This is a genomic window from Pedobacter sp. BS3, from assembly GCF_008274585.1.
Taxonomy (GTDB): Bacteria; Bacteroidota; Bacteroidia; order Sphingobacteriales; family Sphingobacteriaceae; genus Hufsiella_A.
Map to the genome: position 1 here is coordinate 57,672 of NZ_VTRT01000001.1, position 115,343 is coordinate 173,014.

95 protein-coding genes, 2 tRNA genes and 1 pseudogene (2 of these 98 cut by a window edge) are annotated in these 115,343 nt (G+C 43.5%); 52 read left to right on the forward strand and 46 right to left on the reverse strand.

Going from position 1 to position 115,343, the window contains the following annotated elements:
- The 3 genes in view from FW774_RS00225 to FW774_RS00235 are tightly spaced (at most 11 nt apart) and all read left to right on the forward strand, a layout consistent with a single transcriptional unit that may run on beyond the window.
- Positions 1-2,480: the 3' portion of a DNA cytosine methyltransferase gene (locus FW774_RS00225; protein ID WP_149346159.1), read on the forward strand. It extends 28 nt beyond the left edge of the window; only the last 2,480 of its 2,508 coding nucleotides appear in the window; its start codon lies beyond the left edge, outside the window; it ends in the stop codon at positions 2,478-2,480.
- Entirely contained in the window at positions 2,481-3,680 is a 1,200-nt protein-coding gene (locus FW774_RS00230; protein WP_149346160.1) for a hypothetical protein, read from the forward strand.
- A gap of 11 nt (positions 3,681-3,691) precedes the next feature.
- The gene (locus FW774_RS00235; RefSeq protein WP_149346161.1) at positions 3,692-4,069 is read left to right on the forward strand and encodes a hypothetical protein; all 378 of its coding nucleotides are present in this window, start codon (positions 3,692-3,694) and stop codon (positions 4,067-4,069) included.
- Positions 4,070-4,217: 148 nt separating this feature from the next.
- Here the strand turns inward: FW774_RS00235 and FW774_RS00240 are convergent, their stop codons facing one another.
- The 4 genes from FW774_RS00240 to FW774_RS00255 all read right to left on the reverse strand — a co-directional run bounded on the left by FW774_RS00240 (position 4,218) and on the right by FW774_RS00255 (position 7,402).
- Positions 4,218-4,532 carry a phosphoribosylpyrophosphate synthetase gene (locus tag FW774_RS00240; protein WP_149346162.1) on the reverse strand — a complete coding sequence of 105 codons (315 nt, stop codon included), beginning with the start codon at positions 4,530-4,532 and terminating at the stop codon, positions 4,218-4,220.
- 55 nt (positions 4,533-4,587) lie between these two features.
- Positions 4,588-5,460, reverse strand: coding sequence for a DUF4440 domain-containing protein (locus tag FW774_RS00245; RefSeq protein ID WP_149346163.1), 873 nt, complete (start codon positions 5,458-5,460; stop codon positions 4,588-4,590).
- Positions 5,461-5,555: 95 nt separating this feature from the next.
- On the reverse strand, positions 5,556-7,016 hold the full coding sequence (gene cysS / locus FW774_RS00250; protein ID WP_149346164.1) for a cysteine--tRNA ligase: 1,461 nt from the start codon (positions 7,014-7,016) through the stop codon (positions 5,556-5,558).
- A 203-nt stretch (positions 7,017-7,219) separates the two neighbouring features.
- The gene (locus FW774_RS00255) at positions 7,220-7,402 is read right to left on the reverse strand and encodes a hypothetical protein (protein WP_149346165.1); all 183 of its coding nucleotides are present in this window, start codon (positions 7,400-7,402) and stop codon (positions 7,220-7,222) included.
- Positions 7,403-7,751: 349 nt separating this feature from the next.
- Here FW774_RS00255 and FW774_RS00260 point away from each other — a divergent pair, with 349 nt between their 5' ends.
- From FW774_RS00260 to FW774_RS00310, 11 genes are all read left to right on the forward strand, one after another.
- Entirely contained in the window at positions 7,752-8,768 is a 1,017-nt protein-coding gene (locus FW774_RS00260) for a LacI family DNA-binding transcriptional regulator (protein ID WP_149346166.1), read from the forward strand.
- 74 nt (positions 8,769-8,842) lie between these two features.
- Positions 8,843-9,268: a Fur family transcriptional regulator gene (locus FW774_RS00265; RefSeq protein WP_149346167.1), complete on the forward strand. Its 426-nt coding sequence runs from the start codon at positions 8,843-8,845 to the stop codon at positions 9,266-9,268.
- A gap of 100 nt (positions 9,269-9,368) precedes the next feature.
- The gene (locus FW774_RS00270; RefSeq protein WP_149346168.1) at positions 9,369-11,315 is read left to right on the forward strand and encodes a heavy metal translocating P-type ATPase; all 1,947 of its coding nucleotides are present in this window, start codon (positions 9,369-9,371) and stop codon (positions 11,313-11,315) included.
- Positions 11,316-11,591: 276 nt separating this feature from the next.
- The gene (locus FW774_RS00275; RefSeq protein WP_149346169.1) at positions 11,592-12,266 is read left to right on the forward strand and encodes a hypothetical protein; all 675 of its coding nucleotides are present in this window, start codon (positions 11,592-11,594) and stop codon (positions 12,264-12,266) included.
- Positions 12,267-12,691: 425 nt separating this feature from the next.
- Entirely contained in the window at positions 12,692-15,142 is a 2,451-nt protein-coding gene (gene thrA / locus FW774_RS00280; RefSeq protein WP_149346170.1) for a bifunctional aspartate kinase/homoserine dehydrogenase I, read from the forward strand.
- A gap of 267 nt (positions 15,143-15,409) precedes the next feature.
- Complete coding sequence (locus FW774_RS00285; protein WP_149346171.1) at positions 15,410-16,261, forward strand: class I SAM-dependent methyltransferase; 852 nt, start codon at positions 15,410-15,412, stop codon at positions 16,259-16,261.
- A gap of 64 nt (positions 16,262-16,325) precedes the next feature.
- The gene (locus tag FW774_RS00290) at positions 16,326-17,261 is read left to right on the forward strand and encodes a homoserine kinase (RefSeq protein WP_149346172.1); all 936 of its coding nucleotides are present in this window, start codon (positions 16,326-16,328) and stop codon (positions 17,259-17,261) included.
- An 81-nt stretch (positions 17,262-17,342) separates the two neighbouring features.
- Positions 17,343-18,653, forward strand: a complete 1,311-nt coding sequence (thrC, locus tag FW774_RS00295) for a threonine synthase (protein ID WP_149346173.1) — start codon at positions 17,343-17,345, stop codon at positions 18,651-18,653.
- An 883-nt stretch (positions 18,654-19,536) separates the two neighbouring features.
- Positions 19,537-20,250, forward strand: coding sequence for a hypothetical protein (locus FW774_RS00300; protein ID WP_149346174.1), 714 nt, complete (start codon positions 19,537-19,539; stop codon positions 20,248-20,250).
- Between the two features lie 2 nt (positions 20,251-20,252).
- Entirely contained in the window at positions 20,253-20,648 is a 396-nt protein-coding gene (locus FW774_RS00305; RefSeq protein WP_149346175.1) for a hypothetical protein, read from the forward strand.
- Positions 20,633-21,955, forward strand: coding sequence for a T9SS type A sorting domain-containing protein (locus FW774_RS00310; RefSeq protein WP_149346176.1), 1,323 nt, complete (start codon positions 20,633-20,635; stop codon positions 21,953-21,955). Before FW774_RS00305 ends, FW774_RS00310 begins: the two co-directional genes overlap by 16 nt.
- Before the next feature lie 64 nt (positions 21,956-22,019).
- Here FW774_RS00310 and FW774_RS20290 read toward each other — a convergent pair whose 3' ends face one another.
- Genes FW774_RS20290 through mqnB form a run of 4 tightly spaced genes read right to left on the reverse strand, consistent with a single transcriptional unit; the run spans position 22,020 to position 24,713 of the window.
- A complete protein-coding gene (locus FW774_RS20290) occupies positions 22,020-22,187 on the reverse strand; it encodes a hypothetical protein (RefSeq protein WP_187774762.1) in 168 nt (55 codons plus the stop codon).
- A gap of 14 nt (positions 22,188-22,201) precedes the next feature.
- Positions 22,202-23,167, reverse strand: a complete 966-nt coding sequence (gene rfaD, locus FW774_RS00315) for an ADP-glyceromanno-heptose 6-epimerase (protein ID WP_149346177.1) — start codon at positions 23,165-23,167, stop codon at positions 22,202-22,204.
- 11 nt (positions 23,168-23,178) lie between these two features.
- A complete protein-coding gene (locus tag FW774_RS00320; RefSeq protein WP_149346178.1) occupies positions 23,179-24,078 on the reverse strand; it encodes a menaquinone biosynthesis family protein in 900 nt (299 codons plus the stop codon).
- A complete protein-coding gene (gene mqnB, locus FW774_RS00325; protein ID WP_149346179.1) occupies positions 24,075-24,713 on the reverse strand; it encodes a futalosine hydrolase in 639 nt (212 codons plus the stop codon). Before mqnB ends, FW774_RS00320 begins: the two co-directional genes overlap by 4 nt.
- 83 nt (positions 24,714-24,796) lie before the next feature.
- Between mqnB and FW774_RS00330 the strand changes: the two genes are divergently transcribed.
- The 3 genes from FW774_RS00330 to fabD all read left to right on the forward strand — a co-directional run bounded on the left by FW774_RS00330 (position 24,797) and on the right by fabD (position 27,059).
- Complete coding sequence (locus tag FW774_RS00330) at positions 24,797-25,210, forward strand: 6-pyruvoyl trahydropterin synthase family protein (RefSeq protein WP_149346180.1); 414 nt, start codon at positions 24,797-24,799, stop codon at positions 25,208-25,210.
- A 125-nt stretch (positions 25,211-25,335) separates the two neighbouring features.
- Positions 25,336-25,977 (forward strand): GTP cyclohydrolase I FolE, encoded by a 642-nt coding sequence (gene folE / locus FW774_RS00335; protein WP_242457660.1) that lies wholly within the window; start codon positions 25,336-25,338, stop codon positions 25,975-25,977.
- A 197-nt stretch (positions 25,978-26,174) separates the two neighbouring features.
- On the forward strand, positions 26,175-27,059 hold the full coding sequence (gene fabD / locus FW774_RS00340; protein WP_149346181.1) for an ACP S-malonyltransferase: 885 nt from the start codon (positions 26,175-26,177) through the stop codon (positions 27,057-27,059).
- Between the two features lie 37 nt (positions 27,060-27,096).
- On the opposite strand, the gene FW774_RS00345 is transcribed toward fabD, so the two are convergent.
- The 5 genes from FW774_RS00345 to FW774_RS00360 form a co-directional block, all read right to left on the reverse strand.
- Positions 27,097-27,933 (reverse strand): neutral zinc metallopeptidase, encoded by an 837-nt coding sequence (locus tag FW774_RS00345; RefSeq protein WP_149346182.1) that lies wholly within the window; start codon positions 27,931-27,933, stop codon positions 27,097-27,099.
- Positions 27,934-27,942: 9 nt separating this feature from the next.
- Complete coding sequence (locus FW774_RS00350; RefSeq protein ID WP_149346183.1) at positions 27,943-28,392, reverse strand: c-type cytochrome; 450 nt, start codon at positions 28,390-28,392, stop codon at positions 27,943-27,945.
- Positions 28,393-28,547: 155 nt separating this feature from the next.
- Positions 28,548-31,859, reverse strand: coding sequence for a vitamin B12-dependent ribonucleotide reductase (locus tag FW774_RS00355; protein WP_149346184.1), 3,312 nt, complete (start codon positions 31,857-31,859; stop codon positions 28,548-28,550).
- Between the two features lie 453 nt (positions 31,860-32,312).
- Complete coding sequence (locus FW774_RS20295) at positions 32,313-32,462, reverse strand: hypothetical protein (protein WP_187774763.1); 150 nt, start codon at positions 32,460-32,462, stop codon at positions 32,313-32,315.
- A 182-nt stretch (positions 32,463-32,644) separates the two neighbouring features.
- Positions 32,645-33,211 (reverse strand): RNA polymerase sigma-70 factor, encoded by a 567-nt coding sequence (locus tag FW774_RS00360; RefSeq protein WP_149346185.1) that lies wholly within the window; start codon positions 33,209-33,211, stop codon positions 32,645-32,647.
- Positions 33,212-33,498: 287 nt separating this feature from the next.
- On the opposite strand from FW774_RS00360, the gene FW774_RS00365 reads away from it, so the two are divergent.
- Positions 33,499-35,172 (forward strand): glutamine--tRNA ligase/YqeY domain fusion protein, encoded by a 1,674-nt coding sequence (locus FW774_RS00365; protein ID WP_187774764.1) that lies wholly within the window; start codon positions 33,499-33,501, stop codon positions 35,170-35,172.
- 40 nt (positions 35,173-35,212) lie between these two features.
- Here the strand turns inward: FW774_RS00365 and FW774_RS00370 are convergent, their stop codons facing one another.
- The 4 genes from FW774_RS00370 to FW774_RS00385 all read right to left on the reverse strand — a co-directional run bounded on the left by FW774_RS00370 (position 35,213) and on the right by FW774_RS00385 (position 39,116).
- Positions 35,213-36,214, reverse strand: coding sequence for a virulence RhuM family protein (locus FW774_RS00370; RefSeq protein WP_149346186.1), 1,002 nt, complete (start codon positions 36,212-36,214; stop codon positions 35,213-35,215).
- A gap of 67 nt (positions 36,215-36,281) precedes the next feature.
- Entirely contained in the window at positions 36,282-37,406 is a 1,125-nt protein-coding gene (locus FW774_RS00375; RefSeq protein WP_149346187.1) for a Fic family protein, read from the reverse strand.
- Positions 37,407-37,567: 161 nt separating this feature from the next.
- Positions 37,568-38,407 (reverse strand): N-acetylmuramoyl-L-alanine amidase, encoded by an 840-nt coding sequence (locus tag FW774_RS00380; protein ID WP_149346188.1) that lies wholly within the window; start codon positions 38,405-38,407, stop codon positions 37,568-37,570.
- The gene (locus tag FW774_RS00385; RefSeq protein ID WP_149346189.1) at positions 38,385-39,116 is read right to left on the reverse strand and encodes a DUF4197 domain-containing protein; all 732 of its coding nucleotides are present in this window, start codon (positions 39,114-39,116) and stop codon (positions 38,385-38,387) included. Before FW774_RS00385 ends, FW774_RS00380 begins: the two co-directional genes overlap by 23 nt.
- A gap of 426 nt (positions 39,117-39,542) precedes the next feature.
- Between FW774_RS00385 and FW774_RS00390 the strand changes: the two genes are divergently transcribed.
- From FW774_RS00390 to FW774_RS00405, 4 genes are read left to right on the forward strand one after another with little or no spacing between them, the layout of a single operon-like run.
- Entirely contained in the window at positions 39,543-42,383 is a 2,841-nt protein-coding gene (locus FW774_RS00390) for a TonB-dependent receptor (protein WP_242457661.1), read from the forward strand.
- Between the two features lie 30 nt (positions 42,384-42,413).
- Entirely contained in the window at positions 42,414-44,024 is a 1,611-nt protein-coding gene (locus FW774_RS00395; RefSeq protein WP_149346190.1) for a hypothetical protein, read from the forward strand.
- Positions 44,025-44,042: 18 nt separating this feature from the next.
- The gene (locus FW774_RS00400; protein ID WP_149346191.1) at positions 44,043-45,617 is read left to right on the forward strand and encodes a hypothetical protein; all 1,575 of its coding nucleotides are present in this window, start codon (positions 44,043-44,045) and stop codon (positions 45,615-45,617) included.
- A gap of 12 nt (positions 45,618-45,629) precedes the next feature.
- Positions 45,630-47,795 carry an alpha-galactosidase gene (locus FW774_RS00405; RefSeq protein WP_149346192.1) on the forward strand — a complete coding sequence of 722 codons (2,166 nt, stop codon included), beginning with the start codon at positions 45,630-45,632 and terminating at the stop codon, positions 47,793-47,795.
- A 151-nt stretch (positions 47,796-47,946) separates the two neighbouring features.
- Here the strand turns inward: FW774_RS00405 and FW774_RS00410 are convergent, their stop codons facing one another.
- Entirely contained in the window at positions 47,947-50,514 is a 2,568-nt protein-coding gene (locus FW774_RS00410; protein WP_187774765.1) for a glycoside hydrolase family 2 TIM barrel-domain containing protein, read from the reverse strand.
- A gap of 1,043 nt (positions 50,515-51,557) precedes the next feature.
- On the opposite strand from FW774_RS00410, the gene FW774_RS00415 reads away from it, so the two are divergent.
- The gene (locus FW774_RS00415) at positions 51,558-55,631 is read left to right on the forward strand and encodes a hybrid sensor histidine kinase/response regulator transcription factor (RefSeq protein ID WP_149346194.1); all 4,074 of its coding nucleotides are present in this window, start codon (positions 51,558-51,560) and stop codon (positions 55,629-55,631) included.
- A gap of 481 nt (positions 55,632-56,112) precedes the next feature.
- Here the strand turns inward: FW774_RS00415 and FW774_RS00420 are convergent, their stop codons facing one another.
- Together FW774_RS00420 and FW774_RS00425 are read right to left on the reverse strand one after the other, a co-directional pair.
- A complete protein-coding gene (locus FW774_RS00420) occupies positions 56,113-58,941 on the reverse strand; it encodes a M16 family metallopeptidase (RefSeq protein ID WP_149346195.1) in 2,829 nt (942 codons plus the stop codon).
- A 6-nt stretch (positions 58,942-58,947) separates the two neighbouring features.
- A complete protein-coding gene (locus tag FW774_RS00425; protein WP_149346196.1) occupies positions 58,948-59,403 on the reverse strand; it encodes a DUF2059 domain-containing protein in 456 nt (151 codons plus the stop codon).
- Between the two features lie 198 nt (positions 59,404-59,601).
- Between FW774_RS00425 and FW774_RS00430 the strand changes: the two genes are divergently transcribed.
- The 15 genes and pseudogenes from FW774_RS00430 (at position 59,602) to FW774_RS00495 (ending at position 69,890) form a co-directional block, all read left to right on the forward strand.
- Positions 59,602-60,183, forward strand: a complete 582-nt coding sequence (locus tag FW774_RS00430) for a Crp/Fnr family transcriptional regulator (RefSeq protein ID WP_149346197.1) — start codon at positions 59,602-59,604, stop codon at positions 60,181-60,183.
- Between the two features lie 62 nt (positions 60,184-60,245).
- On the forward strand, positions 60,246-60,662 hold the full coding sequence (locus tag FW774_RS00435; protein WP_149346198.1) for a VOC family protein: 417 nt from the start codon (positions 60,246-60,248) through the stop codon (positions 60,660-60,662).
- Positions 60,663-60,784: 122 nt separating this feature from the next.
- Positions 60,785-60,985, forward strand: coding sequence for a hypothetical protein (locus tag FW774_RS00440; RefSeq protein WP_149346199.1), 201 nt, complete (start codon positions 60,785-60,787; stop codon positions 60,983-60,985).
- Positions 60,986-61,117 carry a hypothetical protein gene (locus FW774_RS20760; RefSeq protein ID WP_317132748.1) on the forward strand — a complete coding sequence of 44 codons (132 nt, stop codon included), beginning with the start codon at positions 60,986-60,988 and terminating at the stop codon, positions 61,115-61,117.
- A 15-nt stretch (positions 61,118-61,132) separates the two neighbouring features.
- Positions 61,133-61,315, forward strand: a pseudogene (locus tag FW774_RS20765) (type II toxin-antitoxin system mRNA interferase toxin, RelE/StbE family); the annotation flags it as partial.
- A gap of 259 nt (positions 61,316-61,574) precedes the next feature.
- Positions 61,575-61,778 carry a hypothetical protein gene (locus tag FW774_RS00450; protein WP_149346200.1) on the forward strand — a complete coding sequence of 68 codons (204 nt, stop codon included), beginning with the start codon at positions 61,575-61,577 and terminating at the stop codon, positions 61,776-61,778.
- A gap of 169 nt (positions 61,779-61,947) precedes the next feature.
- Positions 61,948-62,472 carry a YceD family protein gene (locus FW774_RS00455; protein WP_149346201.1) on the forward strand — a complete coding sequence of 175 codons (525 nt, stop codon included), beginning with the start codon at positions 61,948-61,950 and terminating at the stop codon, positions 62,470-62,472.
- 11 nt (positions 62,473-62,483) lie between these two features.
- Positions 62,484-62,675 carry a 50S ribosomal protein L32 gene (gene rpmF / locus FW774_RS00460; RefSeq protein ID WP_149346202.1) on the forward strand — a complete coding sequence of 64 codons (192 nt, stop codon included), beginning with the start codon at positions 62,484-62,486 and terminating at the stop codon, positions 62,673-62,675.
- Positions 62,676-62,689: 14 nt separating this feature from the next.
- Positions 62,690-63,628: a phosphate acyltransferase PlsX gene (gene plsX, locus FW774_RS00465; protein ID WP_149346203.1), complete on the forward strand. Its 939-nt coding sequence runs from the start codon at positions 62,690-62,692 to the stop codon at positions 63,626-63,628.
- A 10-nt stretch (positions 63,629-63,638) separates the two neighbouring features.
- Positions 63,639-64,634 carry a beta-ketoacyl-ACP synthase III gene (locus FW774_RS00470; RefSeq protein ID WP_149346204.1) on the forward strand — a complete coding sequence of 332 codons (996 nt, stop codon included), beginning with the start codon at positions 63,639-63,641 and terminating at the stop codon, positions 64,632-64,634.
- 90 nt (positions 64,635-64,724) lie between these two features.
- The gene (gene accB, locus FW774_RS00475; protein WP_149346205.1) at positions 64,725-65,216 is read left to right on the forward strand and encodes an acetyl-CoA carboxylase biotin carboxyl carrier protein; all 492 of its coding nucleotides are present in this window, start codon (positions 64,725-64,727) and stop codon (positions 65,214-65,216) included.
- Between the two features lie 211 nt (positions 65,217-65,427).
- A complete protein-coding gene (gene accC, locus FW774_RS00480) occupies positions 65,428-66,768 on the forward strand; it encodes an acetyl-CoA carboxylase biotin carboxylase subunit (RefSeq protein WP_149346206.1) in 1,341 nt (446 codons plus the stop codon).
- Positions 66,769-66,840: 72 nt separating this feature from the next.
- Complete coding sequence (gene tatC / locus FW774_RS00485; RefSeq protein WP_149346207.1) at positions 66,841-67,710, forward strand: twin-arginine translocase subunit TatC; 870 nt, start codon at positions 66,841-66,843, stop codon at positions 67,708-67,710.
- A 30-nt stretch (positions 67,711-67,740) separates the two neighbouring features.
- Complete coding sequence (gene rpiB, locus FW774_RS00490; RefSeq protein WP_149346208.1) at positions 67,741-68,178, forward strand: ribose 5-phosphate isomerase B; 438 nt, start codon at positions 67,741-67,743, stop codon at positions 68,176-68,178.
- 113 nt (positions 68,179-68,291) lie between these two features.
- The gene (locus FW774_RS00495; protein WP_149346209.1) at positions 68,292-69,890 is read left to right on the forward strand and encodes a M28 family peptidase; all 1,599 of its coding nucleotides are present in this window, start codon (positions 68,292-68,294) and stop codon (positions 69,888-69,890) included.
- Between the two features lie 470 nt (positions 69,891-70,360).
- On the opposite strand, the gene kduI is transcribed toward FW774_RS00495, so the two are convergent.
- From kduI to FW774_RS00510, 3 genes are all read right to left on the reverse strand, one after another.
- Positions 70,361-71,191, reverse strand: a complete 831-nt coding sequence (gene kduI / locus FW774_RS00500) for a 5-dehydro-4-deoxy-D-glucuronate isomerase (RefSeq protein WP_187774816.1) — start codon at positions 71,189-71,191, stop codon at positions 70,361-70,363.
- 90 nt (positions 71,192-71,281) lie between these two features.
- A complete protein-coding gene (gene kduD, locus FW774_RS00505; RefSeq protein ID WP_149346211.1) occupies positions 71,282-72,052 on the reverse strand; it encodes a 2-dehydro-3-deoxy-D-gluconate 5-dehydrogenase KduD in 771 nt (256 codons plus the stop codon).
- A gap of 196 nt (positions 72,053-72,248) precedes the next feature.
- Positions 72,249-73,367, reverse strand: coding sequence for a family 43 glycosylhydrolase (locus FW774_RS00510; protein ID WP_242457662.1), 1,119 nt, complete (start codon positions 73,365-73,367; stop codon positions 72,249-72,251).
- Between the two features lie 120 nt (positions 73,368-73,487).
- Here FW774_RS00510 and FW774_RS00515 point away from each other — a divergent pair, with 120 nt between their 5' ends.
- Positions 73,488-74,459: an energy transducer TonB gene (locus FW774_RS00515; protein WP_149346212.1), complete on the forward strand. Its 972-nt coding sequence runs from the start codon at positions 73,488-73,490 to the stop codon at positions 74,457-74,459.
- 12 nt (positions 74,460-74,471) lie between these two features.
- Here the strand turns inward: FW774_RS00515 and pepT are convergent, their stop codons facing one another.
- On the reverse strand, positions 74,472-75,719 hold the full coding sequence (gene pepT, locus FW774_RS00520; protein ID WP_149346213.1) for a peptidase T: 1,248 nt from the start codon (positions 75,717-75,719) through the stop codon (positions 74,472-74,474).
- A 124-nt stretch (positions 75,720-75,843) separates the two neighbouring features.
- On the opposite strand from pepT, the gene FW774_RS00525 reads away from it, so the two are divergent.
- Both FW774_RS00525 and FW774_RS00530 read left to right on the forward strand, forming a co-directional pair.
- Positions 75,844-76,548, forward strand: a complete 705-nt coding sequence (locus FW774_RS00525) for a hypothetical protein (RefSeq protein ID WP_149346214.1) — start codon at positions 75,844-75,846, stop codon at positions 76,546-76,548.
- A 51-nt stretch (positions 76,549-76,599) separates the two neighbouring features.
- A complete protein-coding gene (locus tag FW774_RS00530; RefSeq protein WP_149346215.1) occupies positions 76,600-77,214 on the forward strand; it encodes a rhomboid family intramembrane serine protease in 615 nt (204 codons plus the stop codon).
- 32 nt (positions 77,215-77,246) lie between these two features.
- On the opposite strand, the gene FW774_RS00535 is transcribed toward FW774_RS00530, so the two are convergent.
- From FW774_RS00535 to FW774_RS00555, 5 genes are all read right to left on the reverse strand, one after another.
- Positions 77,247-78,611 (reverse strand): acetylxylan esterase, encoded by a 1,365-nt coding sequence (locus FW774_RS00535; RefSeq protein WP_149346216.1) that lies wholly within the window; start codon positions 78,609-78,611, stop codon positions 77,247-77,249.
- 12 nt (positions 78,612-78,623) lie between these two features.
- A complete protein-coding gene (locus FW774_RS00540; RefSeq protein ID WP_149346217.1) occupies positions 78,624-80,552 on the reverse strand; it encodes a sialate O-acetylesterase in 1,929 nt (642 codons plus the stop codon).
- A 242-nt stretch (positions 80,553-80,794) separates the two neighbouring features.
- Positions 80,795-82,894 carry an endo-1,4-beta-xylanase gene (locus tag FW774_RS00545; RefSeq protein ID WP_149346218.1) on the reverse strand — a complete coding sequence of 700 codons (2,100 nt, stop codon included), beginning with the start codon at positions 82,892-82,894 and terminating at the stop codon, positions 80,795-80,797.
- 31 nt (positions 82,895-82,925) lie between these two features.
- Positions 82,926-84,734, reverse strand: coding sequence for a RagB/SusD family nutrient uptake outer membrane protein (locus tag FW774_RS00550; protein ID WP_149346219.1), 1,809 nt, complete (start codon positions 84,732-84,734; stop codon positions 82,926-82,928).
- A 50-nt stretch (positions 84,735-84,784) separates the two neighbouring features.
- Positions 84,785-87,919 (reverse strand): SusC/RagA family TonB-linked outer membrane protein, encoded by a 3,135-nt coding sequence (locus FW774_RS00555; RefSeq protein ID WP_149346220.1) that lies wholly within the window; start codon positions 87,917-87,919, stop codon positions 84,785-84,787.
- Between the two features lie 349 nt (positions 87,920-88,268).
- Here FW774_RS00555 and FW774_RS00560 point away from each other — a divergent pair, with 349 nt between their 5' ends.
- The gene (locus FW774_RS00560; protein ID WP_149346221.1) at positions 88,269-89,297 is read left to right on the forward strand and encodes a LacI family DNA-binding transcriptional regulator; all 1,029 of its coding nucleotides are present in this window, start codon (positions 88,269-88,271) and stop codon (positions 89,295-89,297) included.
- Between the two features lie 310 nt (positions 89,298-89,607).
- Here FW774_RS00560 and FW774_RS00565 read toward each other — a convergent pair whose 3' ends face one another.
- Complete coding sequence (locus FW774_RS00565; protein ID WP_242457663.1) at positions 89,608-91,800, reverse strand: glycoside hydrolase family 3 C-terminal domain-containing protein; 2,193 nt, start codon at positions 91,798-91,800, stop codon at positions 89,608-89,610.
- A 395-nt stretch (positions 91,801-92,195) separates the two neighbouring features.
- Between FW774_RS00565 and FW774_RS00570 the strand changes: the two genes are divergently transcribed.
- Both FW774_RS00570 and FW774_RS00575 read left to right on the forward strand, forming a co-directional pair.
- Positions 92,196-93,275, forward strand: a complete 1,080-nt coding sequence (locus FW774_RS00570; RefSeq protein ID WP_149346222.1) for an endo-1,4-beta-xylanase — start codon at positions 92,196-92,198, stop codon at positions 93,273-93,275.
- A 3-nt stretch (positions 93,276-93,278) separates the two neighbouring features.
- Positions 93,279-96,152 carry a glycosyl hydrolase 115 family protein gene (locus tag FW774_RS00575; protein ID WP_317132749.1) on the forward strand — a complete coding sequence of 958 codons (2,874 nt, stop codon included), beginning with the start codon at positions 93,279-93,281 and terminating at the stop codon, positions 96,150-96,152.
- A gap of 23 nt (positions 96,153-96,175) precedes the next feature.
- Here the strand turns inward: FW774_RS00575 and FW774_RS00580 are convergent, their stop codons facing one another.
- Positions 96,176-97,465 (reverse strand): M20/M25/M40 family metallo-hydrolase, encoded by a 1,290-nt coding sequence (locus FW774_RS00580; RefSeq protein ID WP_149346223.1) that lies wholly within the window; start codon positions 97,463-97,465, stop codon positions 96,176-96,178.
- Between the two features lie 81 nt (positions 97,466-97,546).
- On the reverse strand, positions 97,547-98,656 hold the full coding sequence (locus tag FW774_RS00585; protein WP_149346224.1) for a DUF4407 domain-containing protein: 1,110 nt from the start codon (positions 98,654-98,656) through the stop codon (positions 97,547-97,549).
- 155 nt (positions 98,657-98,811) lie between these two features.
- On the opposite strand from FW774_RS00585, the gene FW774_RS00590 reads away from it, so the two are divergent.
- Together FW774_RS00590 and FW774_RS00595 are read left to right on the forward strand one after the other, a co-directional pair.
- Positions 98,812-99,129 (forward strand): rhodanese-like domain-containing protein, encoded by a 318-nt coding sequence (locus tag FW774_RS00590; RefSeq protein WP_149346225.1) that lies wholly within the window; start codon positions 98,812-98,814, stop codon positions 99,127-99,129.
- A gap of 110 nt (positions 99,130-99,239) precedes the next feature.
- Positions 99,240-99,434 (forward strand): DUF6358 family protein, encoded by a 195-nt coding sequence (locus tag FW774_RS00595; protein ID WP_149346226.1) that lies wholly within the window; start codon positions 99,240-99,242, stop codon positions 99,432-99,434.
- Positions 99,435-99,583: 149 nt separating this feature from the next.
- Here FW774_RS00595 and FW774_RS00600 read toward each other — a convergent pair whose 3' ends face one another.
- The 6 genes from FW774_RS00600 to fumC all read right to left on the reverse strand — a co-directional run bounded on the left by FW774_RS00600 (position 99,584) and on the right by fumC (position 104,270).
- Positions 99,584-100,039, reverse strand: a complete 456-nt coding sequence (locus FW774_RS00600) for a low molecular weight protein-tyrosine-phosphatase (protein ID WP_149346227.1) — start codon at positions 100,037-100,039, stop codon at positions 99,584-99,586.
- Positions 100,040-100,050: 11 nt separating this feature from the next.
- Positions 100,051-100,851, reverse strand: a complete 801-nt coding sequence (locus FW774_RS00605; RefSeq protein WP_149346228.1) for a S1/P1 nuclease — start codon at positions 100,849-100,851, stop codon at positions 100,051-100,053.
- A gap of 181 nt (positions 100,852-101,032) precedes the next feature.
- Positions 101,033-101,536, reverse strand: a complete 504-nt coding sequence (locus FW774_RS00610; RefSeq protein WP_149346229.1) for a fumarate hydratase — start codon at positions 101,534-101,536, stop codon at positions 101,033-101,035.
- Between the two features lie 168 nt (positions 101,537-101,704).
- Positions 101,705-102,268 carry a putative toxin-antitoxin system toxin component, PIN family gene (locus tag FW774_RS00615; protein ID WP_149346230.1) on the reverse strand — a complete coding sequence of 188 codons (564 nt, stop codon included), beginning with the start codon at positions 102,266-102,268 and terminating at the stop codon, positions 101,705-101,707.
- Positions 102,258-102,713 carry a helix-turn-helix domain-containing protein gene (locus FW774_RS00620; RefSeq protein WP_149346231.1) on the reverse strand — a complete coding sequence of 152 codons (456 nt, stop codon included), beginning with the start codon at positions 102,711-102,713 and terminating at the stop codon, positions 102,258-102,260. The genes FW774_RS00615 and FW774_RS00620 overlap by 11 nt, the downstream gene beginning before the upstream one ends.
- Before the next feature lie 159 nt (positions 102,714-102,872).
- Positions 102,873-104,270 (reverse strand): class II fumarate hydratase, encoded by a 1,398-nt coding sequence (fumC, locus tag FW774_RS00625; RefSeq protein ID WP_149346232.1) that lies wholly within the window; start codon positions 104,268-104,270, stop codon positions 102,873-102,875.
- Positions 104,271-104,507: 237 nt separating this feature from the next.
- Between fumC and FW774_RS00630 the strand changes: the two genes are divergently transcribed.
- Positions 104,508-104,720 carry a DUF5808 domain-containing protein gene (locus FW774_RS00630; RefSeq protein ID WP_149346233.1) on the forward strand — a complete coding sequence of 71 codons (213 nt, stop codon included), beginning with the start codon at positions 104,508-104,510 and terminating at the stop codon, positions 104,718-104,720.
- A 164-nt stretch (positions 104,721-104,884) separates the two neighbouring features.
- Here the strand turns inward: FW774_RS00630 and FW774_RS00635 are convergent, their stop codons facing one another.
- The 5 genes from FW774_RS00635 to FW774_RS00655 form a co-directional block, all read right to left on the reverse strand.
- Positions 104,885-106,039: an acyltransferase family protein gene (locus FW774_RS00635; protein WP_149346234.1), complete on the reverse strand. Its 1,155-nt coding sequence runs from the start codon at positions 106,037-106,039 to the stop codon at positions 104,885-104,887.
- A 173-nt stretch (positions 106,040-106,212) separates the two neighbouring features.
- Positions 106,213-107,259, reverse strand: a complete 1,047-nt coding sequence (locus tag FW774_RS00640) for a TerC/Alx family metal homeostasis membrane protein (RefSeq protein ID WP_149346235.1) — start codon at positions 107,257-107,259, stop codon at positions 106,213-106,215.
- A gap of 2 nt (positions 107,260-107,261) precedes the next feature.
- A complete protein-coding gene (locus FW774_RS00645) occupies positions 107,262-108,233 on the reverse strand; it encodes a polyprenyl synthetase family protein (protein ID WP_149346236.1) in 972 nt (323 codons plus the stop codon).
- A 77-nt stretch (positions 108,234-108,310) separates the two neighbouring features.
- Positions 108,311-108,607, reverse strand: coding sequence for a thioredoxin (trxA, locus tag FW774_RS00650; RefSeq protein ID WP_149346237.1), 297 nt, complete (start codon positions 108,605-108,607; stop codon positions 108,311-108,313).
- A 709-nt stretch (positions 108,608-109,316) separates the two neighbouring features.
- Positions 109,317-110,891: a sulfatase gene (locus tag FW774_RS00655; protein WP_149346238.1), complete on the reverse strand. Its 1,575-nt coding sequence runs from the start codon at positions 110,889-110,891 to the stop codon at positions 109,317-109,319.
- A gap of 202 nt (positions 110,892-111,093) precedes the next feature.
- On the opposite strand from FW774_RS00655, the gene FW774_RS00660 reads away from it, so the two are divergent.
- Positions 111,094-111,184, forward strand: a tRNA-Ser gene (locus FW774_RS00660).
- A 103-nt stretch (positions 111,185-111,287) separates the two neighbouring features.
- A tRNA-Ser gene (locus FW774_RS00665) sits at positions 111,288-111,374 on the forward strand.
- A 181-nt stretch (positions 111,375-111,555) separates the two neighbouring features.
- Here the strand turns inward: FW774_RS00665 and FW774_RS00670 are convergent.
- From FW774_RS00670 to FW774_RS00680, 3 genes are all read right to left on the reverse strand, one after another.
- Entirely contained in the window at positions 111,556-112,536 is a 981-nt protein-coding gene (locus FW774_RS00670; RefSeq protein WP_149346239.1) for a DUF6528 family protein, read from the reverse strand.
- Positions 112,537-112,567: 31 nt separating this feature from the next.
- Positions 112,568-113,023 carry a hypothetical protein gene (locus FW774_RS20770; protein WP_317132750.1) on the reverse strand — a complete coding sequence of 152 codons (456 nt, stop codon included), beginning with the start codon at positions 113,021-113,023 and terminating at the stop codon, positions 112,568-112,570.
- Between the two features lie 116 nt (positions 113,024-113,139).
- Positions 113,140-114,084, reverse strand: a complete 945-nt coding sequence (locus FW774_RS00680; RefSeq protein WP_149346241.1) for a GntR family transcriptional regulator — start codon at positions 114,082-114,084, stop codon at positions 113,140-113,142.
- Between the two features lie 357 nt (positions 114,085-114,441).
- Here FW774_RS00680 and FW774_RS00685 point away from each other — a divergent pair, with 357 nt between their 5' ends.
- The 3 genes in view from FW774_RS00685 to FW774_RS00695 are tightly spaced (at most 25 nt apart) and all read left to right on the forward strand, a layout consistent with a single transcriptional unit that may run on beyond the window.
- Positions 114,442-115,062 carry an SDR family NAD(P)-dependent oxidoreductase gene (locus FW774_RS00685; protein WP_149346242.1) on the forward strand — a complete coding sequence of 207 codons (621 nt, stop codon included), beginning with the start codon at positions 114,442-114,444 and terminating at the stop codon, positions 115,060-115,062.
- A 25-nt stretch (positions 115,063-115,087) separates the two neighbouring features.
- Positions 115,088-115,228, forward strand: coding sequence for a hypothetical protein (locus FW774_RS20800; protein WP_410522720.1), 141 nt, complete (start codon positions 115,088-115,090; stop codon positions 115,226-115,228).
- Positions 115,229-115,343, forward strand: the 5' end (the start) of a protein-coding gene (locus tag FW774_RS00695; protein WP_149346243.1) for a sulfite exporter TauE/SafE family protein. 614 nt of this gene lie beyond the right edge of the window; the window shows 115 of its 729 coding nt (coding positions 1-115); it begins with the start codon at positions 115,229-115,231; its stop codon lies beyond the right edge, outside the window. It abuts the gene before it with no gap.

A 115,343-nucleotide genomic window follows, 5' to 3' on the forward strand; every position in this document is an offset into this window, starting at 1 on the left:
TATTCAGCAGTGCGGGAGTTGGTTGTTACGGCTTCAAACAAAACGGTTTTGAATGCATTGCTACAAATGAAATACTTACAAAGCGCTTGAAGATTCAAGCGTTCAACAACAAGTGTAAATACGACACAGGCTATATAGATGGAGATATTTCTACAAAAGAAACCAAAAATAAATTGTTTGCTGAAATCAAAAAATGGCAAACAGAATATAAAATTTCAGAACCTGATGTAATTGTGGCTACGCCACCCTGTCAAGGAATGTCTGTAGCAAACCACAAAAAAAATCAAGAATTGACAAGAAATTCTTTAGTTGTAGAATCAATCAAAATTACAAAAGAAGTCAATCCAAAAATTTTCATTTTTGAAAACGTAAGGGCGTTTTTGAATACAACTTGCACGGACATTGACGGAATAGAAAAAACGATTGAAGAAGCAATAAGAATAAATTTAGGTGGACATTACAACATACTTTTCAAAATTATAAACTTCAAAGATTACGGTTCGCATTCAAGCAGAACAAGGACTCTTGTAATAGGCGTTCGCAAAGACATTCAGAACATTAGTCCGTTTGACATTTTTCCCGAAAAACAAAAACCAAAAACGCTACGAAAACTTTTTGCAGGTTTAGAAGAAATAAACGAAATGGGAAAAATATCGGAAACCGATATTTTTCACTCGTTTCGTGAATACGATGCAAAAATGTTGCGTTGGATTGAGAATTTAAAAGAAGGACAATCTGCGTTTCAGAATACCGAAAAAGACAGAATACCACACCAAATTAAAGACGGAAAAATTGTAATCAACGAAAGTAAAAATGGCGACAAATATGCACGTTGGTATTGGGACAAAGAAGGCCCGTGTGTTCATACGAGAAACGATATTTTGTCAAGCCAAAATACTGTTCACCCAGCAGAAAATAGAGTTTTCAGCATTAGAGAGCTAATGCTGATGATGAGTATTCCTTCAACTTTTCAATGGACAAATCAATCAACAGACAAGTTGAATAAAATGAGTTTACTTGAAAAGAAAGTATTTTTGAAGAAAGAAGAATTAAACATTAGACATTGCATTGGCGAAGCAGTTCCGACAGGCGTTTTTAGCAACATTGCAAAAAGAATAAGTGATGTTTTAAGTCAAAAATTTCTTTCAACAACCGAAATCAACAACGTAATTAAAAAAGAAAAATTGAACGAAACACAAAATTTGCTTTCGTTCATCAATTCTGATTTTTCCAAGTTAGGTCTTGAAAACATTTATCAAATAGCGGAATATGCAAATTCAAGCCGTCAAGAAAATTCAGCATTTTTCACACGGAAAGATATTGCGTTTTCCGTTGTAAAGGATTTGCCCGAACTTAAAGGAAAAAAGAAAATCAGAATTTTAGAACCTTCGGTTGGTATTGGCAATTTCATTCCGCTGTTGGTTGAGAAATACGAAGACAAAGACGAAGTAATTTTTGACCTTGTAGATATTGACAACAATTCTTTTGTTGTGCTGAAAAATATTTTAGCCAAATTGAAGCTACCTAAAAAATTTAAATTCAATTTCATCAATGCAGACTTCCTTACTCACAGTTTCAATGTAAAGTATGATATTGTCGTAGGAAATCCGCCTTATAAAAAGCTAACGAACAACCAAGAATTGTTGTCGCTTTACAGATTCAATGCAAAAAACAATGAAACAAATAACCTGTTCTCGTTCTTTATTGAAAAAGCAATTACATTAGGAAATTTCGTTTCCCTAATTGTTCCTAAAAGCCTAATCAATTCGCCCGAATTTAATATTACAAGAGAAATTTTGAAAGAACAAAACCTTTTGAAAATTTGCGATTATGGCGAAAAGGGGTTTAAGGGCGTTAAGATTGAAACAATTAGTTTTTTACTTGATACTTCATCAAAAAAACAAAGTGAAAATATTTTAATTGAAAGTTACATCACGGAAACATTAGAAGAAAAGCAAAAAGATTATTTAATGTCTGACAAGTTTCCGTATTGGCTGATATACAGAAATGAAGAATTTGACCAAATTTCAGAAAAACTAAAATTTGATATTTTTCAGAGTTTTAGAGACAGACAAATTACCAAGCAAATCACAAAAGACAATGGGAAATACAGGGTGTTGAAATCTCGCAATATTGGTAATAACGAAGTTAAGGAATTAGAAAACTACGACTGTTATATTGACGATACAGAAAATTTGGCTGTCGCCAAATTTCTCAATCGTGAAGATGTTGTTATGATTCCAAACCTCACATATTATCCAAGAGCGAGTTTTTTACCGAAGAATACAATTACTGACGGCTCAGTTGCTTTATTAACTTTGAAAAACGGAAGCCGACTTCCGACAGAAAAAGATTTAGAATATTACGGAACGAAAGAATTTGAGAAGTTCTATCGTGTTGCACGTAATTATGGCACACGTTCACTTAACATTGATAATAATTCCGTTTTTTTCTTCGGACTCTTAAAAAATATTGAATAAATGACAGAAATTGAAAAGTTGCTTAAAAGCAAAAACTATGACATCAGACTTACCAATGATGCAAGATTTATGGACCAGAAATGCACACCAGATGTTGTTTGTATAATTGCTGACTGTGTTTTGAATTTAAGAGAAAACGAACCCCAAAAAGAGTTCATCGTGCAAGACATTTGGGATTCTCAATATTTCATCAAAAACGTAAAAGCAATATTCAATAAACCTTCTGCTACCAATCCAACAACACGAAGCGAATACGACAAGTTTATTCAGCAACCTTTAAGACTTTTGGCATATGCGGGAGTATTGGACATTGATAAGCGTGGAACTAAAAACTATTATAAAATTGCCAATTTATCTGTGTTAGAATACATATCGTTGAAAGACCGAAACGCTTACAATTTTCTTTACCAATACTTTGTAAAAGTTTTATCAGATAGTGGTTTGCTCAAATTTTTTGAAGTTTACAAAAACAAATATGAAAAGGGTAATTTAACACAGACAGATTTTGAAGATTTGCAAAAGCGTTTTATTAAATTCATTATCGGAAATACTGCAATTAACGGAGAAGTTGAAGTAAAACGTATTTATCCAAAATTACTAAACATCTACGCTTGCGAAAACAATTTGCCGGGTTCAATCAAAGGGCGAATGTCAGAGAATGAATTTTACTATACAGACTTAATGTATAATCGAAAAAATTGGCGTGATTTATCAAAAGACAAAACCATTTCACGACAAGAAGCAAATGCAGAAAGCGAACAAAACGTATTACCTGATACTGCGTTTAATGCTTATTTGGTTCAAAAAGCAATGAACCAAATAAAGAAAATGTATTCTGAAAGCGAAGTCAAAGACCAATGGGCAAATGGAGATGCAACACAAGTTCATCACATTTTCCCGAAGAGCAAATTTCCACAACTTGCTCATTACTTGGAAAACTTAATTAAACTAACAGCAACGCAACATTACACAAAAGCACACCCGAACAACAAGACAGATGCGATAAATCGCGATTATCAACTTGTTTGCTTACTTGCAAAATCAGACAGCATTGAAAAATCATTGAAAAAAAACGAACTCTATTACAGAAAGGAATCTTTCGTTTATTGCATAAACACAGGACTTGAACAAGATTTAAAAACTGATTTAACTTTCAGACAAATTAAAACGGAATTAGCAACAATTTATAACGACTTATAAAAACATAAAATATGGCACAACACACTTTTGGAACAAAACAGCAAATTCAATTTGCATCAGACAATGATTTTTTTGAAGCACTTGGATTTCTTTCAAAAAATGATGGGACAACCTCAATTCATTGGGAACACAATGAAAATCAAGGTGCTTGGGGAAGTGAAGGTAGAATTCATTGTTATAAAAATATCGCAAGTTTTCCAGCCTATTTCAGTAACGCCTTTTCAGCAGGGGTGAATAATATCGTGCACAGAATTAACTGTAATGAGTATATTGAATACCTTGCGACAAATCACGCAGTTCAGCTTGGACACAATCAAAACGTGACCGCAATTTTAGCTACAATTCCAGCCGTAAACATTGCAGACTTTAATCGAGGACTAACTTTATAGGAATCGCCCCGTTTGGTGGCACATTTGCAAAACCGCACAAGCCCTAGCTAAAGCCAAGTTTTGCATAAGAGCCACCAATCCTGATCGGGCGAAGCTCCAGCTTCGTTCGCGTACACTATAAGCTATGAACCATGAACTATAAGCTTTTTTAGTCTTCCTCCACCGCGATATTGCTCAGGAACGCGGTCTTATGCTCATCAGAATAAGCGCCGTAAGCATCTATTAAAAGACCTTTGTGACCTTGTTTGCTTTCTATGGCGTAAAGCACCGAATTATCTTCCGGGTCAGACATACCTTCAAAGCGGTATACATGGGTGATCTTTAGATCTTCGGGGTTGAATTGCTGTCCGAGAGCGCCGCACACCAGGCAGGTATCTTCAAAATGAAAATTGTAAGTGTAACCGCGGTTTTTTAAATCGTCTGCGGCTTCAGAAAGTGTTTCGTAAGAATGTTTTGGAGTCATCGTGTTAAGGTTTTTTAATTAAAACGGTAAAGATTAACGTTTGTTTGCCTCAACTTTATTTTACAGGAATATACATTTCAAGCACGGTGTACCATTTATAACCGGGCTGTAATTCCCAAACACGAATATAATTATACGAGGTGTTAATGCCGTTTTTAGTAGTTATGGCGTTTCCGTAGGTAAACGCCAGCTCGCCGCTATACGCCCGGTCGGCTTTAACAGGCTCGGAAGTGAGCTTAACGCCTTGTTTTGCCCAGAACGCTTTGACTGCTTTTTTACCGATAATGGGTTCGTAACCCGGGAAAAGCAGGTGGACTTCGTCGGTTAAAAACTCATTGTAAGCAATGCTGTTATCAGCTTTCAGGATAGTAGCATACAGCTTATCGCTGCTGAAAACAATATCTTCACGTTGCTGCAGCCGTGCTTCGCTGCGCTGGTGCATAAATTTTTCGCCGGTCGGGTTTAAAAAAGTAAGCTGTGGGTCTTTCACCGGTTTCTTATGCGATATACCGGCATCCAGCGCCAGCTTCCATACCCCTTTGTCGTTTTTTTTCCATACAGAAAGGTATTCGCCGTAGTATACGGCATCGTGTTGCGTGGTATCCCGGTAGGTATATGGCCCCGAAGTAAATCCCCAGTCGTCACTTTTGGATATTTTGGCAAAGGCAGGCTCCCAGCTCAGTATTCCCTTCTCAGGGTTATTTTTATAATAGGTTATTCCGTTTACAGGGTTTGGCCTGAAAACAACCGCATCCTCCAGTGCCAGCTTAAAAAAGGCTTTGTCAAATCCTTTTTCTTTGGCAAGCACCATAAAATAATTTTCTGCCGCTACCAGCTGACCCACCTTATCGGTTTTAACCTGGGCCCTGAGTGGCTGGCCGGCAATGTGTAATAACAGGAATATGGCAGCGCAGATGCTTTTCTTCATTTGAATATGTTAGCGATGTTTCAAAGGTGAAAATAGAAAATTCCGAACGGTTTCAGGATTCGGAATTTTTAATAAACGTTATTTTATCCGATTAATTATACTTTGCTCCAGGTAGTGCCTTCCTTGCTGTCTTTTAGCTGGATGCCTAATTCCTGCAGCTGAAGCCGTATCTTATCAGATGTTGCATAATCTTTGTTGTTTTTTGCATCCAGCCGTAAACGGATAATGAAATCCATCAGTTTGCCAAAATCATCAGTTTGAGCCACTTCCTCTGTAAGGCCCAACACATCGAATACAAAATCCCGGATCAGGGTTTTCAGCATATCCAGGTTTTGCTGGTCTAATGAACCTTTACCATCGTAAACGGTGTTGATAATGCGCACAGCTTCAAACAGCTCGGCAATAAGTACCGGACTGTTAAAATCGTCGTTCATGGCCTGGTAGCAGCGTTCGCGGATATTGGTGATATCAAAATCGGATGTTGCAGCAGGCGTTAGCTTATCAAGCAGGGCAATGGCGTTCATCAGCCGTTTGTATCCTTTATCCGAAGCATCGAGCGCCTCGTTAGAAAAATCAAGCGTACTGCGGTAATGCGCCTGAAGCATAAAAAAACGTACTGTCATGGGCGAATAGCCGCGTTCTAACAAAGGATGATTACCGGTAAACAGCTCCTGTGGCAGAAATCCGTTACCTGCCGATTTAGACATACGTGCACCGTTTACCGTAAGCATATTGGTATGTACCCAATATCTTGCCGGCTGCACATGATGGCATGCCTGCGATTGAGCGATCTCATTGGTATGATGCGTTGCCGCCAGGTCCATACCGCCTCCGTGAATGTCGAACGTATCGCCCAGGTATTTGCTGCTCATGGCCGAACATTCAATATGCCAGCCCGGAAAGCCCCATCCCCAGGGCGACGGCCAGCGCATGATATGCTCCGGCTTGGCTTTTATCCATAAGGCAAAATCCAACCGGCCGTGCTTTTCATCCTGTCCGCCCAGATCGCGGGTGTTGGCTAAAAGATCTTCCAACTGACGATTGGTCAATACAGTGTAGTTGTGACTTTTGCTGTACTTTTCAACATCAAAGTAAACCGTTCCGTTTACTTCGTACGCATAGCCGTTGTTCATGATGGTTTTTACCATCTCTATCTGCTCGGCAATATGCCCGGTTGCGGTAGGCTCAATGCTTGGTGGCAGCACATTGAACAGTTGCATAATGTGATGAAACCCCAGCGTATAGCGTTGCACAATTTCCATTGGCTCTACTTGCTCCAGGCGTGCTTTTTTTGAAAATTTATCATCACCCTCGTCCTGGTCGCCTTCCAGGTGGCCGGCATCGGTAATGTTTCTTACATACCTTACTTTATATCCTAAGTGCAGTAAATAACGATAAATTAAATCGAACGAAACAAAAGTGCGGCAGTTACCCAGATGCACGTCGCTGTAAACGGTCGGGCCACAAACGTACAATCCTACAAAAGGAGGATTAATGGGCGTAAAATTTTCTTTTGTCCTGGTTAATGTATTGTAGATAACCAATTTGCTCTTCATGCTGCAAACTTAGCAAAAGCACTTGAGGTATAGGGAAAAAGTTAAAAGTTGAATCCAGGCAGTACAGGAAACTCCCGGCACTTATCCCCGGGTAATTCGGGGTTCGGGATCAAGATCAAAAGAACAGTATAAAAATCGAACGCCATTTCAACCGGCGGGAGCCGTATTGATAATGGCGTTCTAAAGATACAGTTTAGCGATGATTATTTTTTAGCTGTTGTATCGCTTGGAGCTTTTTGTGTACTATCTGGAGCTTTGGTTGTATCTTTCTTAGTAGTGTCCTGGTACGTAGTTGTGTTTTTAATTGCTGTATGATTTACTTTTGCACTTAATGCGCCAATTCCTAATGCAGTTACTAATGCTGCCGAAAAAAATACCTTTTTCATAATGTTTATTGTTTAAAATGTTAATACTCAAACTTGTCCAGGTATATGAAAGGATGATGCCAAAAATTAAGGCGCATCAGGCAACATACTGATAATAAATCATTTATGGTAATTTTTCACTATATCTCCAAACTAACTTATTGTGGAAACATGCCACACTCTGTAGCAGCATGCAACAATATTTTTGCTGTCAGCTTGTTTCTCCCCGCTTCCCGACTTTCGGACTCCCCGACTTTCGGACTATAAGCTATTCTTGTTTCTCACCATAAACTTTCCGTCTTGTATCTTCTCTCAGCCTTATAAAAACTAATTCACAATTTTTTCGTACTTTGTGCTTATCAAATAAAATATGAGATTCGAGCCAATTACTATAAAAGACATCGCCAAGGCCCTGGGATTATCGACCTCCACCGTATCCAGGGCATTACGCGGCGGGTATGAGATCAGTGAAGAAACCCGGAAAACGGTATTGGAATATGCCGAAAAGATCAATTATCAGCCTAATCCCATAGCGCTGAGCTTAAAAGAACGCCGGAGCTATTCCATTGGTGTTATTATTTGCGAGATAGCCAATAACTTTTTCTCGCAGGTAATTAACGGAATAGAGTCTATTGCGTACGATAAAGGTTACCATGTCATCATATCGCAAAGCCACGAATCATACCAGCAGGAAGTTATTAACGTACAGCATCTGGCATCGCGTTCTGTTGATGGTTTGCTGATCACCCTTTCGGCAGAAACCCACGATGTTTCATACCTGAAAGAATTGTATGAAAAAGGCCTGCCTATGGTTTTTTTCGACCGCGTACCACAGGATATACAAACACACAAGGTAATTGCCGATAATTTCCAGGGCGCTTTTGATGCTACCGAGCACCTGATAAAAGAAGGCAACAAAAACATTGCCCACATTACCAATGCTGAGAAATTGTCTATCACTACAGAGCGGTTGAACGGCTATAAAGCGGCTTTGGAAAAATATCATATTCCGTACAGACCGGAGCTGGTAAAGTATTGCGACCATGGCGGTATGTTAACCGATGAAATTGAGGAAGCCATTCAGCAACTGCTGCCACTAAAGCCCGATGGAATGTTCATTGCAAGCGATAAGCTGACTACGGGCTGTCTGCTGGCGCTTAAAAAAGTCAACAGCAGGCTGGTAAAAGGTATTACCGTAGCCGGATTTACCAATTCAAACCTGGTTAACCTGTTTTCGCCTTCGCTGACCTCGGTACGGCAACCGGCTTTTGAGATGGGACAGGTTGCTACCCAACTGCTCATTGAAATGATAGAAAGCAAGCGTCCTGTAACCGAATTTGAAACGCGGGTGCTTAAAACAGATTTGATTTTACAGCAAACGGAATAAGCGCAGAGAAAGCGGAATGATGCCTGGCTTACGCTTGGGCTTTTTGAATTTTAACTTTTGAATTTTGACTTACCGTGAGAAAGGAACTTGAAGAAACGTTAGCTGCCAAAAGCATTCATCCAACCGCTGTGCGGCTTATTGTTCTGGATTACCTCACCAAACAGGAGGTGGCGGTTAGCCTTACCGACGCTGAAGAGAATATCGGCACGTTAGACCGTATTACCCTCTACCGTACATTAAAAACTTTCGAAGAAAAAGGTTTGGTGCACAGCATTGCCGAAGGTGTAAAGACCAAATATGCCTTATGCGGAAATTCCTGCGGCGAAAGCGGTCATCATGATACCCACATCCACTTTTATTGCAACCGGTGTAAAGAAACCATTTGCCTCCCCAAATCGCGTATAGCCGAGCCGTCCTTACCCGCCCGTTTTCAGGCACAGGAAATCAGCCTGACAGTAAAAGGCATTTGCAATAAATGCAATTCCATTGCACTCTCCTAAGCCCTACCTTTGTCATAAATTAAGATTTTGACTTTCAAAATGTAGACTGGCCTGTGTGTCTGGCCTTTTTAACTTTTGACTTTAAACTTTTAACTTTAAAATGGCTTGTAATTGCGCATCGCATAACCATACAGAAGATACAGCGCAGCACCATGAACACGAACAGGATCATGCATCTGCGAGGTGGAAGACCTATCTGCCTGCCGCGTTAAGCCTCACCATGCTTGTATTGGGCCTGCTGGCTGAGCATGTTATTAAAATCGACGGGTTTACCAGCTGGGTTCGTTTTATCTATTATGCTATTGCCTACCTGCCGGTAGGATGGCCGGTGGCTGTACATGGCATAAAGCTGGCTTTTGCAGGCGATATTTTTACCGAGTTTACGCTGATGTCGCTGGCGGGAATCGGTGCTTTTTATATCGGGGAATATCCCGAAGGAGTCGCCGTGATGGTATTCTATACCATTGGTGAGCTTTTCCAGGATGCAGCCGTTAACCGGGCTAAAAAGAATATCAAATCACTGCTGGACATCCGTCCCGACAAAGCTACGGTCATACGGAATAATGAGACACTTACTGTTAAACCACAGGACATACAAACCGGCGAAATTTTGCAGGTTAAACCCGGTGAGAAAGTACCTTTGGATGGCGAGCTGCTCAATTCCTCTGCGGCATTTAATACCGCAGCGCTTACCGGCGAAAGCCTGCCCAGAACCATTGATGCCGGTCAGCCTGTGCTGGCAGGTATGATTGTGCAGGATAAGCTCATCCAGATCAGGGTAACCAGATTGTATGAAGACAGCTCATTATCACGCATACTGGATATGGTGCAGCGGGCAACATCGCGTAAAGCCAAAACAGAAAACTACATCCGCACCATTGCACGCATTTATACGCCGATTGTGGTATTTCTGGCCTTGTGTATTCTGGTATTACCTTACTTTTTCGAGGCTTCATACCATTTTAACAACTGGTTATACCGGTCATTAGTTTTCCTGGTGGTTTCATGTCCCTGCGCCCTTGTGATATCAGTTCCGTTGGGCTATTTCGGTGGAATTGGGGCCGCATCGCAAAACGGCATCCTGTTTAAAGGCTCCAATTACATGGATATCCTCACCCGTGTTAATACCCTGATCTTTGATAAAACCGGCACACTGACCAAAGGTGTGTTCAAGGTAAATAAAACCGTAGATGTAAGCTTACCCGAACGCGAATGGCTGCCCCTGCTTTTAGCTGTTGAAGCTGGCTCAACGCATCCGGTAGCATTGGCTGTAGCCGATTATGCAGGACGAAACACACCGCATTTACAGGCCGACCACCTGGAAGAAATTGCCGGGCATGGCCTGAAAGCGCAGGTAGAGGGCAAAACCGTTCTTGCCGGCAATTTAAAGCTCATGCAGCAGTTTGATATAGCGCTTAACGCGAATATTACTGCAGAAGCCGATACCCTGATTGCGGTTGCAATTGACGGAAAATTAGCCGGGTACCTGACTTTTGCCGATGAGTTGAAAGCCGACAGCGAGGCAACCATTAAACAGCTGCATGCGCTGGGTATAAAAACCATGATGCTGTCTGGCGATAAACAATCCGTAACGGATACCATTGCTAAAAAGCTTGGAGTTGACAAAGCGTACGGCGATCTGCTGCCACAGCACAAGCTGCAAAAGGTAGAAGAAGTAAAGCAAAACCCGACTGCTATTGTAGCCTTTGCCGGCGATGGAATTAACGATGCCCCGGTACTGGCCTTAAGCGATGTGGGTATAGCGATGGGCGGCTTAGGCAGCGATGCCGCCATTGAAACCGCCGATATGGTCATTCAAAATGACCAGCCTTCGCGGATTATACGGGCAATTCGTATAGGAAAAGCAACACGGCGTATTGTATGGCAAAATATCACGCTGGCCTTTGGTGTAAAGGCCATTGTTATGATTTTAGGCGCCGGCGGACTGGCTAACCTGTGGGAAGCCGTTTTCGCGGATGTTGGCGTAGCGCTTTTAGCCGTACTGAATGCCATGCGCATTCAACGGATGGATTTTGACCGGTATTGAGGGCATATTGAGAAGGCCTCTCCCGCTGCTATTTCAACGCAGACAGCGTTCGGAACGCTGTCTGCGTTATCCCTCGTTTGCAAAGCAGTGCATAAATATCCGGCGAAGGCAAGCGAAAAGCACGGGTACATCAAAGCTCTCTGTAGCTAACAGGATCCTGTCAAAGAGATTGCCAAAAAATTGCTATTTTTAGCGTATGAATAACTTGAGTTCCGGAAAAATTACCTGGAACAAGTAAAGGAAGACAAACGATATCATTAAAAAATTGCTATAATTTTGCAGCAATTTTTAAAAATTTTGCTGCTTTTTTACAGCAAAACAGATACATGCACTTTTAGGTCTCCAAGCTATTATCCTTTTTTCAGGGAAAATAAAAACACGTATAGTTTACGGCTTGAAAAAGTAGTACGGCTAATTATTGAAGATGATCTACAATTTATAGCGGGATTTAATCCGCATCACGCCCGGAAAATTTACCAGCTGCTGTACATTCTTGCCACAAATGTCCCGTTTAAGCCCAATATTACCAAACTCAGCGAAAAAACCGGCATTCACAGAAATACTATTGTGGAATATATGCACTACCTGGATAGCGCCCGGCTTATCAACTCACTTACAGCAGCAGGAAAAAGTATCAGCACGTTGCAAAAACCTGATAAAATCTTCTTAGAAAATACGAATCTCCTGTTCACCCTGGCACCCGACAGGGCCAACAGGGGCTCTCTGCGGGAAGCGTTTTTCATGAACCAGCTTAGCAATACCAAACATCAAATCAGCTTACCGCTTAAGGGGGACTTTTTAATAGATAACACCTATACTTTTGAAACAGGTGGAAAAAACAAAACAACTAAGCAAATCGAGCATATCGGGAATGGATTTGTTGTTTCAGACGACCTCGAAGCAGGCATAAATAATAAAATACCATTATGGCTGTTCGGGTTGCTTTATTGATTCCTTTCTATGTTTTTCGGCGGCAAGCTGAGGAGCTACGACGTTTAAAAATCTGTGACGTTTATATATTGTTGCATTGTCCTTGCTACCTAAACCTGATTGAAGCGGACACCGGCCTTGTGCGGTTAGGCCCCACGAGGTATCGGGGCAGGCAGCAGGCGTATGAGCGGAAAGCAGGGCCGCATTGACCAATATATTACTGCCCTTGCTTTTCTGTAAAAAATATTTGCTTATTTGAGATTTTACTGCTTATTTTACGCCGTCTTTTGAGAGACGAAAATTTAACGATGTTTAATACTTCAATTATTACCATAACAACCACCACAACCACCGGAATTTTTTCGGAGGAAGGTTTGTAATGGAATAATATAAGATAGTTACATAGGCCTTCCTCCTGCAAGGGGAAGGCTTTTTTATTTACGCTGATGAAAGTTTTAAAATTTGGTGGCACTTCGGTTGGTTCGGTAAACAGCATACTTACCCTGCTTGATATTGTTAAACACGAAAGTTTGGGCAGCGACAAGCCTGTTGTGGTGCTTTCAGCAATGGGTGGTGTTACCAACCTGCTGCAGGCTATGGCCGATAAGGCTGCCGCTGGCGGAAGTTATGCCGAACAGCTAAAGGAGCTGGAAAAACGGCATTTTGACACCGTGAAGGCCCTGCTTGAAGTGCAGAAACAAAACCCGGTATTTACCCGCCTGAAGTTATTTTTTAACGAGCTGGAGGATTTGTTACAAGGCGTTTACAGCTTACGCGAGCTTACCCCACGCACCAAAGACCTGATACTGAGCTATGGCGAGCGTTGCTCTGCCTTTATGGTGAGCAAAATTGCTGAACAGCATTTGCCGGAGGTTGTTTTTCTGGATGCCTCGCAGGTGATTAAAACAGATAACAGCTACGGTAACGCCCGTGTAAATACGGAGTTGAGCAATCTATTAATTCAGGGTTTTGTGGCCGAGCATCCGGGCAAAGTGATTTTTGTGACCGGCTTCATTGCCAGTGATGATGAGGGCCGGATGACTACTTTAGGTCGTGGGGGAAGTGATTATACCGCGGCTATTTTCGGCGCTGCATTGCATGCGGAAGAGATTCAGATATGGACCGATGTAAACGGTATGATGACTGCCGACCCACGGCTGGTGAAGAAAGCGTTCCCGTTGCCGGAATTGTCGTACACTGAGGCGATGGAGCTGTCGTTTTTCGGGGCTAAGGTGATTTACCCGCCCACCATGATTCCGGCATTCCTGAAAAAAATACCGATTGTTATTAAAAACACGTTCGATACTTCGTTTCCGGGAACCGTTATCCGCCATGATTGTGCCGGCTCAAACCTGGCCATAAAAGGCATTTCATCCATCAACGATATCAGCGTAATTAACCTGACCGGAAGCGGTATGGTCGGCAAATCGGGTTTCAGCGGACGCTTATTTTCCTTGTTTGCCCGTGAGCAGATTAACGTTATCCTCATTACACAGTCTTCGTCAGAGCACAGCATTACGTTTGCCATCAATCCGGCGGATGCGGCTAAAGCCCAGGCCCTGATAGCGCAGGAATTTGAGCTGGAGCTACAAGCTAAAAAGCTGGAATATCCTGCCGTAGAAAGCGATTTATCGGTGCTGGCTATTGTAGGCGAAAACATGAAGCAAACTCCCGGTATAGCCGGAAAGCTGTTCCATGCCCTGGGCCGTAACGGTATCAATGTGCGGGCTATAGCGCAAGGCTCGTCAGAGTATAATATTTCGGTGATTATATCCAGGCAGGATATGGCCAAAGCGCTGAACGCCGTTCACGATGCCTATTTCACCGACCTGAAAAAAACACTGAACGTATTCTGCGTGGGAACCGGGAATATCGGCAGCACCTTGTTTCGCCAGTTGGCCGAGCATAGCGATTTCCTGCAACAACACAATGGCATTGTGGTAAAAATCGCGGGCATCAGCAATCGCCGTAAAATGGTTTTCGATGCCAACGGGCTATCGCTGGAACGCTGGCGTGAGCAACTGGAAGAATCGGGCGAACAGGCAAACCTGGCCGAGTTTATTGCACGCATGAAAGCCATGAACCTGCCCAACTGCGTATTTATTGACAATACTGCCAGTCCCAACCCCATAGATTTTTACGAAGAGGTACTACGGTCGAACATATCCATTGTTACCTGCAACAAAATCGGCAATTCGGCATCGTACCAGCAGTATAAAACCTTCCGGGATACCGCTCACAAACACGGCGTTGATTTTTATTATGAAACAAATGTTGGCGCCGGACTGCCCATTATCCGCACCTTAAAGGATTTGATGATGAGCGGCGATAAGGTTTCACGCATCGAGGCTATCCTTTCGGGAACTATTTCGTTCATCTTTAATAATTATAAGGGCGATGTCGCCTTTCACGAGGTTGTTAAAGAGGCTCAGGATAAAGGTTACACCGAGCCTGACCCGCGTGACGATTTGAACGGAAAGGATTTTATGCGTAAAATGCTTATCCTGGCCCGGGATGCCGGTTATCCGCTCGAAGCGGAAGATGTGAAAATAGACAACATACTTCCTGAAGCCTGCCTGAAAGCCGCCACCGTAGAAGATTTTTACAAGGAGCTTGAGGCTAATGCCGGTTATTTCGAGAACCTGAAACAGCAGGCGGAAAGCGCCGGAAAAGTGCTGCGCTACATTGGCAAACTGGAAGACGGCCAGGCTTCTATCAGTCTGCAAATGGTGGATGAAAATCATCCGTTCTACATGCTTTCGGGCAGCGACAATATTATTTCGTTCACCACCGACCGGTATAAAGACCGGCCAATGGTAGTGAAAGGCCCCGGTGCCGGAGCAGAAGTTACCGCGGCTGGCGTATTTGCCGATTTGATTAACGTGGGAGCGCATTAAATAGAAACAAGAATATAGAGACAAGAAACAAGAATAGCTTATAGTCCGGAAGTTGGGAAGACCGAAAGTCCGGAAGCAAAATAGAAACAAGAAGATAGAAACAAGAAAGGTTAAAGGCGGAAAGGAAGAAGGTTGTAGGGTTTAAGTTTTAGGTTTTAGCCTCGCGACAGGAGACTCATAACCTGCAGCAATTTAGCAATAGAACAATTCAGCAATCTAAAATCGCAATACTCAATACCCACTACTCAATACCGGATTAAGAGGCTTATGGAACAAAACAAAAAGATAGCAGAACCAGACAATACAGCAGTGAGAACGGCTTTATGGCGGGCGTTGCATAGGCAGGTTGATGCTGAACCACATATCCTTGAAGATGAGGTTGGGTTACAATTGATAGCTCCGCCTGATGGCTGGCAGGAACGTCCCGATATGAAATTTACCAAACGCCTGCGAGCTTCTATCATAGCCCGAGCCCGTTTTATTGAGGACTTAATTATTGAGCAAAGCCAACAGGGAATCAGTCAGTATGTTATTCTTGGTGCGGGATTGGACACCTTTGCACAACGCCGGCCGGATATCGCGTCTAAGCTTCATATCTATGAAATCGACCAGCCGGATACGCAAATCTGGAAACAGCAACGGTTAACTGAACTCGGTTTCGGTATCCCGGAAGGGTTGCATTTTGTTTCCGTTAATTTTGAGACTTCGTCCTGGTGGGAAGAATTATTAAAAGCAGGATTTGACATCAGTAAGCCCGCTGTTGTTGCCTGTACAGGAGTTACACTGTATCTCACAAAAGAAGCAATTAGTTCTACGCTAAGGCAGATTGCAATGCTTGCCCCTGGCTCTACACTGGCTATGACCTTTTACCTGCCCATAGAGCTGCTTGATGAGGAAGACCAGCCTATGCAGGAAATAGCAGAAAAAGGTGCCCGTGCGGCAGGGACCCCGTTTGTGAGCTTTTTTGCACCGGATGAAATATTGGCCATGGCCCGTGAAGCAGGCTTTAAAGACGCCAAAACCATATCAACAAAAGATATGGAGCAATACTATTTTACAAACAGAACCGATAATCTGTTACCCGCAAGCGGGGAAGTATTTTTATTGGCAGCAACATAGAAGCAAGAGAGGTGGAAGGTAGAAGGCGTAAGGCGAACAACAAACAACGAAAGATGAACAACAAATGAAAAATTCTATAAAGGTTTTTGCACCGGCTACTGTAGCCAACGTGGTATGCGGTTTTGATGTGCTGGGCTTTGCCGTGAATGAGCCCGGCGACGAAGTCATCATGCAGCTAACAGACAAGCCCGGTGTAGTTATTACCAAAATTACCGGCGATAACGGTCGTTTGCCGCTGGATGCATCAAAAAATACCGTAAGTGCCAGCGTACAACATTATTTGCATCATATTAACCGTCCGGATATCGGTGTCAGCATTGAGCTGCACAAAAAAATGCCTATCGGCAGCGGACTGGGCTCCAGCTCTGCCAGTACGGTTGCCGGTTTGTTTGCCATTAATTCGTTAATGAATAACCAGCTTTCTGCCAACGAGCTGCTCCCTTTCGCTATGAAAGGCGAAGAATTGGCCTGCGGATATGGTCATGCTGATAATGTAGCCCCGGCCCTGATGGGTGGTTTTGTACTGATACGCAGTTATGAGCCGCTGGATATCATCCGTTTGCCGCATCCCGACAATATGTATGCCGCTATCGTTTATCCCGAAGTGGATGTTCCTACCAAAGATGCCCGGCAAATGATACGAAGCAAGGTTTTATTGAAAGATGCCGTTACCCAGTGGGGAAATATTGCCGGCCTGGTGAGCGGACTTTTCATGAAAGATTTCGACCTGATTGGCCGCAGCATGACCGATGTGCTGGTTGAGCCAACCCGCTCTATTCTCATTCCCGATTTTTATAAGCTGCGGGAAATTGCCCTCAGCAATGGCGGTATCAGCTTTGGTATTTCGGGCTCCGGCCCGTCGGTTTTTGCTTTCGCGAAAGATGAGAACACAGCCCATAACATCACTCAACAAATACAACAACATCTTTCCGGGTTAAAAATCGGAAGCAAAGCGTTTATTTCTAAAGTAAACGAAGGAGGCCCAAGAATATTAGACTAAAGGTATATGGTTGCAAGGTATAGGATTGAAGGCACTGGCCTGAACCTTAGACCTTAAACCTTAAACCTTAAACCTTAAATTATGGAATTATACAGCACCAATAATAAAAATACCCGCGTTTCTTTTAAGGAAGCCGTTTTTAACAGCATGCCGCAGGATAAAGGCCTGTACATGCCGGTAGAAATACCGCAACTGGAACAGGATTTTATCGATAATATCGGACAATATTCATTACAGGAAATTGCTTTTAAGGTAGCATCTGCACTTTTGCAGGACAGTATACCTGCTGGTGATTTGAAGGCCATTGTTGAAGATGCTACCAATTTCCCGGCGCCGGTGGTATCGCTTAATGAACGAACTGCCGTACTGGAATTATTCCACGGGCCATCGCTGGCTTTCAAGGATTTCGGAGCACGCTTTATGAGCCGGGTAATGAGCTATTTCCTGAAACCCGGTGAAAAACAGCTGGATGTGCTGGTCGCCACTTCGGGCGATACCGGCGGAGCTGTAGCACTCGGCTTTTTAGGCGTCCCGGGAACCCGCGTAACCATTCTATATCCTAAAGGCAAGGTAAGTCCCATACAGGAATTACAGCTGACCACTAACGGACAAAACATCCGTGCCATAGAAGTCGACGGTACTTTCGACGATTGCCAGGCACTGGTTAAGCAAGCCTTTACCGATGCTGAACTGAACGAAAAATTCCGCTTAACTTCGGCTAACTCCATCAATATATCCCGGCTGATACCGCAAACATTCTATTATTTTAACGCGTACGCTCAATTGCAGCGACAAGGAAAAAAAGATGTGGTATTCTCTGTCCCGAGCGGTAACTTCGGCAATATCGGGGCCGGTTTCCTGGCATACAAAATGGGTCTGCCGGTAAAGCAATTTATTGCCGCAACCAATATTAACGATACCGTTCCGCGTTTCCTCGAAAGCGGAAAGTACCAACCTAAACCATCCGTACAAACCTATGCCAACGCCATGGACGTGGGTGCTCCGAGTAACTGGGTGCGTATTATGGATATGTTTGATAACAAACGGGAAAAGGTTTTAGAGATATTAGAGGGTTATCGTTTTACCGATGAGGAAACCTTGCAAGCTATAAAAATCCTGCATGGACAGTTTCATTATATCGCCTGTCCGCATACGGCTATTGCCTGGCTGGCAACACAAGCCTATTTCAAAAAACATCCTGAAAGTACGGCCACAGCGGTTTTCCTGTCAACAGCGCATCCCTGCAAATTCCCGGATATTTTCCCTGCTGATATAGCTGCTGAGATTGAAATACCGGAGCAGGTACAATCCCTGGAAGGCAAGCCGAAACAGGTACATCAATCAGGCGCTGATTTTGCCGGATTTAAGCGGTATTTGCTTGCGGAGGGATAATCTCAAACCAGCAGCGGGTTTAGCTTAACTGTCCGGAGTGTTCAGCGGGAGCGTCACTCCGGATTAGTAAGATGATGATGAGTTTTTGAACTCATAGAAATATACGTGGCATATCGGCGTGAGATTTTGTATTTATTTTACGAGAGTATAACGCCCCGGTTTGTGTCTTCACGAACCGCTATAAGGAAGCTTCGTGAAGACACGAAGCTTGGCTTTGGCAGCAGCGGGTTTAGCTTAACTAGTCCGGAGTGTTTAGCGGGAGCGTCACTCCGGATTAGTAAGATGATGATGAGTTTTTGAACTCATAGAAATATACGTGGCATATCGGCGTGAGATTTTGCATTTATTTTACGAGAGTATAACGCCCCGGTTTGTGTCTTCACGAACCGCTATAAGGAAGCTTCGTGAAGACACGAAGCTTGGCTTTGGCAGCAGCGGGTTTAGCTTAACTAGTCCGGAGTGTTCAGCGGGAGCGTCACTCCGGATTAGTAAGATGATGATGAGTTTTTGAACTCATAGAAACATACGTGGCATACCGGCGTGAGATTTTGCATTTATTTTACGAGAGTATAACGCCCCGGTTTGTGTCTTCACGAACCGCTATAAGGAAGCTTCGTGAAGACACGAAGCTTGGCTTTGGTGATTTTTAAAGTTTCGAACACTCCTAATTATAAATCCAAAATAGCAAAACTGAGGCTGATAATCAATATGATTATGCCAATTCTAAATAATTTATTAACTGAAAATTACAGCACCTTAGCCTCAACTAACCCAGGCGAACAAAATGCCTGTATCTATAATAACAAGTATTTTAATGCTTTTTAGATAGAACGAAATAAGCAGACTATTTTAACTAACGTATAATCTTATAAACTCAATTAATATGAAGAAAATTTTATTTTCTATTTTATGCTGCCCTGCTTTTATGCTTTTTGTAAAAGCACAGGTATATACTTACCCTATTCAGTCCGGCACAGAAAACTGGAAAAAATTAAAAAGCCATTCTGAAATGCTAAAAGCAACAAAGTTGCCTATGGAATATCTAAATGTTCAATCAGCAGATTTGCTTCAAAGTTGTTTGTCATATCCTCTGCTATTCGACTATACAGCTTATAATAACCCATATTATGGCTTCAAAAAAGTGGTTCTCCAATCAAATGTTCTTTCAGAATTCATGAAAAGAAAGGACAACGGTATGGCCCTGCTGAATTATTATAAGAGTGTCGATATTAATTCCATCAATCTCTTGAAAAATGAGATTGAGCAGGGTAACCTGACACTTACGCTCACTGCGGTTGAATTTATGATGAGTGACAGCACAGCGCTACGTAGTTTAAGTAAGGATAAAAGAACTGAATTAATGGATTACCTTAAGGACGTCATTATTTTAAAAGAGAAAAACGTACATACTTTTGGAACCAATGGGATAATAAGCAGTTTGTTTTTAGCATCGCGAATTTTAGACCTGTCAGGTAATGCTGAATGGAAAGAATTTTGTATCCGTAACGAAAGCATAGTAACCTTTATGAATAACTATGTACCCAATAAAGAACTCATCTCCAATATACAGGCATTTATAACACAATTAAAGAATTAAAAATGAAAAAAATACTGCTTATAATACTGGTCTCCTGTACCATGATGTTTTCATGCAAAAAAACTAAACCGGTTAAAGAAACCAATGAACAAACCACACTACCTTTTACCATAGCTACTTTTTGTGATGAAAAAACAATAGATACGATGCAATGGGTTCAGGATATTAAAGACGGGAAAACAGAATGTCAGCTTTACAAGGGGGCTACTTTAACTATGTTCTCTTCCGATAAAGGAAATATATTCTGCTTGGGGAATAATGCATCCTCTATAGGGGTGTGTAATGACATATTATACGACTGTTCCGGCAACAAACTTGGCAATTTGCCAGGAGGAAAAGTAGACGAAATATTTTATTCAACTTATTCTAAAGTAAAAATTATATGGCAAAAAGAATAATACTTGTAATAGCCGCTATTGTAGGTTTTGCAATTAGCCATAGTAACACATTACAAGGGCAAACGTTAACATACATATACACCCCTAAGGGTTCTGTCGTAAGTGATACCTATCTTGACCCTGAGTATACCAGTACAGAAATTGCAGCATACAACAACTATGTCGCTACTACTTATCCGTTAGCAACAAAGATAGCTGATGCCAGTCATACGTATAATTGCCATGCTTATGCATGGCACATGACCGAGGGCGGAAACGCTGTTTGGATCGGTGCGTCCAGCTCAACAGCCGAGGATATTTACTGGACAGATGGCAGCTACATGGAGGTTTGTAATCCTACTTTTCCTGCAAAGGTTTCATACGATTCAGACGACCATTCTGCCGTTACCACTTCAACCACAGGTATATTCCGCTCTAAATGGGGTCCATGGCCTTTAATGGAACATGATAAAGATTATACACCATATAATTCATCAAGTTTAATATATTATGTCAGAACCCCGTCTATCTCTATCTCCGGCCCATCCGCTTTTTGCGAAACAGCTACATATAGCATAGACAACCTACCCACGGGATTAAACGTAACCTGGTCGGCAACAGGAAATACAATATTTTCAGGCCCCAACACGGGTTCTACTGTTACCATTGCTAACAGTAGTACTGAAGTCATTACTTTAACTGTTACTAACGATTGTGGTATTACTTTACTGACAAAAAACATCCAGGTTGGAACTCCGTCTTTCCCCTATACGCCTGTGGGGGAGCTACACCCCAACGTTTTCGGAGATTCGTATGGTTATTACGCTCCTGATTATGCGGGAGCGGTATATGAATACAAGTGGCATGTTAACCGCACTACTGACGGTTTATCCGCTTCTGTTTGGAACGGTCCGCCCTTAGTTAACGCTGCCGATGTTGTTTTTAATTTCCCCGGATATTATATCGTGCAGGTGGAAATAATAACAGACTGTATGGAAAGCATTTGGAGCGACCCGCTACTTATTGAAGTTGATAACAGCGGGGCAGAGTGGAGGTCATATAGCTATTTCCCTAACCCTGCCAATAAAGAGCTAACTATCCAATATGTCGGAGAACAGGGAGCAGAAAAAACAGCAGTAACTGAAAAGGCAAAAGCAACCAAACAGTTTGAAGTGCTTTTAATCGACAATAAGGGCAATATATTGCGTTCAGCTAAAAATAGCAACCCAATAACTTTTAACACCCACGATATCTCTGACGGAATTTATTATTTGCACATTAAAGAAAAGGAGAAAACGGTTAAAAAACAGATAATAATAAAGCATTGACAAGCGCTGGTTCCTAAATAGCAAAAGAGATTATGTAAACAAAAGAATACTAAAACTTAGGTTATTAATGCTTTATATACAGCCCTATAATGGCCAACATTAATGCTACAAAAAAGCCAAACACCCAGCGAATAATATCGGTTTTAGATTCGGCTATTTTTACTTCAACTTTGGCGATATCCTCTTTGGTTGCAAGCATTTTGAGATTATCTTCATTACTCTTTTCAAGCATGATCTACTATAAATTTAATAATACCTCTGCGGCGCCAGGTAATTTTTTACGTAATCATCAATACCCTCTTCCAGACTGTGAAATGGTTTATGATAACCAATGGAAGCCAGCTTATCCATCGTAGCTTCGGTAAAATACTGGTATTTATCACGTATATCTTCCGGCGTAGGCACAAAAGTAATTTCAGGCTCTTTGCCAAGCGCTTTAAATGTATTGATGGCCAGGTCTAAAAAGGTGCGTGCTTTGCCTGACCCCAGGTTGTAAATCCCTGAGTCTTTACGGTGGTGCATGAAGAAATACAGCACTTCTACCACATCTTTCACATATACAAAATCGCGTTTTTGCTCGCCGTCCTTAACGTCTGCCCGGTGCGATTGGAAAAGCTTCATTTCGCCATTTTTCATGATCTGGTTATAGGTATGAAATATAACCGAAGCCATACGTCCCTTGTGATATTCATTGGGGCCATACACATTAAAGAATTTAATACCGGCCCAGAAATAGGGCTTTCGCTCCTGTTGCAAAGCCCAGATATCGAAATCATTTTTTGATTCACCGTAGGGATTTAACGGCTTGAGCTGAGGAATAATATCCTCCCTGTCTTCATATCCAAGCTCACCCAAACCATACGTTGCCGCCGAAGACGCGTACACCAGTGGCAGGCCAAATTCCACGCAAAGATTCCAGATAGTTTTAGAATATTCCAGGTTGAGCCTGTTTAAAATTGCATAATCAAACTCGGTGGTATCGGTACGTGCCCCTAAGTGAAATATAAACTGGATGTGAAGCTGATTTTCGCGTATCCATTGCGGCAGTTCATCACGATTTACCTGTTGCGAGAACCGCTTTCCGGCAAAATTTTTATTTTGTTCTTCACTGGAAAAATCATCAGCCAGTACCAGGTCATAATAACCTTCGTCGTTTAGTTTCTGTACCAGACAACTGCCAATAAAGCCGGCTGCACCTGTAATAACAATCATTTGCTTAAAAATTATAAGGAGGTCAAAAATAGGTCTTTTTTTATTTCGGGGATGAACTTTTTCTGTAAGGCGATATCAAAAAGCCGGGTAATTGCCTTGCGCCCCTCTGCACCAAGATTTACCGAATACTGGTTAACGTAAAGCTCAATGTGTTTATACATTACGGCCTCGTCCATTTCCTGTGCGTGCTGCCTGATAAACTCCAATCCCGATTTTGGATTTTCAAAGGCAAAATCAACACTGCGCCGCAATACCCGGTTTACTTTAAGCTTTACATCTTCAGGCAAATTACGGTTAATCACAATTCCGCCAAGCGGAATGGCACAACCGGTCTCTTTTTCCCAATAATCGCCCAGGTCGATAATCTTTTTCAGGCCTTTATCCTGGTAAGTGAACCGGTTTTCATGGATAATCAGTCCCACATCAATACGTTCATCCAGAAGCGATTGCTCGATGTCCGAAAAAAGCATTTCGATTTTATTCTGAAGTCCGGGAAAGGCTATCCCCATCAAAAAGTTGGCCGTGGTATATTTACCGGGAATACCAACTCGGAGATTTGAGATTTGAGATTTGAGATTTGAGACTTCGGATATACCGTCTAAAGCATCATGCCTAACATCTAATATCTTACGTCTGACATCCTCCTTTTTACAAATCAGTAATGGTCCCACGCCAAAACCCAAAGCGCTACCGGAGTCCAGTAAAACATACTTATCTACAGCGTAGGCAAAGGCATGAAAGCTCAGCTTGGTAATGTCCAGCTCGCCACGAAAGGCTTTTTGGTTAAGTGTTTCCACATCGTCAAAGAACACCTCAAATTCCAGGCCTTCGGTATCAATTTTATGATGAATCAGTGCATCGAATATGAAGGTATCGTTAGGACAGGGTGAAAAACCAAGACTTAATTTCATGGGTTACCGGTTAATTGGTCAAGATAGGTACTTACAAATTCATTCAGCTTTTTAATGGCTAACGGGATGTTCCAGTTATCGCGGTCACGCTGCTCTACAACATTAGAAATGGCACGAACCTGGACACAAGGCACATTGTTTTGGGCACAGGCATAGAAAAACGCGGCGCCTTCCATACTTTCTATGTCGGGATTATATTGCTGCATGGTTTTTTTGATGGTTGGTATATGCCCGTGAACTTTGTTTACAGTAATGGCCTTAGCTAAAGGCAAACCGGTTTCCGGGCTGCCCTTAATGGGATATTGTACTGCTGTGCCAAAACCAAGTGCATCTATCGGGATAAACTGCTCACCATCTTCGGCTCCCAATTCGGCAAACACGTCCTGTTCTACCTGCACGATATCGCCTAAAGCCAAAGAGCGATTGAAGCTGCCGGCTATGCCAGGATTAATGGCCAATTGATAGGTTGCTGTAGCAAGTTGTTTACCCATCGCGTAAGCGGTGGCTACCATACCCACGCCTGTAATCAGGATAGTGATACGATGCCGGTTGCGGTAATTATCACCAACAATAAACCCGGTATCTAACAACGGACTTATTTCGGCTTCGGTTGCAGCAACAAGCAGAATATCCATGCCGCAAAGATACGGCAACCTTTCGGGTTTTAACCCGTTGCTTTCAGCATTATCCGTATATTTGCACCACATTTTAAATTCAGATGATTTATATAACACGCAGAGAACGGTTTAATGCAGCTCACAAGCTGTTTCGTGAGGATTGGAGCGATGAACAAAACCTGGAGACTTTCGGTAAATGCTCAAACCCAAACTGGCACGGGCATAATTATGAGCTTTTTGTAACGGTTAAAGGCGAAGTTAACCCGGAAACGGGCTTTGTAATTGACCTTAAGGCACTAAAAAACATTATTTGCACACAGGTTACCAATAAGCTTGACCATCGCAATGTAAATCTTGATGTGGATTTCATGAAAGGTAAGATGGCCTCGACGGAAGTGCTGGCTATAGAAATTTTTAAGCAGTTGAAGCCGCATATTGAGCAACACGGCGCCGCATTACACAAAATCCTGCTTCGGGAAACCGAAAATAATTATGTTGAGTATTATGGAGAGTAAGTTAAGAAAGTCAAAATTAAAAAGTTAAAAGTCAAAAGGCCCATATCTTATTCTACTGAAATAACACTATTCAAGGGTAAAAGTTAAAAATACGTTTTTGACTTTTGCTGGCTAAAACGACAATAATGAATGAACCTGTAATTAACCACATGGCCGAAGAGAATGAAATGGACGGCTATGTTAAGATAGACCGGTATAATGATGCCAAAATAAAAGATATTGCCAATCATTATACCAGTATTCTGGCCGATATTGGCGAAGACCCAAGTCGCGAAGGTTTATTAAAAACTCCTGAACGGGTGGCAAAAGCGCTCCAGTTTTTAACGCATGGCTATGATATTAAGCCGGATGAGATTTTAAAAAGCGCCATGTTTAAGGAAGACTACAGCCAGATGGTTGTGGTTAAGGATATCGAAGTATATTCCATGTGCGAGCATCACATGCTTCCGTTTTTTGGCAAGGCGCATGTAGCGTATATTCCTAATGGGCATATTGTTGGCCTGAGCAAAATTCCACGTGTGGTAGATGCCTACGCCCGGCGCTTGCAGGTTCAGGAGCGCTTAACCAACGAAATACGCGACTGTATTCAAAATACCCTCAAACCAGCTGGTGTTGCCGTAGTAATTGAATGTAAGCATTTATGCATGGCTATGCGTGGCGCCCAGAAGCAAAATTCAGTGACTACCACATCGGCGTTTACCGGGGAATTTGTGAACGAAAAGACCAGGGCCGAGTTTTTACGATTAATCACGGCAAGCCTTGATTAATATGATTCATCCTACCGAACTTTACAGTGTTTTGAATTATCGATATATTTTTATTGCTTTATAAGGCATTAATGAGCCTTACGGGATTTTAAATTTGTAAACTATTAAGGTGGCTTGTGCGCATGGCCTTTTGACTTTTTAACCGAGCTTTAGCGAGCTCATCGAAGATAATTTTAACTTTTGACTTAATATAAAACATGAAAGCATATATTTTCCCCGGACAGGGTGCTCAGTTTACCGGTATGGGTAAAGACCTTTACGACAACTCTGCCGAAGCTAAAGATTTGTTTGAAAAGGCGAATGACATTTTAGGCTTCCGCATTACCGATATCATGTTTACCGGAACCGAGGAAGAGCTTAAACAAACCAAAGTAACCCAACCGGCCATATTTTTACATTCGGTAATATTAGCTAAGGTATTAGGACATAGTTTTAAACCCGATATGGTTGCCGGGCATTCGTTAGGCGAATTTTCTGCCCTGGTTGCTGCGGGTGCGCTATCGTTTGAGGATGGATTACGCCTGGTTTCCATCCGGGCCAACGCCATGCAAAAAGCCTGCGAAATCCAGCCATCAACTATGGCTGCTATTTTAGGCCTGGATGATTATACGGTTGAGGATGTTTGCCAGATGATTAGCGATGTGGTTGTTCCGGCTAATTATAACTGTCCCGGCCAGCTGGTTATTTCAGGCACTATTGCCGGTGTGGATAAAGCCTGTGCAATGCTTACCGAACGTGGCGCTAAGCGTGCCCTGAAATTAAATGTGGGCGGAGCTTTTCACTCTCCGCTAATGGAATCGGCCCGTATGGAATTGGAAAAGGCGATTGACGCCACAACAATTAACGAGCCCATTTGCTCCATATACCAGAACATTGATGCCAAACCGTACAAAGACCCGAAAAGCATCCGGCATAACCTGATTGAACAACTTACCGGCGCTGTGCGCTGGACACAAACGATAGAAAAAATGCTGCATGACGGCGCTACTTCATTCACCGAAGTTGGTCCCGGAAATATATTGCAGGGTTTGGTAAAAAAAGTAGACCGTTCTATTGAAACGAATAGCGCTTCGATTGCTTAACTCACGGATTTTGATAAGCCGGGCAGCTTAAGAGCTGTCACAGCTCAGACGATGAGAAGGTATCGCCCTGGTTAATATCGCCGGTTTCGTACCCTTTTTTAAACCAGTACATCCGTTGGGCCGATGTACCGTGGGTAAATGCATCGGGAACAACCTCACCTCCGGCCTGCTGCTGAAGCTTATCATCGCCAACAGCGCTGGCTGCATTCAGGGCCTCTTCAATATCGCCTGGTTCCAGTTCAAACTCTTTCAGGTTCCTGGCCTTATTGGCCCATACACCTGCCAGAAAATCAGCCTGCAGCTCCAGCTTTACCGAAAGGCGGTTATATTCCTTTTCACTAACACGACCTCTTACCCGGTCTAATTTCTCTGAAATTCCCAGTAAGTTCTGCACATGATGGCCTACCTCATGCGCAATAACATAAGCCTGTGCAAAATCGCCGGCAGCGCCGAAACGCTCCTTCAATTCGTTATAAAATGATAAGTCGATATACACTTTATGATCACCGGGACAATAAAACGGGCCAACGGCAGAGCTGGCGTTTCCGCAGGCAGACTGTACCATATTGGTGAATAATACCAGCCTGGGTTTCTCGTATTCACGGCCCATGTTACTGAATTCCTTTTCCCAAACCATCTCGGTAGATTCCAGCACACCCGATACAAACTTGCCTTCCTCATCGCTTGGCGTACCTGTTTTCGCTTCGGTTTGTGTAGCATCGCCAACAGGCAGCTGACTCACAAGCGAGGTAAAATCTTTTCCAAAAAATAATCCCAGGATAACCAGTATAACACCTAAACCGCCGCCAATAGCCAGACCACCGCCACCGCGGCGATCTTCAACATTGCTGCTGCCTTTACCTAACCAGCGCATAGCTTGATCTTATTTTGTTTTTTTATAAGGTTGCGTTTCGTTGGTTGTGCCGTGCACATCCGGAGGTAAAGATAATATATATTTCACCATTAATTCGGCATCCTGCTGGTTCAAATCCGGATGTGGTGTCATCTCTTGTTTGCCCCAAACGCCTTCGTTCATTTTCACGCCATCAATAACCCGCTTTGCCAAATGCGAAATATTGGCATCATTAAACGTGTATCTGGCGGCAATTTGCGCTAACGACGGGCCTATGATGTTATTCTGCCGGTCGTGACAGCTTTTACAATCTGACTGCATAAACAGCGCTTCGCCACTGGTGGCTTCCTCAGAGTTCTGTGTTGCTGCATGCGGCACATCGGTACTATCTGAAACTTTTTTAGGATTAGTTGATGTATTACAGGCAATAATATATGCTAAAAATAATGCAATGGGTAAAAGTAATAATCGGGTATTCATATCGGTAGAGACAATTTGTTTACTGATATAAATGCGATTGACCGGTAAAATGTTTTATAATGGACAGTATTACTAAAGAAAAAGCTGCCAGTCGGATTAACCAACTGGCAGCCTTCTATTACCTTTTACACTGACAAGTCAGCGTAGGAGGATTTTTAACTGCATCCACCTTGCGTACCGCAGTTTAAGCATTTATAACAAGTGCCTGAACGTACGGTAATGTGACCGCAATTGGTACATGCGGGAGCATCACTTTGTCCGCCGCCTGAGATATCCAGAACAGGTTTCAGCTGTTTGTTAGAAACTTTAACTGATTCCTGTTGCGGAACAGCCACGTTGGTAGTATCCGGGTTTACATCCTCATCGGCCATTTGCGGATTTCCTAAAACCGCTTTTTGCTCGGTAATTACATGAACCAGATCGGTACGGTTCAGATATTCATAACCCAGCATGCGGAACATATAGTCGATGATGGAGGTTGCGCTCTTGATATTATCATGGCCTGAAACCATTCCCGACGGCTCAAAGCGGGTAAAGGTAAATTTATCTACAAATTCTTCCAGCGGTACGCCGTACTGTAAACCAACCGAAACGGCAATAGCAAAACAGTTCATCAGCGAACGGAATGTTGCACCTTCCTTGTGCATATCCACAAAGATCTCACCTAAAGTTCCGTCTTCATACTCCCCGGTACGAACGAAGATGGTTTGTCCGCCAACCGAAGCCTTTTGCGTAAATCCACCACGTTTAGCCGGTAAGTTCTTACGCTCTACAACCGAAGAAAGCTGGCGTTTAAACGTAGTGTCGGTAGATTTTTCAAGGATGGCACGGGCGGCTTCCAACACCTGGTCGGGAGTAAGATCGCTCAATTTTACATTGGCGGCTTCACCCAACACTTCCTCAACGCTGTCCAGCTTATCGTCTTTGGTATCAGCCTTGGTTGAAAGCGGCTGAGAAAGTTTGCATCCATCGCGATAAAGCGCATTGGCTTTCAACGCCAGCTTCCACGAAAGCTCGTAGCAATCTTTTATTTCCTCAACCGTTGCCTCGTTAGGCAGGTTAATGGTTTTTGAGATAGCGCCCGACAGGAACGGCTGAGCGGCAGCCATCATTTTGATATGTCCGTGCGCATGGATATACCGCTGACCTTTTGATCCGCATTTGTTAGCGCAGTCAAATACCGGGTAATGCTCCTCTTTAAGATATGGCGCACCTTCTATGGTCATTGTTCCGCAGATATATTCATTGGCTTCAGCAATTTGCTGACGGCTAAACCCTAACGAACGCAGCAGGTTAAAATCAGTGGCATTGTATTGCTCCGGTTTAAATCCTAAACGTTTCAGGCACTCTTCGCCCAATGTCCATTGGTTAAACACAAAGCCTATTTCAAAAGCAGCCAGCAATGACTTGTCAATTTTTTCAAGCTCGTTTTGCGTAAAGCCTTTGGCCGACAGGCTGTCAAAATTGATGTGCGGAGCGCCTTTTAACGTAGCAGAGCCTTTGGCGTAATTTACAATCGCCTCAATTTCGTGTTCCTGGTAACCCAGGTTGCGTAACGCAGTTGGAACGCCCTGGTTGATGATCTTAAAGTAACCACCGCCAGAAAGTTTTTTGAATTTCACCAAAGCAAAATCAGGCTCAATACCGGTTGTATCGCAATCCATTACCAAACCAATGGTTCCGGTTGGTGCAATTACGGTAGTTTGCGCATTGCGGTAACCGTATTTTTCACCAAGCTCAAGCGCTTTATCCCATGCGTTGCATGCGGCAGAAAGCAGGTAATCGGGGCAATATTTAGGGTCGATTCCCGGAGGAGCGATCTCCAGATTTTCGTAATTATCGGTAGCGTTATATGCGGCGTAACGATGATTGCGCATTACGCGAAGCATGTGTTTCTTGTTTTTCTCGTATTCGCGGAAAGCGCCCAGCTCTTTGGCCATTTCGGCCGATGTAGCGTAAGCCGTTCCGGTCATGATAGCGGTAATTGCACCGCCAATAGCACGGGCTTTGTCGCTATCGTACGGTATACCGGCAACCATCAGCATAGAGCCTAAATTAGCGTAGCCTAAACCTAATGTGCGGTAGTCATACGATAATTGCGCTACTTCTTTAGACGGGAACTGTGCCATCAGTACCGATATTTCAAGCACTACAGTCCATACGCGGCAGGCATGCTCAAAGCCTTTTACATCAAATGCCAGCGTTTTCGGGTCAAAGAAATGCGCCAGATTAACAGATGCCAGGTTACAAGCCGTATTATCCAGGAACATGTACTCTGAACATGGGTTAGACGCGTTAATACGGCCACCTTCGGGACAGGTATGCCACTCGTTAATGGTAGTGTCGTATTGTACACCCGGATCGGCGCAAGCCCAGGCTGCAAAAGCAATATCCTGCCAGAGCTTTTCGGACGAAATGGATTTGACAACCTTACCGTTGGTACGACCAATTAAATCCCATGGTTTTCCCTGCTCAAGCGCTCTGAAAAACGCATTGGGAATACGAACTGAGTTATTGGAGTTCTGCCCGGAAACGGTACGGTAAGCTTCGCCCTCGTAATCTGATGAATAACCGGCAGCAATTAATGCGGCAACTTTTTTCTCTTCTTCAACTTTCCAGTTTACAAAGCTTTCAATTTCAGGGTGATCTAAATCCAGGCACACCATTTTAGCGGCACGGCGTGTTGTTCCGCCAGATTTAATAGCTCCTGCGGCACGGTCGCCAATTTTCAGGAACGACATCAGCCCTGAAGAGTAACCCCCGCCGGAAAGACGCTCATTCTCGCCACGAATGGATGAGAAGTTGGTTCCCACGCCTGAACCATATTTGAATATACGGGCCTCACGTACCCACAAGTCCATAATACCGCCATCATTTACCAGGTCATCGGTAACCGATAAAATAAAGCAGGCATGTGGCTGAGGACGCTCATAAGCGGATGTTGATCTGGTTAATTTTTCGGTTTCGGGATCAACGTAATAATGGCCTTGTGGTTTCCCGGTAATACCGTAGGCAGAATGTAATCCTGTATTGAACCATTGCGGCGAGTTTGGCGCAGCCAATTGTCCTATAATGGTATAAACCAGCTCATCGTAAAAAATATCGGCATCCTGCTTGCTGGCAAAATAGCCATAGCGCTCGCCCCATTGTCTCCAGCAATCGGCCATACGGTGAGCCACCTGTTTAATACTTTTTTCAGAACCGGTGGTGCCGTCGGGTTGTGGCACACCTGCTTTACGGAAATATTTCTGTGCAAGAATATCGGTAGCAACCTGACTCCACGCAGCAGGCACCTCTACGTCGTTCATTTCAAATACCGCATCGCCGGAAGGATTTCTGATTACCGACGAGCGCTTTTCATACGTGAAAAGATCGTAAACATTCACATTATCTTTTGTGAAGTAGCGCTGAAATTTCAAGCCTTTGCCGGCCGCTTTCCCGTTTTTTGTTGCAGATGTCTTACCCATATTCTTTATTATTAATTGTTTCTCAATATTTTAACTCTCCGAAGGAAAGTGGAGTCGTTTTTTACCAAATTTATTCTTCTGTTATACGCAACTCAACCCAGAGTTTTCCACATTAACATAGTGTATGGTTAACTACAGGATAAAAAAACGAACAAAGGGCTGGTTTTTAAATTGTTGACCTGTGGAAAACTATAAAAAATCACAGTTGACAAGCTATTTTATGTACACTTTATTAAAATCTGTTAAATTAAGCGTGTCTGATAATTCCAGGCAACGCATTAACTAACGAATTTAGCAAATTTAAATGTATTTTAAAAGCTATCTCCGCGTATTATTGCGCTCTGCTGACGTTTGAAACAGGCTTAGAAAAGCAGGGTTCCGAAGGCTTAGGTTCCGGTAACCTTTGTCCATAGGACTCCTTCGGAGGACATTCCAACGCACAAATCCGGCTCTTTACCCTATCTCTGTTAAAATTGCCCGGATATTGCCTTTTACTTCATCTACTGTGTAAAAATTACCCGCTTCAATTTCTTTTTCAGCATCTTCAAGCTCCTGGTTGTATTGTTCTATACGTACTCTCTCAGGGTTTATCACTTTTTTCATGTATCGGAGCATAGAGCAGCAGATAGAAAAACCCGGAGGCTTTTAAGTAACAGCACTAAGCTGGGGCTTAGCGCTATCGGGCCCATAAAACTAAATTTTTCAGAGAGTTTGCACAACTTCAATTTCAAAAGCCGGCGATAGGTTTGCAAGCGAATATCATGAGATCAGTCTAAAAAGAATTTTTACAGGAAAAATAAAAAGGATGAGATTTTTGCGATAGATGTTTTAAGCTTTCTTATTGCAATGGTCATTTGATTTTCTACGGTCTTTACAGAGATTCCCAAGCGTGAGGCAATTTCCTTGTTTGTGAGGTATTCATGCCTGCTTAGCAGAAAAATCTCCCGGCATTTATCGGGCAATTGATTGGCATAATGCGCTATTATAGCTGATAGCTCTTTTACTTCAACGTTGTCTGTAGCTAATTCGCCGGGCGCTTCTGCTTCTTTTAACCTGTCAAAAAATGAAGCTCTTACTTTTCCGTTGCGTATGTAGTTAGCTACCTTAAATTTAACGGCGCTTAATAAGTATGATTGGAGAGAATCTACTGTTACGCCGTACCGGTGCTCCCACAACCAGATAAAGATCTCCTGCAAAATATCCATACAGGCTTCTCTATCCCTGAGCATGTTATAGGCTGAGCTAAACATACCATTCCAGTAACGCCGATAAATTTCGTCAAAAGCTCTTTTATCGTCATTGCCGAGCTTTACCAGCAGCTCATGATCTGAAATGTGTTTGTATTCTGTCAATGAAAGTTCAAAACTTTAACACAAGTTTAACAATTTAGGATAAAAAAAGAAATTTTTAGTAACCCATGTTGCACCGGCCCTGATCTGCTAAACCTGGGTGAAGCGGATACCGGCCTGGTGGCCAAGGCGCCCGCGAGGTATCGGGGCAGGTCGCAGGCGTATGAGCGTAACACAGGACTACCATAACCTAACCGCTACGGGTTTTGCTTTTCAAACATGGTTAGGCAGGTGTATTGCACACATCAGAAGCTTATTTTTACTACTTTTGCAGTCCTGTTTTATAATTTATGATAGCTAACGAGGAAAAGAGCTTAAACTTCCTGGAGGAAATACTGGAAGAGGATATCCGTGCTAATAAAAATGGCGGGGCTGTGCTGACCCGCTTTCCGCCCGAACCTAATGGTTACCTGCACATTGGGCACGCTAAATCGATATGCCTTAATTTCGGTATTGCCCAGCGCTATAATGGAAAAACCAATCTTCGTTTTGACGATACCAACCCGGTAACGGAAGATACTGAATATGTTGAAAGCATTAAGGAAGATATTAAATGGCTGGGATTTGAGTGGGCTAATGAGTTTTATGCTTCTGATTATTTTGATACGTTATATGACTTTGCCGTTAAGCTGATTGAAAAGGGGCTGGCGTATGTGGATGATAGCTCTGCCGAAGAGATTGCCCGGTTGAAAGGCACACCCACAGAACCCGGTCAGCCGTCGGTTTACCGCAGCAGGTCGGTAGAGGAAAACCTGCGTTTATTTGCCGAAATGAAAGCGGGCAACTATGCTGATGGTGAGAAAGTACTGCGGGCTAAAATAGACCTGGCATCGCCTAATATGCACATGCGTGACCCGATTATGTACCGCATTAAACATGCGCATCATCACCGTACCGGCGATAAATGGTGCATTTACCCGATGTATGATTTTGCGCATGGTCAATCGGACGCTATTGAGCACATTACGCATTCTATTTGTACGCTGGAGTTTATACCGCATCGCCCGCTGTACGACTGGTTTATCGAGAAGCTGGAAATTTTCCCGTCAAAACAATATGAATTTGCCCGCCTGAACCTGAACTATACCGTAACCAGCAAGCGTAAGCTGTTGCAACTGGTTAACGAGGGTTTTGTAAGCGGCTGGGATGACCCGCGAATGCCTACCATCAGCGCCTTACGTCGCCGGGGCTATACACCTGCGTCGATACGCGATTTCTGCGACCGCATCGGCATCGCTAAACGCGAAAATGTGATTGATGTAAGCCTGCTGGAGTTTTGCATTCGCGAGGATTTGAATAAAACTGCATGGCGCCGCATGGCTGTGCTTGACCCGGTTAAGCTGGTAATTACCAATTATCCCGAAGATAAAACCGAGGTATTACATGGTGAAAATAACCCTGAAGCCGAAGATGGCGACGGTTATCGTGAGATTCCGTTCAGCAGGGAGCTGTGGATTGAACGTGAGGACTTTATGGAGCATCCGCCAAAGAAATTCTTCCGCCTGGGCCCCGGCCTGATGGTGCGCTTAAAGCATGCTTATATTATTAAGTGCGAGGATTTTGTGAAGGATGAGCACGATATGGTTACCGAAATCAGGGCTACCTATATTCCCGAATCAAAAAGCGGACAGGATACCAGCGGCATTCATGTAAAGGGAACTATTCACTGGGTAAGTGTTCCGCATGCAAAAACGGCTGAAATCCGCCTGTATGACCGCTTGTTTTCGGTAGAAGACCCCGGCAGTGAAGAACGTGATTTTAAGGAATATATTAATCCGCAAAGTCTTAATGTTTTACCGGCGGCATACATTGAACCCGACCTGGAGCATGCGGCTAACCGTGGTTACCAGTTTATCCGCAAAGGATATTTTACGCTGGATAAAGATTCCCAACCCGGAAAACTGGTGTTTAACCGCACGGTAACGCTTAAAGATACCTGGGCAAAGGAGACGAAGAAGGCGTAACGAATTTATGGATGAGCAGAAGCTCGTCCATAAGTTTGTTTTAATTATTTTTCTTCAACCGTTTTATATCCTGTTCCAACTCATTTAAACTTTGTTCTTTTTCAAGTGCCTTTTGGGCCAAACGGTATTTTTCCAGCTCTTCTTCTGATTTTTTTGTTGCCATTTCATGGCTTATTTTACCGGCATGTGTCAGCAACTCACGGCCGTTTAGCTGCAAAATAGCGTCTAAACGCTGTATCCAGTCTTTCATATACATTGGCGTTTGCTGTTGCGCCATTGTTTCGGCAAAGGCAAGATATTGTTCTACCAATAATCCCAGCAATCGCATTTCGTCTTCATTCAAATAATTTTTAGCAATGTTTACGTCCGACTTTTTGATTGCCGATGCATTCTTTTTGTCGAACGATTGCATGCCAAGCAAAGGTAAACGGGCATCAACACGACGATATACCAATTCTGCCGCGGTTTGGCTGCTGATAGCCCAAAGCAATTTATTTTGTACGGTTTTAAAAAATGCTATTGTTTTTTCATCTCTGGGGTCATAATCAATACTTGTAGTGTAAATGTCTTTTATTTTCTGATAGAAAAAACGTTCGCTTAAACGGATTTCACGAATACGCTCCTGCAATTCCGTGAAATAGTTCATAGAATTGCCGGTTTTAAAACGCTCATCGTTCAGGGCAAAACCTTTTATGATGTATTCTTTGAGACGTTGCGTGGCCCATATACGAAACTGTGTACCCTGAACCGATTTTACACGATAGCCTACCGAAATAATCACGTCAAGATTGTAATGTTCTACCTCTCGCTCTATTGTTCTGTTGCCTTCTAATCGAACCAGTCGGAATTTCCGACTAGTTCGATTTTGCTCTAGTTCGCCTTCGCTGTACACATTTCCAATGTGCTCTGTTATGGTGCTTCTGCCTTTTCCAAAAAGCTGTGCCATTTGGTCTTGAGTAAGCCAAACGGTTTCTTCTTCCAAACGGACATCTATGGTAATGTTTCCTTCGCTATTTCGATAGATTAAAATTTCGCTTTCCATGATTGCTCATCTTTGTGCCTGTTTTATATTAGGGACTTTATCTATAGCTTTTTATCTTCTATATCCATTAGCTAAATAAATTCAAATATTTTTTAAAGGCATACATCTTACCTCTTTTCCCACCGGTGAGTTCTTCCAATATGCCCAAAGCCTCTAAATCATTGATAATATTATAGGCCGTACGCTGTGAAACACCCGTAATGTCTACTACAGTAAGCACATTGATGATAGGTCGTTTTAATAAGTAATTTAATATTTTTTGCGCATTGCTGGCCTTTGGCCCTAAATTCTGGACTTCAATTTCGGATTGAGTTTTAAGCTTTAATATTTCATCAAATGTTTTAACCCCTTTTTTAGCTGTCTCGATGACACCAACCATAAAAAACTTCAGCCACTGTTTTAAATCATGGTGCGTCCGGACACGCATCAGATTATCATAATACAATGATTTATTGCGCTCAAAGAAATCGGATAAATAAAGTATAGGTTTTTTCAATATCTCCTTGTCAACTAAATACAAGGTAATAAGCAATCTTCCGACACGGCCATTCCCGTCTAAAAATGGGTGAATGGTTTCAAACTGATAATGTATGATTCCTATTTTAATCAAATCCGGCAGAAGAAATTCAGTATTATGTGTGAATTTCTCCAAATCACTCATTAATTCACCGATGCTACTATGAACAGGGGGAACAAATACGGCATCATTTATTGAAGCGCCACCAATCCAATTCTGGCTTGTCCTGAATTCTCCCGGCAGTTTATACTCTCCGCGAACGCCTTGTAATAAAACCTTATGTGTTTCCTTAATCAAGCGGCTTGAAAACGGAATTTCCTTTAACATCTTGATTGCACGATGCATCGCCGTTATATAGTTCTGAACCTCTTCCCAATCATTCCTCCTTTCCTGGCTGATATCTTCTTTATCTAAAAGGGCTTCCTCCATATTAGTCTGTGTGCCCTCTATCCGGCTACTTTGTGTAGCTTCTTTAAGTACGTGCATACTAATGTATAAATCAATATCAGGGATATGTTCGCTATACATATCCAATCGGCCCAACTGTCTATCTGCCTGGGATAATAAGTTCAACAATTCCATATCATCCAATAACCACTCCCGGTTAATGAACGTAGGCTGAAAGCTTTTATAATATCCTTGGTTTATATATTGCCCTGAGTTGAAGCTCTTCATAATCTTGCAACTAAAATTTTGTTATTGCAAATATGAGTGTAAAATTTGCAATAACGATTTTTTTGTTGCAATAAAATAGGTATTTTTTGCAACAAGAGAATCCCTTATTGTAAAAGTGACGCTTTTACCGCTTAATAAACTCTACTTTAGTCCAGCTACCCCTAATACTTCATTGACAAATTATACAGTATCGCCATATCCGAAGGGCTAAGTACCGGGCTGATATCGGTTTGTATAAAATGCCGTTTAAAGGCAACAATAGCCGCGTTAAGGTTGCTGGTGTCATACCCGATAAGCCGTAGCGCTATGGCAGGGTCAAAACCTGCAGGTGGTAAATCCATGGTATCATCGTACCACAGTCCAAAGCCTTTTTCGGCCAGGGTTTTCCATGGGAAGTAAACGCCCGGGTCAGGTTTGCGGGTCGGCGCCATATCGCCATGACCAATGAAGTTTTGCGCAGGAATGTTATAATTCTGTTTCAGGTTACCCAACAATTTGAGCAAACTTGTTATCTGGGCTTCCGCAAACGGCTCGCTGCCATTATTATCTAACTCAATACCAATAGAGGACGAATTGATGTCGGCATCTTTACCCCATTTACCCGTTCCGGCATGCCATGCCCGCATATAATCGTTCAGCATGTGATAAATAGTACCATCTCTGCTTACCACATAATGAGCGCTCACCTGTGTCCGCGTAAGCGTAAATGTGCGTAAGGTTTGTTCTACACTGTTTTGAGCGGTGTAATGTATTACCACAAAATTGGGCTTCCGCAGATTAAAATTTGTTGTGCCGGCCCAGGTAGACGAAATGTTGAGCGAATCCTGTCCGGCGTTAACCGGTGGAATTTGCCGTAAGGATTGGGCCAGCTGCTTCGCCTGCCGTTTGTAAATCCGGTTAGTGGGTGCATACGGATTACCCGAACAAGCCGACAAAACAGCCAGCACCGCTAATGCCGCAGTCTGTATAAACCGGGCTTTATTGTTTATTTTTATCAGCATAGCCGAACACTTTTTGAAGCAGCGAGGTTGTACGTGACGCAAAGTTGGTGCGGATATTCAGTTCTTCCTGCGCAACCTGAACAAACAGGCCGTCAATAGCTTTTTGCGTCACATAATCATCCAGGTCGGGGTTGATTTTGGTGACCAGCGGGAGTTTGTTGTAGCTGGTCATGGCGGTATTCCAGTACTTGGTTGCATCTACCTTACTCAGGCTGTTGGCAATAATGGGATTAAATTTAGCCCGAAGCTGGTCGCTGGTTACCCGTTTAAAATATTGCGTTGCCGCATCCTGCTGACCGCTTAACAGGATATTGCTGGCATCGGCAATGGTCATTTGCTTTATGGCCGACAGGAATATTGGTTTTGCTTCGGTAGCCGCATCTTCGGCAGCACGGTTAAGGCTTAGAATTACATTATCACAAAGCTGGCCTAAGCCTACAGAGCGTAAGGTCTTTTCAACTTTCTGCGCTTCGGGCGGAAAGAATATTTTAACAGCCAGGTTACCAAAAAAGCCGTCTTTTGCCGACAGGCGGTCTGCACCGGCTGATGTGCCTATTTCAAGCGCTTGCTTTAAGCCACTGGCAATTTCTGCTGTACTGGGATTTCCAAGACCTTGTTGAGCTAACACTTGCGCAGTCTGATTCAGTGTATCGCATCCGCAAAAAAGAATTAAAAAGGCGGTAATTATCGAAAAGTTAAATTTCTTCATAACTGTTTGTATGGTATTAACGTTAAAAAATCAAATATTGCATTTTATCTTTAAGTTTTAAGTTCATCTTTTAAATAAATCTCAACACAATACACGCTCATTAAATATAAACATCCTGATAACAACAGCGAGCGCCGCTTGTTGGGAGAATATTAATAATCCGGTAATTATGGTATCCATTTCGTGCGTACAAATTCATACTAAAAGAATTTAAATTTCCGTTTTTTGAGTGAAAATGTAACGTGAATACCTATCTTCTGCAACCATTTTACTTGTAAACAGAGCCTTATTAGCCTCAACTTTGAAACTGAAAAACTTCGGAATAATGAAGTCTGTTCAGAATTAAAGCATTATCAATGACAGAGAGGTTTCATACCTCTCTTCATGATAATTTAAACAAGTATTAACCAATTACTAAAAACCAATATGATTAAACAAACAACTTATTGTTTTCTGTTCGCATTCATCTTTATGTGTGGTTTTGTATCTGCTCAAACAGGTGTAGGCGTAATTACCGGAAAGGTAACAGATTCGCAAACCGGCGAATCGCTGCCGGGCGCTTCTGTAACTGTTGAAGGATTACAAAGCGGCGCTGCTACAGATTTAAACGGTACTTATATTTTAAGGAACGTTCCGGCAGGGCATGTTAAAATACGGGTTGCTTATATGGGTTTCGAGCCCAAAACGCTGGAAGCCGACGTACAAAGCAATGGAACCGCTGTGGTAAATTTTGCAATAAAAGCTTCGGTTAAGCTTTTAAAAGAAGTAACTGTTGGCGGAACCCTGGAAGGGCAGCAAAGGGCGCTAAACCAGCAGCGTTCTGCCGACAATATTAAAAACGTAATTTCTGCCGATTTAATTGGCCGTTTTCCGGATTTGAATGTTGCCGAAGCCTTGCAACGGGTTCCGGGAATTAACATTCAGCGGGACAAAGGTGAAGGCTCTACGGTTGCATTACGTGGAACGCCGCCCAACTTTACTACCGTTGAGATTAATGGCGAACAATTGCCCAGCGTTCAGCAAAGCGGAACTCGTAACGAAGCTCTTGACCTGATACCGGCAGACCAGCTTGCATCTATTGAAATTACCAAGGCAGCTACACCCGATATGGATGGCGACGCCATTGGCGGGGTGGTAAACCTGAAAACTCCTACTGCGAAAAATACCCGCTTAAACTTCAGGGCAGAAAGCGGGCTGGGGTACAGCGATATATCCGGCCAGCTGAACGGCATTGGCAAAATACGTGCAGATAAACGGTTTTTTGCTACCGATAAGGTTTCTTCCGGAAGATTAGGGGTAATGGTTAGCGGCAGCTATTTCAGTAACAATAATGCCGAAGACCGCATCGATGCTACCTGGCAGGGTTTTGCCAGCCCTATTGGCACTTCCGGCGATACGAAGATTATGCCTTCCATGTATGCTTTCCGGAAAACCGATAACATCCGGAAACGGATGGGCATAACCGGTACGCTGGATTATAAATTCAATGAAAAATCGCAGCTTATATTTAACTATATGTACAATAACCGCGATGATTCTGATGACCAGAACCGGCTCCGGTATGACTTTGACCGAAGCGGCTCAGTATGGACATCGCAAAGTACCATTAACGCGGCCCGCATACGCAGGGACGTAAACCTGTGGGATGAAACCAAACAGAATCACAGCTTTAACCTTCAGGGATTCCACACGCTAAACCGCTGGCAACTGGACTGGGGCGCTTATTACACCAAATCCAAACGTGATTTTACGTCCACTCGTGGTGATTTTGCTTTTGATGGTATTAATCTTAAATCCGATACAGAACTGGGCCCTTATGCCATGTACCCGGTGTTTACCGCCGCCGATGCATCCCAGGATGTTAACAATCCACTCTTGTTAAACGATTTCAGAAGATATGAAGAAGATGCCGAGACCACTAAAGCCAACAATTTTGTTTGGAAAACAGATATAACCCGGTATTTCAACTTCGCAGGCAAATACCAGGCCTATTTTAAATTCGGCGGAAAGCTGCGCAGTCAGAACAATGATAAATTCAGGGATAACAGGGTATTGCGTTTCTACGACCCCAACCATGTGTTGAACAATGCCGAAGCGTTTACACGGATTATTAAAACCGAACAGCCTGCCAATTTTCTATACCGGCATTACAATTATGGCCCGCGTATAGACCGGGATAAATTTTTGACCTATATGGACGATAACCGTTTTCTGCTTACAGAAGCCGACGACGCCTGGGATTCTAAACGGTTGTCATTAAATGATACCTATTACACTTCCGAGGATATTTATGCAGGTTACGCCATGACACGTATCCAGTTCAACAAACTTATGTTTTTAGGCGGTGTACGTGTAGAATACAATGATGTGAACTACAGGGCGTTTGATGTGGTGCGCAAAGGTACAGACGTACAGGGAAATCCCATTAAAGGAGGTACAGATTACACCTATGTGTTGCCCAATATTCATTTAAAATACAGCCTTTCAAAGCTTTCCAACTTACGTTTTTCGGCATTGCTTAATTATGCCCGGCCAAACTTTGTAGATATTGTACCTTATATTAATTATGATGCCGATGCTCTGACGCTAAGCATCGGTAATCCGGACCTGAAACCCGCAAAAGCGCTTAACCTGGATTTGATGTATGAACATTACTTCAACAACGTGGGCATTATCTCGGTAGGCGGTTTCTATAAGAATATTGACCAGTTCCAGTTTCAACGCATTACACCATCTCTATCCGAAGATTATCCCGGCTATCCAAACACCAAAGGCTTCGCTTTCAGCCAGGCTCAAAACGGCGAAAATGCCATTGTTGCCGGACTTGAAGTTAACCTGTATCGCAACCTCAGTTTTCTGCCCGGTTTTCTTAAATGGTTCGGCGTTAACTTAAATTATACCTACGCCTATTCAGATGCCTTTACACAAGACAGAACCAATATTTCATTACCGGGGCAGGCAAAGCACACGCTTAATGCAGCCCTCAGTTATGATTATAAGGCGTTTAGCATAAAAGCATCTGTAAACTATAATGGTTCATTTGTTAATTCGCTGGCCAGCCAGGCACAGGATGACATTGTGCAGGACGACCGTTTACAACTGGATATGAATGCTTCTTATATCTACAAAAAACACTGGCGGATATTTGCAGAATTTGTAAATCTTACCAATTCACCCAGCATACGCTACCAGGGAGAAAAAGACCGCATATCCCGCATAGCCTATTTCGGTTATAACTGCCGTACAGGTATTGGTTACAGTTTTTAATACAGTTGAACAATTAATACAAGATATACCATGAAATTAATACACTATATTTTATTTTCGGTTGGGATGCTGGCTTTTTCCGCCTGTGAGAAAGAAAAAGCATTTACCTTCCCCGAACCGCAGATTCTCATAACCAGTCCGGCCCAGCCCGTAATAACACAGGAGCCCGGCCGAAGCGTTTCCGTTTCCTTTACCTTACAGGCCGCTTCGGGACTCAGCCAGTTAGACGTTACCCAAAACAACACCAGCTATGCGCATATCGATTTCGTAAAGAACGAGATAACTTCTGCTTATGATTTCAATTATACCATTCCTGCAGATGCCGTTCCAGGCACCAACTATACATTCAGGTTTGAGCTTAAAGACAAAGACGGCCGCACTGCCGATTACCAGTTTGTGGTAAACGTAAATCCCACGTACACCATTACCGATGGAACCATTGGTTCAACAGCCGTTAAATACATCAAGGGAAAAATCAACGGCAGCTTTACCATCCAGGCAACGGATGTCTATGTGGTAGACAGCATCCTTTCCATTAACGAAGGCGGAACCCTGACCATTGCCGCCGGCAGCACCATCTATTTCAAAACCAGCGATGATTTAAACGATATATCCAGATTGGTCATTGCCCAGGGATGTAAAATAAAAGCCGAAGGCAGCCGCACAGCACCTATTGTATTCACATCCGATAAGCTGCTGAAAGGTCAAACCCCGGCCAGCACAGATTGGGGCGGCATTTTCCTTTATGGCAAGGCGCCCACCAACAAAGGCTCTGTTGTACAGGAAAACGGATTTAACTACGGGGGAACAATAACCAATGACGATTCGGGCGTACTCCAGTTTGTGCGCATAGAATATGCCGGTAAAAATAGCAGTAACGCACTGAACTTTTATGGCGTAGGCTCCAGAACCAAGGTGAACTATGTAGAAATATATCAGAACGAGAATATTGCCTTCCGGGTTAAAGGAGGTGTATTCAATATGAAGAACATTGCCGGCATAGCACATGGCGGTTACGGAATATGGGCCGAAAACGGATGGCAGGGCAATGGCCAGTTCTGGATTTTTCAAACAAACCGGCCGGCAACGTTAACACCGGTAAATTTCTGGAACCAGGCCCGCTCCATTGAGTTTAGAAATGACGATACATTCTACACCAATACTCCCAGAACACAGTTTAATATTGCCAATATAACCCTCATTGGAAATGGCTATGCTTCCGGAGTCGATATGGGCACACGTCGTGGCATACGCATACGTACCGGCGCATTTGGCAACGTACAAAATTTAATTGTTACCCAGTTTGCGAATGATGGCGTGCGGGTAGAAGACCTGAGCACAGCAGAATTAGGTACGACCATGATACTCGGCAATACCCGTGCCTACAATAACAGCGTAAATTATGAAGGCGATGCCGAAGATATCTTCTTTAACAAAGGAAGCTACAACGCAACCGATACACCGGTATCAGGTATCAGCACCACCAATTATGTAGGTTCTGCCACATCTACGTTTGACCCTTCGACCTGGGGAAGCTTCTTTAGCTCAGCAAAATACATTGGCGCCGTAGAAAATGATACCAATGACTGGACAAGAGGCGGAACCTGGTTTAAGAATCTTGATGGAACATTACGTCAATAACCATTAATAAAGAGCAACATGAAAACTCATTATAAAATATCACAGTTTTTTGTACCGGCAGCCTTGCTGCTTATCTGGATAACCGGTTTAACCTCGTGCAAAAAAGATAAGGATAATTACCCGGCAATGCCGGCAATTACCATCGAGGGCGACAGTACCGTATCATTAAAGCCTGGCGATGCCATTGTGGTTACTGTTAAGTTTGATGCTCCGGGCCCGGATACCCGTTTATTAATTAATAAGAATAGCGGGCCGTACCGCAGCATCCGTTTAGATGAAAACGCCGTTAGCTATACCTTTAATGAAGATATGGTGAGCGAAACCGCCGCGGAAGGCGACAGCATAACGTATGAGTTTGTGCTGACCAATGGCGCCAATCAGAAAAAATCATCCACAGTTAGCTTTACAGCGAATGTAGAAGTGTATCCTACCATCACCATAGGGTCTGAAACATTATACAATGTAACCATTCCCGAAGATGGGATATTAACCAGCGGAGCCATCACCCTGGCGCCAAAACGCAAATATTACATTTCGTCGTCCATAGAATTTTCTGAAACAACAAAGTTTTCGGCAGGAACCGGAACCGAAATTTACCTGAATTCCGCAGCCACAAACAAAATCAACCTGACATTTGATGCCGGCTCACAGGTAAATATCAATGGAACTGCAACCGAGCCTGTAGTTATTACCAGCGATAAGACGCTGCTGGGTACAGGTGCAGCAGCTGGCGACTGGGGTGTGTTTAATATAAAAGGAGATGGAAATGGCAGCAACAGCGGCAGCGTAAATCATCTCCGGCTTGAATACGGAGGCTCCCGGGCATTCCGGCTGCAGGATGTAGGTAACGGCACACAGGTGGATTATGTACAGGTATATAAATCGCTCGAAGAGGCCATAATGGTTACCAATGGCGATGTAAACATGTCGCACCTGATAACTACCGATTGTCAGGGAGCCGGATACCGTCTTGGTGATGCCTATGCCGGAAAAATCCAGTTTGCCATAGCGCTTACTACGATTTATACCGCCGAGCTCGATGAATTTACGGTACGCGAAACCGCCTCGCCGGTTATTGCCAACCTGAGTATTATTGGCCCGGGCGAAACAGTAAACAATACCTCCGGCATGAGACTGCGTGCAGCAAGCGCAGCGAAAATTTATAATGCCATTGTTGCATTTTATCCGCGAAGAGGCGTACGCCTGAATGATGATGTGGTTATAACCGATTTAAACGGGCCCACTGTTTTTGCTTATTCCTATGTATTTAAAGTACCAAAAGACCCTTTCAGGGATGACCGCACAGGCGGAACAAATCCCTTTGCAGGCACATATTCCGGCGGCGTGGGTAGTAATCCGTTTTTTAACAATATCACTTTTAGCAGCACAGGTGTACGTTCTTACGAAGAGATTGATGGTATAGCTGTGGGCGATTATACCCCAACAGCTACAAAAGCAAGCGCTTTTAACCCGGCAATATTAAACTCTTTCTTTAAGGAAGCCGCATTTGTAGGTGCAATAGAAAGCCCGGATAAAGACTGGACCGTAGGTTGGGTACGCAATCCTGATGGAACCATCAGAACGGCCAACTGATAACAAGAGCCTATGAAACTCCTGTTATGGTGTGCCTTATCAGGCATTTCGCTGAGCATATCAGCCAACACCAAAAGCATTAAAACTCCAAACCGGGAGACAGTCACAAACAGGCTGTCTCCCGGTTCTGTTAAAATATGCCATCAAAGCCTGCCGGATTCTTCCGGAAGGAAAACTTCTATCACCAGCCTTTGCTCGGCACTCATCCGCCAGGACACACTGGTTATTAAAAATGATGTCATTACATTATATTACAGCTTGGCAAATGGGAATGTTGCATTTACCGGCTACCAGCTTACCGACAGTGAAAAAGTTAATTTCACTCATCCGGTTAACGATTTAAACGTTAGTACCGATACTATAATTAAACAACCGCCTTTACTTCAAACCGCCGTAAACAGGCATTTTAAGGGCGAAAAAGACTTTCTTGAAATAAGCCTGCTGTTCCATACTGCTAACATGGACATAAAAAAGGTTTGGGAAATCTATCCCGGTATTCCGGCTATTGCCACCTATTATCTTTTTAACGGGAAGGCCGACCATTGGTTATCGCCTGTAAAATCAGGAAATTCCACAACTATAATTGAAACCAGCCTGTTATTTAACGACAAGCAACCGGCTCCGTATTTTGGAGCAATTCCGCTCGATAGGCTGCACTGGAAAGCGAAAGTTATTGCATTTACGGATGCCACAGACCACCATAATAACCTGGTAAACGAAACATCATTTATTCCATACATCAGCCCGTCGGCTTATAGCGGAAACGTTATGCTGCTTCAGAACAAGCTGGCGAACCGGGGCATCTTTATAGTAAAATCGGCTCCGTTGAATGACAGTCAGCAGGCTTATCCTGGTTATGATTTTGTAGCAGACTGTAACAAAATATTGATTGCCGGTTCGGGTATTTTGCCGGCAGATATTAAGCCCGGCAAGTGGGTTAAAACGTATGCCTATACCATGGGTTTTGGCAATGCAGACGAAACCGGGATATTACTGGCCTTACGTTCATGGCAAAAAACAGCACGTGCATTACATGCCGACCGCGATGAAATGATAATGAGTAATACCTGGGGCGACCGCAGCAAGGATGCAAAAATGAATGAAACGTTTATCATGCAGGAGCTGGAAGCTGCATCGCGATTAGGAATTACATACGTGCAGCTCGATGACGGCTGGCAGGAAGGATTGTCGCGAAATTCGGCAGAAAAGCATGGCAAACGCTGGAACAACTGGACTGCCGAAGACTGGCAGCCCAGCAAAACGCGTTTTCCAAATGGCTTAAACCCCATAGTTGAAAAAGCCAGGAGCCTGGGAGTAGAACTGGCACTGTGGTTTAATCCCGGTAGCGGCAACCATTACAGCGATTGGCAGACCAGCGCCAACATTCTGCTGAATTATTATCATAAATACAATATCCGGGTATTCAAAATTGATGGTGTAGACCTTGCCGATAAAGAGAGCGAGACCAACCTGGGCAAGTTTCTGCAATATATTACCGATGCCTCGGATGGAAAAATTACCTTTAATTTAGATGTTACAGCAGGCAGACGAGGCGGTTTTTTCTTCTTTAACCAGTATGGCAATATCTTTCTTGAGAACCGTTATACCGATTGGGCTAATTATTATCCCTATCAAACCTTAAGAAACCTTTGGGATTTATCAAGATACATGCCTGTTGAAAAATTACAGGCAGAGTGGCTCAACTCCTGGCGCAACATAAACAAATATCCTTTAAACGACCCCTTAGCGCCCGGAAAAATAAACTGGGAATACCAGATGGCGACTACATTTATTGCCCAGCCGCTGGCATGGATGGAAGTTAGCGCTCTGCCCAAAGAAGCATTTCAATACGCCGAAGTACTAAAAAAATATCGCAGCGTTCAGCACGAATTGCATAACGGGTTGATAATGCCTGTTGGCGATGAGCCTGATGGCACTTCATGGACGGGCTTTCAATCCATTGATAAAAACAAAGGCTATTTCCTGCTATTCAGGGAAAATTCAGAATCTTCGGAGGCGTTGATAAACGTCCACCTGCCTGCCGGAAGCAGGGTAAAGCTAACGCCTGTTTTTGGACAAGGCAAGGCATTTAAAACACATTTAACCAAATCTTCACAGATTAAATTTACTCTGCCTCAAACGTTTAGCTACGCCTTGTATCGTTACGAGATTTATTAGGCTTTATAGAGGTCGTCTCAAAAGTCTCCTATGGTCATCCTGAGCCTGTCGAAGGATTGGTTCATCATGCTACAGACGCTTCCCCCGAGTCTTCGGGGGAAGCGTGACTGCAATAGATGGCTTTACTGGCTTTTGAGACAACCTCCAGAGCTTATTCAACAGCCCTTACCCGTATTCCACTCACAATAGCGTTGGGCGTAAAATCAAGTGTAATTCCGTTTCCATTGCTGGCTTTTACCATTATTTTTTCCCTAAGCGGATTGTTGTACCCATAATCTTTAATCAAATCTACATCGTGCAGAAACGGCATGTTATTTATCATAACCGACATAATTCGCAGTCCGCCGGGATGAGGAGGAGGCTCCGGGCTATCGGCAAAGCGACGCATTTTAGGCAGCGGCTCGACACATAATAGTTCTACTTCATACCAGCCATCGGCCACATCAAATTTATACTGCTTCATACCGGTACGCATACTTTGATACAAAGGGTCTAAATCGGTATTATTTATATCTTCCAGCGAGGCTATTTTTTCGATTTTGGGTTTTTTATCCGGATTGATATATCCCCAGCTTCCCGGCTGATAAGGTTGGTCGGGCAGCCATATTGTGCCGGAATGGTCATCCCGGAAGGAATAATGAGAACCGGCATTAATGGCTAAATCCATATTTTTTATAGTTTTTAAATCTGAGGGAACCAGGTTTACAGTAATAGGTAAACGGTCTTCATAAGTAGCGGTATCGCCCTGAGCGACTATTTTCAGCATATATTCACCAGACTGCTTAAACAGCACATCCCAGCTTATTTTATGGTCGGCAGTTGCTTTACTACCCAATGACTGGTTATTTAAGAAAAGCTCGGCTTTGGCTAAATTGGTATAAATATCAATAGTTTGTATGGCTTCCTGCTGCCCGGATTTTAACTGGATGCATCGCTGTTGATAATCGGTTTCCGCGATTTTCAATACCGGCTTTTTGGATAGGGCCGCCTGGTAGAGGTAATAGGCATCTTTGGGTGTGCGATTCACTGTAGTAAGTCCCTTATTGTTGATGCGTGGCGTGGCATCAACACGCATCTCCGAGCTAAAGTCAATTAAATTCCATACCGTTGCCCCGGCAATATACGGTCGCTCCTGGATTTGTTTAATAAAGCTTTCAAGAAACCGTTTCTGCCCTTCTATGCTGAAATCAAACCGGACGGGCTTATCGGTGTGTACCCTGGGGTCGCTGCCTGCGCCGTATTCGCTGATAAGGTGTATGCGTTTGGGATGCAGCTTATGCTGGGCATCCATAAATTTGCCAAAATCTTCAAAATTATCGTAATACCAGCCATGATACAGGTTCCAGCCGGCAATCATGGGAATATCGCTCAAGCCACTTTTTTCATAAAGCGGATAGTTATGCATGGCCATTGCCGTATAGCGGTTTTTATCTTCTGAACGGGCAATGGCTTCAAGCTGCTTTGCAAGCTCAATGGTTTTTTGCGTATGTAAATTCACCAGGCTGCTGTCTATAAAGCGGTGTTTCCAGTAAATCTCATTCATATATCCCCATAAAATAACCGATGGATGATTGTAATGCTGGCGTATCATTTCGTGAAGCATATTCCTGGCATTATCATTATAGGCTTTGCTAATGGTTATTTCGTTAACCAGCGGAATTTCCTCCCAAACCAGTAAGCCAAGCTCATCGGCAGCATGCAGCACAGCGGGGTCCTGCGGATAATGGGCAAGACGTACAAAATTGGCTCCCATATCCTTTAGAAGTTTCATGTCCGAGTAATGGATTTCATCGGGCAGGGCATTACCCATACCGGGATAATCCTGATGCCTGTTTGCTCCCATCAGTTTCAACGGTTTTCCGTTAAGCTGAAAGCCGCTGTCGGGGCCGAATTTAAACCACCTGAAACCAATAGGATTTGTTACCTCATCAATTACCTGGTTATTCAGTAACAACTGTGTTTCTGCACGGTACAGGTAAGGTTTATCCGGCGACCACAATCTAATTCCTGTTATGTTATTACTTAATTGCTCTGCTGTTAATTGCTGGCCTGCTGCTATAACCAGTTCTTTATTAAGCCTGGAAATCTCTTTATTTTCCTGGTCGGTAATAATGGTTTGCAGCACAAATTTCTGGCTAACAGGCGTTTGATTAACAATGGTGCTTTTCACTTTTACAGTGCCATTAGTATTATTAACTGCAGGCGTTTCTATGTACACACCGCTCGAAGCATAATCGCTGAGGGTAAAATGCAAACCGGCCGTGGTAATCATATACACATCGCGGTATATGCCGCCAAAAAAAGTAAAATCGGCCGATAAGGGTGGTATATCTGCATTAAAAAGGCTGTTTACCCTGATAGTAATAACATTATCGCCGGTTTTTAGATAAGAGGTAATATCAAAGCAGAAAGCAGTATAGCCTCCTTTATGATTACCTGCTTTTTGATTGTTGATATAAAGGTCGGTTTCCTGGTTAGCTCCCTCGAAATACAAGTAATACCGTTGGTCATTTTGTTTAACAAAATTCCTGATGGTTTTTTTGTAGAAACCAATATCCCGGTAAGGAGTACGCTTATGCTGCGGTAAAATATCGGTGGCATTCCAGGTGTGCGGAATGTTAATTGTTTGCCACTGAGTATTATCAGTTGCGGGAGAACGCAGGAAGTAATTCTTAATATCGCCCCTGTGAAACTGCCATCCGGCATTTAATGTTTCCACTTTTCGGGATTGTGATAATGCTGAAATAACGTTACACTGCAAGAACAAAAAAAGGGCAATCGCCAGAAAATTTTTACAAGACCTTTCCATTAACCAGTTAGTGTTTAAATAGTAAATAAATAACAGAAAAACACACCTCAAAGAATATTGAGGTCGGAATAAAAGGTCTGTTCAGAATTGTAAAGCACTCAAATATACTACTGTTATGTTAAAGTAAAAAGTAAAATCCAATTTAGTTCCCAGTTAACTTGACTCTACTATATTTTATTCTTGCATTGCCTTTGTAGGACGCTGTCCCCCCTTTGGGGGGCAGGGGGGAGAAGCCTTTTTCTCCCCCCTGCTCCCCTGAAGAGGGCAACTGTATATCCACAATTATTCCAGTACCTCCAGTTATTACTTGTACTGTTTTTGTTTTATTGCAAATACCGTTGTAGAACGGTATCCCCCTTTGGAGCTATCGTGTGTACACAAATATTATTTCGCTCTATGCCGCGGGGCATCCTACTTTTGAGGCATCAAAAGTAGGCAAAAATGCTTGTCAATCCCACTAGGAGCCTTTATCCACATAGCCTGCGCTCATCAAAAAACAGCGGCGCTTCGTTTTGTTCGTCAGTACAGAACGAACGCTTTATGCAACCTTGTTCACAAAACCACTACGTTTAAGGCTTGGCTGCGCTAAAGATACTACGCTGCAACTGTTTTTTTGATTTGTCCGGCTCTTGGGGATTGACGGCGTACTTCGGAAAATCTCTTACTTTCATCAAAGTAACCTGACGATTTGCTTGGTAGGCATACCGCATACATAACAACGGCTTCATAGCTAAGAGTGATAGGAGGTATACACACGATAGCTCCAGCGGGGGACAATGATTAACAAAGGTAGTGAGAGGACAAGGCAGAGTGCAGGCGAGGGCTGTAAATATTGTTAAAGATGTGGGTACACGGTAGCTCCAAAGTCAGACAGGCTGTGATTTCATTTTTGTTGCGTACTAAGCATCAGAACAGAAAATTAATGTGTACTTTTAATCGTCAAATCTGCAACGTTGTCAAGCAAAATATTCTTATTCACAACTCTCCTGTTATTTTTTGTGCTGCATGGTGTGGCCCAGCCTGTTGAACAACAAGCCCGGGAATATTCGTTCAAAATGGTAGGGATAAAGGAAGGTTTGTCTCAAAGTACGGTGTTAAGCATTTACCAGGACCATTATGGATTTATATGGCTTGGAACACGTAACGGGTTAAACAGGTATGATGGCCATTCCATGACAACGTTCCTGAATAAAATTGGTGATAAAACATCATTAGCAGGAAATATTATCAATAAAATACAAGAAGACGGCAACCATAATGTATGGGTTGCCACCAATAAAGGTCTTAGTGTTTTTGACCGCAAACGGGAAATATTTACCAATTATAGTATACGCGGTGCGGAAAAACCCGAAGTTTTAGACCTGGAAATAGATAAGGCCGGCTTTATCTGGATAGGTTGCGCCGGCGGATTGTTTACTTTCGAACCTTCCTCTTCTACATTTACACCGGCAGCAAAACGGTTTGAGGCCTTTCGTGAAATAAACAGCCAATATATATCATCTCTCCATATACAACGGGGCAGCCTGTTTATTGGTACGAATGTTAACGGCGTATACATTGTTAACCTGAAATCAAAAAAAATCAGGCATATTGCCTATAGCGAATTTGAGAAATCCGGCCAGAGTCCGGCACGGGTTAATGATGTTATTGAAGATAACCGGCATGCTATCTGGGTGGGTACAAAGGGCAATGGTTTATATCGTTTCAATGCAGACGGCTCAGTTAACCATTTCAGTCAGTCTGCTCCCTCAGAAGCATTTCAAATTACCAACGATAACGTACGGGCGCTAACTATTGATAAGACTGGTAATGTATGGGTAGGTACATTTGACGGTCTTAATGTAATATGGCCTGGAGGACAAATTGACCGCATCACTTATCAGGATAAAAAACCGGAAGGACTTTCCCACGGTTCAATACGTGCATTATTTACAGACCGCAATGGCAGTGTATGGATTGGTACTTATTTTGGCGGTGTAAACATTTATGACCGTCAAAACCAGCAGTTCAATCATTATTATCATGTTTCAGGCGATAATAAGTCGTTAAGTTTTAATGTTATCGGGGCATTTACAGAGGCCGCTCCCGGAAGATTAATCATCGGTACAGAACGGGGCGGCATTAATTTGTTTAATCCGTATTCCGGAAAAGTTATTCCTGCCGGGATGGGACCACAAAATAACCTGACGATTAAATCATTGTATACATCGCATCAGGGTGCTGTTTGGGCAGGTGTGTTTAAAGAAGGATTGCAGCAGGTAAATCCCCAAACCGGGCAGCTTACGCCTGTGCGCATCGCCGGAAAAAATCCGCTAAGCAACGTTATTATTAATGCCATAACCGAAGATAAGCAGGGCAATTTATGGCTGGCTACTGATGACCTGGGCGGAATCCAGGTCTTTAATCCGCGGGAAATGCGTTACCAGGCTTTTTTAAATGATAAAGCTTTGCATACCCTGCTGGCTGCAACACCGGTAAGGCATCTATTGCTGGATAAAAACAGGCTTTGGATAGCCACAAGAGGTAAGGGTTTGCTAAGCTATGATTTAGCAACAGGCGTTATAAAAACCTACAAGCAGGTTGAAAAAATATCAGTCAATATAAACAGTGTTTTCTGTGATAAAGACGGCAATCTCTGGCTGGCCACCAATGGCGATGGAATAATCCGCTTTAATCCTGCAACAAATGCTGTCAGCCATATACATGCGGTACATGGACTTTTAAATAATATTACTTACGGGATTATACAGGATGGCAACGATGATTTATGGATATCTACTTTAACAGGATTGTCCCGTTATATCATCCGCAGTAAAAAATTTAAAAATTATAGCGCTTCCTCAGGATTTCCGCTGCTGGAATTAAACGAAGGCCTGATTTACCAGGCATCTAACGGCGACTTCTTTGTGGGAGGGAATAATGGTTTTGTTTCGTTCAATCCGTTGCAAATAACAGAGAATGAGCAACCCGCTCCAGTTATTATAACCCGGCTGAACCTGCTCGGACAACATACCAAAAGTATTTCGGCTTTAGGGAGCAACGATACAAATGAGCTTCATGTCGAACTAACCCATCGGCAGCCGGTATTTACCATCGAATATGCTTCATTAAACTACCTTCGGCCGGAAAACGAGCAGTATGCGTACCGGCTACTGGGGCTTGATGATACCTGGTATCCGTTAAAAGACAGGCGCAATATTACATTCAGCAATCTGCCGGCCGGCCGGTACACATTCCAGGTCAGGGCATCGTCAGACGGTGTGAACTGGTATACCGCCAAAAAGGCTGTTGATATCCGCATTCTTCCTGCTCCATGGCTTAGCTGGTGGGCCATCGGTTTATATATCATAGCAGCTATTGCTATCATCTTTGCCATCCGCCACAGCGAAATCAGGAAAAATAAGCTGGCACATAACCTCCGGATAGAACAACTGGAGAAGAACCGGTGGAAAGAAGTGCACGATATTAAGCTGAAATATTTTACAGACGTTTCGCACGAGTTCAGAACACCGCTCACGTTAATTACCAACCCGGTTGAAGACCTGGTGAATGATGAAAACAATCCGCCCGAAACCAGGGAAAAGCTCGGGTTGATTTACCAGAACAGTAAACGTTTGCTGCTGCTGATAGACCAGATACTGGATATAAACCGGTTAGATGCCGGTCGGCTTGCTCTTAATTTAAGCAGTGTTTCCATTTCTACTTTATTGCAGAACATTGTACATAATTTTAAATCGCTCGCAGACAAACAGCATATCACACTCAACTTTATACCCGGCGATGAAACCGGTTATTTTATGGCTGATGTGGATAAGCTGGAGAAAATATTTTATAACCTGTTGTCCAACGCTTTTAAATTCACGCCTTCCGGTGGCATAATCTCTTTAAGCTATATCACTACCACGATCGCGGATAAAAAAACAGGATTTTGTTTTGACGTTACCGATACCGGGAAAGGATTTTCGCCCGAAGAACGCGAACGAATATTTGAACGGTTCTATAAAGTGAATAAGGAAGATGCCGGTGCGGGAGTAGGACTTTCATTAACACGTTCTTTAATTGAATTGATGGGTGGAACTATTGAAGCAAACAGTACTCCCGGCAAGGGCAGTACTTTTAAAATTAACCTGTCTTTTGAAAAAAATATTTCTTCAACAGCTACGCCAGAAAATTTTCTAAAAACGCTCCTTTCCGGGTACGAACAGGAGGTTCACAACGAACCGGCTTTACCTGCCGGTAATCCGGCCGGGGGTAAAGAAATCATTCTTATTGCCGAAGATAATGTGGAAATAAATAATTACCTCTATAAAGAGCTAAATGCCGCCGGTTTTAAAGTAATTACCGCAACAAACGGCGCTAAAGCCTGGGAAAAAGTACAGAAAGTTATCCCGGATATTGTAATAACAGATGTGCTTATGCCCGAAATGGACGGATTGGAACTTTGCAGCAAGCTGAAAAACGATGTTCTGACCAGCCATATTCCCGTAATTATGCTAACGGCAAAAACAGATGATTACAGCCGCATCAATGGGCTTGAAACAGGCGCTGATGACTACCTGGCCAAGCCTTTCCTTACCAGGGAATTAAAGATACGCATACATAACCTGCTGCAAAACCGTAAACGCTTGCAGGAAAAGCTGCGGCAAGGCAATCCCGCCGCTTTAACCGGCATATCGGTAAACAGGCATGACCAGCAACTGCTTGAAAAGATTACTCATATTATTGATAAAAATATCAGCCAACCCAATTTAAGCGTAGAATTTATTGGCGATAAAATAGGAATGAGCAGGGAACATTTATTCAGGAAACTGAAAGCTATAACCGGTCTTTCGCCTTCTGATTTTATACGCGATTACCGTTTAAACAAAGCCGCTGCGCTGCTTATTGAAAAACAGCTTAAGGTAGCAGAGGCAGCCTTTGAAGTAGGCTACCAGGATGTACAATATTTCAGCAAATGTTTTAAAAAGAAATTTAACTGTTCGCCGCAGCATTATTACCGGCATGTTGTAAGCGCATCCGGGAATTAGGAGCTATTCAGGACAAACGCATCTAAAAAAATGTAATGTCATTGCCCCGAAGCCTCGCAATGACGAAAGATTTTAAATAACGTGAGTTCGGGATAGGAAACGCACAGCCTGTTTGCGCTCGTTTGTAAAACGAGTGCATAAATCTCCGGCGTTTGTAACGCCGCAATGTTGCTTAAGACAATCAAAGGCAGCGATTATCGGCGTTGCAAACGCCGTTTTATGGCATCCCGATTGCAAATCGGGACGAGCCTGCGCCTTAACCCGAAATCACGTTAAATTACGTTTATTCTGAGATGTAATCATCCCGATAACATCAGCGGGCGCCGGTTGTTGGAGCTTCCAGGGACAGATTGTTATATTACCTGTTAGACTGATGCTATGAGCCCGGCAACTCATAACACGTCCCTGTTTTCAGACTTTCTCTACTTTTGGACTTTCCCGACTTCCGGACTACAAGCTATGAACTATAAGCCTTTTAGTCTTACTTCTTCTCGGGCAGCAGTACAAAGCGGATGTAATTATTGCCGCTAAGGTATTTGTTTGCCGCTTCCTTCAAGCCCTGAACATTCAGCTTTTTGAGCGAATCCAGGTATGATAAGATCTCGGCAGGGTCTTCATGATTCTGGTATTGCCCGCTCAGGTACGAAAGCCAGAAGCTGTTTTGTTTCAGCTGCGTTTCTGTCGACCGGCGTTCTTCTGCAACAAACTTTTGCAGGTCTGTTTCCTGCGGGCCGTTGGCTTTTATCTTATTAATTTCATCCAATGCAGCGCTAATCAGTTTTTCTACGTTTGCCGGCGCACAACTAAATACAATGGTGTACGAATAGCGGTTTTTAGGATATTTTACGTAATTAGTGCGCACTCCGGGACTATATACACCACTTTCTTCTTCGCGTAAGCGCTCAATCAGCTTGATCTGCAACACTTCGCCTAAAGCATCGATCTCATTGTTATTTTCGGGGCTATAGGTATAATCTCCGCTAAATACCAGGCGTACGCTTGCTTTCTCTTCGCGGCCTTTATAAACGCTTTTAGCTATTTTTCCTTCGGGAATGTGTATGCCCAGGTCGCGGGCTTCGGTATTTTTATCGCCGGAAGGCAACGAACCGATATATTGTTCAATAAGCGGTTTGAGCTTCTCCTTATCAAAATTGCCTACAAAGGTAAACGTGAAGTTTTTGGCGTTGGCAAAGCTTTCGCGATAAATGTTGTAGGCTTTGTTTAAGTCGATCTGGTTGATTTTTTCGATACTTGGGCCGGTGTTGCGTTCATTATAATTGCTTAACACAGCGGCAATAGTATCGGCAAATACACTCGAAGGGTCGTCGCTGCGGTTGGCCAGACTGGCTTTTGCTTTGGCAATGGAACTGTTAAATATCGAGCTGTCTTTACGCGGCGAGGTAAAATACAGGTAGGTAAGCTGCAAAGCCGTTTCCAGATCTTTTGGGGTAGCAAAACCATTCAATCCCTGAGTACGCTCCGAAATGTATGGCGATACAAAGGCTTGTTTATCCGACAGGTATTTGGTTAGCTGTACCGGTGTGTAATTGCCTACTCCGCTACGGCCGATAATATTTGCCGAATTGGCTGCAGACTGGTAATCGGCATCGCTGTAGCGGGATGTTCCCCCGGGGCTGAATGCGTTGAACTGGATTTCATCATTTTTAAAATCGGTAGGTTTCAGGTAAACTTTAACGCCGTTGCTCAGAACCAGCTCTGTAGTACCTAATGTGGCATCGGTTTTCTCGCTGACGATTTTACCTGCTACCGGCTTTTGGGCCAGCAGCGGGTCTTTATTAACATCATCCACGTAAGGGGTGATATTGCTTGTTTTTATATCGTTTATCCACTGGTTCACCTTAGTTTCATCCGGAAGGGAAGCCTTATCCTTTTCCGGTGCCATAATCAATATGTCGCGGTTGGTATCGGTAATATACGATGAAGCTAGTTGGTTAACTTCAGCCAGTTTGATGCCTCCGATAGTTGATTTGGCAAAATTATATTCATAGGCAATGCCCGGACTGGCTTCGCCCTTTAAAAACAGCTGGACGTATTCCTGCACATAATTTTCGGAGTTGGTTTTATCCCGCTCGTTATAGCTGGTTTCCATAGCTGTCAGGTAGGATTGTTTTGCCCGGTCTAATTCGGTTTGGGTAAACCCGAATTTTTTAACCCGTTCTACTTCGGTTAAAACGGCTTTAAAACCACGCTCCAACTCGCCGGGACGGGCCACCACATAAGCACTGGCAACATCCAGTCCTGCCAGGAAGCCGCTGATGCTGCTGCCGCCCTGTACAAACGGCGGATTAGCCTGTTTGCTCAGCTCGCTGAAACGCTCTGCAAACATACGGTTGTATAAACCCTGAATAATATTATTGCGCAGGTTGGTGGTTGTTTTAACTACTTCTTCGGGATGCTTGATCAATATCTGCGCTACAGTAACCGGCCATTCGTTATCGGTAACCGCTATAAACTGGTTTTTATTTAATAGCGGGATAGTATATTTGGTGCGCACTGCCGGTTTTGCCGGATTTTTCAGGTCCGAGAATTTGGCTTTTATCTGTTGCTCTACCTGGTTTACGTCAATATCGCCAACAACAATCAATGCCTGTAAATTGGGGCGGTACCAGGTTTTATAAAAATTGTATAACGTTGCCCGGTTAAATGATTTGAGCACTTCTTCCGTGCCAATGGGCAGGCGCTTTGAGTATCGCGAATTGTTAAGCAGCACAGGTAAATATTTATTCTGCATCCGTTCCTGTGCACCTTTTCCCAGGCGTTTTTCTTCCAGAACCACGCCCCGCTCTTTGTTAATTTCGGTAGTATCTAAGGTAGCATCCTGGGCCCAGTCACGCATAATTTGCATAGCATTTTTGAACACTTCCGGGTCGTCAGTTGGTATAGGCAACTGGTAAACGGTTTCATCAAACCCGGTATATGCGTTCAGGTCGGCGCCGAACCGAACGCCGTTTTTCTGCAAGTAGTTCACCAACTCATTTTTAGGAAAATGTTTGGTTCCGTTAAAGCTCATGTGCTCCATGAAATGCGCCAGGCCAAGCTGTTCGTCGGTTTCTAAAACAGAACCCACTTTATTAACCAGGTACAGCTGCGCCCGTTTTTGCGGTTCAGTATTGCGGCGTATATAATACGTGAAACCATTGGCCAGCTTGCCAATCCGCAGGTTGGGGTCTACAGGTAAAACCTGTCCGGCGGAAGGCTGCTTTTTACTTTTTGCTGTTTGTGAGAAAGCGTTGCAGGAAATGAGCAGGGCCAGAACAATACCGGCGCTGTATTTGAGGTATGTACTCATTGTGGATTATTCTTCGTTTTTAAGATATTTTTGCATTAAGGTTTGTAGTTCATCCTGATGCCTGAGAACTAACTGATGGCCAATTTCCATTCCTTTTTTCATTAGCTCAGGAGATTTTTCGAGCATTTTCTTCCCTATAGGTGATTCATAAAATGTAGCCAGTTGCGCCAGTTCATCATCGGTAAAAGTTTCCTGGTACACTTTAATAAACTCGGGCTTCACTGCTTTCCAGTTCATGGCAATTTCAAAAAACTCGGTTGCCGCCTGTTTGAATCCTTCCTGCTTATCTTCGGGGATACTTTTACTTAAGACCGGAATCATAGTTGTTCTGATATTTTCTATGATTTTATCAAGCTGCATAACAGTAACAAGCCTTTCGGCAATTTCTGTCGACCGTTGCTGAGCATTAGCCAGCAATCCGGCCGGACACAACAAAAGCAAGAATAGAAACTTTTTAAGCATACGCGTAATTGCAGCAGGCGAATAAAACGATTATTTATTCATGTTGGATAAATAAGCTTTAGCAAATATAGAACTTCATCCGAAAAAATTGTGCTAATGGTTGGTAGAAGCAAATGTTATTATATTTAACCATAATTCAACTATGCGGATGATTTCTTGTTTATTAAACGTTAATTAGTTGCCATATCCTGTTTATTAATGGAAAAGTTACGTAAGTACATCACATCGTTAACTGAATTTTCGGAAGAAAGCTGGAATATCTTATTACCGGTTTTAAGCAGGCTGGAGTTTAGAAAGGGTGAATACTTATTGAGAGCGGGTGAAGTATGTAACGCGTTGTTTTTTATTGAAAATGGCTGTTGCAGAAGCTATTATGAAAAAGACGGAGTGGAGAAGAATACCGCGTTTTACTTTGAAAATGATATTGCTACCAATATCCGGAGTTTTGGTAGCGGGGAAAAATCCTTATATTTTATCAGGGCAGTTGAACCGTTAATAATTATTGCTTTCGACAAAAAGAAACTAATGGAAGCTACCAAAGCAGCACCGCAAATTGAGGCTTTGGGCAGATGTTGTATCCGGGTATTCGCTGCCAGACAGGATGAGTTTGCCAGTTTATTGAATTTATACACTGCACAGGAACGATATGAATATTTGGAGAAGCATTATCCTGCAATGCTGCAACGAGTTTCATTAACACAGCTATCATCCTTTCTGGGTGTTGCCCGCGAAACCTTAAGCCGAATACGTCGAAAAAGAGTTCATCCTTCTGTTTTGTGATATATGTCACAGTGAAAAATCGTCTGTTAGCGGCAACTTTGCAGCAATAAAAATGTTGAAAAATGCAAAAGTTAAGAAAAATAGACGCCCAAACAAATGTTATCAATTGGTTTGAAATTGCTGTGCTGGATTCAGACCGGGCCCGGACTTTTTACGAGACCATCCTTGATATTAAAATGCACACCATATTTGTAGAAGAGACGGATGAAGAACTCACTTTTTTCCCTTCAGACCCCGCGGTCATCCAGGCCACTTCTGGCAGAGTAACCGGGTGCCTGACTAAGAATAACCGGGTTAAACCTTCACAAAACGGTACATTAATTTATTTAAATGCCAGCCCAAATATCCAGACTGTAATTGATAGAATTGAACCTGCAGGTGGAAAAGTTATTACATCTAAAACTTTGATAAAGGCAGGTTACATTTGTGTATTTACCGATACAGAGGGTAACCGGGTGGCTCTGCATGCCGAAGCGTAAAGCGGATAAAAGTAAAAATATTTTCTGACTTGGACTGTCTCCTTGATAGGCCGGATATTTGAAACCTCTTTCCTTATCGCTATTTGCAATTTTCTTATTTTTGTAAGAAGAAAACGTGAAATATGGTAACAGTAACAATAAACGAGAAAGGCAAGGGAGCTAAAGCGCTAATCGAATTGCTTAGTACATTTAGTTATGTTAAAATCCATAAAAAAAACCGGTACAATGCTGAAACGGAAAAAGCTATCGAGGAGGCACGTGCGGGAATTGGTATTATAAAAACCAAAAGCCATGCTGATTTAATGAAAAAGCTAAGAAGCTAAATGTACGACATTGATGTAAAAAATAGCTTCAAAAAAGACTTTAAGCTTGCCTTAAAAAGAGGGTTGGATGAAAGCAAACTTGAGGTTGTTTTAAAGCTTCTTAGAAAAGATGGTAAGCTTCCTGCCAAATAACTCCATACTCTAAAAGGCGAATATAAGGGCTTGCGGGAGTGTCATATTGAGTCTGATTGGCTGCTGATATGGGAACAAAACGAAGTTATTAGGCTTATTACTCTTATCAGAACGGGAACTCATTCTGACCTTTTTAATTTTCTCCCAATTTTCAGCTCTTACCTGCCCCCCGCCAGTCCGGAATTAAAAGGACTATAAAAAACCTCACGAGGTTCAGGAACATAGCAGCATTGTTTTAACCAAAATAAACCCGGCAGCAGCGGCAGCCCGATTGCAATGAGGGCTATAGCGAATGACGGGACTATCGGAGCCGATGCACTACCGCAGGTGCTTTTCAAAAAACAAATTTTATGCCCGGATAATGTAAATTCATCACCCTCTATTATAAATATAAATACCCCTGCTCAAACAATCGTTTTTTATTAGCTGTTAAACCAGAACATCAATTTACAAAACCATGAAAAACAACATGTTAAAATTAGGATTAGCCCTGTTCATAATGGGCATTGCAGCCGCGGGATGCGGTTCATCCAGGGAAACTTCGGGAAGCAGCGACTCTACCATGGTGGATTCATCTACCACTACCCCGCCCGATCCCACACGAATGGACACTACCAGGAGCAGAGGTGCCGATACCGTCCGGACAGATAGTACCATGTAAACCACTGCGTAAAAGTTTTCAGGCAGTTTAACAGATCATATAACAAAGCAATTGCCGGCAGATTTGTATCTTAGCCCCGGTATTGCTTTGCTTAGCTGGCAGGCATATCAAAAAAACATTTTTCCACAATTTAAATTTTACCTAACTTTGCAGGCTCAATTGTCGTGCTTTGAAATCGTTAAAACAATATCACATTCCGTTTACCGGATTGAAAACCGGCAAGCATCAGTTTGATTTTGATGTTGATGAGCTTTTTTTCAACGAGTTTGAATACTCGCTGGTAAAAAAGGGCAGGTTAAAGGTGAACCTCGACCTGGATAAGCAGGCAACCATGCTGATCTTAGATTTCAGCATTGCCGGCGAGATTTACCTGAGCTGTGATGTTTGCCTGGCCGATTTTCCGACCCCGGTAAACATTACCGAGCGGCAGATTGTGAAGTTTGGAGAAGAGGATATAGATGAGACCGAAGAGATCATGGTGCTGAATAGAAATGAGCACGAGATTGATGTTTCGGGGCTGATCTATGAGTTTATAAACCTGGCCACACCATACATCAGCCGGTGCGAAAATGAAGGTAAAACACCCTGGTGCGATATGGAAATGGTAGAAAAGCTTAAAGCGCTGTCAGAAAAAGAAGCAATTAACACTGGCGACCCACGTTGGGAAGCTCTAAAAAAGATAAAAAATAATTAAAAAAGGAAGCGATGGCACATCCAAAACGTAAGTTATCTAAATCAAGAAGGGATAAGAGAAGAACGCATTATAAAGCTGAAGCCCCTACATTAACCACCTGTAAAGTTACAGGAGCTGTGCACTTACCGCACCGTGCATACAATGTAGACGGAAACCTGTACTACAACGGCAAATTAGTTATTGAAAATACCTCGATCGCGTAAGGTAATTTCTGTAAATGAAAATTGGCTTAGACATTATGGGCGGAGATTACGCTCCCAAAGCAACCGTTTTGGGAGCCATTTCAGCCTACAAAGCGCTATCAGACCAAGAAAAAATTGTGCTGATAGGTGATAAAGATCAAGCGCTGCCCTTTTTCGCCGAACAGGACTTTAACCCCGATCTTTTTGAGTTTATTCATACCACCGAGACCATTGGTATGGGCGAACACCCCACCAAGGCAATTCTACAAAAGCCCGATTCAAGTCTTGGGCTCGGTTTTCAGCTGCTTAAAGAAGCAAAGATAGATTCCTTTGCTTCGGCCGGCAATACCGGGGCCATGATGGTTGGCGCCATGTTCAGCATCAAAAACATTCCCGGCATTCTCAGGCCGGCAATAGCAACCGTAGTGCCCAAGTTAAAAGGCGGCTATGGCGTTATGCTTGATGTAGGCGCCAATGCCGATTGTAAACCCGATACCTTATTGCAGTTTGGCATGCTGGGCAGCCTGTTTGCCGAAAATATACTGAACATTGAAAACCCCAAAGTGGGTTTAATGAACATTGGCGAGGAAGAAGAAAAAGGCAATATGGCCACACAGGCAACCTATCCGCTGATGAAAGAAACCAGCCTCTTTAATTTTATCGGGAACATTGAAGGCAGGGATCTGTTTAACGATAAAGCCGATGTTATTGTATGCGACGGCTTTACCGGCAACGTTATTTTGAAACTGGCCGAAACGTTTTACATATTAACGCTCAAAAAAGGTTTAAAAGACGAATTTTTTGATCGTTTTAATTATGAGCAATACGGCGGAAGCCCGTTTTTGGGTGTTAATGCCCCGGTTATCATCGGGCATGGGATCTCAAGCCCCGAAGCGATCAAGAACATGATTCTCCTCTCGAAAAACATGATCGAAGCACAATTAATTGACAAGATCAGGGCAGTGTTTAAATAAAAATTTGGCAATGCAGAAAATTCATGCCGCTATTACCGCGGTTGGGGGATACACCCCGGACTATATTTTAACTAACCATGAGCTTGAAACCATGGTTGATACCAACGACGAGTGGATCACCACCCGTACCGGTATCAAAGAACGCCGTATTTTAAAAGGCGAGGGATTAGCCACGTCAGACATGGCGGTTCCGGCCGTTAATGAGCTACTAAAAAAACGCGGTATCAGTGCCGAAGAAATTGAGCTGATCATTTTCTGCACGGTAACGCCCGATATGCCCTTTCCGGCAACAGCTAACATTCTTGCCGATAAAATTGGTGCTAAAAACGCCTGGGGATTTGACCTTAGTGCAGCCTGCTCGGGCTTCATCTTCGGCCTCACAACCGGCGCCCAGTTCATTGAATCGGGCAAGCATAAAAAAGTATTGGTTGTAGGTGGCGATAAAATGTCGTCCATTATCAATTACGAAGACCGTACCACCTGCATTATTTTCGGCGATGGCTGCGGCGCCGTATTACTGGAGCCCACTACCGAAAATGAAGGCGTTCTGGATTCTGTGCTATACAGCGATGGCTCTGGCCGCGACCTGCTTAACATCAGGGCCGGAGGCTCATTAAGGCCAGCGTCGCACGAAACCGTAGATGCCAAAGAGCACTTTACTTACCAGGAAGGCAAAACAGTGTTCAAGTTTGCCGTAACCAATATGGCCGATGCCGCTGCCGAAATTATGGAACGCAATAACCTGACCGCCGATGACGTAGCCTGGCTGGTGCCCCATCAGGCCAATAAGCGCATTATTGATGCCACAGCAAACCGTATGGGCGTAAGCTCAGATAAGGTAATGATCAACATTGACCATTTTGGCAATACCACGGCAGGCACTATTCCACTTTGCTTGTGGGAATGGGAAAACCGGCTTAAAAAAGGCGATAACATTATTCTCGCCGCTTTTGGCGGAGGCTTTACCTGGGGCGCTGTTTACCTTAAATGGGCATATACATTATAACATTAACCCCACATTTGTGTTAGGGGGATATTATTTCCTATTTTTAAATTTATTTTTTGATTTTTGTCAAGATAACCAAAACCCAACAAAATGGATATTAAGCAAATTCAGGAACTGATAAAGTTTGTCTCCAAATCCGGAGTAAATGAAGTTTCTATTGAGCAGGAAAACTTTAAAATCACCATAAAAACCAACCAGACGCCTACCTATGTTACCGCATCGGTGCCTGCACCCGTAGCTGCACAACCGCAAATAGCACAACAGGCAACGGCCGCTGTACCACAAGCCGAAGCGCCGCAGGTATCTGCCGCACCAGCCACCACAGATGCCGCAGCAGCAAACTATATCACCATTAAATCGCCGATGATCGGTACATTTTACCGTTCATCAAGTCCGGATAAACCGGCTTTTGTTAACGTAGGCGATGAAATTAAAGCCGGACAGGTGATCTGCATCGTAGAGGCCATGAAACTGTTTAACGAGATAGAAGCCGAAGTTTCGGGCCGTGTTGTAAAGATCCTGACCGATAATGCCAGCCCCGTAGAGTACGATCAGCCTTTATTCCTGGTAGAACCTATATAAACTATTAATCGCAAATATGTCCGTGACTCAATGCAGGCGCATATTTCACATTCGCAAAATTATCATCATACCAGCGAAATAATGTCTAATGCAAATGTTCAAAAATATAGGCTGCTGTGTACAGGTTACTGAGGCATTTTTAGTTTTTTAAGGCATCAATGAACCCTTGCAGGGCTTTTGATTTTTTAATTTTTACTTTTGACTTAACACCATGTTTAAAAAGATATTAATTGCCAACCGGGGAGAAATAGCGTTACGCATTATCCGTACCTGCAAAGAGATGGGCATAAAAACCGTTGCCGTGTACTCTACTGCCGACCGCGACAGCCTGCACGTACGTTTTGCTGATGAAGCTGTTTGTATCGGCCCGCCGCCAAGCAAAGATTCTTACCTCAACATTCCCAATATTATTTCTGCTGCCGAGTTAACCAATGCCGATGCTATTCATCCCGGCTATGGTTTCCTGTCAGAAAATGCCAAATTCTCTGCAATATGCCGCGATTACGGCATCAAATTTATCGGGGCTACACCAGAGCAGATCAATGGCATGGGCGATAAGGCATCGGCCAAAGAAACCATGAAACAGGCCGGCGTGCCTACCATTCCAGGATCTGACGGCCTGCTTAACGATGTTAATGAGGGAATAAAAATTGCCAACGAGATCGGTTATCCCGTTATTCTGAAAGCTACTGCCGGTGGCGGCGGTCGCGGGATGCGCATTGTCTGGAAAGATGAAGATTTTGAACCGGCCTGGGATTCTGCCCGCCAGGAAGCCGGAGCCGCCTTTGGCAATGAAGGCATTTACCTTGAAAAATTTGTAGAAGATCCACGCCACATCGAGATACAAGTTATCGGAGACCAGTACGGCACAGTTTGTCATCTCTCGGAACGCGATTGCTCCATACAGCGCCGTCACCAGAAGCTGGTGGAAGAATCACCTTCGCCATTTATGACAGAAGACCTGCGCAAGCGCATGGGCGAAGCTGCTATTAAAGGCGCACAGGCGGTAAATTACGAAGGCGCCGGAACCATTGAGTTCCTGGTAGACAAGCATCGCAACTTTTACTTCATGGAAATGAACACCCGTATCCAGGTTGAGCATCCCGTAACCGAAGAAGTGATCAACTTCGATCTGATCAAAGAGCAGATCAAAGTAGCATCGGGCATTCCTATTTCCGGCAAAAACTATACTCCCGAAATGCATGCCATTGAATGCCGCATCAATGCCGAAGATCCATTTAACGGGTTCCGGCCTTCACCCGGGCGCATCACCAATTTCCACTCGCCGGGAGGTCATGGCGTACGTGTAGATACACACGTTTATTCCGGTTACCAGATCCCGCCCAATTACGATTCCATGATCGCTAAGCTCATCTGCGTAGCTCAAACCCGCGATGAAGCCATTTCTACCATGGAGCGGGCGCTAAGCGAATTTGTGATAGAAGGCATAAAGACCACCATACCTTTTCATTTAAAGCTGATGAAAGACCCTAACTTCAGGGCCGGTAATTTCACCACGAAATTTATGGAAACATTTGAGTACAGCGAGTAGCCATAATGTCCATGTAAAATAACTGATAATACCATTCTATAATTAAACAGAATGGTATTTTTGCTTTTAACAATGAGCGAGAGAACACAAAACCTGATAGAGACCATTAAGCAAAAAGGGAAGAATATAGAGGCAGAAATGTCTTTTTTCGACCATTTGGAAGTACTCCGCTGGCACCTGATACGGGCGAGTGTGGCCATCGTGGTATTTACCGTACTGGCCTTTGTATATTACGATTTTATTTTCGATACCATTATTATGGGGCCCAAAAGTCCATCATTCTGGACTTACCGGATGATGTGCATTATTGGCGATAAATTTAATCTGGGACCCGATTTTTGCATCAAAGAAATTCCCTTCAATATTATCAATACCGATATGGCCGGGCAGTTTACCCTGCAAATGAACTCCTCGCTGATCATCGGTCTGGTATTGGGCATCCCCTACCTGTTATATGAATTATGGCGCTTCATTAAACCCGGCCTTACAGAACTTGAAGCAAAATCGGCCAGTGGTTTTGTATTTTACGCCAGCCTGCTCTTTATGCTGGGCGTATTGTTCGGGTATTACATCATATCGCCATTATCCATTAACTTTTTGGCTAATTACAAGGTAAGCCAGGTTATACAAAACCAGATCACCATCGATTCGTATTTGTCGTCGGTGGCTACGCTTACGCTGGGTACAGGTGTAGTTTTTGAATTGCCGATAATCATTTATATCCTGTCAAAGATCGGTATCATGACTCCGGCTTTTATGCGCTCATCCAGGCGGTACGCTATTGTAATTATACTAATCATTGCGGCCGTGGTAACACCCACGCCCGACATTCTGACCATGATGACCGTAAGCTTCCCACTATTTATTTTATATGAGATCAGTATCCTGATCTCGGCCCGGGTGGATAAAAAACGGCAGAGGGAAATTATGGGTAAGGGATAAATTTATAGGAAAAACTAAAATCACACAATAATGGAAAATATATCAATAGCCATAGGCGGCGACCATGCGGGATTCGAGTATAAAAAAGCGTTAATGGATTTCCTGGCCGGTTACCCGGTTACCGTAAAAGATTTTGGCACCTACAGTTCAGAGTCTGTGGATTACCCTGATTTTGCCCACCCGGTAGCCAGTGCAGTAGAAAACGGCGAGTTTACCTTTGGGATATTAATCTGCGGAAGCGCCAATGGCGTTGCTATAACCGCTAACAAACATCAGGGCATTCGTGCGGCTATTTGCTGGACAAAAGAGCTTGCCCAACTGGCCCGCGGGCATAATAATGCTAATATTCTGTGCATACCGGCACGTTTTATTTCAGTAGAAGATGCTAAAGCCATTACGCACACCTTTTTAGATACCGAATTTGAAGGCGGCCGTCATGCCAATCGTGTGAATAAAATTGTATGCTGATGAATTAGATGTGAGATATGAGATGCGAGACATGAGACGGTTTTCCGAACTATGACCATGAACCTATCGGCTATCTTCATACCTATAACTTACAACTTTTAACCTACAACGCTATGGTACGGTTTGTGAAATGCGGTCTGTTATCCCTTGCGGGGATTTGCCTGTTTATAAGCAGCTATGCACAGGATGCTGTCGCCCAAAAATACGCAGCTTATATTGATGCAGCTGATGCCCGGAAGCATCTAAGCGTGTTATCATCAGATGCGTTCGAAGGGCGTGAGACCGGCAAACCGGGAGCGGCAAAAGCAGCAAAATACATTGCAGAGCAATTTAAGGCAATGGGGCTTAAAGGCCCGGTAAATGGTTCGTATTTTGAAGATGTGCCACTTACCGAAAGCTCATTTCGCATTAAAACATCACTGGTAAATAAAAAGCCGTTCACATTTGGTAAGGATTTTTACATCACCGGAACCCCGGTGTCGGCATCTGTTTCGGCCAATCAGGTAGTATTTGTAGGCTATGGCATTACATCCGATAATTACGATGACCTAAAAAACACCAATATTGCCGGTAAAGTGGTGCTGGTCATTAATTCCGGCGAACCGGTTCAGAATGGTATTTCGGCTGTAACAAAAACTAAGGATTTATCTGACTGGACATATATTCGCTATAAACGGATTAAATTTCTGCAAAGCAAGAAACCTGCGCTCATCTTAGCGGCAAGCCCCGTTGTAAATCAGTATCTCGCCGAAGACGCCAACTATTTTACATCGCCTAAACTGGCCATAAAAGGAAAGAAATCTGATATAGACAATAATGTCCCGGTGATCAATATTACTACAGATCTGGCCGACCGCATTCTGGCTTCATCAGGTAAAACCTATAATGATCTGAAAACGGCCATCGATAATACCCTGTCGCCGAAAACCCAGGTAATTAAAACCGGGATTTCTTTTGCCTTTGAACAAAAATTGAAGGATGTGCATGCCGCAGACGTTTTGGGTTACCTGGAGGGCAGCGACCTGAAAAATGAAGTGGTAGTATTTTCGGCCCATTATGATCACATCGGGCTAAACCCTGACGGGCCGGATAAGGTAAATAACGGGGCTGATGACGATGGCTCGGGAACAACAGCCATTATAGAAATTGCACGGGCGTTTACACAGGCCAAAAAGGAAGGACACGGGCCTCGCCGCAGCATCTTGTTTTTAAGTAACGTGGGCGAAGAAAAAGGATTGCTTGGCTCGGAGTATTATACGGATTTCAATCCCATTATTCCGTTAGAGCGTATTGTAACCGATCTAAATATCGATATGATCGGTCGTGTTGACCCGGCGCATTACAAAAACCCGGATTATTGCTACCTGATAGGTTCTGACAAATTAAGCACCGAGCTTCACCAGATCAGCGAAAAGGCCAATGCAACCTATACCAGGCTAACCATTGATTATAAATATAACGATCCGAACGATCCGGAGCAGATCTACTATCGCTCAGACCACTATAATTTTGCCAAGCATAACATCCCGATAATCTTTTATTTTAACGGCGTTCACGAAGATTACCACAAGCCGGGCGATGAGATCAGCAAGATACATTTTGACCTGCTGGTAAAACGTGCTCAACTGGTATTTTATACCGGATGGGAAGTTGCCAATCGTGATAAGCGCCTGGTTGTAGATGTAAAAAGCGATATGCGCCCGGAAAGGTAGGGCAGATCCTGTTCTTCTAAAGCTTCAGCTTTATCAACTCTTATTTTTTCAATAGTATCTCATAGCGAGCAACTATTTTATTTTTTTACATGCAGCTAATTTCAGTTTATATCAAAAAGGCTGTCTAAGAACATGTTTAAATTTCATATATGTGGTAAATTGAGGAGCTGACCGTTTGAAACGCTCCAGGTAAAGCCTCCGTATTTATTCTTTGTTTTGACATCTCTTAAAATTAATCAGCAAGCCGGAGGCTTGAGTGTACGCGAACGAAGCTGGAGCTTCGCCCGATCAGAAAATTAAATGGACGGTGAAGACACCGTCCATGGTCTCAGTTGCTGCTGGTGGGGGACACCAGCAGCAATAAAAACATGATTTCATAAATTTAAACATGCTCTAAAAAGCTCCCGGCCAGCCAGGCAATGTCTTTTGACTTTTTAGACAGCCTCTTATTTGCTTGTTGTATTATCCGCTTAGCGCAAATCTTTAATGGCAACAGCGTCCATATCAGAATATACCAGGTTTTCGCCGGCCATAGCCCAGATAAAACCATAGTTTGAGGTACCTCCGCCCGAGTGGATAGACCACGGCGGTGATAGAATTGCCTGATCATTTTGCACCACTAAATGGCGGGTTTCCTGCGGCTGACCCATAAAATGGAAAACCACCTGGTCTTGGGGAACATCAAAATAGAAATAAGCTTCCATCCGGCGGTCATGCACATGCGATGGCATGGTATTCCACACACTGCCAGTGCTTAAAATGGTAAGACCCATTACCAGCTGACAGCTTTTAGCGCCTTCCAGGTGGATGTACTTGTAAATGGTACGCTCATTAGCGGTGTCTTTACTACCTACAGTGGTTGGTAATGCCGCTTCCTTTTTAATCAGCTGATGCGGATATTCTTTATGCGCCGGAACGGAATACAGGTAAAACTTGGCCGGATTTTGTGCCGATACACTTTTAAATACCACACTTTTAGATCCTTTACCCACGTAAACAGCATCCAGGCGATTAACCTGGTAAACCGTGCCGTCTATGTTTACTTCGCCATCGCCGCCAATGTTAATGATACCCAGTTCACGACGCTCCAGGAAATAATCTGCACGCAGGTTATCATAAACCGGTAATTCAAGCGCTTGGTTAACCGGCATTACACTGCCAACAATGGCCCGGTCGTAATGCGAGTACGTAAAGCTGAATTTATCCGGTTGCATCAGGTCTTCGATCAGGAAATTTTCCCGTAATTCGGCAGTGCCAAGTCCCGCAACCTCTTTAGGACTTTGTGCATAGCGTTGATTCATATTCATGTTATCAGATTTTAATGTTTTAACGAGATAAACATCCGCCTAAGCGCAATTTTATCTCAACTTATTATTAGTCTTCAACTCATCCTATCGTCCCATCCAGCCGCCGTCAACGGTTACAATGGTTCCGTTTACATAATCGGATGCTTTGGATGCCAGGAACACCGTCACTCCCTTAAAATCTTCGGGCTCACCCCAGCGGTTTGCCGGAATACGATCCAGGATAGATTTGCTGCGTACAGGATCATTTCGTAGGGCTTCGGTATTATCGGTAGCGATATAACCGGGCGCAACGGCATTTACATTAATGCCTTTTGATGCCCACTCGTTTGAAAATGCTTTTACCAGACTGCCTACAGCGCCCTTGCTGGCTGCATATCCGGGTACATTAATCCCGCCCTGGAAAGTAAGCAGCGAAGCAGTAAAGATAATTTTGCCTGAGCCTTGCTCCAGCATCCGTTTACCGATCTCGCGGGTGATGATAAACTGGCTGTTCAGGTTAATGTTAATTACCTTATCCCAGTATTCGTCCGGATGTTCGGCAGCAGGAGCACGTAAAATAGTGCCTGCATTATTTACCAGTATGTCTATCCTCGGATTTTCTGCCAGCACTTTCTGCAAGAAGCTTTTCACGGAATCGCGGCTGTTCAGATCGGCCTGGTAAGCTTTAAATGATCGGCCCAAAGCAGTTACCTGCTTTTCGGTATCGCTGCCCGATGTGGCAATGGATGATGATACACCGATAATATCTGCTCCGGCTTCGGCCAATGCTACAGCCATAGCCTGCCCTATGCCCCGGTTGCATCCTGTTACCAGGGCTACTTTCCCCGAAAGGTCAAAAAGAGATTGTATGCTCATTTTATTTTTGATTGTTTGGTGCGACCAAATTAAGGCTAATGGCTAACAAATAAAAGTTTAGGACAATAACGCGTACAAATAGGCCAATAATATGACACTATTGTTGGCTTTTTGAAACATGCAACTGGTACATGTGATACAGAATTGATGCAGTTTAACTATCTAAAACCGGGCTAACAAACAGTTAAAGGTACCTCTATTTACTATTATAAAATTTATCCGTCCGCTCAACATCAGGTATTAGCTTGCCATTTTCATCAAACTTCAGCGCTACAACAGCAGGACGACAGGTAACAGGATATTCCTTACCCCGCTGTCCCCGCGGATTAAAGAACGTGGTAGACCATAGTCCGCCATCTTTACCGGTAAACGTATTATTATGCCCGCCTTCCAGGATTGCCGCGTATCTTGGACCATAAGGGCCGTATATATTGTCGGCTTCGGCAACCAAAACATCGTAGCTGATGATGTTGTCATTCCTGTTTGCATCCGGGCGGATATAGGTGTACGTTCCGTCAGGCTTTTTAACCGACCAGTAGGTCTGCATCAGCAAGTATTTGCCCTTATGTTTGGTCATATAAATGCCTTCAATATACGGTTCAGGATTAAAAGGAGTCTCTTTCAACCGTTTCATCGGCCCGGCAAGACCGCTCAGATCGTCCTTCATCTTACCGATAAAATGGTTGTGGCCGAGTAAATACACATCGCCATTATCGTCCTCAAACAGGCTACCATCTATATGATCAAAAATGGGGCCGTCCTCATTTCCCTCAATGTTAGCGTATGGTCCTTCCGGCTTCCCGCTGGTACTTTTAAGAATAAAAGTGTCGCCGTGACTGATACAAGCTACAATAAGCCATTGCTCTTTGCTTTTGATATAATGGATCTCAGGCGCCCAGATGCCTTTATAAGCCGAAGCTTCTAACTGGGTTTCCGGGTTTTTTGTCCGAACAGGACGCCAGTTTTTCTGCCAGGTAGCATCTTTGTCCATAGACCAGATACATCCCAGTTCTTTCCAGGTTTTGAGATCGGGTGAGCTCCACAGGTAAATTCCTTTTTTGCCGGGAGGCTTTGAAACAGTGCCCGTCATGTAATACAAGCCATCCGGCCCAAGTGTGATATACGTATCGCGGAGCCATTGGTTTAAAACAGGGCGAACGGAGGCGGGCATGGTTACACGTTTATCGCCAACCGGCGCCGTGGGATCGCTGAATTGCTGGGCACTGCAAAAAGAGCTTGCAATTGCCAGAAGTACGATCAAACTGCCTTTAAAATAGTTGAACATGGTGATATAATATCCACTTAAGCAACGCAAAATAATATCAATAAAAGATTTTTTATATAAGATTTGTAAGAGATGATATAAGTTTTGTAAGATTAGAACCGTGACGGAATTTTTTATACTTTCGCCATCACATAACCTAAATTCTGATCAATGAAAAAAGTATTACTTCTTATCTGCCTGTTAAGCGGCATTACGCTTACATACGCACAAAAAAAGCAAAAAGTTTGGTATTTCACCAATGATGGCCGAGAGGTGAATAATAGAGACAGCTCGGACTATACACGTATAGTTGAGAGTGAAGAAAACGCTAAAAACTTCACTTTGCGGGAATATTATTATCCGAACAACACTCTTAAAACAACGGGTAGCGTATCATCTTTTGACCCGAGATTGGTTTACGAAGGTGAGATCATATCTTATTATAAGAACGGACAAAAAAAGAGTGTAAAAAATTATGTTAAGGGTCGGCCGGTGGGATTAGCAACTACTTATTATACCGATGGAAAGTTAGAGGCACGCATGAATTATTCAGGCGGTATAAATATTAATGAACCCGCCGAGCCAGCCTATATACTTATTGAATATTACGATACTCAAGGAAATGCTTTAGTAAAAGATGGAAACGGTAGCTTAAGCAGATGGAATACAGACTCGACTTTTGTTGAAGAAGGCGCTTTCTTAAATGGCGTTAAGACTGGTACCTGGACTGGGAAAAGTCTAAAAAGCGGATTGTCATACAAAGAGGAATATACTAACGGTAAGTTTGTAAAAGGAGTTACTACTACATCAAAAGGCAAAAAAATCAGTTATGCAGATATAGTGCAACTACCTCAATTTGATGGTGGTATAAAAAAGTTTTATAAATATATATCAGAAAACTTTGTATATCCGCCCAGTGCTAAAAAAGATGGTGTATCCGGTATGGAAGTGGTTAGTTTTACAGTTGAAAAAGACGGAAGTATTACCAACGTTAAAGTTTTGCGATCACTGGGTGCTGCTATAGACCGCGAAGCTATACGCATAATGCAGGAATCTCCCGCTTGGATTCCGGCTAAACGACGTGGCATACCATCGCCTATAAAATATACTATTCCTATACGATTAAATTTAGAAAGTCGATAAGTCGGTTACATCTCACTCAGCCCATATTGCAGCCAGGTTCACAATGGTTTGTACCGCTTTTTGCATATCCTGTACCGACACCCATTCGTGCTTGCTGTGAAAGGCATGCTCACCGGCAAAAATATTGGGGCACGGAAGTCCCATAAATGATAAACGGGAGCCATCTGTACCTCCCCGAATGCTTTGCAATTTGGGCTTTAGCCCGCTGCGTTCTACCGCTTTGATGGCATTTGCTGTTATTTGGGGATATTGGTCAAGCACCTTTTTCATATTGCGATACTGCTCTTTGACCTCAAGCCGGTAGCTTGAATGAGGATAAGCTTTTATAACGGATGCGGTAATAGCATCGAGCGTTTGCTCGTATTCGCGGAGCTTTTCATCGGTAAAATCACGGATAATAAATTCAATGGCAGCCTGTTCAACTGTTCCGCTGATGGCCACCGGGTGAATAAATCCTTCTTTACCCGAAGTGCTTTCGGGCGATAAATTTGAGGGCAGGGCAGCTACAATTTCCGAAGCGATCTTAATGGCACTTTCCATCTTGCCTTTGGCAAATCCGGGATGAGCGCTTACTCCCGTGATCATCAGCTTAGCGCCATCGGCCGAAAAGGTTTCATTTTCTATCGAGCCAAGGGTTTCGCCATCAATGGTATAGGCAAAATCGGCTCCCAGCTTTTGCAGATCAACGTTATCCACGCCGCGGCCAATTTCTTCATCAGGTGTAAATAGAATTTTCAGTACGCCATGCTCCACTTCTGGATGGCTGAGCAGGAAAGCTACGGCATCCATAATTTCGGCAATACCTGCTTTATTATCGGCGCCCAGCAACGTTGTACCGCTGGCTGTAATAATGTCGTTCCCAAATTGTTCTTTTAAATCCGGATGATCTGCCAGGCGGATAACCTGCGAGGTATCATCCGGTAAGATCATATCCTCACCCTGGTAATTCTTATGGATAAGGGGTTTGACACCCTCGCCGCTGCAATCGGGCGAAGTATCCATGTGCGAGCAGAAACATATTACCGGGATATTATTTTTTGTACTGGTTGCCAGTATGGTAGCATAAACATAACCATGTTCATCAACATGAGCATCCTGTACACCGAGCTCAATCAGCTCATTTGCCAGCAGCCGGGCCAGGTTCTTTTGCTTTTCTGTAGACGGGCAGGTTTGGGAATATGGGTCAGACTGAGTATCAATAGCGACATATTTTAAAAAACGGGGTACAACAGAATACGGATAGTCGTTAAAATTTATCATTTGAAAAAAGAATTATTATCAGCATTTTAGCGAAATATAAAAATTCGGGCTGATATTTTTTGTTTGGTAAAAAAAACAGTTATTTTACATCGGCAAACGGTTAATTACTTAAGATAATATTACCTTGAAAAGAACCGCTCTTTTATTGCTTCTAAGTTGCCTCTCGATTGCAGCCTCGGCACAATATAACTATTATCGTATAGCTTTTGGAATAGGCGGCGGTATGAACCGGTATTTCGGCGATGTTGAGTATAAGCCAAAGTACAAACCAACCATATCGGCAACACTTGATTATAACTTTACACCGTTTGCATCTGCCGGCATTGAATTTCAGACGGGCACTATATCAGCCGGCGACTCAATACCTGCTCCTGGTAATCCTCATCTTCGTTATTTTAAGAATGGGTATAAAGCGATCATACTGGGCGGAAAAATACAATTAGGGCAGGTTGTTGACATTCAGTCCAGCGATTTTCTATACTATGTTCGGGGATTTTACCTGGGATCCGGAGTCGGGGTGGTAATGAATAAAATGAAAGAGATTGTTCGTATTAAGCCTGATGGGAGCAACTATCCATTTCCTGGCTTAAATAAATCAAAAGATCTCCTGATCCCGGCCAATATCGGTTTTAATTTTGATTTCCCGGATCAGTGGGGGTATACCCGTTTTATTTTCAATATCAATTATCAATTTAACGTGACCCTTGGCGAAGGATTAGACGGATATAATGATCCAAAATCATTAGGGTTTAAAAACTCTGCTCCGGATATGTTCCATAACCTCACCATCGGCATTAAATATTGCTTCGGCCCCGAAGGCTTGTATTAATTTGCTTACTTACTGTTTATTGTCTGTGCATCTGCTATATATTTGCAGCTTATGCAGCAATTATTTAACGAAGCCCCCGTAGCCAGTATTATTTTCCTGTTTACTATTATAACCAGCCTGTATGCATTTTACAATCATAATGTACATGGTAAATTTATGCTGCATCCGTACAGCGTGAACCGGGGTAAGCATTTGTATACGCTCATTACCAGTGGGCTGATCCATGCCGATTGGGGGCATTTGTTTATGAACATGCTTTCGTATTATTTCTTTGCATTCAGCCTGGAAACGTTTATCGGCCATTGGCAGTTTGGCGTTTTGTATGTGGCCAGTCTCGCATTAAGCGATGTAACAACCATCCTGAAGCATAAAGACAATTATTATTATCATAGTTTAGGTGCGTCGGGCGCTGTGTCTGCGGTGGTATTCAGTTTCATCCTGTATCAGCCTTTAACCAGCATGATGATCTTCCCGCTGCCGATACCTATCCCTGCCGTTTTATTCGGAATATTATACCTGGTTTACAGCGCTTATGCGTCCAGGCATTCCAGCTACATTAATCACGATGCCCACTTTCTTGGTGCTATTACCGGTGTTGTCATTACGGTTATTTTACACCCGGATGTTGTGCCTTATTTTATCCATCAGCTTGCAACAGTATTTTAGTCATATCGAAGGAACCATCAAAAAGGCTTCTGCTAATCGGCAAAATACCTTTCCGCAAACCGAATAAAATAAGGCCAGTTAGGCCCGGTAGTATGACCGCCGCTATGTTGCCTGAATGCAATTTCTCCGCCGGTTAACGAGGTTTCAATTAGTGGAAACTCCATGGTACCCAAGCCCTTTTTCCCTAAAAGCTCATACACTTTGCCGGCGTAGGCGCCACCCAGAAACATTCCTTTAGCATCTACCCAGTTGCCTTCTATCTGCGGCGAACCGGCGCTAATAAATACCGGCCTCGGTGCGCATAGCGCAATCAGTTCATGAGCGTCTACCGGGAAATCCTGCGGTGTTAAGGGGCCTGCATACTTTATATAATTTCCGGCCATCCAATGGTATTCGGATGAGGATGCCACATTTTCTACCTGTTCGCCGAATACACGGCGATAAAGTTTTGTTCCTCCCTGACCGGATGAACCTATAAAGGCAATGGCAAATCGCTGGTCATAAGCCATGGTAACAATAGCTGCCTTTCCGTAGCGGGAAACGCCTTCAATCCCCACACGCTTAGCATCTACAGCGGTATCCGTTTCAAAATAATCCAGCGCCCGGCTTGCTCCCCAGGCCCAGGCACGTAAAGCCCCCCAATCGTCAGGTTTACGGCGCTGTCCTTTATTTACCAACCCGATAATGCCCTGGGTAAGCCCGGCACCATTATCGGCCTGAATACTGGTAGGAACAATAATGGCATATCCCCAACCTTCGGCTAATACCTGCTGTTGCCAGGTTGGCTGGGTATTACTTGAAGGAAAAGAAAAGCCCGGCGGCATTATAAACCCGAATTCCATCATTACAGGAACCGGTGTTTTGGCATTTGCCGGTGTGGTTAGCGTAAGCTGAATATCAACATTAATAGCCGGGTAAGCTGAGTTGTCTACATGTCCGATGAGCTTTTTTGTGATAACCGGTATGCCCTCTTGTACCGTGTCTGTTACAGCTATAACCTGCCAGTTTACCGGCGGCATATATGCAGGTACCCGGCCATAAATTTCCCGGTCAAAATATTCTTTTATCTGGGGCCGGCGTTTTTTCCACCATATAGCAGGCGTCGTTACCTGCTTACCGTTGTCGAGTACCAAGGCATCAGGCAGGTCACGGTATGGCGTTGCTTTGGCTTCGTTGGTATTGGCGGCATTGGAAGCCTGTGGATTTCCGGAGGGACCGGGACGAAGCGAACTGATATGCAGCGTATGAAGCATTTGCCGGTAATCTTCTTCTGTTAATTTTTTCAGGCTGTCTCTTGCTGCCTTAGAAAGCGGCTGGGCATAGCACACACCGGTTAACCCGATACAGGCAATTAGCAGCTGCCAGACTTTACAGGAAAAAAAACGTGTTATGATCATACTTAAAAGATATTAATCAGTTTTAAAAGGCGATGCCGGTAATCCTTCACGATTGTATAAATTAGCTCCTTCGGGATTATCAGCCCAGGCATAACGCACAGCCACGGGTTTGGCAACCAGATCGCTCCATACAACTACCTGGTTATTATGTATCTCGGCCTTTGCCCATACAAATTTTTTATCGGCTCCGGCAATGGCAAAGTAGTTCAGGGATGCATTTCCCTTTGCCATAAGCCCGCTGCCTGTATTTGAAAAGGAGAGAATGACCTTATTTCCCTCAACCCTCATGGCTTTATAAAGAGGGCCGGAAAAAACAAGGTTATCAGCTCCATAGGCTATTTTCTCTGCTGCCAGTGCAAGCCGCTTTCCCACGTCGGCCTTATTAAGCGGATGCACGTCATTCCACTCACCAATATCAATGGTAACCGCCATTCCGGTGCAGGGGACGGATAATGTTTTCAACTGTGCATCGCGTACCATGGCCCAGTTGCTTTCGCCGGGCTGGTTTTTAACTTCCATGAAATTGGCTAACTGAACGTATAAGAACGGGAAATCTCCCTGCTGCCATTTCTGCCGCCAGTTGGCAATAACGGCCGGAAATAACCGGTAATATTCTTTTGGCTGTGCCGTGTTCGACTCACCCTGGTACCATATCACGCCTTTGATCCGGTAATTTAAAAGCGGGGCGATCATCCCGTTGTATAGTCCACCCGGCTGATATTTTATGGTTGTTGTGGCGGGTGTCGGGCCACTAACAGTTCCTGTATTGAATAGCCATATACCTTTCAGATCCATGGTGTCGTTGCCACTGGTGATCCGGTAAGGCTTATCAGGGACAAACCCACCTTTACCTGCATTGCTGATCACTCTTACCACCAGCACATTTTTACCCGTTTTAAGTATCCCTGCGGGGATCTCATATCTGCGGGGCGGGTATTGATAGCTTATCTCTCCAATCTTAGTACCGTTAAGATAGGTAAAATCGGCATCGATAATTCTTCCCAGCAGCAGCCTGGCAGGTTTGCCGGATAGCCAGGCCGGGATATCGAACTCTTTGCGATACCAGAATGCACCATTCAGCGCTTTTATGCCCTGGTCAAACCAATAGCCCGGTACCTGTATATTGCGCCAGTTGGTAGCGGGATAAGCCGGATCATACCAGGGTGTTTCTTCATGCAAGCCTCTATCCTGGTCATTGACCTGGCTGTACCAGGCTTTTACCGCATGTTGGTCGGCATTTTGCAAGCTATCGACAAACGCCCGGTTGCTAAACTTTTCTGCCTGCCTTAGCTGTGCGGGAAACGCTTTGAGCGCATCTTTACTTAGCCAGGCTTCTGCAGGTGTACCGCCAATACATGCCTTTATCAGGCCTATAGGAACATGGTGTTTCTCATAAAGTGCTCTGGCAAAAAAGTAGCCTACGGCGGTAAAATTCATAATGGTTTCCGGATTTGCTTCTTCCCAGCGTCCTGAGCGGACGTCTGTATGCGGTAAATTAAAATCATAACTTTCGGGCACATTAAATTGCCGGATAAAGCTGTTTTGTGCATGCGCAATTACGCCGGCATATTTTTCTTTTACCCGTTCCATTGGCAATTCCATGTTCGATTGCCCGCCACATACCCAGACATCTCCCACCAGTATATTGGCTAACCGGATGGTGTTATTACCGCTGATCAACATAGTATATGGTCCGCCGGCCTTTAACGGCTGAAGATTGAGCTTCCAGGTACTATCTGCTCTGGCAACGGTTGAGTATGTTTTATGCTGAAATGTAACCGATACTTTTTCTCCGGCCGCGGCCCATCCCCACAGTTGTACCCTGATATCCCGCTGCAATACCATGCCATTGCTGATCAACCGGGGAAGCCGGATATCGCCCAAAGCGGTTTGAAATAACAGTATACTTACAGACAGCGTAAGGAAGTTCCTTATGTTCATTTTGACAGGATTACAAGCTCGGCTTAAGAACATGTTTAAAAATAGTTAAGCTGCAAAATATATTTAAGACTGTACCGGATTATAAATCCGTATTTATAACCGACGGGATTATAAATCCGTCGAGCTAAAGCTAAACTTTTTAGACGCCCTCAACTAATCGGGCCAATAAGTTAAACTATAAAAGGCTATCCAAAGTATGGCCGACATTTATCTGGCACACTTTGAATAGCCCGAAGTGAAACTTATTGTCCTTTTAAAGCCTGTAATACACCGGAGTAAGCCGGTTTTTTGTTATAATCTTTATCAAACAGTAACGGGAACTCGAACCGGCCATTTGTTGCCAGCCAGCTATCTTTATCAGAAACTCCCCATATTGTAATTCCGTAGCGCTGAGCAGCAGGTATGTACTTAATATATGATTTTACTACATAATTGTACATGGCGGCCTGGTATGCCCAGTTAGTTGGCGATGGCGCAAAATTGGGCTTTACAGGATCAGGGTTAACCTTGACATCAAGCTCTGATATCTTGATCTTTAAGCCTGTAGCCGCCAGCTTTTGAAATGCAGCATCAATACCGGCACGTGATGTATTCCAGCTTATGTGCATTTGTGTGCCAATACCATCAATTTTAGCTCCTTTACCTTTAAGATAGGTTACGTATTTAATTAATGAATCAAGCTTGGCCTGGTTTGACTCGAGACCGTAATCATTAATAAACAATAAGGCATCCGGATCGGCAGCTTTGGCATATTGAAATGCTTTTAATGCGTAATCGCGGCCCAGGTAATCAGACCAGAAGAAAAAGTCTTTAGCACCCTGGGGAATTGAAGAGTTGTCTTTAACCCGCAGTCCGCTGTTTCCGTCAGCCATGGGTTCATTTACCACATCCCAGGCTTTTACTTTGCCTTTATAATGTGTTAACATACCGGTTATAAATGTTTTCATGGCATCATCAACTTTGGCAATCTCATTCTGGTTACCGCCTCCCGAGCCGGAAGAGCTGGCATCAACTACAACTACATCGTCAATAAAATAGGTGTTGGCCTTTAAACCCATGTCAAATAATATCCGGGTTTGTGCGTCTTTGGCAGTAAACGTCCAGGTGATCTGTGTCCACGCTGTGCCAATGGTCTGGTCGCCCTGGTATTGTGCCGTTGGGCCTGTTGATAAGCGGGCAGAGCCGCCGGCCGTTGCCGCTTTGATCCAGAAGGTTACCTTATAATCCTTATTGGGAGTTGTAGTAAATAAATCGCTGGCAATCTGCACTTTCCACTGCCCGCCTGCATTATCATTAGGATTTGTGATTTTTAACGAGCGGTTACCACCGTGAACTTCACTGGAACCTGAACCGGCAGTAAATGTAGCGCCATTGGTGTTATAAACGCTCCAGTTGGTGAATGTATTTCCGCTTCCGGCTTCAAAATTGCCGTTAAGCAGCAGTGAGGTAACTGGCGGCGGAGCATCTACGTCGATAATTTTCACATCATCGATAAAATAAGTATTAGCCTTTAAACCCATGTCAAACAATATGCGGGTCTGGGCTTCTTTGGCGGTAAACGTCCAGGTGATCTGTGTCCACGCTGTGCCAATGGTATGGTCGCCCTGGTATTGTGCTGTAGGGCCTGTTGATAAGCGGGCAGAGCCACCGGCCGTTGCCGCTTTGATCCAGAAGGTTACCTTATAATTATGATCCTGCACGGTATTAAACAGGTCGCTGGCGATCTGTACTTTCCACTGGCCTCCTGCATTGTCATTGGGATTTGTAATTTTTAACGAGCGGTTACCACCGTGAACTTCGCTGGAACCTGAACCGGCAGTAAACGTTGCGCCATTGGTGTTATAAACGCTCCAGTTGGTGAATGTATTGCCGCTGCCGGCTTCAAAATCACCGTTAGCCAATACGTTAACGGCATTATCATTGCTTCCTGATGTTAACGTATTCAAATAAGTGGCATTCTGATTCTGATGCCATACCAGGGTATGGCCATAAACCTCTAATCCGGCCTGTGTGGCTGCATTGTAGAGCTGATCGGCCGCGGTAAAATCAAGCGTACCATCGTCTTTCACAATAGCTCCGTGTTTCATCAGGTAACCAAAGGTTACTACACTGGCTTCGCGACTTACAATGTTCCTGTAGGTGGCATCGTTTAAAAACGGCTGGTTATCTATGCCTATTCCTATCGGGAAACCGGCGTAGGTTTTAAGCGGCCCTACGGTATCGGTAAAATTACCGGTGCTGTTAGCCCCGTTGTATATGTCCTTATCGGGCTTGCAGGAATGCACTCCCCAAATTACCCCTAATAGTATTACCGGAATAATTTGTTTTATTTTGATTGTCATGTCTTTATACTTTAAGAGTTAACGATATATTTTAGTAATGCGGATTTTGATATTTCGCCCTGTCCGGATCAGTTACGCTTTTTATTTGTGAGTCTGGTATGGGTCTTAATAAATGGTAATCCTGAATATTGGGTGCACCATCGGGGTTATATTGCTTTACCCGTTGTACCAGTACTTTCCGCATAGCCAGATCGGGCCACCTGACGCTTTCGCCGCATAGTTCCCGTGTGCGCTCATCTAAAATAAAGTTCAGGTTAATATCGCCGACACTGATGCGCATTGCCGTTTTTCTGGCTGCAAGCTCAGTATCTGATAATCCGGGCCGGAAAGCGGCACGTTCCCTGAGCGTATTGATCAAAGGCACGGCATCTGCCGGGTGTCCATCCTGTAAAGCGGCTTCTGCTGCCAGCAGATATGCTTCAGAGAATTTGCTTACTACAAACGGACGTCCCGATACATCCTGGTAGTTTGCCCGTACGGTATCGTCGTATTTTTTCAATGCCGGGTACAGGTTATTTGCGGTGTTTTGATTGCTATAATACTCGCTTGGCCCCAATACTTTATATTTTTTACCGGCCGATTTTAATGCGGATGCCCGTGCATCGGATGGTGCAAGGTAAATGGCGGTATCGCCAATGGCAAATCCTACGCCTGCCAGCTTGGTTTTAAAGGCTTCCAGATCTGCACCTGTTCTCAGGGTTGCTACCCGCCACAGGGTACGGAAGGTATTATCATACCGGCTATCGTTTATCTTATCGGCAAAGGCCTGCTGCCAGATGTAGGCGGTTGGCGCAAAACGCCTTAACGGACGGCCATATTGCAGAGGCCTGTCGTCAATAAGCGATACGCCTGATACCACCGCGGCGCCCTGATAATTGGGCTGGAACATGTTTGCTGCAATGTTAACCTTACCATCAAATGTATTCGATGGATCGGCCACCTCGTTACTCGCATTATTTAGCGGAAGGCGCTCAATGGAAAACAGGATCTCGCGGTTATAATCGTTACCTTGCTTATGGATCATGCCGTAATCGGCTAATAATTCTACGCCGTACTTCCCTTTATTGTTGATCAACTCCATGGCCGTATTGTAGGCATTTTTAAAATCATCAGCTTGTTTTGCCGAGGAATAAGCCCGGAAAAGGTATACTTTTGATAACAGATGCAGCGCTGCTGCCTGCGAAACACGGAAGGCGTTAGACGGCCTTGTTACAGGAAGATTCTGACTGGCAAAGGTCAGATCGTCTATCATGGCCTGGAAGTCTTTCACCAGGATCGCATCTACCGGCAGCCGGTTAAAGCCGGTATAAGGCTGGTTTGTAAAAACAAGATCACCTGAGCCCAGATCTACCGGGACAGCGCCAAACTGCTCTACCAACAGCAAATAATTCTGTGCCCTTAAAAAGCGGGCCTCGGCTATAATAGCGTTTTTCTCAGATTCGTTTAAGTTGCTTATATCGGGTGTAAATTGTAAAATAGCGTTACACAGGTTAATATTGGAATAATTGCGATTCCAGGGGGTCAAAATGGCTCCGTTGGTTGCAGCAATTTTGTAGGTTCCTAATTCTAAAAATTGCGGCTCCTGTCCGGTAGCTACCTGGTCGCCGTAAGTCCATTCATCGGTACCCATATTGGCCAGACCGAGGGCTCCTACAGGGCCAAAGTCATAACGTAAGCCTGAATACACAGAAACAATGGCGCTTCGTATACCTTCAGCAGATTTAAAATAATCTGTGGTAAAGCTGGTATATGGATGCTCCTCTAATCGTTTTTCGCAGCCTGTGCCAAGCAACAGGGCCATGCTTAACAGAACTGGTATTTTATATTTTCTTTTCATCATTGTAAGCTTTTTGTATAAAAATTAACGTATTCCTTAGTTAAGTCCGGTAATTAAAACGTGGCGTTGATACCAAACATGAATGAACGGGTAGGTGGGTACGATGTTCCGATGGTTAAAGCACGGGAAGCAATATTACCCGGATTGGATACACCCTGGTTACCGGTTCCGGTTGGTTCCGGATCAAGCCCGCCTGCTTTTACATAAGGTGAATATAAAATAAACGGATTCTGGGCTGTTACATAAAATCGTAAGGACTGTGCGTGTATTTTTTTGGCTAAGGTATTGCTAAGGTTGTACCCGAAATTGATACTTCTGATCTTTATAAAACTGGCATCATAATAGCCTAATGTGGTCCACGCATCTGTTTGAGGACTGAATTGAGCCTGGGGCATCGGGAAATCATTAGTAGGGTTGGTAGGTGTCCAGTAATTAACGGCCAACGCATTCCGGCGACCGTCTAATACCGTGAGATAACCTGCCAAAGGCTGATGTATCTGGCTGATCAGCGTTCCTCCAAAGCGGGCATAAGCCACAAACGACAGATCAAATCCTTTATAGCTGAAACGGTTAGTTATACCTCCCTGGATCTTTGCTTCTCCGCTGCCAATAACCTTTTTATCGTATTGGTCAATCTTGCCGTCAGGCTGATGGGTTTCCAGTCCTGTAGACGGATCTATTCCGTTGTTATCTTCCAGCTTGATCTGCCCGGGCACAGCGCCATAAGCAGCAGCTTCGGCAGCTTCATCCAGCTGCCATATTCCGAGTTTCTTGTAATCATAGATCACAGTTAACGGGTATCCAACAAACAGCTGGTTGTTCAGTAACCGGTCTATATTGCCATTGATCTTAAGCAGCTTATTCCGGTTAAAGAAGAAATTCAGATCGGTATTCCAGTTAAAACCTCTGCTATTTTTTATGTTAACACTTGATAAGGACACCTCCAGACCATGATTAGCCATTTTACCCACATTGGTTAAGAACTGTGATTCAATACCTGATGTTGGAGGCAGGGTTATACCGTACAATAGTTTATTGGTTCTGGCTTTGTACCAGTCTATAGTTCCGGTTACACGGTTGTTCAATATCCCGAAATCGAGCCCTAAATTAATGGTACGGGTATATTCCCAGTCCAGGTTAGGATCAACTATCCTGTTAATGTAGTAACCAACTTCCTGGTCTTCGCCGAAATTATAGCGTGGGCCTGAGCTTACACCTCCAAGTGTAGAATAAACGGCTACGGCCTGGTTGGAAGTTTCAGCATACCCCACTCTTAATTTCAATGCTGATATGGCCCGTATATTTTTCATGAACGATTCATTATGAATGCTCCAGCCTGCTGCTACGGCAGGGTACTGGTGCCATTTGTTGCCCTCGCCCAGGCGGGATGAGCCATCGCGTCTGCCGGTAACAGTGATCATATACCTGTCATCATACACATAATTGGCCCGCAGCATATAAGAGATCAGCGCCGACGACTGTTCTGAGCCGTTGAGCACAGCAACAGGAGTAACGGCAGATAATCCCAGGTTATAAAACTGGTTAAAATCGGCAGTGATAGAATCTTTCTGCACCGATGTATTATGTGCATGATTTTGTTCTAAACTATATAAGCCGGTTAACGACAGACGATGCTTTTTCGCAAAGGTCTTGTCGTACGTAACCATGTTTTGTATTAAGTAGTTATAGGCAACGCTGTTATTTACACTGGCAGTATTGTATGAGCCCGGTCTGAAATAGCTGTCGGTTCCGCGGAACTGGTCGCCCTCTTCCTGGCTAAAATCAAGGCCGGCTGTGAAGATATATTTCAGACCATCAATAATTTCATACTGGCCGGTTATGTTGTTAAATGTACGATACCGGCGAACCTGGTCTACCCAGCTATTTTTATCTTGATACAGCAGCAAGGGGTTATAGGCACTGTTCTTTTCGTCGATATTACCGGCGGGTTTTTTGTTAATAGTGCCATCGGCATTATAAGCCGGCATCAGCGGGCTGAGCGACAAAATCGGGAACGTGTTGATGCCAAACTGCGACCCATGGGTAACACTTGCATTGTTCAGGCTGGTAAGGCTCACTTTTATTCGTTTACCGATATTAAAATCTCCTGCAGCACGTAATGAATAACGGCCAAAATCCTGCCCCGGCAACACGGCAGTTTGTTTAAAGTAACCGCCTCCAACAGAAAACCTGCCTTGTGCACTACCACCGGAAATAGTCAGATTGTTATCCGTCATATAACCATCTTTATACATCAGCTCCTGCCAGTCTGTATTTCTTCCAATGGCTATTCCTTCAAGCTCTTCGGGCTGATATCCTCCAACAAAAGTGGAGAGGTCTCTTAAAGCACGGTATTGGGTGGCGTTGAATACCGGGTATTTGCCTTCGGGAGTGCTTATGCCATAGTAAGTGCTTAATGAAACCCTTGTTTCGCCTGCACTTCCGCGTTTAGACGTAATTAAGATCACGCCATTAGAACCTCTCGATCCATAAATAGCAGTAGCCGAACCATCTTTCAGCACATCTACCGATTCTATGATGTCCGGATTAATATCATTCATTGTACCGGAGTAGGGCACACCATCCAAAACAATTAAAGGATCATTGGATCCATTGATAGAGCGTTCTCCGCGTATCCTGATCTGAGCGCCCGCACCGGGACGGGTACCAATAGTTTGTACTTCTAAGCCGGCAGCCCGCCCTTGCAGGGCTTGTTGAAGGTTAGCTGTAGGGACTTCTTTTAACGTTTCTCCCTTTACCGACACGATGGAGCCGGTAACATCTTTACGCCGCTGGGTTCCGTAACCCACTACCACTACTTCCTCCAGCGAATTTTTTGCAGCAGCAAGACGTACATCAATCACATTTTGGTCGCCTACTGCAACTTCCTTACTCACATAGCCGAGGTAAGAAAATACAAGTATGGCAGAAGAGGGTGCGCTAATGATATAGTTTCCATCTGTATCGGTTGAAACACCGACTTTTGTGGTCTTAACCAATACCGACGCTCCAATTAAAGGTTCACCGGTTTCGTCGGTAACACGCCCTTTAACCATTTTTCGCTGTGCATAAAGTTCCTGGATAAATGATCCCTGGATAAGTGCTATTATCAAAAATGATAATACATTACGCCATATCTTGTTCTTCACCGATACGGCTGCTTTTGGTTTGGTATTTTTTTCTCTCATAATACTGGTTGGTTATTAATTTGGAAAATAAACAGTCCTTTACCGGGTATATCCTGCCGGACAGATCTTATAAAATCCTGTTTTTTTAATGCTTATGCTGTACCGAAGCCTGGCTCTTAACAACATGCATACGTAATGAAGGTGCATCATAGCTGATTAATTAAGGTTTAAAATGTGTCTCCCTGGAATTACTTTTTTAGAACCCCGGGGGTATGTTAATTAATTGGTTAGGATAAAAGTAAAGAGTTATTTTCATAAATGCAATCGATTGCATAAAATTTTTTATTATTTTTTTATTTATGTTCAGTTAAATTTGTTTTAACCCATATTAAAAAATGCAATCGATTGTATGAAAAAGGATAGAGATATTACGATTTATGATATTGCTCATGCACTCCGTATTTCTGCCACCACCGTAAGCCGGGGACTGAAAGATCATCCTGCCATCAGTAAAGAAACCAAGAAAAAGATATTGAAAACGGCCGAGCAGATGGGTTACCGGTTTAATGCTTCTGCCAGCAACCTGCGTATGCGTCGCAGCAATACTATCGGGGTTATTGTGCCCCGGTTAAACAGCAGCTTTATGGCCGATGTAATTGCCGGTATTGAAAGCGTAGTTAATCAAACAGCTTATAACCTGCTCATCAGCCAGTCGCTGGAAACCATGAGCAAAGAGATATCCGGCACCAAAACCATGTTTACCAATCGCGTAGACGGCCTCCTGGTATCGCTGGCGTACGATACTTCTTCTATTGACCATTTTATTCCCTTTCTGAATAAAGGCATACCGGTTATTTTCTTTGACCGGGTGATTGAGCACAAACTTTGCCCTAACATTACCATAGATAACTATAAGGCCGGCTATGAACTTACAGTTCATCTTATTGAACAGGGTTGTAAAAAGCTGGCTCATGTTACCGGCAATTTATTGCGTAATGTATATGCCGAACGGTACAATGGCTTTTTGCAGGCTCTGGCCGATTATAATATCCCGTTTCATGAAAAGTACCTGGTGATTAATAACCTCAGCTTATCAGAAGGCCATGTCGCTGCCGATACCTTCATGCAATTGCCGGAACCACCTGATGGTATATTTGTAGCAAACGATGCCTGTGCAGTGGGGCTTATGCTACAGCTAAAAAAAAGCGGGATACAAATACCGCAGGATATAGCAGTAGCGGGCTTTAATAATGACGCTATGGCTGCAGTGGTTGAACCGCATTTAACCACCATCAATTATAAGGGCTATGAAATGGGTGAGATAACCGCCCGGCTGCTCACCAGTTATCTTGATAACCAGTCTGATCTTCAGCAAACCGGTAAAATTGTCCTGCGGTCTGAGCTTATTATACGGGAATCGTCGTTGAAAAAACGTTAGTGTGCCGCTATATCACCCCCGGGCTGAGCTTCGTGAAGATACGAATGCTGTTAAGTTAAGCCTTCTACACAGCCTGGCGCAAGGTTAAGATTACTTATTTGAATATTTAAAGTTAGACTGCTCAATTATCCACTTTTCATTGAGATTGCACTGCTGCGGCTTACCTTTTCATTATAAAAGTCCAGTTGTGCAACAGCCACCTTCACTGGCTTAAGTTTAAGGCTGAGATGAATTTTATGGTCATGACAGTCCCGCCTAATGTAAAATATGCAGATATAAGCGCTTTTCTGCGATTGTCCATACCCTGATATCAGTTCACTGTAAAACTTACCGGCTTTCCTCTGGCAGCCCCAAGTGCCGTACTCCTGTTTAGCGGAGCGGCACCGGCCAGGCTAACCGTATAGGTGCCTTTTTGCAGTACACTTTCGCCGCGGTCATTGATCGTCTTCATCATATCGGGCGTAATAGTGAAAGCTACCGTTGTGCTTTCGCCGGCCTTCAGGCTAACACGTTTAAAATCTTTAAGCGCAAATACAGGCGACTTCACACCACCGTCGGGAGCTGTAATATATAACTGTACCACCTCGTCGCCATCCATTTTACCGGTATTGCTTAGCGTGAACTGTATATTAACCGGTGTATTGCGCTTCACTTTCTGAGCTGATAATTTTATAGCTGCATAATTGAATGTGGTATAGCTAAGACCGTATCCAAACGGGTAAAGCGGTTCGGCGGTCATGTACCGGTACGTGCGACCCTTCATAGAATAATCCTCGTATGGCGGGAGCTGATCCAATGATCTCGGAAAAGTTACGGGCAGCCGTCCCGACGGCGATCTTTTACCGAAAATGATGTCAGCAATGGCATTTCCGCCTTCTTCGCCAGGATACCAGGCTAAGAGTACAGCATCGGCAAGCTCATGCACTTCGGCCAGGTTCATTGGACTACCACCGGTTATAATGGCCACTATTTTATTTTTATTGCCTTCGCGAAGCTTTTTCAGAAAATCGATCTGGTTTTGTGGCAGGTTATAATCCAGGCGATCCCCGGCATGAGACGAAGCGATAGACTCACCTTCCTCTCCTTCCAACAGTCCGGTAATGCCCATAACCACAAAAGTTACGTCGCACTGTTTGGCATCGCCGGTTGTCCAGTCAATAGGATTTACATTGGGCCTGTCCAGCAAAATACCCGGCTTATATTGCATCTGGCTGCCGGGTTCTATGCCCGATGCCAGGCCTTCCAGAATGGTAGACATTTGCGGATTAATACCATAATAATTGCCAATAAGCGCATCAATAGTAGCTGCATTTGGCCCCGTAACATAATATTTAGGTAAATTACGCTTTAACGGCAATACACCATTATTTTTTAATAGTACAATAGATTTTAAGGCTGCTTCTTTTGCCAGTGCCCTGTGCTCTGCGCTGTTAATTACCGTTACCGGGATGTTGGCATACGGGCCGGTAGCTTCTGTATCAAACATGCCGAGCTTAAAGCGGGTGCGCAGCAGGTTAGCCAGGGCGCTGTCTATTTCTTTTTCGGTGATAAGTTTTTTCTGAACAGCCTCTGATAAGGCGGCAAACTCATCGCCGCAGTTAAGGTCAACACCACGTTTTACAGCCAAAGCTACCGCTTCCGGTTTGCCGGGCACTACGTGATGGCCTTCGTAAAAATCGGCAATAGCACCACAATCGGTAACTACATGACCTTTAAAACCCCATTCGTCACGCAAAACATCCTGTAGCAGGAATGTATTACCGCAGCAGGCCTCGCCGTTGGTACGGTTATAAGCACACATTACAGCTTCAACGCCGGCATTTACCAGGGCATGGAACGCCGGAAGATAGGTTTCACGAAGATCCTTCGCCGAAGCCTCGGCGTTAAACGTATGCCGGAGCTTTTCGGGCCCGCTGTGCACGGCATAGTGCTTGGCGCATGCAGCAACTTTTAAATGATCGGGGTCTTCGCCCTGCAGGCCCTTTACAAAAGCTACGCCCATCCGCGAAGTAAGCAGCGGGTCTTCACCGTAAGTTTCCTGTCCTCTTCCCCAACGTGGATCGCGAAAAATATTGATATTGGGTGTCCAGAACGTGAGGCCGCCATAGCGATTATGATAACCTTCTTTTTGAGCGGCATTATACATAGCACGGGCTTCGTCGGAGATAGCAGAAGATACCTTTTTAATTAATCCGTCATCAAAGGTAGCGCTCAGGCCAATGGCTTGCGGAAATATGGTAGCTACACCCGAGCGGCCAACGCCGTGCAGAGCCTCGTTCCACCAGTCGTAAGCCGGAATATTTAGCCGGGGAATGGCCGGACTGGCGTTCATCATCTGGTGTATCTTCTCTTCAAGTGTTAAACGGCTTATCAGATCATGTACACGAACGTCAATAGGTTTTGAGGCATCCCGGTACACAGCCGGAGGCTGCGCTTTGGCCACAAATAAAGTGCACAACAAAAGCAGGCTGGTAATTACTTTTTGATACATGGTAATCATCATGGGTAAGCAGGTTTAATTAAAAGGTTCACTGTTTAATGAAGATACTTGTAAAGAACACATCTGTTAATTCAGGTTACGTTGTTCTCAATGCTTCGCATAAGAACTTGCCGGAACCTTATCATCGTAACAAACTATTGCGCTTTCTCAGGTATCCTTCATTTGGTTAATTACTCAAATATCAGGTAATAAAACAATAAATGCAATCGATTGCATTTATTGTTTTAATTATCCCTATCTTGGCTTTGGTAATCCTTTGCAGATAAGGAATTCTGAATAACTAACCAAACTATTATATTCACTAAAAAATGCATCCAGTGTCATTAAACGTGTTAATATCATACCTGAAACAGGTTACAAACGGATTATTAAATTCCGTAAGTAAATATGCAAATAGTATGCAAACGTTAGAACAAATAAGGCGTTTCAGGAGTATTTTACTGCTTATATTTTTACCCCTGACAACCTTTGCTCAAAAGGCAGGGCTGAAAGATTATTATAAAAACTACTTGCCGGTAGGAGTAGCTGTTGCTCCGGGAAATTTAAACGGCAATGAAGCATCGTTGATAATCCGTGAGTTTAACAGTATAACTCCCGAGAATGCCATGAAAATGGGCCCGATTCATCCCGAAGAAAACCGTTATTACTGGAAAGATGCCGATTCAATAGTAAACTTTGCACAAAGGCACGGGTTAAAGGTACGCGGACATAATTTGTGCTGGCATGAGCAAACCCCTGCCTGGCTTTTCACCGATTCGCAAGGCGATACCGTAAGCAAGGAGGTGCTTTTGCAGCGATTAAAAGATCATATTTATACGGTAGTGAAACGGTATAAAGGAAAAATTTATGCCTGGGATGTGGTGAATGAAGCCATAGATGACGACAGCACAAAATTTCTGCGTAATTCGGCGTGGTACAAAATATGCGGCGATGAGTTTATTGCCAAAGCTTTTGAATATGCCCATGAGGCCGATCCGCAGGCCCTGTTATTTTATAACGATTATAATACTGAGCGTCCTGAGAAGCGTGAACGTGTTTACCGGCTACTTAAGCAGTTGGTTGATCAGGGTGTACCTATAACAGGCGTTGGTTTGCAGGCGCATTGGTCTATTTTCGAACCATCGGCCGGCGAGCTGCAAACAGCTATTGAAAAATACGCCTCGTTAGGACTAAAAGTTCAGATAACGGAACTGGATGTATCGGTTTATCCCTGGGAGAAGAATATGCGCTCACGCAGGCCCGGCGAACAGGATTCCTTCACCCCCGAACTGGAGGAAAGGCAACGGGAACAATATAAAATGATCTTTGATATGTTCAGAAAATATAAAAACATAATAACCGGCGTTACATTCTGGAATATATCCGACCGTCATACCTGGCTGGATAACTATCCGGTACCGGGAAGAAAAAATTATCCGCTGTTATTTGACCAGAACCTGCGTAGGAAACAAGCATACCAGGATGTTATAACATTTTAGATCATGATGATAACAGGCAAACAACTAAAAAATATGCTGCTTGCAGGTTTAATCCTGATAAGCACCAGATCATGGGCTATTGATGATAGCTCTTACATTACTTACCAGGATGGCAAAGGCCGGTTTGCGCTTGTGGCTGCCGGAAAGGCAACCCCATTATTTGTCAGTACCGCCGATTTTTATGGTGTGGTACGTGCCGCCCGCGATTTGCAAAATGATATTTATCAGGTTACCGGAAGCAAACCCTTATTAGATACGCTCCATATTCCCACTGTAAAACAGGCAGTACTCATTGGCACATTAGGCAAAAGTCCGCTTATTGACAAGCTGGTGCTGCAAAAAAAGCTGGATGCAAGCGGACTTTCGGGCAAATGGGAAACGTTTATTATTCAAACTGTCATCCATCCGATGCCGGGCGTAGAAAAAGCGCTTGTAATTGCCGGAAGCGATAAACGGGGAACCATCTATGGATTGTATGACCTGTCTGCCCGGATCGGTGTTTCGCCCTGGTACTGGTGGGCCGATGTTCCGGTAAAAAAACACAGCGCCTTGTACGTATTGCCCGGAAAGCATACGCTGGGAGAGCCTGCGGTAAAGTACCGTGGAATATTTATTAACGATGAAGCCCCGGCACTTTCGGGATGGGCAAAAGAGAAATTTGGCGGTTTCAATCATAAATTTTACGCTAAAGTTTTCGAGCTTATTTTACGGTTAAAGGGCAATTACCTTTGGCCGGCCATGTGGGGCAGCGCCTTTAACGACGACGACCCGCTTAACCCCAAAGTTGCCGACGAATATGGTATCGTGATGGGAACATCGCATCATGAGCCTATGGTAAGGGCGCATGATGAGTGGCGTCGTTATGGTTCGGGTAAATGGAATTATGCAGAAAATGAAAAAAACTTACAGGAGTTCTGGAGACAAGGCATCAGGCGGATGAACGGTTACGAGAACATTGTTACCATTGGTATGCGTGGCGATGGCGATGAACCCATGACCGAAGGAACGGCCACAGCCCTGCTGGAAAGAATTGTAAAAGACCAGCGGCAAATACTGAAAGAAGAAACCGGCAAAGAGCCATCGGCAATACCTCAGCTTTGGGCGCTGTATAAAGAGGTTCAGGATTATTATGATAAAGGTATGCGTGTGCCCGACGATGTAACCTTGTTATTGTGCGATGATAACTGGGGCAATATCCGGAAATTGCCCAAATCCGGCGATAGACCCCGGGCGGGGGGCTATGGTATTTATTATCATTTTGATTATGTAGGTGATCCGCGGAACTATAAATGGCTTAATACCAACCCCATCACTAAAGTGTGGGAGCAAATGCACCTGGCTTACCGCTATAAGGCTACTACCATCTGGCTGGTTAACGTGGGCGATATAAAACCTATGGAGTTCCCGACCGAGTTTTTCCTGGACTATGCCTGGTCGCCGGAGAAATGGCCGGCCGAACGTTTAGAAGACTACACCCGCTTGTGGGCCCGCCGGGAATTTGGCAATAGCTATACTAACGAAATTGCCGCCATAGTTTCGGCATATACCAAATATAACGGGCGCCGGAAACCTGAGCTGCTTTCGCCGGATACGTATAGCCTGATAAACTACCGTGAAGCCGAAACCGTGGTTAATGATTACAAAGCTTTAGAGCAAAAAGCATTAACCATTTACAGGCAGCTTCCGGCCGCTTATCGCGATGCTTTTTACCAACTGGTATTGCATCCTGTTGAAGCATGTGCCAATCTGAATGAATTGTATGTAACGGTTGCAAAGAACAGGCTTTATGCTAAACAGGGACGTGCAGAAACCAATGATCTTGCCGCAAAAGCCAGGCAATTATACAATAAGGATTCGCTGATAACACGTTACTATAATACAGCGCTTGCCTCGGGAAAATGGAATCACATGATGGATCAAACGCATATCGGGTACACTTACTGGCAGCAACCGCCATATAATACCATGCCTCAGGTAACAGAAATTACCGTTCCTGCCGTAGCAGATATGGGCATCAGCCTGGAAGGCTCTGAAGATACCTGGCCGCAAAGTCAGCATAAACCGGTATTACCCATGTTAAACCGGTATGATACATCATCCCGCCGTATTACCTTGTTTAATAAAGGCAGCATACCGTTTAATTTTTCTGTAACCGCCGGAAAAAGCTGGCTGCTGGTTAGTCCCGCATCCGGAAAGGTTGATAAAACGCAACAAATAAGTATCAGCGTAAATTGGGAAAAAATGCCGGCAGGCAAATTTACTGTACCCATTACTATAACAGGCCCTGAAAATAAGCAGGTTATTGTTTATGCCGTGGCCGATAACCGGCCGGTAACACTGGCTAAGAATGAATTTTTGGCTGCTAACGGATATGTATCCATAGAAGCGGCACATTTTACAAAAGCAATTACTGCTAAGGGTATATTCTGGAAAATTTTGCCCGGTTATGGCCGTACCTGTGCAGGAATAACGCCTTTTCCCGTAACAGCCTCAAAACAATTGCCGCAAACCGGAAGCCCTTGCCTGGAGTACCGGTTTTTTGTGCCCGATAGCACATCTGCAACCGAAGTTCAGGCTTACATTTCGCCATCTATTGATTTTACTGCTTCGGGCGGCTTACATTATGCCATTTCCATTGATGATGAAAAGCCCCGGGTCATCAATATTCACGCCGATAATTCGGAGGAAGCCTGGAAGCAATCGGTAGCCGATAATATTAAAATACTTAAATCGGTACATAACCGGCTGAAACCAGGGCGGCATGTATTGCGCTACTGGATGGTAGACCCCGGCGTAGTGCTTCAGAAAATAGTGATCAACCTGGGCGATCTAAAACCAAGCTATTTAGGTCCGCCCGAAAGTGTTTCGGGAAAGTAAAAGCAAGAGGATGAGGCTATCATTCACTTCAATTTGGGAATTCGCCGGGGCGTATCTGTTCCGGCTACAATGCTGCGGGCGCTCAAACCTATGGCTTCGATAGTAGCGGTGATGTTTTTTATATCCAGCGTTTCAAGCTCATCGTCAACCGTATGGTAAAGTTTGTCTTTATCGATCTGGTCGGTTGAGATGGTGTGTGCCGGAACACCTAAGGCCGCCAGTGTGGCATTGTCGCTGCGGTAAAACAGGTTTTGTTCGGGGTATGGATCAGGGTAGAATTTAAAATCGGTACCGGCCAGGTTCTTTTGCAGGATCTGTCCGAAATCAGATTTATCGTAGCCGGTTATAAACGCTGAGTTCTTTCCAAATTTCGATTCCTTACCGATCATCTCAATATTGAACATAGCTATTACATCGTCCGGGTTAAGCTGCGACGAGAAATATTCAGACCCGATGCCGCCCAGCTCTTCGGCCGTAAAGGCCACAAAGATCAGCGTACGCTCGTTGTTGTTCAGCTTTTTATAATATTTAGCTAAAGAAATGACCGCCGTAACTCCCGAAGCATCATCGTCGGCACCGTTGGCAATAGAGTCGCCCTGTACGGGTTCAATAATACCCAGATGGTCATAATGCGCCGAAAAAATAACCAGTTCTTTTTCCCTGGATTTACCCGGCAGCATTCCGGCTATATTCGCCAAAGCTATTCGTTCGGTTTTATTAGTGAAATTTACACGAAATGATTTAGCCTGATGTACGCCCAATAAAAAAACAGCGGCACCTTTTTTTACCTCGTTGGTAAGATGCCCGTTCATGACGCTTTCGCGGATGTGGTTAAAGCCGCTGGCAAACTGCTCATCAACAAATACCAGCACTTGTTTCTCTGAACGGATGATCTCGCGGTAGCGGTTAAAAAAGCTTTGACCGGCTTCAATATGCTGTATCTCTACACCTGGATCTGTATTCCAATTGATGCCCGTCCGGTCGGTTATTATCAGTACGTTTTGGTCGTCTACCTGATTGCCGTCTATGATCACTTCGGTTGTAGCCGGCTTAATTTGTGTGATGGTAAACGCCTGCCTGAAATCTTTTGTACCGTTAAGCGATTGTAAGCCAATTTTTTTGAACTCGTCTGCAATAAAGGCAGCCGCTTTTTCTATTCCCGGAGTAGATATGCCACGTCCCTGCATGTTATCGGCAGAAAGCGTACGGATAATACGCTCTACATCCTTATTACTTACCTGTCCGGACGGCTTTTGTACGGCGCATGAACCCAATAAGGCAAGCAGTGTAACAATAATAAACGTTCTTTTCATAGTAATTTGAGTCCTACTTGCTATTCAGCAAGTGAAATTACCATTTTGTTTGAAAAGAAAGATGCCAGGAAAGTAAATCAATCAATCCGGCTCACCTGCTACGCTTAGCCGGGCTTTGATCTGCTGCTTTTTGCGGGCAATCTCGGTTTCTATATGCGTGTCCTGCACCCCATCGGCTACAGCCACATCCGCATCCCGTTCTTTAAATGAGCTGTGTATAGCCGCTTCTTCCACATTTTGCAGCGCTACGTCGTAAGCTCCCTTCGGGCTCATCAGCTTGACAAATACCGGCAAACACTCAAACAGGATGAACAGCATGCCGATAAACGATATGGCCAGGTACGTATCCAGATCGCGGGAGCCGTCTTCACGGAATTTGAGCTGCCCCAGCGCCCAGTTACGGTCGGCAAAACCGGCAACGTTCACCAGGCTGTCTAATTGTTTTCCGCTAAACATCCGCTGCGACGACAGACCATCAAAATCCTTACGATTATCAATAAATTTTTCAAGCCGGTCTATTTCCGCACGTACGGCTTTCAGCCTGTCTTCCTTCTGGTTAAGTACAGCCTCTTTCTGTTTGGCATAGGTTCCATAACCGGTTATACCCGACGTCTGATTGGTTTTATCGCCAAAAACCTCCTGGTTTAATACATAACGTGAGTGATTGATATCCTGCACCAGCGAATCCTGCTCGGCTTTCAGCTCGGCAATTTTGCTTAATTCGATGGAATATTTCTGCTCAAATGTTTTGTTCAGCGTATCAATACGCGAGTGCTGTCCGTTGAGGTAGCTTACTTTGAGCTTTTCGCGGATTTCTTTATCGAATATCTTTAATTCCAACGGCCTGGAAATTACAATTCCGATCATAATAGCCAGTAATACCCGTGGCAGCGCCAGGCCAATCTGTTGGTTACTGGTTCCGGTTTTGCTGATGCTTGACACGATATAGCGGTCCATATTGAAAATGGCCAATCCCCAGATGATACCAAAAAAGAAGGCGAATACTACGGCCGCCGGGTTGCCGGCAAACACAAAGTACATGGCATATCCGCCGGAAAGCGATGCAAACAATGCGGTAAAAAATATGGTGGCACCAATGCCTACATATTTATTATGGTCGGTAGGATATTTTCTTAAGGTATCAATATGAGCTCCGGAGCAGAACCAAAAGAAATCAGTAATTTTTTTCATCGGGAAACAAATATCGGCAAAGCCGTAATCTATTAATAAACGTCCGGTTTGATTTGTTGTTACAGCCCGGTAAATTTTTTTGCACAATTACACATTATCAGGCTGTTGTTTCGCTTTTATAAGCGATATTAATACCTTTGGAAAAATATTTTTTTATGAAAGAGATTACTGTTGAAGAACTCAAAGAGAAAATAGATAACCAGGAAGACTTTCAGCTGATCGATGTGCGTGAGCCTTTTGAATATGAAATGTCTAACCTTGGCGGTGAGAATATTCCGTTAGCCGGTATATTGATCGAATCGGATAAGATTGCTACCGATAAACCGGTGATTATTCAATGCCGCAGCGGTGCACGCAGCGCTTCGGCCATTAACCAGCTGGAGCAACAGCTGGGCTACGAAAACCTGTACAATTTAAAAGGTGGTATCCTGGCCTGGAAAGCGGCTTTTGACCCTGAAATGCAGGTTTACTAACGTAAGTCAAAATTAAAAAATCAAAAGTCAAAAAGGCCAAACGACAGGCCAGCTTATATTTTGCGACAAATCAAAAGGCCTATCCCGGTAGCCTGAATGTTCAAGCACTAATGGGTTTAAAGTTTCTGTTAAATATTATTTATAACATAGGCATTTTTGTGCTTATTGTGTGCCTGGTATGGGCATTTAAACACCAGGAGTACCCGGTTATGGCTGGCATTGTATTTCTGCTGGCCATGCTGATCTTACTGAAAATCCGGCTGATAAAGCAGGTTAAAGAGCTTACGCGAAATCGCAAGAGTTAGTTTAACCTGAATCTATATCTTCATGCTTATCGGGATTTGCAATCCCGATAGATTTAACCCCGGATTTATAATCCGGGTAACAGCCCGGATGATTTTTGTATAAGGAATACAAATTACAAATCTGGCATTATCAGCGACGGAATTACAAATCAATCCCGTCGAGCGGATTTTTGCAGCTCTTCTTCAATGATTTTTTTACATCCGGCTTCGATCATCCGGAAAACAGGTTCAAACAGGCTGTTGTCGTAGTAAGGATCGGGCACGGCTTTATCGCCTAAGAGCAGATACACCTTCTCCCGGTCGTGCTGATTCCGGGCCAGGCTTAATACATCGGTATAATTGCTTTTATCCATCACGTAAATGCGATCATACTCGTCAAAATCACTTACGCTGATCTGCCGGCAGCATTGCCCGGAAATATCCAGTCCGTATTGTTTTGCTATGGCAGTAGAGCGCCTGTCGGGTGCTTCGCCGACGTGCCAGTGGCTGGTACCTGCCGAATCGACTTCCCAGTCTAAACCTGCTTTACGGGCTTCGTGCTCCATAATACCATGTGCCAGCGGCGACCGGCAGATGTTGCCTAAACAAACCATTAAGATCTTCATGATATCAGTAGCTATGAACCAAAAATAGTATTCAGTAAACCGGCAAGCCGAACTCCGCCTTTAAGCAATTGCTGGTTAAGGTCGGCCACGTAATCAAAGTTATACCGGTAGCTTAAACGGGCTTCCGGCTTAATACCAGCATATATTTTTTGCGCTAATTGATTAGAATCATAGATCCATTTGCTAATGGGTTGCTGCTGCCATTCAGTACGCTGCGCCGGTGTAGTATAGTTAATTGCTTTGGTATATTCGGTATAGCTGAGCTGCTGGTACTCGATCAATTTTTCGTCCCAAACAGCATGCAGATTGGTTTGTTGCCCAAACCAGGATACTTTGATCGTGTTTCCACCTTTATCTTCTGTTCGCCCCGTATGTAGGGGCTGATGCAGATCGCCCACAATGTGGATAACCAGTTTCAGGTACATCAGCTTCTTATCTGCCGGAAGACTTTTATTTTTCAATTCTTTTACCAGGAAATTGAGTTTGGTGTATGCATCGGTGGCTGTATCCTGCTGCAAAAAATCCTGCATCTGTTGGTAAGACAGACTCTGGTCAAAATCAATATAATGCCATTTGCTGAGATAGTTGTATGATGGGTCTGACTTGATAAAATCGGGCCAGTTGCTGGCCATAGCCATAGACTCGTTACCTAATATTTTCTGAATTTCAACACGGGCTTTAGCGTTCAGGTAACTGTTGGCAATTTCGGCAACAATGCGATGTCCCAGCAATCCCCAGGCCATGGAAAATCCCGGAAGGTAAACTAATATACCAGCCAGGATACAAATTTTTGTGAATGTTTTTTTCATCATACTTGTGTTAAGTCAAAAGTAAAAAGTAAAAAGCAAAAAGTTGAACGAAGCGTCTTCAGAGTAATCCGGGGTTCGGGGCAAAACTGTAATGATCTTACAATCAATGACATAAACTTACACGTCGATTTATAATTGATTTGGCACCAATGCACAGATTAATAGTTGATACTGCTCACTTCTGCTAATCTATGGGTTTAGGATTACAAATTATTTTTTGTTTTAGCACCAATGTTATTGGTAAATGCTGATCGGGACTTTGCAGATATAATGTATCTGCTGTGCGCCGTTTTACTATCAATGTTTTAAGGTATAAACCGATACGATGGCATCCTGAAATTTTCTGTTTGTAATCGGGTTTGGTGAATGTGGCGCTGATAAACAGGGTATCGTTTCTGAACAGGTAATTTCCTTTGGCATATTCTGTCCAATGCCCGTTCTGATAACAGCTGTCGATAACCGTATTTACTTTGGCTGTGGTACTTAACCGGGCATACACAGAATCGCAGGTAAATGTAAACTGATGTTGGGTATATTGCAGCAGCTTATCCTGGTACACTACGCTGTCTTCGTTCCACACGCCTTGCAGAAATTCAGCTCCTTTGTCCTGTATATTCGGATTTAGTGAGCAGGCCGAAGCCAGTAATCCGGATAACAGAATAAGTAAGAAGCTTAATCGCCGATACATTGTAAATGTTGAAGTTTAAAGGTTAAAAGATGAGTCCCGTATCTCGAATCGTTCCTCCTCGGGACAGGCAAGTAATATTCACTTTTCGGGTTATCCCCAACAGGTCAGAAGAGGGAAAAATAATTAAGTCTGTCCAAACCATGTATCACAGATGTAATTAAACGCTATTTATAGTAAAGTATGCAAGTAATTTGCAGTATCATTCAAACCGCTTTTTCTAAGCATATCCAAAACCTGATATTCATCAAGCTCAGGGTTCTTTTTGTGTAAAACCATTTCTTTAAACGCTGTCACCGCCTGTTCGTGATTCAAATCTATAATATCAGTTAAAAAGTCATCTGCTGATTTAACCTTCAAACCAAATGAATCTAAATATTCTTCCGGAAAATCTTTTAGATTATTTGTTACAATTACATTTGCATTGATTTTGATTGCGGCAGCCAATATATGACAATCATCAGGGTCGGGCAATTCCAGGTTTTTTAAAAGCCCATCATAATTATTAACTAAAGCATCAGGAAAAGCTTTGTTAGCTATCTGAACCCTTTTTTGAATTTCCTCTTTTGATACACCTTTCTCCTCCATCACTCTTTCCCATTCAATAAAAATTTGCTTGCTCCATTTTGGAGTGTACAGATCATAGTGAGCAAACCAAAATAACAGATCCCGTATAATTACCGGATAAATGACATTTGTATCTAATACAGCTTTAAATCTTACACTATGAATCATAGAGACCTATTTCTTCATCAAAATTCATTATGTCAATAATATGTCTCTTTTGCTCTTCCTTCAGCTGCTTTTTATATTTTAAAATATCTTCGAATTTAATCCTTCGATGTTTCCCTACTTTAGTAAATTCAATTTTACCATCCTCTAATAGTTTTACCAAATGTGGACGGGAACAACCTAAAATTTCGGCAGCTTTTTGGGTTGTTACTTCTGTAGCAACCGGAACGAGCGAAATGGGTTTTCCCTGGCTCATTGCCCTGAGAATATCGCTTAAAAATTTTAATGCCCTGACAGGGATCACAATTTTATCTTTAGTTCCCTCAATCCCGATCTCTGTTTTATCTGAATTAATTTGCTTGATTACCGACGCCAATGTATTATAAGACTCTATTGCAACCTTTTGCTCAACTTTTGAAGGTTTTCTTATTTTTTCCAGCGTGTTCATTTTATAGGATATTAATAAAAGATCAGGTGTAAATTTAACGAAATAAACGAAACGATCAAAATATTCGAAACGTGGAAAAACCGATCTGAGAAGCGATTTCGACAAATAAGAGAAGGTGCAATAAGCTTCTCATGCATTACTGCACCTTTTGAATCAGCGTTATTTCAAACTACCGATCATATCTTCCGGACGAACCCACTCGTCAAACTGTTCGCTGGTTAGTAAGCCGAGTGCAATAGCGGCTTCGCGTAGCGAAGTATTTTCTTTCAACGCCTTTTTAGCAATTTTAGCAGCATTTTCGTAACCAATGTGCGGGTTTAACGCGGTTACCAGCATCAATGAATTTTCAAGATGCTTCTTAATGCCTTCGTAATTAGGCTCAATGCCTTTGGCGCAGTTTTCTGTGAACGATACGCAGGCATCGCCAATAAGGCGGGCTGATTGTAAGAAGTTAGCGGCCATAACCGGTTTGAACACGTTCAGCTCGTAATGTCCGTTAGAGCCTCCTACAGAAATAGCGACATCGTTACCCATTACCTGTGCGGCAACCATGGTTACAGCTTCGTTTTGAGTAGGATTAACTTTACCAGGCATAATGGATGATCCGGGCTCGTTATCAGGAATATGAATTTCGCCGATACCTGAACGTGGCCCTGAAGCCAGCAGACGGATATCGTTAGCTATTTTCATCAGCGATACGGCTATTTGCTTTAAAGCTCCGTGGCTTTCAACAATAGCATCATGTGCAGCCAAGGCTTCGAATTTGTTTTCGGCGGTACGCAAAGGCAGTCCGGTAAATTTGGCAATGTATTCGGCAACTTTTACATCGTAACCTTTAGGTGTGTTAATGCCGGTTCCCACGGCGGTTCCACCTAAAGCCAGTTCAGAAAGGTGGTCGAGCGTATTTCTTAACGCTTTTAAACCATGATCCAGTTGCGAAACATATCCTGAAAATTCCTGGCCCAGGGTAAGCGGCGTAGCATCCATTAAGTGCGTACGACCAATTTTTACCACGTTTTTAAAGGCTTCGGATTTTGCTTTCAGCGTATCGCGAAGCTTTTCAACGCCGGGAATAGTTACCTCTACTACCATTTTATAAGCGGCAATGTGCATGGCCGTAGGAAAGGTATCGTTAGATGATTGCGATTTGTTCACATCATCGTTCGGGTGAATGAAGGTTTTGCCCTCGCCCAGCTTATTGCCCTGCAGTACATGGGCACGGTTGGCAATTACTTCATTTACGTTCATGTTCGATTGTGTACCTGAACCGGTTTGCCAGATCACCAGCGGAAACTCGTCATTCAACTTTCCTTCCAGTATTTCATCGCACACCTTGGCAATCAGATCGCGTTTTTCGGCAGGCAGAACGCCACAGTCGGTATTGGTATAGGCCGCCGCTTTTTTAAGATAAGCAAAGGCATTAATAATTTCCTTAGGCATTGACGCCTCGGGACCTATTTTAAAGTTATTACGTGAGCGTTGTGTCTGGGCTCCCCAATATTTATCGGCAGGAACCTGTACTTCGCCCATGGTATCGTGTTCAATTCTGTAAGCCATAATTGTTAAATTTTAGAGCGCAAAGTTACAATATTCAGGCATTTAATCCACGTAGCAGCGGTAATATTGCAGTATTTTAACCCGTGGAATAAGGGTTATATTTTTACTTCCGGTTAGCTTCGGCAGTTGAAGTAATCTCTTCGATACTTAGTATATTAAATAAAACGGTAAGTAAAGGATATGCCTTCATTAAATTAACATTATGAAAGTAGCAGGCGTAGCTGTATCTTTAACGTAATGAATGAGTTTAACAGACAAAACCCTAACTTCTGGAAAGGGTATTTTATCTATATAAACCCCAATGACCCGGCCATTTGGGTGAAGAAGCGTAGCGGCTTAGGCTGGACACTGAACTTTGCGCATCGGAAATCTTACTTCATTATGGGCGGTATACTCTTAGCTGCTGCCGCTATAGCCTTAATTTCTGCATATTATAAAAACAGTAGTTAGCTGCCCCCTCTGCCTGCATGCTATCACTTTCCTGAAACCGCGTAGGAACATAGCTTTTTTTCGTCTAAAGGATGCAAGTTACCTATATCAGGATGGCTCTGCATCTATATAGTTACAGTGTTATCCATCACATCACCCCAAAGCCATCCGATTAACAATCAAACCTACACTTTAATAATGATCTTCCGGTTATACATCCACCATAAAATACCCAGCCAGATCAGTACAAATGTAATGGCTCCGGCCAGCGATGCGTTCACCGGAGAAAAATACGGCACATAAAATGTTTGATACAGCCATTCCTTGCCGCCAAGCTCCTCGCCTGCCGGCGTTTTTATACGTATCATATTCAGGATACGCGGAATCAATCCCGAAAGGAAAAATACCGTAATAGCATTCACGCCATATACCACAAAAGGTTTTGTCCAGCGGTTATAACCCTGCACATCAATAATCCAATAAAATAGCGCTAAGGCCGTAGTCGCCAGTCCGCCGGTGTATAAAACAAATGAGCTGGTCCATAGCGATTTATTAATGGGAAATTCCAGATCCCAGATCAAGCCCAGAATTCCTGCTGTTGTGCCAACGGTAAACAGCCAGGCTACTTTGGTACTTGCATACACATTTTTCTTTCGCAGGAACGTGCCCACCAGCACACCGAACAAGCCGGTAGCTACAGCAGGGATGGTGCTTAATATACCTTCCGGATCCCAGGTTTTAGAAACTTTCCATAAATGCGCTTCGCCCAATAAAGTACGGTCTATCCAGGCACCCAGGCTGGTCTCTTTTCCCATGTTCGGGTAACCGACACCCGGTGCCGGAACAAACATCACCAGCGCCCAATACACTATCAGCAATATCCAGAACAGGTAAAGCTGCGTTTTGCGGGTTGTTTTAACAAAAATAACGGCACAGATAAAAAACACAACGGCAATACGTTGCAGTACACCGGGAATACGTACAGATGCAAACGCTTCTGCCGGATTAGTAAATATTTTAGGAAATAACGACAGGAAAAGTCCTAACCCAAAAAGGATCAGTGCACGTTTCAATGCCCTTAAAATGATCTGACCATGCGCCTCATGATTTTCCTTTTTACTGCCCAGCGCAAAGCTGATAGAAACGCCCACAATAAACAAAAAGAACGGGAAGATCAGATCGGTGGGCGTGCAGCCGTTCCACCCGGAATGCTCCAGTGGCGGATAAATATGCCCCCAGTCGCCCGGGTTGTTCACCAATATCATGGCGGCCACGGTAATGCCGCGAAACACATCCAGCGACAACAGCCGCTTAGATTGCTGTACCAGGTTCTGGCTCATACAAGAGGATTTAGGTATACTTCACATAAATGTAGCGGTCAGAAGCCAGAATTCAAAGTTATTATTTTTAGAAAAGCATGAATATAGGGCTACAACGTATGGACGGGAACCACCTTCGTCAAAGAACGTTGCACGTGCTTTTCAAAAAACAGGCATTTGCACGCTGACAGGATTTACTTTACCTGCTTTTTAGGGAACAGCAACGAGACTACAACACTTGCTGTGAGGATAAAGAGGATAATTACCAGCGAATGCAGCGTGGTAAATCCCCATTGCTGTAACCAATGATGCGCCAGCATTTTAAAGCCGATAAAGGACAACAAAATGGATAACCCGATTTTGAGGTAATGGAATTTGTGGATAATATTTACCAGCAAAAAGAACATGGAACGCAGGCCCAGAATAGCAAAAATATTGGAGAAGAATACAATATAGGGGTCTTTGGTTATTGAAAATATGGCGGGAATAGAATCTACAGCGAATATCAGATCGGTAAATTCAACAATGAGCAACACCAGGAATAAGGGTGTAATAAACGCTTTTCCCTGGTTACGGATGAAGAATTTTTTACCGGCAAATTCGGGGTAAACCCTGAAATATTTTGATGCAAACCGGATAACGGGGTGATTTCTGGTGTCGATTTTTTCTTCTTCGTTACGGTTGATAAACAGCATAATGCCGGTGTAAACCAGGAAAGCTCCGAAAAGATACAGTATCCAGTTAAAACGGGTGATTAATACGGCGCCTAAAAATATAAATATGAAACGCATAATGAGGGCGCCGATAATGCCCCAGAACAATACGCGGTGGTAATATTTTTCGTTAACCTGGAATGCATTGAAAATAAGCACAATAACAAATATATTGTCTACAGACAGGGCATATTCTACCAGGTAACCGGTTAAAAATTCAAGGCCAAGGTTTTGCTTATAGAGTTGCAGGCTTTCGTAAAAGTTACCGGGTATGAGCTGGATATTGTGCAAATGTTTTTTGGTAATTGCGGCCAGCTGATCGTAATTGGTTATGCCATGCAGTTCATGCCCTTCGGTGATAAGCAAAAAATAAAAGCCTATGGCCAGCGATATCCAGATACCGCTCATAATGGCGGCCTCCTTGATGCTTACTACATGGTCTTTTTTGTTAAAAAGGCCCAGATCTATAGCCAGCATCAGGATGATGAATAAAATGAAGGCGCTGAAGAATAGTATCTCGTTAGACATGCTTATTTTTTTCGCTCGGTAGTAAAGCGAACTAATTGCTCTAATCCTAACCGTGATTCGTGCTCGGGAAATGTGTTCAGAATGTCAAAGGCTTCTCCCTGGTACCGGTGCATTTGCATTTCTGCGTAGGCCAGCCCCCCGCTGTTGCGCACAAAATGGATGACTTCGGCAACTTTGTCTGGTTCTTCGTTATGATTTTTTACCAGGTTTATCATCCTGCGCTTTTCTGTCCGCGACGATTTGTTGAGGGCGTATATCAGCGGAAGTGTTATTTTCTTTTCCTTGATGTCGATGCCCAGCGGCTTGCCTACATCGTCGGTACCAAAATCGAACAGGTCGTCTTTAATCTGGAAGGCAATGCCGATTTTTTCGCCGAACAGGCGCATTTTTTCAACGGTTCCGGCGTCGGCTCCGGCAGATGCTGCTCCACAGGCACAGCAGGAGGCAATGAGGGAAGCGGTTTTCTGGCGGATAACTTCGTAGTAGATTTTTTCGTCGATATCTAAACGACGGGCTTTTTCTATTTGCAACAGCTCGCCTTCGCTCATTTGCTTAACGGCTTCGCTTACAATTTTCAGCAAGGCGAAATCTTCGTTATTTACGGATAGCAGCAGTCCCTTGGCCAACAAGTAATCGCCTACCAGAACGGCTATTTTGTTTTTCCACAGGGCATTGATTGAAAACATCCCCCGGCGCTCATAGGCATTATCCACCACATCGTCGTGTACCAGGGTGGCCGTGTGCAGCAGCTCAACCAGGGCTGCCCCACGATAGGTTGCTTCGGTTATGCCTCCGCACAGGCTGGCAGAAAAGAATACGAACATCGGACGTATCTGCTTTCCCTTGCTTTTAACAATGTAATGGGTTACCCGATCCAGCAAAGGAACAGTGCTCCGCATGGCTGCCTTGAACTTATCTTCAAAAACATCCAGCTCGGTAGCTATCGGCTTTTTAATCTCGTCTAATTTCAGCATTCAATCCGTTGTTAGGCGGGCACGTTAATCAAAGTACCTTTTCCGGATGCAAACATACTTAAAAAGCTGAATTTGCTTTAAATGTAATTGTTAATCACTGCCTCAAGCTCATGTGCCTGCACAACGCCTGACTGCCGCCATTTTGATTCGCCGTTTCTAAACAGGATAAATGTTGGCACACCCTGGATATTCAGAGCCGATGCCGCCTGCGGGTTTTTATCAATGTCTACTTTAATGATGGTTGCCTTATCGCCGATTTTCTTTTTAACATCTTCTAATATAGGCGACATGACTTTACAAGGCCCGCACCAGGTTGCAAAAAAGTCGACTAAAACGGGTTTGTCTGAATGTATCAGCTCTTTAAAACTTGCCATAACAATTGTTTTTTTATATAACCCGTAATTTTAAAGTTAGTTTATGCAGAATAACAATCGCAAATAGTGAAGTTTTAATATTTACTACATGACATTTTTAACCACATAGGTACATAGACCTACAATCGTTTCCAAAAAACTTTTTAGTCACACATAAGCCGCTGAAGCAAAGCTTCAGTAGAACTATGTCTCCTTTTAAATCGCTAAAAACCTATGTTTCTATCCCGAATCGTTCCTCTCAGGACAAAATGGTGTGGTTTATTATTTTTTGTCATGTACTAAAATTTTGCTGTCCCTTAACGGAGAGGTGTTTGAGTGGTTGTCCGAAGGCCCCCTTTACCCAAGGGACTCCTTTGGAGGGGAAGGAGCATGCCTGGTCCACGAGACTCCGGAGGAGAAAATGTGTATACGCCAAAAGTGTATCGAGGGTTCGAATCCCTCTCTCCGCCAGCAAAAGAGAAGCCCGGCAAGAGTGGGATTTTTCCATTTTTGCCGGGCTTGCTCAAATAAAAGCACTAAGAGTATGTTTAGAGCCTGTTTAAATTTCAGATAAAGATTTCACAGGTTTAATTAATGGACGGTGAAGACACCGTCCATGGCTTCCTGCCGCTGCTGGTGACACCAGCAGCTCCTCCGTATAACTTCACGTTTTCTATTTTTAAGCAGGCCCTTATATCTGTGAGGAAATAATTGCATAACTGATCTCAAATTATTTCTTAGACTTTTCCGTTAGAGGCCCCCAAGCTGAAGAACTGTTAAATCCACCGGGAGTCACGCTTGCCTCCCATCTTTTATTTAATAATACGGATAGTTCTTCGACTGTACTCTTATAGTTCTTGTCGCCTGCTACATTGACATTTTCTCCCGGATCAACTTTGTGGTCATATAGCTCTCTTCCCACAATTGCTCCATTAGCTACACGTATCCATTCTGTATACCGGTAATCTTCTGTACGCATACTATGTCCCATGATTTTACCTCCCTCTCTTGGATATTGACTTAATGCCGCTTCCTTCCATGGAATATTGTTATCCAATAGTAAGGGAACAAAACTATTTCCCTGAAGATTGGCAGGGCCGTCGAGCTTACATAGTTGTGTTAAGCTTGGAAATATATCTACGGTTTCAATTAACTTATCACTCTTTTTGTCGATAGCACTTTCTATCCATGGTACACGAACTACAAGTGGAATATTGGTATCTATTTCAAAGTTGGTATGCTTAGCCCATCCATGATGCTCTCCTACTTTTGCGGCATGATCGCTCCAGAAAACAACTATGGTGTTTTTGTCTAATCCCTGTTTTTTAAGCTCATTTAAAATCATTCCGGTAAGTGCATCGGCGTATGAAATAGATGCCTGATACCCTCTCAATATTATCCTGGCTAAAGAATCGGATACCATTTCCTGATATTTAGGCATGTTGGCATATCCGTCTATTTCACTTGTTTTATTCATGGAATATTCTAACATGTTTTTCGGATTATAAAAATTATCCGGTAACCGGATACTTTCCGGAGGGTACATATCCCAATACTTTTTAGGAGCTCTAAAGGGAAGATGAGTGGAACTCAAACCAACGGCCATAAAAAATGGCTTTCCTCCCTTCTTCAGTTGCTTTAACTCACTAATAGCAGCGACAGTACTTTTCCCGTCTGCGTAAGAAGTGTCAGATACATCGGCCATATCCCAGGCAGGTCCTTTTGCCGTTTTCGCTTTAGGATGCTCTTGTTGATATTCTGCTATTATTTTTTTGGACTCAGGAGAGAGATATCCTTTTCCAACCCAACTACCTTTAGCCTTGATTGTCTTATCCCAGATCATGTTGTCTTCCTTACCGCCTGATACTACTCCTCCTATCTTTACGGTTGTATATCCATTATTGTGAAACACCTGCGTTAGGGTTGTTACGTCAGGACTATTTTTATGCAAGGGGGTTTGGTTATCATAAACTTTAATTGCATCTGGCCTGAGGCCGGTAAGCAAAGTAAGTCGCGAAGGGTTACAAACTGCCTGATGGACGAAGCAATGTTGAAACGTAAATCCGGTTTGCGATAGTTTATCTATAGTTGGCGTATGCATATAGTCAGCACCGAAACTACCTAGTCTTTGTGCCTGGACACCATCCCATACTATGAGTAAAATATTGGGTTTATCGGGGGCCTGAGTTTTAGTATCTTTTGTACTCCTGACGGTACCGGCTCTTTGAAAACTGCTTAGCAGAATAATAAGAGAAAGTAATAGTAAATTGCATAGATAGATCTGCCTGGCTTGTTTTTTTATCATATTGATTAATTTAAGTTCATTTGTTTGAAAATAGATAGTAAAGTTAGTGAAATACCAAGTTTTTTGAAGCGTATTATCTCTAAAATATTACACAACAAGCTACGTATTCTTGATGGGTGGGACTTTTAGCAATAAAGTAACTTTAACAGGCTATCCCCCGTTACAATTAAGAAAATAATCCTACTTTTGCGCTTCATTAATAGGAGAGGTGTCCGAGTGGTTGAAGGAGCACGCCTGGAAAGTGTGTATACGCCAAAAGTGTATCGAGGGTTCGAATCCCTCTCTCTCCGCCAAGCAATTGAAAAGCGCACTATTTGGTGCGCTTTTCTTGTTCCGGGTATTTCAACCCCTGAAATTTTCAAAAAGAACCTTATTTTTGCTCACGTTCGATTTTAAGGAGAGATGCCGGAGTGGTTGAACGGGGCGGTCTCGAAAACCGTTGTGCGGGTAACCGTACCCAGGGTTCGAATCCCTGTCTCTCCGCCTTCGCCCGCCGAAGTTTTAACGAAGGCGGGCTTTTTTATGTGACAACTTCCACCTTTGGTTATAACTTTCTGTAGCGGGCTTCGGACGCTTGCGCCAGAGCTTCAGCGTCGGCACACGGATGAGTACGATACTATAACCAGGAATAGAAAGATCACACTCTTTTTCATTTTATTATTTCTTATAAATTATCATTACAAACCCTGATTGTGCTTCCCGGCTGATAGCTGAAGCTGTTTTCTATAAACCACCGGGCCTTATACATTTTTAAACCTTCCTGCTTAAATATTACCGGTTCGTTAAGAGAATGAATATCATCTGTCCACCATGCTTTATAAGTATTTTCAGGCGCAATTAATAGGGTAGGATAGCCTCCTGGCCCCGAGCTAATGCTTTTTACATCCTTATAAGGAACAGATATCTTCTCAAGCTTTTTCGTGTTTATATGATATTTAAAAACAGACGTAGTATTAGATATCCAAAGCGCATTTTTACCATAAACAGGAAAAAGATCATGAGCTTGTGCTCCCGGTAAACCGATAGAATCTGTCAGAAGCAGATCGGGCATTTCACAGTTAAAATTATATGTATAGATTTTGAGTTTATTATTTGAGGCTGTCCATAGTACTTTATTTTTTTTATCCCAAACCACGTTGTGGGCAAAAGCAACCGGTATGTTTTTATGATAGACATGATCCGGAAAATTAAGTGTATCCGTTCTAAATACTGTAATATAATTGCCGTTACTGGAAGCGGTAACAATATTACCGTCGGGCAATAATTCTGCTGAATGGGTATTACCGCCGGCATAGGCATAAAACATGAGCTTTTTATCAGATATTCTGACCAATGCTACGCCGCCGCCCGATGCAGTGGTAAGAATATATTCGCCATTGTAAACAGCCTTTGCATCCGAGATGTGTTTAAACCACGTAAAATGTTCGGGCTTTATTCCTGAGAGTTTAGCTCTCCATTCCCATACGATCTTTTTTTGCGTAAGATCCAGTATGGCTGCCCTGTCAACAGATTGCTCGGAAAGAACGATGCATTTTTTACAGTTTTTAAAATCGGGCGGGGCAGCGTGCTGCCCCTTTACTGTTTGAATGAAAACAAGATTGACCAGCATCATCATCAGGCAACACGTTTTATATAATACTTCCATTTTAAGTCTTTTTCTGAAAGGTAACTTTTTTTCAGGACTTAACCTGCCTGATTCTCAATAAAAGGACACCACGAGACGGAACTTCTGCCTCATATCCACGTTTAAAAGAACCCAGATCTTTTTGCCGCCACAGATCCACTTCGGCTCCCCATTTCCATACTTCCCCTCTTCCATATTGGCATAAGTTGAAAACAATATCTCTTTTTTGAGCTTTAAGCAAAGAGCCCATTAACCTATAAGGTTTCTGCAGCATTTGAGCAGCATTTTCCAGTTTAGCGTAAGAGCACCAGTCATACTTTAAAAAATCAAATCCCCAATCTGCAAATTGTTTGGCATCCTGTGCCTCATATCCATAACTACCCGTGAAGCCATGTATTTTTATATTGATGAAGCAAGCAAAGAAAAAAGATACTACTAATAATACTATAAAGAAGAAGTCTGTATCTATATCTATGGAGGAGTTGACTAAAAACCCTCGCTGGCGCAAGCTTAAGTGGTTGCCTGTGCGCTGGCTTAGCTTGTGCCCTATCTAAAAGCGATTCATGGCTCCAGCCGCTGCTGGCAGAGGCACCAGCATGATCTGCCGGTAAGCAAACCCTTTGTTCAGCCCGCCTTTTTCTCTAATAAGCTGTTTACATGCTTCATACTTATTTTGGCATGATCCAGGTGGTCTTCCATTGCCTTCAGGGCAGTGTTGAATTGTTTGGCTAACAATGCTTCCAAAATGGCTAAATGCTGATTCAGGACCCTTTTTATTTTAACTTTATCGTATTCTATCTGCCAGAGGTGAAAGAAAATTAACGTAAAAACAGAGTCGTACGATTCTTCCAGGAAGCGGTTGCGGCTGGCCTTGATAATAGTGGTATGGAAAGCACGTTCAATATCACGCATTTCTGCCAGTTTAATACGAGACTGCTTTAATAATGTCCGATGCCGCTTCTCCAGCTGAATGAATGCGTTCCATACCGGGTCATCTTTTGCTGCAAACTGCATTGTTTGTATCGCGTATCCCTCATAAAGTTTACGGATAGCCGCTATCTCATCGATCAGGGAAGGAGAAAGCTCCACAACTTCCCATTTCTGGTGCGGATGCTTTTTAATGATACCGCTCTGGGCAATTTTTAATAACGCTTCCCGGGTAATAACGGTGTTGCTGCCTATTTTCTTTGCCAATTCAAGCTCCGAAAAACGATCGCCCGGTTTCAATTCATACGATGATAATTTTTTAAGAATTTGTTTTTCGGCAATATCAGATTTTGAATTATCAATTTCCTCCATTGAGAAATAATCAGAAGGCAAAGGCTTGCGCAACAGCACCTTGTTGGTTCCATCCTGCCGGGCAATGCCTTTTTTGCATAAAATTTCAATCAGTTTCTGAACTGTGGTACGGCTAACATTTAATTGTTTGATGAGTGTTGTCACAGATGGTAGCCCGCAAGGCACCTCCGGTAGTTCCTGCAGGATATCTAACAGCCGGTTGGTGGTTTTTAATAATAGCTTACTATGTTCTTTTGCCATGGGCATACGCTCTGCTGCTGTTTTTTGCAAAGATAATTGTCATTTCAGTCACCCGCCAAATCAGGTGAGGCCAAATCCAAAGGTTCCATTAAACCTTATGTAGCATCATAGCAACTGTTGTATTTTCCCATCACACTACCAAAAATATTTTTTTGCCGATCTGCCTGTATAAGGCTCTAAATATAATACAGAAATATTTGTTTATTATATTTATTTATCAAATGTTTAATTATTATTTATAATAAATCACAAATTCTTATTATTGTAATATTGTTCGGGCTTGTTTGTGCTGATAGTTCACCGTTAAAAATGCCTTAAAGATCAATAGTGATGATGGATCTAAAGATCCGCCCGGAGACATTAAAATAGCAGGAAAATTAAAATAACATGAACAATAGTCAGAAAACGGTACTGATTAGCGGCGGGCTCGGCGATATCGGCCGGGCAATAGCCATAGCGTTTGGCCGGGAGGGATTTCGTGTTGCCGTAGGAGACATGCCTGAGGAGCCGGAGGCCGGTCAGCTGCTGGAAGAAATGCGTTCTAAAGGCTGTAAAGAGCTGTTTTACTATAAAGCAGATGTTACTTCCGAACAGGAAACAGCCGGCTGGCTTGAAGCCGTAGCTCAAAAATGGGGCCTTCCTCAGGTTATTGTGCCCAATGCCGGAATTGTAGTCAGCGGATCACTGACCGATGACGCTATGACTACCGGACAGGCCCGCCGGCAACTGGAAGTAAATTTCTGGGGAAGCTACAACCTGGCTGTGCAGGCGGCAAAAAAGCTGAAAGCCCATAACCTTCCCGGAAGAATTATTTTTATGGGTAGCTGGGCCGCCGAAAGGCCAACCGCCCGTATCTCTTCTTATTATTGCATTTCCAAAGCCGCCGTGCGGATGCTTTGTAAAACACTGGCGCTTGAGCTGGCAGCGCATAATATCCTGGTCAATGAAGTTGCTCCCGGCATTGTAGCCGGCGGGCCTGTCGAAGAAAAATCAGCAGAAAGATCCTGAACTGTTAAAAACACATTTAAATGCGGTGCCGGTACATGGCCTTGTCACGGTTGAAGAAGTTGCAAAGCACGTGCTGCGGCTCAGTGATTTTGAAGATATGAACATGACCGGAAGCACGCTGCTTGTTGACGGCGGTCTATCCTTAACCTCAAAAATGACCCCGTAGATGACTGAATTTATCGTAATTCTGGTAGGATTTACCATAGCCGGATGGATACAGGGGCTGCTGGGTTTCGGGTTTGCCGTTGCCACCACGCTGATGCTGGTGAACCGGATAGACT

Bases quoted from the DNA above. Each gene is read 5' to 3' on its own strand.
- FW774_RS00575 (WP_317132749.1), top strand. From the start codon at position 93,279: ATGATGATAACAGGCAAACAACTAAAAAATATGCTGCTTGCAGGTTTA.
- tatC (WP_149346207.1), top strand. From the start codon at position 66,841: ATGAGCGAGAGAACACAAAACCTGATAGAGACCATTAAGCAAAAAGGG.
- FW774_RS00685 (WP_149346242.1), top strand. From the start codon at position 114,442: ATGAACAATAGTCAGAAAACGGTACTGATTAGCGGCGGGCTCGGCGAT.
- FW774_RS00610 (WP_149346229.1), bottom strand. From the start codon at position 101,536: ATGTATCGGCGATTAAGCTTCTTACTTATTCTGTTATCCGGATTACTG.
- FW774_RS00640 (WP_149346235.1), bottom strand. From the start codon at position 107,259: ATGTCTAACGAGATACTATTCTTCAGCGCCTTCATTTTATTCATCATC.
- FW774_RS00350 (WP_149346183.1), bottom strand. From the start codon at position 28,392: ATGAATACCCGATTATTACTTTTACCCATTGCATTATTTTTAGCATAT.
- FW774_RS00270 (WP_149346168.1), top strand. From the start codon at position 9,369: ATGGCTTGTAATTGCGCATCGCATAACCATACAGAAGATACAGCGCAG.
- FW774_RS00290 (WP_149346172.1), top strand. From the start codon at position 16,326: ATGAAAAATTCTATAAAGGTTTTTGCACCGGCTACTGTAGCCAACGTG.
- FW774_RS00560 (WP_149346221.1), top strand. From the start codon at position 88,269: ATGAAAAAGGATAGAGATATTACGATTTATGATATTGCTCATGCACTC.
- FW774_RS00635 (WP_149346234.1), bottom strand. From the start codon at position 106,039: ATGAGCCAGAACCTGGTACAGCAATCTAAGCGGCTGTTGTCGCTGGAT.
- FW774_RS00365 (WP_187774764.1), top strand. From the start codon at position 33,499: ATGATAGCTAACGAGGAAAAGAGCTTAAACTTCCTGGAGGAAATACTG.
- thrA (WP_149346170.1), top strand. From the start codon at position 12,692: ATGAAAGTTTTAAAATTTGGTGGCACTTCGGTTGGTTCGGTAAACAGC.
- FW774_RS00375 (WP_149346187.1), bottom strand. From the start codon at position 37,406: ATGAAGAGCTTCAACTCAGGGCAATATATAAACCAAGGATATTATAAA.
- accB (WP_149346205.1), top strand. From the start codon at position 64,725: ATGGATATTAAGCAAATTCAGGAACTGATAAAGTTTGTCTCCAAATCC.
- FW774_RS00655 (WP_149346238.1), bottom strand. From the start codon at position 110,891: ATGATAAAAAAACAAGCCAGGCAGATCTATCTATGCAATTTACTATTA.
- FW774_RS00545 (WP_149346218.1), bottom strand. From the start codon at position 82,894: ATGACAATCAAAATAAAACAAATTATTCCGGTAATACTATTAGGGGTA.
- FW774_RS00470 (WP_149346204.1), top strand. From the start codon at position 63,639: ATGCAGAAAATTCATGCCGCTATTACCGCGGTTGGGGGATACACCCCG.
- FW774_RS00320 (WP_149346178.1), bottom strand. From the start codon at position 24,078: ATGAAATTAAGTCTTGGTTTTTCACCCTGTCCTAACGATACCTTCATA.
- kduI (WP_187774816.1), bottom strand. From the start codon at position 71,191: ATGAATCAACGCTATGCACAAAGTCCTAAAGAGGTTGCGGGACTTGGC.
- FW774_RS00435 (WP_149346198.1), top strand. From the start codon at position 60,246: ATGCAAAAGTTAAGAAAAATAGACGCCCAAACAAATGTTATCAATTGG.
- FW774_RS00550 (WP_149346219.1), bottom strand. From the start codon at position 84,734: ATGATGAAAAGAAAATATAAAATACCAGTTCTGTTAAGCATGGCCCTG.
- kduD (WP_149346211.1), bottom strand. From the start codon at position 72,052: ATGAGCATACAATCTCTTTTTGACCTTTCGGGGAAAGTAGCCCTGGTA.
- FW774_RS00580 (WP_149346223.1), bottom strand. From the start codon at position 97,465: ATGAAAAGAACGTTTATTATTGTTACACTGCTTGCCTTATTGGGTTCA.
- FW774_RS00645 (WP_149346236.1), bottom strand. From the start codon at position 108,233: ATGCTGAAATTAGACGAGATTAAAAAGCCGATAGCTACCGAGCTGGAT.
- FW774_RS00515 (WP_149346212.1), top strand. From the start codon at position 73,488: ATGAAAAAAGTATTACTTCTTATCTGCCTGTTAAGCGGCATTACGCTT.
- FW774_RS00400 (WP_149346191.1), top strand. From the start codon at position 44,043: ATGAAAACTCATTATAAAATATCACAGTTTTTTGTACCGGCAGCCTTG.
- pepT (WP_149346213.1), bottom strand. From the start codon at position 75,719: ATGATAAATTTTAACGACTATCCGTATTCTGTTGTACCCCGTTTTTTA.
- FW774_RS00615 (WP_149346230.1), bottom strand. From the start codon at position 102,268: ATGATTCATAGTGTAAGATTTAAAGCTGTATTAGATACAAATGTCATT.
- folE (WP_242457660.1), top strand. From the start codon at position 25,336: ATGAATGAACCTGTAATTAACCACATGGCCGAAGAGAATGAAATGGAC.
- FW774_RS00260 (WP_149346166.1), top strand. From the start codon at position 7,752: ATGAGATTCGAGCCAATTACTATAAAAGACATCGCCAAGGCCCTGGGA.
- FW774_RS00240 (WP_149346162.1), bottom strand. From the start codon at position 4,532: ATGACTCCAAAACATTCTTACGAAACACTTTCTGAAGCCGCAGACGAT.
- FW774_RS00530 (WP_149346215.1), top strand. From the start codon at position 76,600: ATGCAGCAATTATTTAACGAAGCCCCCGTAGCCAGTATTATTTTCCTG.
- FW774_RS00380 (WP_149346188.1), bottom strand. From the start codon at position 38,407: ATGCTGATAAAAATAAACAATAAAGCCCGGTTTATACAGACTGCGGCA.
- FW774_RS20295 (WP_187774763.1), bottom strand. From the start codon at position 32,462: ATGAAAAAAGTGATAAACCCTGAGAGAGTACGTATAGAACAATACAAC.
- FW774_RS00495 (WP_149346209.1), top strand. From the start codon at position 68,292: ATGGTACGGTTTGTGAAATGCGGTCTGTTATCCCTTGCGGGGATTTGC.
- cysS (WP_149346164.1), bottom strand. From the start codon at position 7,016: ATGAAGAGCAAATTGGTTATCTACAATACATTAACCAGGACAAAAGAA.
- FW774_RS00430 (WP_149346197.1), top strand. From the start codon at position 59,602: ATGGAAAAGTTACGTAAGTACATCACATCGTTAACTGAATTTTCGGAA.
- FW774_RS20760 (WP_317132748.1), top strand. From the start codon at position 60,986: ATGTACGACATTGATGTAAAAAATAGCTTCAAAAAAGACTTTAAGCTT.
- FW774_RS00670 (WP_149346239.1), bottom strand. From the start codon at position 112,536: ATGGAAGTATTATATAAAACGTGTTGCCTGATGATGATGCTGGTCAAT.
- FW774_RS00395 (WP_149346190.1), top strand. From the start codon at position 42,414: ATGAAATTAATACACTATATTTTATTTTCGGTTGGGATGCTGGCTTTT.
- FW774_RS00305 (WP_149346175.1), top strand. From the start codon at position 20,253: ATGAAAAAAATACTGCTTATAATACTGGTCTCCTGTACCATGATGTTT.
- FW774_RS00555 (WP_149346220.1), bottom strand. From the start codon at position 87,919: ATGAGAGAAAAAAATACCAAACCAAAAGCAGCCGTATCGGTGAAGAAC.
- FW774_RS00355 (WP_149346184.1), bottom strand. From the start codon at position 31,859: ATGGGTAAGACATCTGCAACAAAAAACGGGAAAGCGGCCGGCAAAGGC.
- FW774_RS00450 (WP_149346200.1), top strand. From the start codon at position 61,575: ATGAAAAACAACATGTTAAAATTAGGATTAGCCCTGTTCATAATGGGC.
- FW774_RS00330 (WP_149346180.1), top strand. From the start codon at position 24,797: ATGATTTATATAACACGCAGAGAACGGTTTAATGCAGCTCACAAGCTG.
- FW774_RS00300 (WP_149346174.1), top strand. From the start codon at position 19,537: ATGAAGAAAATTTTATTTTCTATTTTATGCTGCCCTGCTTTTATGCTT.
- FW774_RS00425 (WP_149346196.1), bottom strand. From the start codon at position 59,403: ATGCTTAAAAAGTTTCTATTCTTGCTTTTGTTGTGTCCGGCCGGATTG.
- fabD (WP_149346181.1), top strand. From the start codon at position 26,175: ATGAAAGCATATATTTTCCCCGGACAGGGTGCTCAGTTTACCGGTATG.
- FW774_RS00245 (WP_149346163.1), bottom strand. From the start codon at position 5,460: ATGAAGAAAAGCATCTGCGCTGCCATATTCCTGTTATTACACATTGCC.
- FW774_RS00600 (WP_149346227.1), bottom strand. From the start codon at position 100,039: ATGAAGATCTTAATGGTTTGTTTAGGCAACATCTGCCGGTCGCCGCTG.
- FW774_RS00540 (WP_149346217.1), bottom strand. From the start codon at position 80,552: ATGAACATAAGGAACTTCCTTACGCTGTCTGTAAGTATACTGTTATTT.
- FW774_RS00235 (WP_149346161.1), top strand. From the start codon at position 3,692: ATGGCACAACACACTTTTGGAACAAAACAGCAAATTCAATTTGCATCA.
- FW774_RS00605 (WP_149346228.1), bottom strand. From the start codon at position 100,851: ATGATGAAAAAAACATTCACAAAAATTTGTATCCTGGCTGGTATATTA.
- FW774_RS00285 (WP_149346171.1), top strand. From the start codon at position 15,410: ATGGAACAAAACAAAAAGATAGCAGAACCAGACAATACAGCAGTGAGA.
- accC (WP_149346206.1), top strand. From the start codon at position 65,428: ATGTTTAAAAAGATATTAATTGCCAACCGGGGAGAAATAGCGTTACGC.
- FW774_RS00585 (WP_149346224.1), bottom strand. From the start codon at position 98,656: ATGAAAAAAATTACTGATTTCTTTTGGTTCTGCTCCGGAGCTCATATT.
- FW774_RS00370 (WP_149346186.1), bottom strand. From the start codon at position 36,214: ATGGAAAGCGAAATTTTAATCTATCGAAATAGCGAAGGAAACATTACC.
- FW774_RS00420 (WP_149346195.1), bottom strand. From the start codon at position 58,941: ATGAGTACATACCTCAAATACAGCGCCGGTATTGTTCTGGCCCTGCTC.
- FW774_RS00385 (WP_149346189.1), bottom strand. From the start codon at position 39,116: ATGAAGAAATTTAACTTTTCGATAATTACCGCCTTTTTAATTCTTTTT.
- FW774_RS00590 (WP_149346225.1), top strand. From the start codon at position 98,812: ATGAAAGAGATTACTGTTGAAGAACTCAAAGAGAAAATAGATAACCAG.
- FW774_RS00570 (WP_149346222.1), top strand. From the start codon at position 92,196: ATGCAAACGTTAGAACAAATAAGGCGTTTCAGGAGTATTTTACTGCTT.
- rfaD (WP_149346177.1), bottom strand. From the start codon at position 23,167: ATGATTGTTATTACAGGTGCAGCCGGCTTTATTGGCAGTTGTCTGGTA.
- FW774_RS00345 (WP_149346182.1), bottom strand. From the start codon at position 27,933: ATGCGCTGGTTAGGTAAAGGCAGCAGCAATGTTGAAGATCGCCGCGGT.
- FW774_RS00630 (WP_149346233.1), top strand. From the start codon at position 104,508: ATGAATGAGTTTAACAGACAAAACCCTAACTTCTGGAAAGGGTATTTT.
- rpmF (WP_149346202.1), top strand. From the start codon at position 62,484: ATGGCACATCCAAAACGTAAGTTATCTAAATCAAGAAGGGATAAGAGA.
- FW774_RS00620 (WP_149346231.1), bottom strand. From the start codon at position 102,713: ATGAACACGCTGGAAAAAATAAGAAAACCTTCAAAAGTTGAGCAAAAG.
- FW774_RS20290 (WP_187774762.1), bottom strand. From the start codon at position 22,187: ATGCTTGAAAAGAGTAATGAAGATAATCTCAAAATGCTTGCAACCAAA.
- trxA (WP_149346237.1), bottom strand. From the start codon at position 108,607: ATGGCAAGTTTTAAAGAGCTGATACATTCAGACAAACCCGTTTTAGTC.
- FW774_RS00310 (WP_149346176.1), top strand. From the start codon at position 20,633: ATGGCAAAAAGAATAATACTTGTAATAGCCGCTATTGTAGGTTTTGCA.
- FW774_RS00405 (WP_149346192.1), top strand. From the start codon at position 45,630: ATGAAACTCCTGTTATGGTGTGCCTTATCAGGCATTTCGCTGAGCATA.
- FW774_RS00440 (WP_149346199.1), top strand. From the start codon at position 60,785: ATGGTAACAGTAACAATAAACGAGAAAGGCAAGGGAGCTAAAGCGCTA.
- FW774_RS00535 (WP_149346216.1), bottom strand. From the start codon at position 78,611: ATGATCATAACACGTTTTTTTTCCTGTAAAGTCTGGCAGCTGCTAATT.
- mqnB (WP_149346179.1), bottom strand. From the start codon at position 24,713: ATGGATATTCTGCTTGTTGCTGCAACCGAAGCCGAAATAAGTCCGTTG.
- plsX (WP_149346203.1), top strand. From the start codon at position 62,690: ATGAAAATTGGCTTAGACATTATGGGCGGAGATTACGCTCCCAAAGCA.
- FW774_RS00255 (WP_149346165.1), bottom strand. From the start codon at position 7,402: ATGAAAAAGGTATTTTTTTCGGCAGCATTAGTAACTGCATTAGGAATT.
- FW774_RS00595 (WP_149346226.1), top strand. From the start codon at position 99,240: ATGGGTTTAAAGTTTCTGTTAAATATTATTTATAACATAGGCATTTTT.
- fumC (WP_149346232.1), bottom strand. From the start codon at position 104,270: ATGGCTTACAGAATTGAACACGATACCATGGGCGAAGTACAGGTTCCT.
- rpiB (WP_149346208.1), top strand. From the start codon at position 67,741: ATGGAAAATATATCAATAGCCATAGGCGGCGACCATGCGGGATTCGAG.
- FW774_RS00230 (WP_149346160.1), top strand. From the start codon at position 2,481: ATGACAGAAATTGAAAAGTTGCTTAAAAGCAAAAACTATGACATCAGA.
- thrC (WP_149346173.1), top strand. From the start codon at position 17,343: ATGGAATTATACAGCACCAATAATAAAAATACCCGCGTTTCTTTTAAG.
- FW774_RS00390 (WP_242457661.1), top strand. From the start codon at position 39,543: ATGATTAAACAAACAACTTATTGTTTTCTGTTCGCATTCATCTTTATG.
- FW774_RS00565 (WP_242457663.1), bottom strand. From the start codon at position 91,800: ATGATGATTACCATGTATCAAAAAGTAATTACCAGCCTGCTTTTGTTG.